Annotated in this window: 106 protein-coding genes, 1 tRNA gene and 1 pseudogene (1 of these 108 only partly in view); 47 read left to right on the top strand and 61 right to left on the bottom strand. The window is 65.4% G+C overall.

Annotation, left to right across the window (positions count from 1 at the left end; translation table 11 throughout):
• Nucleotides 1-38 precede the first annotated feature (38 nt).
• Both BGP17_RS23910 and BGP17_RS03265 read left to right on the top strand, forming a co-directional pair.
• Nucleotides 39-182 (top strand): annotated as a pseudogene (locus BGP17_RS23910) (pentapeptide repeat-containing protein); the annotation flags it as partial.
• A gap of 6 nt (nt 183-188) precedes the next feature.
• On the top strand, nt 189-536 hold the full coding sequence (locus tag BGP17_RS03265) for a hypothetical protein (protein WP_422051203.1): 348 nt from the start codon (nt 189-191) through the stop codon (nt 534-536).
• A gap of 77 nt (nt 537-613) precedes the next feature.
• On the opposite strand, the gene BGP17_RS03270 is transcribed toward BGP17_RS03265, so the two are convergent.
• The 6 genes from BGP17_RS03270 to msrB form a co-directional block, all read right to left on the bottom strand.
• Nucleotides 614-1,300, bottom strand: a complete 687-nt coding sequence (locus BGP17_RS03270) for a helix-turn-helix transcriptional regulator (protein ID WP_286711091.1) — start codon at nt 1,298-1,300, stop codon at nt 614-616.
• A gap of 807 nt (nt 1,301-2,107) precedes the next feature.
• Nucleotides 2,108-3,589 (bottom strand): tryptophan halogenase family protein, encoded by a 1,482-nt coding sequence (locus BGP17_RS03275; protein ID WP_286710984.1) that lies wholly within the window; start codon nt 3,587-3,589, stop codon nt 2,108-2,110.
• 10 nt (nt 3,590-3,599) lie between these two features.
• Nucleotides 3,600-4,637: a cupin-like domain-containing protein gene (locus BGP17_RS03280; RefSeq protein WP_286710985.1), complete on the bottom strand. Its 1,038-nt coding sequence runs from the start codon at nt 4,635-4,637 to the stop codon at nt 3,600-3,602.
• Nucleotides 4,634-5,341, bottom strand: a complete 708-nt coding sequence (locus tag BGP17_RS03285) for a SapC family protein (RefSeq protein WP_167297755.1) — start codon at nt 5,339-5,341, stop codon at nt 4,634-4,636. The genes BGP17_RS03280 and BGP17_RS03285 overlap by 4 nt, the downstream gene beginning before the upstream one ends.
• A gap of 148 nt (nt 5,342-5,489) precedes the next feature.
• Complete coding sequence (locus BGP17_RS03290; protein WP_286710986.1) at nt 5,490-8,618, bottom strand: TonB-dependent receptor; 3,129 nt, start codon at nt 8,616-8,618, stop codon at nt 5,490-5,492.
• Between the two features lie 356 nt (nt 8,619-8,974).
• Nucleotides 8,975-9,418, bottom strand: a complete 444-nt coding sequence (gene msrB, locus BGP17_RS03295; RefSeq protein WP_286710987.1) for a peptide-methionine (R)-S-oxide reductase MsrB — start codon at nt 9,416-9,418, stop codon at nt 8,975-8,977.
• A 36-nt stretch (nt 9,419-9,454) separates the two neighbouring features.
• On the opposite strand from msrB, the gene BGP17_RS03300 reads away from it, so the two are divergent.
• Entirely contained in the window at nt 9,455-9,709 is a 255-nt protein-coding gene (locus tag BGP17_RS03300; protein WP_167297758.1) for a hypothetical protein, read from the top strand.
• Here BGP17_RS03300 and BGP17_RS03305 read toward each other — a convergent pair.
• From BGP17_RS03305 to BGP17_RS03315, 3 genes are read right to left on the bottom strand one after another with little or no spacing between them, the layout of a single operon-like run.
• Entirely contained in the window at nt 9,673-10,716 is a 1,044-nt protein-coding gene (locus BGP17_RS03305; RefSeq protein WP_286710988.1) for a CaiB/BaiF CoA transferase family protein, read from the bottom strand. The two genes, BGP17_RS03300 and BGP17_RS03305, sit on opposite strands and share 37 nt — an antisense overlap.
• Nucleotides 10,717-10,766: 50 nt before the next feature.
• On the bottom strand, nt 10,767-11,549 hold the full coding sequence (locus BGP17_RS03310) for an SDR family NAD(P)-dependent oxidoreductase (protein ID WP_286710989.1): 783 nt from the start codon (nt 11,547-11,549) through the stop codon (nt 10,767-10,769).
• Between the two features lie 17 nt (nt 11,550-11,566).
• Nucleotides 11,567-12,742, bottom strand: coding sequence for an acetyl-CoA C-acetyltransferase (locus BGP17_RS03315; protein ID WP_167297761.1), 1,176 nt, complete (start codon nt 12,740-12,742; stop codon nt 11,567-11,569).
• A 304-nt stretch (nt 12,743-13,046) separates the two neighbouring features.
• Here BGP17_RS03315 and BGP17_RS03320 point away from each other — a divergent pair, with 304 nt between their 5' ends.
• Nucleotides 13,047-13,418, top strand: coding sequence for a response regulator (locus BGP17_RS03320; RefSeq protein ID WP_167297762.1), 372 nt, complete (start codon nt 13,047-13,049; stop codon nt 13,416-13,418).
• Between the two features lie 128 nt (nt 13,419-13,546).
• On the opposite strand, the gene BGP17_RS03325 is transcribed toward BGP17_RS03320, so the two are convergent.
• Together BGP17_RS03325 and BGP17_RS03330 are read right to left on the bottom strand one after the other, a co-directional pair.
• Nucleotides 13,547-14,044 carry a type II toxin-antitoxin system VapC family toxin gene (locus tag BGP17_RS03325; RefSeq protein WP_286710990.1) on the bottom strand — a complete coding sequence of 166 codons (498 nt, stop codon included), beginning with the start codon at nt 14,042-14,044 and terminating at the stop codon, nt 13,547-13,549.
• A complete protein-coding gene (locus BGP17_RS03330; protein ID WP_167297764.1) occupies nt 14,044-14,268 on the bottom strand; it encodes a type II toxin-antitoxin system Phd/YefM family antitoxin in 225 nt (74 codons plus the stop codon). The genes BGP17_RS03325 and BGP17_RS03330 overlap by 1 nt, the downstream gene beginning before the upstream one ends.
• A 204-nt stretch (nt 14,269-14,472) precedes the next feature.
• Here BGP17_RS03330 and BGP17_RS03335 point away from each other — a divergent pair, with 204 nt between their 5' ends.
• On the top strand, nt 14,473-15,840 hold the full coding sequence (locus BGP17_RS03335; RefSeq protein WP_167297765.1) for a cation:proton antiporter: 1,368 nt from the start codon (nt 14,473-14,475) through the stop codon (nt 15,838-15,840).
• A gap of 58 nt (nt 15,841-15,898) precedes the next feature.
• On the top strand, nt 15,899-17,107 hold the full coding sequence (locus BGP17_RS03340; protein ID WP_167297766.1) for an alginate export family protein: 1,209 nt from the start codon (nt 15,899-15,901) through the stop codon (nt 17,105-17,107).
• Nucleotides 17,108-17,152: 45 nt separating this feature from the next.
• Here BGP17_RS03340 and BGP17_RS03345 read toward each other — a convergent pair whose 3' ends face one another.
• Together BGP17_RS03345 and BGP17_RS03350 are read right to left on the bottom strand one after the other, a co-directional pair.
• Nucleotides 17,153-18,676 (bottom strand): tryptophan halogenase family protein, encoded by a 1,524-nt coding sequence (locus BGP17_RS03345; RefSeq protein WP_286710991.1) that lies wholly within the window; start codon nt 18,674-18,676, stop codon nt 17,153-17,155.
• An 86-nt stretch (nt 18,677-18,762) separates the two neighbouring features.
• Nucleotides 18,763-20,373 (bottom strand): family 43 glycosylhydrolase, encoded by a 1,611-nt coding sequence (locus BGP17_RS03350; protein ID WP_286710992.1) that lies wholly within the window; start codon nt 20,371-20,373, stop codon nt 18,763-18,765.
• A 185-nt stretch (nt 20,374-20,558) separates the two neighbouring features.
• Between BGP17_RS03350 and BGP17_RS03355 the strand changes: the two genes are divergently transcribed.
• From BGP17_RS03355 to BGP17_RS03365, 3 genes are read left to right on the top strand one after another with little or no spacing between them, the layout of a single operon-like run.
• Nucleotides 20,559-22,193: a hypothetical protein gene (locus BGP17_RS03355; protein ID WP_286710993.1), complete on the top strand. Its 1,635-nt coding sequence runs from the start codon at nt 20,559-20,561 to the stop codon at nt 22,191-22,193.
• Nucleotides 22,175-23,761: a Dyp-type peroxidase gene (locus BGP17_RS03360; RefSeq protein ID WP_167297770.1), complete on the top strand. Its 1,587-nt coding sequence runs from the start codon at nt 22,175-22,177 to the stop codon at nt 23,759-23,761. Before BGP17_RS03355 ends, BGP17_RS03360 begins: the two co-directional genes overlap by 19 nt.
• Nucleotides 23,758-24,993 carry a cytochrome P450 gene (locus tag BGP17_RS03365; RefSeq protein WP_167297771.1) on the top strand — a complete coding sequence of 412 codons (1,236 nt, stop codon included), beginning with the start codon at nt 23,758-23,760 and terminating at the stop codon, nt 24,991-24,993. Before BGP17_RS03360 ends, BGP17_RS03365 begins: the two co-directional genes overlap by 4 nt.
• Before the next feature lie 3 nt (nt 24,994-24,996).
• Here the strand turns inward: BGP17_RS03365 and BGP17_RS03370 are convergent, their stop codons facing one another.
• The gene (locus BGP17_RS03370) at nt 24,997-26,028 is read right to left on the bottom strand and encodes an aldo/keto reductase (protein WP_286710994.1); all 1,032 of its coding nucleotides are present in this window, start codon (nt 26,026-26,028) and stop codon (nt 24,997-24,999) included.
• Between the two features lie 314 nt (nt 26,029-26,342).
• Here BGP17_RS03370 and BGP17_RS03375 point away from each other — a divergent pair, with 314 nt between their 5' ends.
• A complete protein-coding gene (locus BGP17_RS03375) occupies nt 26,343-29,486 on the top strand; it encodes a TonB-dependent receptor (RefSeq protein ID WP_286710995.1) in 3,144 nt (1,047 codons plus the stop codon).
• A 129-nt stretch (nt 29,487-29,615) separates the two neighbouring features.
• A complete protein-coding gene (locus BGP17_RS03380; RefSeq protein WP_286710996.1) occupies nt 29,616-30,503 on the top strand; it encodes an ROK family protein in 888 nt (295 codons plus the stop codon).
• 17 nt (nt 30,504-30,520) lie between these two features.
• Here BGP17_RS03380 and BGP17_RS03385 read toward each other — a convergent pair whose 3' ends face one another.
• Nucleotides 30,521-30,889 (bottom strand): pentapeptide repeat-containing protein, encoded by a 369-nt coding sequence (locus BGP17_RS03385; protein WP_286710997.1) that lies wholly within the window; start codon nt 30,887-30,889, stop codon nt 30,521-30,523.
• Between the two features lie 27 nt (nt 30,890-30,916).
• Nucleotides 30,917-31,540, bottom strand: a complete 624-nt coding sequence (locus tag BGP17_RS03390; protein WP_167297774.1) for a DNA-3-methyladenine glycosylase family protein — start codon at nt 31,538-31,540, stop codon at nt 30,917-30,919.
• A gap of 63 nt (nt 31,541-31,603) precedes the next feature.
• Between BGP17_RS03390 and BGP17_RS03395 the strand changes: the two genes are divergently transcribed.
• Nucleotides 31,604-31,921, top strand: a complete 318-nt coding sequence (locus BGP17_RS03395; protein ID WP_086130962.1) for a 2Fe-2S iron-sulfur cluster-binding protein — start codon at nt 31,604-31,606, stop codon at nt 31,919-31,921.
• A 36-nt stretch (nt 31,922-31,957) separates the two neighbouring features.
• Here the strand turns inward: BGP17_RS03395 and rlmB are convergent, their stop codons facing one another.
• Nucleotides 31,958-32,704, bottom strand: coding sequence for a 23S rRNA (guanosine(2251)-2'-O)-methyltransferase RlmB (gene rlmB / locus BGP17_RS03400; RefSeq protein ID WP_167297775.1), 747 nt, complete (start codon nt 32,702-32,704; stop codon nt 31,958-31,960).
• Nucleotides 32,704-34,329 (bottom strand): M20/M25/M40 family metallo-hydrolase, encoded by a 1,626-nt coding sequence (locus tag BGP17_RS03405; protein ID WP_286710998.1) that lies wholly within the window; start codon nt 34,327-34,329, stop codon nt 32,704-32,706. The genes rlmB and BGP17_RS03405 overlap by 1 nt, the downstream gene beginning before the upstream one ends.
• A 125-nt stretch (nt 34,330-34,454) precedes the next feature.
• Here BGP17_RS03405 and BGP17_RS03410 point away from each other — a divergent pair.
• From BGP17_RS03410 to BGP17_RS03425, 4 genes are all read left to right on the top strand, one after another.
• Nucleotides 34,455-34,541 (top strand) — tRNA-Tyr (locus tag BGP17_RS03410).
• Nucleotides 34,542-34,684: 143 nt separating this feature from the next.
• Nucleotides 34,685-35,824 (top strand): tyrosine-type recombinase/integrase, encoded by a 1,140-nt coding sequence (locus BGP17_RS03415; protein ID WP_286710999.1) that lies wholly within the window; start codon nt 34,685-34,687, stop codon nt 35,822-35,824.
• Nucleotides 35,825-36,177: 353 nt separating this feature from the next.
• Complete coding sequence (locus BGP17_RS03420) at nt 36,178-37,653, top strand: class I adenylate-forming enzyme family protein (protein WP_286711000.1); 1,476 nt, start codon at nt 36,178-36,180, stop codon at nt 37,651-37,653.
• Nucleotides 37,650-39,188, top strand: coding sequence for an AMP-binding protein (locus BGP17_RS03425; protein ID WP_286711001.1), 1,539 nt, complete (start codon nt 37,650-37,652; stop codon nt 39,186-39,188). The genes BGP17_RS03420 and BGP17_RS03425 overlap by 4 nt, the downstream gene beginning before the upstream one ends.
• On the opposite strand, the gene BGP17_RS03430 is transcribed toward BGP17_RS03425, so the two are convergent.
• From BGP17_RS03430 to BGP17_RS03460, 7 genes are read right to left on the bottom strand one after another with little or no spacing between them, the layout of a single operon-like run.
• On the bottom strand, nt 39,189-39,866 hold the full coding sequence (locus BGP17_RS03430; RefSeq protein WP_353681860.1) for an SDR family NAD(P)-dependent oxidoreductase: 678 nt from the start codon (nt 39,864-39,866) through the stop codon (nt 39,189-39,191).
• 4 nt (nt 39,867-39,870) lie between these two features.
• Nucleotides 39,871-40,005: an SDR family NAD(P)-dependent oxidoreductase gene (locus tag BGP17_RS03435; protein WP_286711002.1), complete on the bottom strand. Its 135-nt coding sequence runs from the start codon at nt 40,003-40,005 to the stop codon at nt 39,871-39,873.
• Nucleotides 40,002-40,922 (bottom strand): NAD-dependent epimerase/dehydratase family protein, encoded by a 921-nt coding sequence (locus tag BGP17_RS03440; protein ID WP_286711003.1) that lies wholly within the window; start codon nt 40,920-40,922, stop codon nt 40,002-40,004. The genes BGP17_RS03435 and BGP17_RS03440 overlap by 4 nt, the downstream gene beginning before the upstream one ends.
• On the bottom strand, nt 40,919-42,055 hold the full coding sequence (locus tag BGP17_RS03445; protein ID WP_286711004.1) for a sulfotransferase family protein: 1,137 nt from the start codon (nt 42,053-42,055) through the stop codon (nt 40,919-40,921). Before BGP17_RS03445 ends, BGP17_RS03440 begins: the two co-directional genes overlap by 4 nt.
• Nucleotides 42,052-42,600 carry a glutathione peroxidase gene (locus BGP17_RS03450; RefSeq protein WP_286711005.1) on the bottom strand — a complete coding sequence of 183 codons (549 nt, stop codon included), beginning with the start codon at nt 42,598-42,600 and terminating at the stop codon, nt 42,052-42,054. The genes BGP17_RS03445 and BGP17_RS03450 overlap by 4 nt, the downstream gene beginning before the upstream one ends.
• Nucleotides 42,597-43,850 carry a spinster family MFS transporter gene (locus tag BGP17_RS03455; protein WP_286711006.1) on the bottom strand — a complete coding sequence of 418 codons (1,254 nt, stop codon included), beginning with the start codon at nt 43,848-43,850 and terminating at the stop codon, nt 42,597-42,599. The genes BGP17_RS03450 and BGP17_RS03455 overlap by 4 nt, the downstream gene beginning before the upstream one ends.
• Nucleotides 43,832-44,632: an amidohydrolase family protein gene (locus tag BGP17_RS03460; RefSeq protein ID WP_286711007.1), complete on the bottom strand. Its 801-nt coding sequence runs from the start codon at nt 44,630-44,632 to the stop codon at nt 43,832-43,834. The genes BGP17_RS03455 and BGP17_RS03460 overlap by 19 nt, the downstream gene beginning before the upstream one ends.
• Nucleotides 44,633-44,746: 114 nt before the next feature.
• Between BGP17_RS03460 and BGP17_RS03465 the strand changes: the two genes are divergently transcribed.
• Nucleotides 44,747-45,355 (top strand): UGSC family (seleno)protein, encoded by a 609-nt coding sequence (locus BGP17_RS03465; RefSeq protein WP_286711008.1) that lies wholly within the window; start codon nt 44,747-44,749, stop codon nt 45,353-45,355.
• Nucleotides 45,356-45,357: 2 nt separating this feature from the next.
• A complete protein-coding gene (locus BGP17_RS03470) occupies nt 45,358-46,410 on the top strand; it encodes a hypothetical protein (protein WP_286711009.1) in 1,053 nt (350 codons plus the stop codon).
• 3 nt (nt 46,411-46,413) lie between these two features.
• Here the strand turns inward: BGP17_RS03470 and BGP17_RS03475 are convergent, their stop codons facing one another.
• The 8 genes from BGP17_RS03475 to BGP17_RS03510 form a co-directional block, all read right to left on the bottom strand.
• On the bottom strand, nt 46,414-46,926 hold the full coding sequence (locus BGP17_RS03475; RefSeq protein ID WP_286711010.1) for a nuclear transport factor 2 family protein: 513 nt from the start codon (nt 46,924-46,926) through the stop codon (nt 46,414-46,416).
• Between the two features lies 1 nt (nt 46,927).
• Nucleotides 46,928-47,917 (bottom strand): acyl-CoA dehydrogenase family protein, encoded by a 990-nt coding sequence (locus BGP17_RS03480; RefSeq protein ID WP_286711011.1) that lies wholly within the window; start codon nt 47,915-47,917, stop codon nt 46,928-46,930.
• Nucleotides 47,914-49,074 (bottom strand): acyl-CoA dehydrogenase family protein, encoded by a 1,161-nt coding sequence (locus BGP17_RS03485; protein WP_286711012.1) that lies wholly within the window; start codon nt 49,072-49,074, stop codon nt 47,914-47,916. Before BGP17_RS03485 ends, BGP17_RS03480 begins: the two co-directional genes overlap by 4 nt.
• A gap of 2 nt (nt 49,075-49,076) precedes the next feature.
• Nucleotides 49,077-49,850 (bottom strand): SDR family NAD(P)-dependent oxidoreductase, encoded by a 774-nt coding sequence (locus BGP17_RS03490; protein ID WP_286711013.1) that lies wholly within the window; start codon nt 49,848-49,850, stop codon nt 49,077-49,079.
• A 108-nt stretch (nt 49,851-49,958) separates the two neighbouring features.
• Nucleotides 49,959-50,720, bottom strand: coding sequence for an SDR family NAD(P)-dependent oxidoreductase (locus tag BGP17_RS03495; protein WP_286711014.1), 762 nt, complete (start codon nt 50,718-50,720; stop codon nt 49,959-49,961).
• Complete coding sequence (locus BGP17_RS03500; RefSeq protein ID WP_286711015.1) at nt 50,717-51,511, bottom strand: enoyl-CoA hydratase-related protein; 795 nt, start codon at nt 51,509-51,511, stop codon at nt 50,717-50,719. The genes BGP17_RS03495 and BGP17_RS03500 overlap by 4 nt, the downstream gene beginning before the upstream one ends.
• On the bottom strand, nt 51,508-52,212 hold the full coding sequence (locus tag BGP17_RS03505) for an SDR family oxidoreductase (RefSeq protein WP_286711016.1): 705 nt from the start codon (nt 52,210-52,212) through the stop codon (nt 51,508-51,510). The genes BGP17_RS03500 and BGP17_RS03505 overlap by 4 nt, the downstream gene beginning before the upstream one ends.
• Nucleotides 52,213-52,296: 84 nt before the next feature.
• On the bottom strand, nt 52,297-53,124 hold the full coding sequence (locus tag BGP17_RS03510; protein WP_286711017.1) for a metal-dependent hydrolase: 828 nt from the start codon (nt 53,122-53,124) through the stop codon (nt 52,297-52,299).
• 183 nt (nt 53,125-53,307) lie between these two features.
• On the opposite strand from BGP17_RS03510, the gene BGP17_RS03515 reads away from it, so the two are divergent.
• From BGP17_RS03515 to BGP17_RS03545, 7 genes are all read left to right on the top strand, one after another.
• Nucleotides 53,308-54,186 carry an IclR family transcriptional regulator gene (locus BGP17_RS03515; RefSeq protein WP_286711018.1) on the top strand — a complete coding sequence of 293 codons (879 nt, stop codon included), beginning with the start codon at nt 53,308-53,310 and terminating at the stop codon, nt 54,184-54,186.
• A gap of 39 nt (nt 54,187-54,225) precedes the next feature.
• The gene (locus BGP17_RS03520; protein WP_286711019.1) at nt 54,226-55,437 is read left to right on the top strand and encodes a CaiB/BaiF CoA transferase family protein; all 1,212 of its coding nucleotides are present in this window, start codon (nt 54,226-54,228) and stop codon (nt 55,435-55,437) included.
• A gap of 95 nt (nt 55,438-55,532) precedes the next feature.
• Complete coding sequence (locus tag BGP17_RS03525) at nt 55,533-56,708, top strand: thiolase family protein (RefSeq protein ID WP_286711020.1); 1,176 nt, start codon at nt 55,533-55,535, stop codon at nt 56,706-56,708.
• 21 nt (nt 56,709-56,729) lie between these two features.
• A complete protein-coding gene (locus tag BGP17_RS03530) occupies nt 56,730-58,346 on the top strand; it encodes an AMP-binding protein (RefSeq protein WP_286711021.1) in 1,617 nt (538 codons plus the stop codon).
• 79 nt (nt 58,347-58,425) lie between these two features.
• On the top strand, nt 58,426-59,754 hold the full coding sequence (locus tag BGP17_RS03535) for an amidohydrolase family protein (protein ID WP_286711022.1): 1,329 nt from the start codon (nt 58,426-58,428) through the stop codon (nt 59,752-59,754).
• Nucleotides 59,754-60,176, top strand: a complete 423-nt coding sequence (locus BGP17_RS03540) for a Zn-ribbon domain-containing OB-fold protein (protein ID WP_286711023.1) — start codon at nt 59,754-59,756, stop codon at nt 60,174-60,176. The genes BGP17_RS03535 and BGP17_RS03540 overlap by 1 nt, the downstream gene beginning before the upstream one ends.
• A gap of 34 nt (nt 60,177-60,210) precedes the next feature.
• Nucleotides 60,211-61,434, top strand: coding sequence for an amidohydrolase family protein (locus BGP17_RS03545; RefSeq protein ID WP_286711024.1), 1,224 nt, complete (start codon nt 60,211-60,213; stop codon nt 61,432-61,434).
• A 50-nt stretch (nt 61,435-61,484) separates the two neighbouring features.
• On the opposite strand, the gene BGP17_RS03550 is transcribed toward BGP17_RS03545, so the two are convergent.
• Genes BGP17_RS03550 through BGP17_RS03565 form a run of 4 tightly spaced genes read right to left on the bottom strand, consistent with a single transcriptional unit; the run spans nt 61,485 to nt 66,025 of the window.
• The gene (locus BGP17_RS03550) at nt 61,485-62,165 is read right to left on the bottom strand and encodes a TetR/AcrR family transcriptional regulator (protein WP_286711025.1); all 681 of its coding nucleotides are present in this window, start codon (nt 62,163-62,165) and stop codon (nt 61,485-61,487) included.
• Between the two features lie 40 nt (nt 62,166-62,205).
• Nucleotides 62,206-64,404 (bottom strand): acyl-CoA dehydrogenase family protein, encoded by a 2,199-nt coding sequence (locus BGP17_RS03555; protein ID WP_286711026.1) that lies wholly within the window; start codon nt 64,402-64,404, stop codon nt 62,206-62,208.
• Nucleotides 64,405-64,413: 9 nt separating this feature from the next.
• The gene (locus tag BGP17_RS03560) at nt 64,414-65,235 is read right to left on the bottom strand and encodes an enoyl-CoA hydratase (protein WP_286711027.1); all 822 of its coding nucleotides are present in this window, start codon (nt 65,233-65,235) and stop codon (nt 64,414-64,416) included.
• 10 nt (nt 65,236-65,245) lie between these two features.
• On the bottom strand, nt 65,246-66,025 hold the full coding sequence (locus tag BGP17_RS03565; RefSeq protein ID WP_286711028.1) for an SDR family NAD(P)-dependent oxidoreductase: 780 nt from the start codon (nt 66,023-66,025) through the stop codon (nt 65,246-65,248).
• A gap of 178 nt (nt 66,026-66,203) precedes the next feature.
• On the opposite strand from BGP17_RS03565, the gene BGP17_RS03570 reads away from it, so the two are divergent.
• A complete protein-coding gene (locus BGP17_RS03570) occupies nt 66,204-67,130 on the top strand; it encodes an NAD(P)H-dependent flavin oxidoreductase (protein WP_286711029.1) in 927 nt (308 codons plus the stop codon).
• On the opposite strand, the gene BGP17_RS03575 is transcribed toward BGP17_RS03570, so the two are convergent.
• Nucleotides 67,107-67,832 (bottom strand): enoyl-CoA hydratase/isomerase family protein, encoded by a 726-nt coding sequence (locus BGP17_RS03575; protein WP_286711030.1) that lies wholly within the window; start codon nt 67,830-67,832, stop codon nt 67,107-67,109. The two genes, BGP17_RS03570 and BGP17_RS03575, sit on opposite strands and share 24 nt — an antisense overlap.
• 132 nt (nt 67,833-67,964) lie before the next feature.
• Between BGP17_RS03575 and BGP17_RS03580 the strand changes: the two genes are divergently transcribed.
• Together BGP17_RS03580 and BGP17_RS03585 are read left to right on the top strand one after the other, a co-directional pair.
• Nucleotides 67,965-68,636 (top strand): SDR family NAD(P)-dependent oxidoreductase, encoded by a 672-nt coding sequence (locus BGP17_RS03580; RefSeq protein WP_286711031.1) that lies wholly within the window; start codon nt 67,965-67,967, stop codon nt 68,634-68,636.
• A 9-nt stretch (nt 68,637-68,645) separates the two neighbouring features.
• Nucleotides 68,646-69,293 carry a TetR/AcrR family transcriptional regulator gene (locus BGP17_RS03585; RefSeq protein WP_286711032.1) on the top strand — a complete coding sequence of 216 codons (648 nt, stop codon included), beginning with the start codon at nt 68,646-68,648 and terminating at the stop codon, nt 69,291-69,293.
• A 36-nt stretch (nt 69,294-69,329) separates the two neighbouring features.
• On the opposite strand, the gene BGP17_RS03590 is transcribed toward BGP17_RS03585, so the two are convergent.
• The 6 genes from BGP17_RS03590 to BGP17_RS03615 form a co-directional block, all read right to left on the bottom strand.
• Entirely contained in the window at nt 69,330-69,617 is a 288-nt protein-coding gene (locus BGP17_RS03590) for a hypothetical protein (RefSeq protein WP_286711033.1), read from the bottom strand.
• A gap of 115 nt (nt 69,618-69,732) precedes the next feature.
• Nucleotides 69,733-70,653: an alpha/beta fold hydrolase gene (locus tag BGP17_RS03595; RefSeq protein ID WP_286711034.1), complete on the bottom strand. Its 921-nt coding sequence runs from the start codon at nt 70,651-70,653 to the stop codon at nt 69,733-69,735.
• A gap of 13 nt (nt 70,654-70,666) precedes the next feature.
• Nucleotides 70,667-73,081 (bottom strand): TonB-dependent receptor, encoded by a 2,415-nt coding sequence (locus BGP17_RS03600; protein ID WP_286711035.1) that lies wholly within the window; start codon nt 73,079-73,081, stop codon nt 70,667-70,669.
• Between the two features lie 170 nt (nt 73,082-73,251).
• The gene (locus BGP17_RS03605; protein WP_286711036.1) at nt 73,252-74,106 is read right to left on the bottom strand and encodes a TauD/TfdA dioxygenase family protein; all 855 of its coding nucleotides are present in this window, start codon (nt 74,104-74,106) and stop codon (nt 73,252-73,254) included.
• On the bottom strand, nt 74,103-75,095 hold the full coding sequence (locus BGP17_RS03610; protein ID WP_286711037.1) for an NADPH:quinone oxidoreductase family protein: 993 nt from the start codon (nt 75,093-75,095) through the stop codon (nt 74,103-74,105). The genes BGP17_RS03605 and BGP17_RS03610 overlap by 4 nt, the downstream gene beginning before the upstream one ends.
• On the bottom strand, nt 75,095-75,835 hold the full coding sequence (locus BGP17_RS03615; protein ID WP_286711038.1) for an SDR family NAD(P)-dependent oxidoreductase: 741 nt from the start codon (nt 75,833-75,835) through the stop codon (nt 75,095-75,097). The genes BGP17_RS03610 and BGP17_RS03615 overlap by 1 nt, the downstream gene beginning before the upstream one ends.
• Here BGP17_RS03615 and BGP17_RS03620 point away from each other — a divergent pair.
• On the top strand, nt 75,826-76,527 hold the full coding sequence (locus BGP17_RS03620) for a TetR/AcrR family transcriptional regulator (RefSeq protein ID WP_286711039.1): 702 nt from the start codon (nt 75,826-75,828) through the stop codon (nt 76,525-76,527). The genes BGP17_RS03615 and BGP17_RS03620 overlap by 10 nt on opposite strands.
• Here BGP17_RS03620 and BGP17_RS03625 read toward each other — a convergent pair.
• Genes BGP17_RS03625 through BGP17_RS03635 form a run of 3 tightly spaced genes read right to left on the bottom strand, consistent with a single transcriptional unit; the run spans nt 76,515 to nt 80,870 of the window.
• A complete protein-coding gene (locus BGP17_RS03625) occupies nt 76,515-78,566 on the bottom strand; it encodes a 3-hydroxyacyl-CoA dehydrogenase NAD-binding domain-containing protein (protein WP_286711040.1) in 2,052 nt (683 codons plus the stop codon). The two genes, BGP17_RS03620 and BGP17_RS03625, sit on opposite strands and share 13 nt — an antisense overlap.
• A gap of 10 nt (nt 78,567-78,576) precedes the next feature.
• The gene (locus BGP17_RS03630) at nt 78,577-79,785 is read right to left on the bottom strand and encodes an acyl-CoA dehydrogenase family protein (RefSeq protein ID WP_286711041.1); all 1,209 of its coding nucleotides are present in this window, start codon (nt 79,783-79,785) and stop codon (nt 78,577-78,579) included.
• Nucleotides 79,785-80,870 (bottom strand): acyl-CoA dehydrogenase family protein, encoded by a 1,086-nt coding sequence (locus tag BGP17_RS03635; RefSeq protein WP_286711042.1) that lies wholly within the window; start codon nt 80,868-80,870, stop codon nt 79,785-79,787. Before BGP17_RS03635 ends, BGP17_RS03630 begins: the two co-directional genes overlap by 1 nt.
• Before the next feature lie 150 nt (nt 80,871-81,020).
• Here BGP17_RS03635 and BGP17_RS03640 point away from each other — a divergent pair, with 150 nt between their 5' ends.
• Nucleotides 81,021-81,872: an SDR family oxidoreductase gene (locus tag BGP17_RS03640; RefSeq protein ID WP_286711043.1), complete on the top strand. Its 852-nt coding sequence runs from the start codon at nt 81,021-81,023 to the stop codon at nt 81,870-81,872.
• Here the strand turns inward: BGP17_RS03640 and BGP17_RS03645 are convergent.
• The 3 genes from BGP17_RS03645 to BGP17_RS03655 are packed head-to-tail and all read right to left on the bottom strand — an operon-like array spanning nt 81,869 to nt 85,453.
• Nucleotides 81,869-83,104 (bottom strand): MFS transporter, encoded by a 1,236-nt coding sequence (locus BGP17_RS03645; RefSeq protein WP_286711044.1) that lies wholly within the window; start codon nt 83,102-83,104, stop codon nt 81,869-81,871. The genes BGP17_RS03640 and BGP17_RS03645 overlap by 4 nt on opposite strands.
• The gene (locus BGP17_RS03650; protein WP_286711045.1) at nt 83,085-84,437 is read right to left on the bottom strand and encodes an MFS transporter; all 1,353 of its coding nucleotides are present in this window, start codon (nt 84,435-84,437) and stop codon (nt 83,085-83,087) included. Before BGP17_RS03650 ends, BGP17_RS03645 begins: the two co-directional genes overlap by 20 nt.
• Nucleotides 84,434-85,453, bottom strand: a complete 1,020-nt coding sequence (locus BGP17_RS03655; RefSeq protein WP_286711046.1) for an aldo/keto reductase — start codon at nt 85,451-85,453, stop codon at nt 84,434-84,436. Before BGP17_RS03655 ends, BGP17_RS03650 begins: the two co-directional genes overlap by 4 nt.
• A 160-nt stretch (nt 85,454-85,613) precedes the next feature.
• Between BGP17_RS03655 and BGP17_RS03660 the strand changes: the two genes are divergently transcribed.
• The 8 genes from BGP17_RS03660 (at nt 85,614) to BGP17_RS03695 (ending at nt 93,236) form a co-directional block, all read left to right on the top strand.
• Complete coding sequence (locus BGP17_RS03660; protein ID WP_286711047.1) at nt 85,614-86,024, top strand: Zn-ribbon domain-containing OB-fold protein; 411 nt, start codon at nt 85,614-85,616, stop codon at nt 86,022-86,024.
• Nucleotides 86,025-86,101: 77 nt separating this feature from the next.
• Entirely contained in the window at nt 86,102-87,208 is a 1,107-nt protein-coding gene (locus tag BGP17_RS03665) for a thiolase family protein (RefSeq protein WP_286711048.1), read from the top strand.
• A 2-nt stretch (nt 87,209-87,210) separates the two neighbouring features.
• Nucleotides 87,211-88,020 (top strand): SDR family NAD(P)-dependent oxidoreductase, encoded by an 810-nt coding sequence (locus BGP17_RS03670; RefSeq protein ID WP_286711049.1) that lies wholly within the window; start codon nt 87,211-87,213, stop codon nt 88,018-88,020.
• Complete coding sequence (locus BGP17_RS03675) at nt 88,020-88,892, top strand: NAD(P)-dependent oxidoreductase (RefSeq protein WP_286711050.1); 873 nt, start codon at nt 88,020-88,022, stop codon at nt 88,890-88,892. The genes BGP17_RS03670 and BGP17_RS03675 overlap by 1 nt, the downstream gene beginning before the upstream one ends.
• The gene (locus BGP17_RS03680) at nt 88,861-89,760 is read left to right on the top strand and encodes a cupin domain-containing protein (protein WP_286711051.1); all 900 of its coding nucleotides are present in this window, start codon (nt 88,861-88,863) and stop codon (nt 89,758-89,760) included. Before BGP17_RS03675 ends, BGP17_RS03680 begins: the two co-directional genes overlap by 32 nt.
• A gap of 1 nt (nt 89,761) precedes the next feature.
• Nucleotides 89,762-91,141 (top strand): aromatic ring-hydroxylating oxygenase subunit alpha, encoded by a 1,380-nt coding sequence (locus tag BGP17_RS03685; RefSeq protein WP_286711052.1) that lies wholly within the window; start codon nt 89,762-89,764, stop codon nt 91,139-91,141.
• The gene (locus tag BGP17_RS03690) at nt 91,134-91,523 is read left to right on the top strand and encodes a carboxymuconolactone decarboxylase family protein (RefSeq protein ID WP_286711053.1); all 390 of its coding nucleotides are present in this window, start codon (nt 91,134-91,136) and stop codon (nt 91,521-91,523) included. The genes BGP17_RS03685 and BGP17_RS03690 overlap by 8 nt, the downstream gene beginning before the upstream one ends.
• A gap of 54 nt (nt 91,524-91,577) precedes the next feature.
• Nucleotides 91,578-93,236 (top strand): MFS transporter, encoded by a 1,659-nt coding sequence (locus tag BGP17_RS03695; protein ID WP_286711054.1) that lies wholly within the window; start codon nt 91,578-91,580, stop codon nt 93,234-93,236.
• A gap of 3 nt (nt 93,237-93,239) precedes the next feature.
• Here BGP17_RS03695 and BGP17_RS03700 read toward each other — a convergent pair whose 3' ends face one another.
• The 3 genes from BGP17_RS03700 to BGP17_RS03710 are packed head-to-tail and all read right to left on the bottom strand — an operon-like array spanning nt 93,240 to nt 95,237.
• The gene (locus tag BGP17_RS03700) at nt 93,240-94,046 is read right to left on the bottom strand and encodes an SDR family NAD(P)-dependent oxidoreductase (protein WP_286711055.1); all 807 of its coding nucleotides are present in this window, start codon (nt 94,044-94,046) and stop codon (nt 93,240-93,242) included.
• A gap of 1 nt (nt 94,047) precedes the next feature.
• Entirely contained in the window at nt 94,048-94,449 is a 402-nt protein-coding gene (locus tag BGP17_RS03705; protein WP_286711056.1) for a nuclear transport factor 2 family protein, read from the bottom strand.
• Nucleotides 94,446-95,237 carry an SDR family NAD(P)-dependent oxidoreductase gene (locus BGP17_RS03710; protein WP_286711057.1) on the bottom strand — a complete coding sequence of 264 codons (792 nt, stop codon included), beginning with the start codon at nt 95,235-95,237 and terminating at the stop codon, nt 94,446-94,448. Before BGP17_RS03710 ends, BGP17_RS03705 begins: the two co-directional genes overlap by 4 nt.
• A 153-nt stretch (nt 95,238-95,390) precedes the next feature.
• Here BGP17_RS03710 and BGP17_RS03715 point away from each other — a divergent pair, with 153 nt between their 5' ends.
• The 3 genes from BGP17_RS03715 to BGP17_RS03725 are packed head-to-tail and all read left to right on the top strand — an operon-like array spanning nt 95,391 to nt 98,616.
• The gene (locus BGP17_RS03715) at nt 95,391-96,455 is read left to right on the top strand and encodes a phosphotransferase family protein (protein WP_286711058.1); all 1,065 of its coding nucleotides are present in this window, start codon (nt 95,391-95,393) and stop codon (nt 96,453-96,455) included.
• 26 nt (nt 96,456-96,481) lie between these two features.
• Nucleotides 96,482-97,861 (top strand): acyl-CoA dehydrogenase family protein, encoded by a 1,380-nt coding sequence (locus BGP17_RS03720; RefSeq protein WP_286711059.1) that lies wholly within the window; start codon nt 96,482-96,484, stop codon nt 97,859-97,861.
• Entirely contained in the window at nt 97,861-98,616 is a 756-nt protein-coding gene (locus tag BGP17_RS03725; RefSeq protein WP_286711060.1) for an SDR family NAD(P)-dependent oxidoreductase, read from the top strand. Before BGP17_RS03720 ends, BGP17_RS03725 begins: the two co-directional genes overlap by 1 nt.
• On the opposite strand, the gene BGP17_RS03730 is transcribed toward BGP17_RS03725, so the two are convergent.
• From BGP17_RS03730 to BGP17_RS03745, 4 genes are all read right to left on the bottom strand, one after another.
• Entirely contained in the window at nt 98,613-98,822 is a 210-nt protein-coding gene (locus BGP17_RS03730) for a hypothetical protein (RefSeq protein WP_286711061.1), read from the bottom strand. The two genes, BGP17_RS03725 and BGP17_RS03730, sit on opposite strands and share 4 nt — an antisense overlap.
• Nucleotides 98,823-98,939: 117 nt before the next feature.
• A complete protein-coding gene (locus tag BGP17_RS03735) occupies nt 98,940-99,710 on the bottom strand; it encodes an enoyl-CoA hydratase (protein ID WP_286711062.1) in 771 nt (256 codons plus the stop codon).
• Nucleotides 99,707-100,453 carry a tyrosine-protein phosphatase gene (locus BGP17_RS03740; protein WP_286711063.1) on the bottom strand — a complete coding sequence of 249 codons (747 nt, stop codon included), beginning with the start codon at nt 100,451-100,453 and terminating at the stop codon, nt 99,707-99,709. The genes BGP17_RS03735 and BGP17_RS03740 overlap by 4 nt, the downstream gene beginning before the upstream one ends.
• Nucleotides 100,453-101,214, bottom strand: a complete 762-nt coding sequence (locus BGP17_RS03745; RefSeq protein ID WP_286711064.1) for an SDR family NAD(P)-dependent oxidoreductase — start codon at nt 101,212-101,214, stop codon at nt 100,453-100,455. The genes BGP17_RS03740 and BGP17_RS03745 overlap by 1 nt, the downstream gene beginning before the upstream one ends.
• Nucleotides 101,215-101,351: 137 nt before the next feature.
• Between BGP17_RS03745 and BGP17_RS03750 the strand changes: the two genes are divergently transcribed.
• Nucleotides 101,352-102,479 (top strand): epoxide hydrolase family protein, encoded by a 1,128-nt coding sequence (locus tag BGP17_RS03750; protein WP_286711065.1) that lies wholly within the window; start codon nt 101,352-101,354, stop codon nt 102,477-102,479.
• Nucleotides 102,479-102,898 (top strand): PaaI family thioesterase, encoded by a 420-nt coding sequence (locus BGP17_RS03755; RefSeq protein WP_286711066.1) that lies wholly within the window; start codon nt 102,479-102,481, stop codon nt 102,896-102,898. The genes BGP17_RS03750 and BGP17_RS03755 overlap by 1 nt, the downstream gene beginning before the upstream one ends.
• Here BGP17_RS03755 and BGP17_RS03760 read toward each other — a convergent pair.
• Nucleotides 102,895-103,506 carry a cysteine hydrolase family protein gene (locus BGP17_RS03760; RefSeq protein WP_286711067.1) on the bottom strand — a complete coding sequence of 204 codons (612 nt, stop codon included), beginning with the start codon at nt 103,504-103,506 and terminating at the stop codon, nt 102,895-102,897. The two genes, BGP17_RS03755 and BGP17_RS03760, sit on opposite strands and share 4 nt — an antisense overlap.
• Nucleotides 103,507-103,567: 61 nt before the next feature.
• Here BGP17_RS03760 and BGP17_RS03765 point away from each other — a divergent pair, with 61 nt between their 5' ends.
• From BGP17_RS03765 to BGP17_RS03775, 3 genes are read left to right on the top strand one after another with little or no spacing between them, the layout of a single operon-like run.
• Nucleotides 103,568-104,566, top strand: a complete 999-nt coding sequence (locus BGP17_RS03765; RefSeq protein ID WP_286711068.1) for an alpha/beta fold hydrolase — start codon at nt 103,568-103,570, stop codon at nt 104,564-104,566.
• On the top strand, nt 104,545-105,333 hold the full coding sequence (locus BGP17_RS03770; protein WP_286711069.1) for an SDR family NAD(P)-dependent oxidoreductase: 789 nt from the start codon (nt 104,545-104,547) through the stop codon (nt 105,331-105,333). Before BGP17_RS03765 ends, BGP17_RS03770 begins: the two co-directional genes overlap by 22 nt.
• Before the next feature lie 43 nt (nt 105,334-105,376).
• Complete coding sequence (locus tag BGP17_RS03775) at nt 105,377-105,694, top strand: 2Fe-2S iron-sulfur cluster-binding protein (RefSeq protein ID WP_286711070.1); 318 nt, start codon at nt 105,377-105,379, stop codon at nt 105,692-105,694.
• 13 nt (nt 105,695-105,707) lie between these two features.
• Here BGP17_RS03775 and BGP17_RS03780 read toward each other — a convergent pair whose 3' ends face one another.
• From BGP17_RS03780 to BGP17_RS03790, 3 genes are read right to left on the bottom strand one after another with little or no spacing between them, the layout of a single operon-like run.
• Complete coding sequence (locus BGP17_RS03780) at nt 105,708-107,708, bottom strand: oxidoreductase (RefSeq protein WP_286711071.1); 2,001 nt, start codon at nt 107,706-107,708, stop codon at nt 105,708-105,710.
• Entirely contained in the window at nt 107,708-108,868 is a 1,161-nt protein-coding gene (locus BGP17_RS03785; protein WP_286711072.1) for an acyl-CoA dehydrogenase family protein, read from the bottom strand. Before BGP17_RS03785 ends, BGP17_RS03780 begins: the two co-directional genes overlap by 1 nt.
• Nucleotide 108,869: 1 nt before the next feature.
• A complete protein-coding gene (locus BGP17_RS03790) occupies nt 108,870-110,996 on the bottom strand; it encodes an acetate--CoA ligase family protein (protein ID WP_286711073.1) in 2,127 nt (708 codons plus the stop codon).
• Between the two features lie 192 nt (nt 110,997-111,188).
• Between BGP17_RS03790 and BGP17_RS03795 the strand changes: the two genes are divergently transcribed.
• Nucleotides 111,189-111,678, top strand: the 5' portion of a protein-coding gene (locus BGP17_RS03795) for an enoyl-CoA hydratase/isomerase family protein (RefSeq protein ID WP_286711074.1). It continues 296 nt past the right edge of the window; 490 of the gene's 786 nt are visible here — the first part of the coding sequence; its start codon is at nt 111,189-111,191; its stop codon lies beyond the right edge, outside the window.

The raw sequence follows: 111,678 nt of genomic DNA on the forward strand, positions 1-111,678 counted from the left end.
CTCGCTAAACCTGCTGCGCTTCATCTCCGTCCTCCTCAATGAAGGACTCTAGCTCAAACTGGAGGAGTTTCAGGGGAGCACGTCAGCGCCATACGCGGATTGGTCACTGCGATTTGAGCGGAAGCGACTGGCATGACGCTGTGCTCCGCCACGCGCAGTTGCATCACGACAACCTCGGTGGAGCCTTTATGGAGGACGTGCTGCTGCAGGAATCGGTCGTCTACCGATGCAATCTGGAAGGGGCCGATCTCCGAAAAGCGCAGGTTGCGTACTCGGCATTCGGCGCGGTCGACTGGAGTCTTCCGCTTGTCGACGGTTTCGCCTTCGATGCGGACACGGTTCTTGGCGGTGAGCTCTCGTATGACGAGCCGAGTTATCCGCCAATGGATGAGCAGCTACGTGTGATCTGGGCGGCGAAGCCAGAGGAAGAACGGGATAAAATGCGAAACCATCTCTATGAGAATTCCGCATCTAGGGAGGCGCCGGACATGTCTCGCCTCGACGAGCCAATACAGCGCAGTTCGATACCTTTTTGAGGAGGCCACGCTGCGCGAGGCGGAGAATGGCATGGGTGGTCGGTCCACGGCCCGGCGCCTGCGGCGGCTCTGCTCCATTACCGGACACGCCCGTCTCGCTTGAGAAGGCGGGCAAGAGCCGCGTCGATCTCTTGTCGGCTCCAGCTCTGTCGCCCGCCAAGCAGCGCCGGGTTCGGCAGAATACCGCGATATACTTCGCGGATGAAAGCTGACTCGGACAGGTCGAGATAGGCGGCTGCCGTCCGCTGCCGCATCATTTCCGGCCAATCGGGAAAACGAAGGGCGATCTCACGATCGGACGGCGCCTCGCCCTCGGGGATGGCAAGGCCAACGACCCCGGCAACCTTAGCTGCCGCCTCGGCGCCCTTCTCGTTCGGCACCAGAGGCGGAGGCTTCCTCTCACCTATGCGCCGGGCAGGCGGCAATGGCGGCTTCCAGGGCTCGACTTCCGGCTCGGCGGCGAGCTGCGCATCGATCCAGGACTGAACCTCGCTTCCCAGCCACCGCCGGGCCTTCGCGCCGAGGCTGTGGCCGGGTGGGAAGGTGCCTTCCTGGATTTTGCGATAAATCGTCGATGTCGAGAGGCCGGTGCGCTGTCGCACCTCTTTCATGCGGAGGAAGTGATCTGGAGAAACGTCCGGCATAGTTCTGAGAACCTTCAAAGCGGTCATTGGCGAGCGGTGTGCGCCGATCAGGCGCAATCCGGATGACGCACGGAATGGTCGAACCCCGGGGTTCGCGAGATCGCCCACACTCTCGAGCATCACTTCCGGAACATCGCATTACACCCGCGCGACATGCCGACGGGCGGCTTTGAAGTTGTGCGACCTCAGTATATGGACAGTGCGCGCTAGCGCATCCGTTCACACTCATATGGACAATAGCCCAAGATTACAGTATGGATTGTTTGTCGACAAAGATAAGTGAAAGGCTAGCTCCGAAGGACTCAAACCACTTTTTCGCTCGAAGCTTTGGGCGTATTTGTGGTGATATAATCGATATCAATTTCAGTTAGAGAAATCTTCTCAAATTGATATCTATATTTATTAAGTTCTCTTCTGGGCACCATTTTCCGTCTCCCGTTTCGTCCGGAGGCCTCCAGCAAGCGGCTGGTTTCAAGGCAAGATTTCACAGACGACCGCCGGCAGGCACCCGGGTTGATCCAGCCGATTCCAGCAAGAGAGCAACAAAGAAAGGCTCATTTTGTGGCTGCTGCGAGTGGTAACACTTGACGCTGTGTGATCGAATGGAAGCCCTGGGCCTCAGCCTGGCCGTCGATCGCGACGATGCGTCCAGCCCGGCCTCGGGTGCGGTGGAGATCGTCGATATCGGCGCGATCGCAAGGCCAAGGGGCGGCCGGCATGGGCAAGGAACGCTTCGCGCCGCTCTCCAATCGCGCGGTGGGGCGCGTGATCCGGGAGGATCGCGGTGGAATGTCCTTCGCCTACGACGAAGCGCGGCGCGAGGTCCGGGGTGCATATCCGCTGTCGCTTGATCCCATGCTCGCGAGCTGCCGGATCAGCGAGGCCCTCGTGCCCGAAGGGCAATGGCCGATGCGTTTCGGCATCGCGTCAGGCGGCGGTGTAGCGCTCCAGGAATTGCTGGTGCGCCGGCATCTGCGCCACCGTGCGGGCAATGCCGGACCTGAGCGCGCCGAGCGCGGTCCGCAACTCGCCGTCGACGATCATCCGGCCCATATGGTGATGGCTCCGCGGCTCCAGCCGCTGGCCCAGCATCACCTGCACCCAGCTGTCCACCCGGAACAGATCGTCCGAGGCCTGCCAGGCGACGGCGCCGTCGCGGAACGCCGCGATCCGCTCGGCCAGGCTGTCGGGGATCGCCATCGTCCGGCACCGGTCCCAGAAGCCGCCGTCCGCGCGCTGGTTCAGGTGATAATGGAGGATGATGAAATCGCGGATCCGCTCGATCTCGGTGCGGCCCAGCGCATTGAAGCGCGCCGCCACGCCCTCGCCGATCCCGCCAAAGGGGAAGAGCTGCACGAGACGGGTGACCGCGATCATGATGAGGTGGATGCTCGTCGATTCGAGCGGCTCGACGAAGCCGCTCGCCAGGCCGAGCGCGATCACGTTCCGATCCCATAGCGTGCGCCGGCGCCCCGCCTTGAAGCGGATGATGCGCGGCTCGATCAGCTTCTCGCCTTCGATCCGGGCGTCGAGCAGTGCGCGGGCGCTGTCGTCGTCGAGGAAATCGCGGGCATAGACCAGCCCGTTGCCCACCCGGTGCTGGAGCGGGATGCGCCATTGCCAGCCGGCCCGGTGGGCGGCGGCGCGGGTATAGGGCATTGCCGGGCCGACGGATTCCGTCTGTACCGCGATCGCGCTGTCGGTAGGGAGCCAATGGCCCCATTCCTCATAGCCCGCCCGCAGCGCCTGCTCGATCAGCAGGCCGCGAAAGCCGGTGCAGTCGAGGAACAGATCGCCCTCGATCCGCTGCCCGGAGGCGAGGCGAAGCGCCGTGACGAAACCGGTCTCGGGGTGCTGTTCGACGCGCTCGATCCTGCCCTCGATACGGTTCACGCCCAGCGGCTCGGCGAAATCGCGCAGGAAACGCGCGTAGAGCCCGGCGTCTAGGTGATAGGCATAGTTGATGTGCCCCTGTTCGGGGATGGCGAAGCGGCCCGCCCGTGCCGCCTGCAGCTCGAAGCAATAGTCGCCCAGTTCGCCGCCCCAGCCTTCCGCGCGCGCCTCCAGCCAGAAATGGTGGAAATCGCCCATCCAGGTCGATTTGCCGATCTGGCCGAAGCTGTGGAAATAGCGGTCGCCCTCCCGCGCCCAATCCTCGAATGCGATGCCGAGCTTGAAGGTGGAGCGCGTGTCGCGCAGGAAGGCGCGCTCGTCGATCCCCAGCAGCTGATGGAAGGTTCGGGCGGTGGGGATGGTGCTCTCGCCCACGCCGATCGTGCCGATCTCGTCGCTCTCGATCAGGGTGATCTCGAGCAGCGGCCCGATCAGCTTGGCGAGCGCGGCCGCCGCGATCCAGCCCGCGGTGCCGCCGCCCGCGATCACGACCCGCCGGATCGGTGCCTGGTCCATCCTCGTCCCCCTAGCGATTGAGCTTGTTGATCAGCTGCGCCCGCAGCCGCCGCGCCAGCGTCGCGTCGATCGGCGCGAGCGGGCCCTGGATATGTGCGGGCAGGTGCGCCGCGGCCTGGCCGGCGGGGCCGAAGACATAATAGTCGAACATCGCCTTCCAGCCGGCCTTCTCGGCATCCGAACGGTCGCGCAGGCTCAGCATGGCGTGGAGCAGGGTGGTCTGGGGCGTGTCGAGAAAGGCGGGGGCGTCGTTCCACCAATAGTTCACCAGGACGTTGAAGCGCTCCAGCGCCTCGACATGGTGCCACCAGAGCGCGGGATAGAAGAGCAGGTCGCCGGGCTCCAGCTCCGCCACCTGCGCGGCGGCCATGGCTTCGCGGAAGCGGGGATGGTGCGCGAAATCCGGATCGGCGAAGTCGACCATCGAGATTACCTGGCCGCCGGGGGTCGGCTCCAGCGGGCCGGGATAGAGATTGGCGACCTGATCGGGCGGAAACAGGGTGAAGCGTCGGCGCCCGGCCGCGCAGACCGCCAGGTTGTGCGACATGTCGTGATGCGCATGCGCCGTGGTGCGGTTGCCGATCCAGATGCTGGCGAGCACGCCGTGCGCGAACATCGGGTCGTCGAGCGGCAAGTCGTTCGCGGCGCGGAAGCCGGGGAGATGGCGGTCGAGGTCGGCCGAGCCGATATAGAGGCTCTCGGTGGCGGGAGCGTCGAGGCTCGTCCGGATCCGCGCGAGGAAATCGCTCAGGCCGACGCGGGCGCCCTCGAAATTGAAGCCGGTCAGCCCGGGGTCATAATGGAAGCGGCCCTGGATATCGGGCGGGCCGGTGAAGCCCACCACCGGCTGGCCGGAATCGAAGCTTGCCAGATAGGCGATCGCTGCCCGGTCGGACTCGCGGGCGGCGGCGATCAGCGGCCAATCGCGCGCGACTCCGCGCAGGATCACCGGGGCCTGGCCCGCCAGCAGCTCGGCATGGGGAATGGCGCCCGGCACCACGCCGTCCAGCGCGCGGACCCGCGGGGCGCCGGCCGCCGCGACGTTCATGCGGCGTCCCGCGCATTCTTGCGCGCGATCAGCCGCGGCATGTTGCCGAGCGAGGCGGCGAGCAGGAACGCGGCGGCGAGATGGCCCGCCTGGTGGAGTTCGCCGAGCTCGGCCGGGCCGAGCGCTTCCAGGCGTTCGGCGGCCAGGACCTCGTGATCGCCGATCGCATAGCGGCGCTCGTCGTCGAGCATCAGTTCGAGCGTGGCCGGCTGGATCAGCCCGAGCGCGTCGAACGCGGCATATGTCGGCCCGGCATCGGCCATGCCGACATGGATCGCCGCGAGCAGGCGGCCGACATGATCGAGCATGGGCGTCTGGCCGCCATGGGGCAGGAAGAGCGGCTCGCCGTCCGCGGCGCCGACGCGCGGATCGTCGAGATCGATCTGGATCACCGGCGCGGCGCCGTCCGCGGTCAGCCCGATCAGGAAGGGGCCGCGCTGGAGGCTCAGCGGAATATGGCCGCTGATCCAGCGATCGCCCTCGAGGAACAGGTTCTCGTCGCGGTCGAGCCCGAGCAGGGCGACGGCCTGGAGGCCCGCATCGGAGTCCCGGCGGAAGAGGATGGGGAAGTCGCGCTGGGCCTCGGCGAATTCGGTGGGAAGGACGAGCGCCTGGTTGACGGCATGGCCATAGGCGGCACCGTGGCGGAACGCGACGCGGAGATCCGCATGGGCGACATTGTCGAGCGCGACCGGTCGGGTCATTCGAGCGGGGTCCAGTCTGTGGAAGGCCGAGCATGGCGCAAAGCCCGCCGGGCCTCAATCGGGGCGGGAGAGGGGCATGTGCGGCACGCTTCCGCCATGCCCCCCTCCCAGACCCTCTCCTCCGAAGAGGAGAGGGAGAGAAGCCGGGTCAGAACTTGAAGCGCGCGCCGAGCAGGAAGCGCCGGTCGAGCTCCTGCGCGTACCAGAGCTCCTTCTTGTCGCGGGCATAGGTCCGCACCGCCGTCTCGGTGAGGTTGATGCCCTCCAGCGTGATCGCGATCTGCGGCGTGATCTCGTAGCTGATCGATGCGTCGAGCTGGCCGAAGGGCGCGGTGAACTCGGGATTGCGCGAGCCCTGGCGGTTGATCCCCGAAAGGAACCGGTCGCGCCAGTTATAGGCCAGGCGGGCCGAGATGCCGTGCTTCTCGTAGATCAGCGTGCCGCTGATCGTGTCCGAAAGGCCGAGCAGCGCGAACTGGTCCTCCGCGGGACTGGCCCCCAGGTTGAACCCGACATCGCCGCGCACCAGCGTATAGGCCGCCGCGATGCCGATGCCGGTCCGGCCGAAGAAATACTGGCCGGCAAGCTCGACGCCGTAGATCTCGGCATCCTTGTTGTTGATCGGCTGCGTCACCTGGAACTGGTAGAGCGGATCGCTGGCGATGCCGTTCAGGTCATAGGTGTTGTTGATCAGCTTGAGATAGTCGTCGTCGAGCTGGCGCGTCGTGGCGTTGTAGTGCGCCGCGAACTGCGCGGTGGCGGCGGCGACCGAGCCGGTGGCCTGGATCAGCGCCGACATCACGAACAGGTTGCCGTCGCTGGTATCGGCGCCCAGGCCGCCCAGCGCGGTCCGCGCCGCGCCCGAACGGCTGCCCGCCGCGCCCGAGCTGGGGTCGCGCAGGCCGAACAGCGTCGAGTTGAACTGGCCGTTGCCGATGAAGTTGCGCACGCGCTTGTCGAAGAACGCGACCGACACATAGCTGTCCGGCTTGAAATACCATTCCAGCGACGCGTCGAAATTGTCCGATTCGAGCGCGCGCAGCCGGGCGTTGCCGGTGGTCGCGCCGGGGATGCCGCCGTTGAAGGTCGGCCGCGGCGGGCCGCCGACGGTGGTCGAGGTGTAGAGGTTGTTGTAGTTCGGCCGGGCGATCGTCTTGCTGTACGACAGGCGGCCGATCAGGTTCTTGGCGAACTCCACCTGGAAATCGACCTGGGGCAGCAGGTTGCTGTAGCTGCCGCCGTCGCTGACGAACTGCGTCTGGTTCGAGATCGACACGGTGAAGTCGTTGTCCGACACCCAGGCGATCCCGGCCGGAATCGCTTCGAGCGACGTGGTGTGCGACTTGGTGTGTTCGTAGCGGATGCCGGCGACCAGCCGTGCCGGCGCGCCGCCCAGCTCGCCCTTCCAGGTCAGCTGGCCATAGACCGCCCAGATGTCTTCCTTGATCTGGTTGTCCTGCCTGCCGGTGACGCCCACTGCATTGCCGCGATTGGCATAATAGGGCGAGAGGATCGCATAGAGATCCGAGGCGACGCCGCGAAAGGCGAGCTGCGATTCCGGATCGCCGCCGGGATCGAACTTGTGGAACTTGCACTCGAGGCAGAAGGCCCGGAGCGCGCCCGGCGCCAGCGCCTGCACGTCGCCCGGATTGGTGATGCCCCAGTCGCCCAGCGTCTGCTGGGTGGAGACGAAGGTCTGGCGCATGTCGGTGGTGCGATAATTGCCGCCGAAGTCGAAGCGGCTCTCGCCGCCCAGGTCCCAGCCAAAGTCCGCGCGCAATTCCTTCACCCGCTGGCGCTGGGTCGAGCGGAAGGTGCGGCCGACCTGCGAGCCCACGTCGTTGACGTCGAGCGGGCCGCTGGCGCCCAGCGTGATGTCCTGGCGCGGAATGCCGCCCGAATAGTCGACCGAATGGGCGGCGACGACATTGGCGCCCATGCCGACCAGCGTCGACGAGTTGCCATTGGCATTGTCCGGCGTGCTCGACGAAGTCGAGATATGGCCGTCTAGCTTCAGCGAGAAGTTGCTCGCCAGCTCCCATTCGAGGTTGAGGCCGTAATCCTCCAGCTTGCCCTTCTGCGCGCGCGACTGGGCCTCGAAACCCTCGTCCTTCTGGCCGTTGATTGTCTCGTGCAGATAGGTGGCGGTGGCGACCGTGGGATTGCCGTCGAAGGTCACCACGTCGAACGGGCGGCTGAACCAGTTGGACAGGTCCGAACGCGTCTCGCGCTGCTTGTTCTGCGCATAGAGCGCGTCGGCGGTGATCGTCAGCGCGTCGGTGGGTCTGAACTGCACCACTGCCTGGCCGTTGATGCGCTCGCGCGTGCCCTCGGCATAATGGTAGCGGCTGTCGTTCGGGATCGCGACCAGCTGGTTCGGGTTCGACGGCGCGTTGTTGACCACGGTGCAGTTCGGCCCCGGCGTCGAAGTGGGGCAGGCGCCGCCCGAACGGGCGAACCCGCCGGTCAGGAAGGTGTCGTAGGTGACGATGTTCCAGTCGTTCGACGTCGCGGCGATCGAAGTGTAGTTGCGCTTCTGGTAGCTGCCGAACAGCATGACGCCGAAGCGCTGGTCGGGGTCGCTCCAGCTGAGCACGCCGGAGAATTCGGGCGTCACCTTCGATCCGCAATCGAGGCAGTCGTTGACGCTGGTGTCGTAGACCGCCTTGGCGCCGATGCTGCCGTCCAGCCCGCTCTTGCGCTCGTCGAGCGGGCGGCGCGAGACGATGTTGATCGTGGCGCCGATGCCGCCCGAGGGGACGGCCGCGCGACCTGTCTTGTAGACTTCCAGCGTGCGCACGCCTTCGGTGGCGAGGTTGGAGAAGTCGAACGAGCGGCTGGTGCCCTGCGCGCCATCGGCATTCTGGTCGCCGCCGACCACCGATACGGTCGAAGTGGCGAGCTGGCGGCCGTTCAGCGTGACCATGTTGTAGGTCGGGCCGAAGCCGCGCACGGTGACCTGCGAGCCTTCGCCGTTGGTGCGGTTGATCGACACGCCCGGGATGCGCTGCAGCGATTCCGCCAGGTTGGTGTCGGGAAATTTGCCGATGTCCTCTGCCGAGATCGCGTCGACGATGCCCGGCGCCTCGCGCTTGATCGCGATCGCGCGCTCCAGGCTGGCACGGATACCGGTAACAACGATTTCCTGGCCGTCTCCCTGGCCGCTCTCCGTTGCTTGTGAATTGACAGCGTTGTCGGCTTGCGCGCGGGCAAGGCCGGGCATGGCAAGTCCGGCGGCGACGGCGAATATGGAAACGGAATGCGCAAGTATAGGCATGCGCCTTTGACTAGTCATAACCCCTCCTTCAGCGCGCCCTGTGCCGGACGCGACTTTCTATTTATTTAGGGCGAGCGAAATGCCTCCCTGATGTTATCGCTATCATCGAGAGACTGTCTGTCAATCATGCCGAAATGATTGGAACCGCTTCCAATTACGGATTGATGCAAACTGTTGCATTACTGCGACAGAATGTGGCGCGGCACTGGGTCGCGGCAGCCGGCAAGTTGCGGGTTATTGGGGTTTTCAATCCGGATCGGTGCAAATGCGAATCGAGCCGGCGGCAATCCGACCGTCACCCCGGCTCGGGGCCGGGGCGACGGCAGGGCGCGGGCCCCTACAGCTTGCCGCCGGGATCAGGCGGGGTCCTGGACCTCGTCGAGCCAGGCGCCATAGCCCTGGGCTTCCATCTCCGCGCGCGGCACGAAGCGCAGCGAGGCCGAGTTGATGCAATAGCGCAGGCCGCCGCGATCGCGCGGGCCGTCGTCGAACACATGGCCGAGATGGCTGTCGCCCTGGGCGGAGCGCACTTCGGTGCGGATCATGCCATGGCTGGTGTCGCGCAACTCGGCCACGTTCGCGATCGGCCGGGTGAAGCTCGGCCAGCCGCAACCGGATTCATATTTGTCGCTCGAGGCGAACAGCGGCTCGCCCGAGACGATGTCGACATAGATGCCGGGCGCCTTGTTGTGCAGCAGGGCGCCGGTGCCGGGGCGTTCGGTGCCGTTCTGCTGGGTCACGCGATATTGCTCGGGCGAGAGTGCGGCGACGGCTTCGTCGGTCTTGCGATAGTCGGTCATGCAAATCTCCATTCGCCGCGATATGTGGGGATCGGCATGGCAAAGAAGAAGCGTATCCTCACCGCGACCATGGCCGATGGCTATGTGAAGACGATCGGGCCGACCGCGGTGCCCTTCACCCATTATTGGCGGATTGTCGCGCATCTCGGCGGCGGCCGGACCGAAGTGTTCTGGGGGCACGCCAAGTCGCTTAAGGAAGCGACGGGCAAGCGGGCCGCGCTCGCCGAGGCGGCGAAGCAGCGCGGCTGGGAACGCTATGACTTCGAAGTGGTCGCGCTGGTCGAATCCTGAGGCGCCGAGAAGCGCGGGGCAGGGGCCGGCTGGACCACGCCCGCGCGCTCGATAAAGGCGCCGCGCGCGACATTGTGCGGATGGCCGGGCGCTTCCGCCATCGAGAGCACCGGGGCGAAGCAGGCATCGGTGCCTTCGAGCAGCGCACACCATGCGTCGCGCGTCCGGGTGCGGAAGATCGCGGCGAGCTTGTCCTTCAGCATCGGCCACGCGGCGGGGTTCATCTGCGCGTCGAAGTCGGGATCGTCGGCCAGGCCCGTCGCGGCGCGCAGCCGGGCATAGAATTGCGGCTCGATCGCGCCGATCGCGACATATTTGCCGTCGGCCGTCTCGTAGCTGTCGTAGAAATGCGCGCCGCCGTCGAGGATGTTGACGCCGCGCGCGTCGCGCCAGCCGAGCGTCTCGCGAAAGCCCCAGGCCATGGACATCAGCAGCGCCGCGCCTTCGCTCATCGCGCAGTCGATCACCGTGCCGTGTCCGCCGGTCCTGGCCTGGAGCAGCCCCGCCGCCACGGCGAAGGCGAGCAGCATGCCGCCGCCGCCGAAATCGCCGACCGCGTTCACCGGCGGCGTCGGCTTGTCGCCCGCGCGGCCAAAGGCGTGGAGCGCGCCGGCGAGCGCAATATAGTTGATGTCATGTCCGGCGGCCCCGGCGAGCGGGCCGGTCTGCCCCCAGCCGGTCATCCGGCCATAGACGAGGCGCGGATTGAGGGCGTGGAGCTCGGCGGGCCCGAGCCCGAGCCGCTCCATCACGCCGGGGCGGAAGCCCTCGATCAGCCCGTCCGCGGCCGCCGCCAGCGCGCGGACATGGGCGACGCCGCCCGATGATTTGAGATCGGCCTCCACCGGCACCCGCCCGCGCAGCAGCGGGTCGCGCGGATCGGGCGCGGCGCCCGGCCGATGGACGTACAGCACTTCGGCGCCGTGATCGGCCAGCATCATCCCGCAAAAGGGCGTGGGGCCGATCGCGGCGAGCTCGACGATCCGGATGCCGGTGAGCGGCTGCATTCCGTTTCCTTTGCTCCCCTCCCTTCCGGGGAGGGGGATGGCGGCCCCGCTCAGCGCGGCGCCATGCGGATGCCGCCGTCGAGGCGGACGTCCTCGCCGTTGAAATAGCCGGTCTCGATCATGCAGAGCGCGAGCCGGGCATATTCCTCTGGCCGGCCGAGCCGCTTGGGGAAGGGGACCGAGGCGGCCAGCGCTTCCTTCACGTTCGGCGGCGCGGCGGCGAGCAGCGGCGTGTCGAAGATGCCGGGCAGGATCGTGTTCACCCGGATGCCCTCGCCCATCAGGTCGCGCGCGATCGGCAGCGTCATGCCGACCACGCCGCCCTTCGACGCGGAATAGGCCGCCTGGCCGATCTGCCCGTCCTCGGCCGCGACGCTGGCGGTGTTGACGATCACGCCGCGCTCGCCATCCTCCAGCGGATCGAGCGTCAGCATCCCCGCCGCCGATTTGGCGATGCAGCGGAAGGTGCCGACCAGGTTGATCTGGATCACCCAGTTGAACGCCTCGAGCGGGAAGTGGCGGATCGTGCCGTCCTCCTTCGATCGGCTTGCGGTCTTCACGGCGTTGCCGGTGCCGGCGCAATTGACCAGGATCCGCTCCTGGCCGTGCGCGGCGCGCGCCCGGGCGAAGCCGGCGTCGACGCTTTCGTCCGACGTCACGTTCACTTCGCAGAACAGGCCGCCGATCTCGGCCGCGACCGCTTCGCCCTTCTCCTTCTGCAGGTCGAAGATCGCCACCTTCACGCCCCGCGCCGCGAGCGCCCGCGCGGTGGCCGCGCCGAGGCCCGAGGCGCCGCCGGTGACCACCGCCGGGATGCTGTCGTCGAGCTTCATCCTTCCCTCCTCCTTGCTCAGAGCCGCTCGACGATGGTGACGTTGGCGATGCCGCCGCCCTCGCACATCGTCTGCAGGCCGTAGCGCTTGCCCCGTTTGCGGAGCGCATGGACCAGCGTCGCCATCAGCTTGGTGCCCGAGGCGCCGAGCGGATGGCCCAGCGCGATCGCGCCGCCATTGACGTTGAGCCGCGCGGGATCGGCGCCGGTGTGCCGCAGCCAGGCGAGCGGCACCGAGGCGAAGGCCTCGTTCACTTCGAACAGGTCGATCTCGTCGATGGTCATGCCCGCGCGGCGCAGCGCCCGGTCGGTGGCGAACAGCGGCTCCTCGAGCATGATCACCGGGTCGCCCGCAGTGACGGTGAGGTGGTGGATGCGCGCGAGCGGAGTCAGGCCGTGCGCCTTCAGCGCGGCTTCCGAGACGATCAGCGCCGCGCTGGCCCCGTCGCAGATCTGGCTGGCATTGGCCGCGCTGATCACGCCGTCCTCGGCGAGGAGCTTGACCGATCCGATGCTCTCGGCGGTAGCATCGAAGCGGATGCCCTCGTCGCGGACATGGATCGCCGGCCCTTCCGGCGTGTCGATCGTCAGCGGCACGATCTCGGCGTCGAAATCGCCGCGCTCGGTTGCGGCGGCGGCGCGGCGATGGCTTTCCAGCGCATAGGCGTCGAGCGCGGCGCGGCCGAGGCCGTGCTTGCGCGCCACCAGCTCGGCGCCCAGGAACTGGCTGAACTGCACGCCCGGATAGCGGGCCTCCTGGCGCGGCGACTTGGGCCCGCCCAGCCCGGCCTGGGCGAAGAGTGCGACGGTCGATCCCATCGGCACGCGCGTCATGCTCTCCACGCCCGCGGCGATCACCACGTCCTGGGTGCCGGAGAGCACGGCCTGGGCCGCGAACTGGATCGCCTGTTGCGAGCTGCCGCACTGGCGGTCGATCGTCACCGCCGGCACGCTTTCGGGCAGGCTCGAGGCGAGCACGGCGCCCCGGCCCACCTGGAAGCCCTGTTCGCCGCCCTGGCCGACACAGCCCATGATCACGTCGTCGATCGCGGCGGGATCGATGCCGCTGCGCGCGACGATCGCGTCGAGGGTCGCCGCCGCCATGTCCACGGGGTGCCACCCGGCGAGCCTGCCGCCGCGCCGCCCCCCGGCGGTTCGCACGGCATCGACGATATAGGCGGTGGCTGCTCCCATGTTCCTGCTCCTGCTTCCGTTCGTTCTTTTTCGAATCGGCGGTATCGCCGGAGCGTAGCGCGATATGCGGGCGTAGCGCAGCGCGATCGGCGGGCCCCTGGGCCGGATTCGCAAATATGCCGGCCATCGCCGTGATTCCGCGGAGATTTCGCGGAAAGAGCCTTAACGCCCGATTGGGCGGATTTCTGCAAAATGATGGAAAGACGCAATCGCCACAAGGGCGACACGGATGCGCAACCAATTGTCATCCGCGCGTGATAATCCAACTCGGGCGGCGTCGATCCGCCCGGCAATGCGAGGTGCGATGGCCCGGATAATCCATGTCGAGGCCGACGAGCGGGTCGGAGCCATGGTGCGGCGGGTGCTGGGCGAGGCGGGGCACATGGTGGAGGTGATCGATCACGGCATACTCGCCTTCGACACGATCGCCTTCAGAAAGCCGGACCTGGTGATCCTCGATCACTCGCTGCCGGGCGCGCAGGGGCTCGACATATTGCGGGCGCTGCGGCGGCTGCCGGCGCTGGGCCGCACGCCGATCCTGATGCTGGCGGCACGGAGCGGCGCGGGAGCCGAGGCAATGGACGCAGGCGCTAGCGACCATCTGGTGAAGCCGTTCACGCCCGAGCTGCTGGCGCGGCGCGTGCAGGCCATGCTGCACGGCGACGTGCGCGCCTAGGGTTAGATCTCGATCAAGACCTTGATTTCTTTCGTCATCCCCGCCTGCGCGGGGATGACGGGGTTCGTTGCATGAGTCGTGACCCTAGGTTGGGACTCCAATTCTCGGGATGGCCGAGAAGATGGGTTTCAGGCGCGCACGAACAGGTTCTTGAGCCAGAGCGGCCCGGTGCGGGCGGCATCGCGCCAGTCGCCTTCGTCCTCGGCCGCATCGGCGGTATAGCCCCGCGGGTCGAACAGCTTCACGCGCGCGCCGCGATAGGCGGCGGTGTTGCGCGTCACCAGCGTCAGGCCATGCTCCAGCGCGGTGGCGGCGAACAGCGCGTCGCGGGTCTCGGCAAGCGCGAGCTGGCCACGGCGACGGGCGACGGCGACGTCGAGCGGCAGGACATGCCCTTCAAAGGCGGGGACGAGCTGCGCGTCGATCCAGCTCCGCAACGCCGCACCCGCCGCCTTGTCGCGCCGCGTCGCTTCGGCAACGCCGGCCTCCAGCTCCACCAGCGAGATCGCCGAGAGGAACAGCCGCTCGCGCGCCACGCCCGATGCCCATGCGGTGAGTCCCGCCTCGGCGCCGCCCGCGCGCGCCTTGCGCAACTCGAAGACGATCGGCGTATCGAGCAGGAACATCACCAGCGCTCCGGCGGCGTCAGCGCCGTGTCGGGCGCGCCGGCGGGCAGGGCGAGCAAGTCGACGATGCTCTCGCGCTCGCCGTTCAGCCGGCGGAACATGTCGATGCTCATCAGCACATGGGTGGGGCGCCCGCGATCGGTGACGAACACCGGCTCCGCCCGGGCGAATCGCTTCGCCGCGCTGACGTCCTGGTTGAATTCGCGGCTGGTGATCACCTTCATTTCGTACCTACATACCTAGATTGTCTGCGTTGTCATGTAGGTACGTTACTACTATGTGCGCTCCGTGCAACACAAAGCGCGGCCGGGCCGGGAAAATAAGGGGGGTAGGGCGATTTGCAGTTGCGCGCGGCCGGCGCCGCGCGCTCCCTGAAGCCTCGCGACGGGCGGGAAACGCACCGCGCGGGGAATTGGGGGGAGGTAACCATGCTCGATCTGCTGAACAGTGCCTGGCACGCATTGACCGATGTACTCGGCCCGCACGGGCCCGCGGTGAACGCCGCGAAGAGCTATGCGCCCGGCGACTACAGCATCCATTTCTTCCTGCAGCTGGCGATCATCATCCTCGCCTGCCGCGTGGTCGGCTGGCTCGGCCAGAAGCTGCTGAAGCAGCCCCAGGTGGTGGGCGAGATGATCGCCGGCGTGGTCCTCGGCCCGTCGCTGTTCGGCCTGTTCTTCCCCGATCTCCAGCTCGCGATCTTCCCCAAGGAGACGCGCAACGTGCTCTACACCGGCGCGCAGCTGGGCGTCGGCCTCTACATGTTCATGGTCGGCCTGACGCTGCGGCTCGACCATTTCCAGTCCAAGGCGAAGAGCGCCGCCGGCGTCTCGGCCGCGGGCATCGTCGCGCCGTTCCTGCTCGCCGCGCTGATCACGCCCTTCCTGCTCACCGTGCCCGGCCTGTTCACCCCCGGCATCAGCCAGGCGAACGCCACGCTGTTCATGGGCGCCTGCATCGCGCTCACCGCCTTCCCGATGCTTGCGCGCATCATCAACGAGCGCGGCCTGGCCAACAGTTCGCTCGGCACGCTCTCGCTCACCGCCGGCGCGTTCGACGACGCCGCGTCATGGTGCGTCCTCGCCCTGGTGCTCGCCACTTTCGGCGCCGGGCCGGGCGTGGCGGTGCTCGCGATCGGCGGCGCCGTGCTCTACACCGGCTTCATGCTCCTGTTCGGGCGCAAGCTGCTCGCCCCGCTCGGCCGCATCGTCGAGGCGAAGGGCGAGATGAGCACCGCGATGCTCGCCGTCACGATGATGCTCTTCTGCGCCTCCGCCTTCGTGATGGACGCGATCGGCATCCACGCGATCTTCGGCGGCTTCCTGATGGGCGTGTGCATGCCGCGCGGCCTGTTCGTCGAGGAGCTGAAGAAGAAGGTCGAGCCGCTCGCCGTCGTCCTGCTGCTGCCGATGTTCTTCACCTATTCGGGCCTCAATACCCGGATGGACATGGTCAACTCGGTCGAGCTGCTGCTGATCGCGCTGGGTGTGCTGGCGGTGTCGGTCCTCGCCAAGTTCGGCGCCTGCTGGGCCGCGGCCCGGCTCGCCGGCGAGGACAACCGCACCGCGCTCGGCATCGGCGCGCTGATGAACTCGCGCGGGCTGATGGAGCTGATCATCATCAACATCGGCCTGCAAAAGGGCATTATCGGCCCCACGCTCTTCTCGATGCTGGTGCTGATGGCGATCGTCACCACCGTGATGGCCACCCCGCTGTTCGAGCTGGTCTATGGCCGCAAGGCCCGCGAGAGCGGCGAGCTGGAAGCGCTCGACCCGAAGCTGGCGGCCGCCGCCTGAGGTCCTCCTCCCCGTCCCGCAACACCCCTGCGGGACGGGGCTTTCCGAAGGAAGCATGATGAGACGAGCGCTTCTGTGCGCCACGGGGCTGCTCGCCGCCGGCGCCGCGCATGCCCAGGAAGTGAAGCTGACGCCCAGCGCCGACGTGCGGCTGCGCTACGAGCATGTCGACCAGGACGGGCTGCCCAGGGACGCCGACGCCGTGACCCTGCGCGTCCGCCCCGGCCTGGCCGCCAGCTGGAAGGGCTGGTCGGCGCTGGTGGAAGGCGAAGGCGTGGTCGCGCTCGCGAACGGCTATAATGACGGCACCAACGGCAAGATCCGCTATCCGCTGGTCGTCGACCCCGAGAATATCGAGCTCAACCGCGCGCAGCTCCGCTACGCCGGCAAGGACGGGCTGGCCGTCACCGCCGGGCGGCAGCGGCTGAACTTCGCGGACGATCGCTTCGTCGGCAACGCGCCCTGGCGCCAGAGCGAGCAGACCTTCGACGCGGTGCGCGTCCAGTACGGCAAGCCGCTCGGGCTCAATCTCGACCTTGCCTATAGCTGGGACGTGCGCACGATAAACGGCCGCAACGGCGCCGGTGCGCGGCCGGTATCGATCGGCGGCGACAATGTCTTCGCCGTGCTCGGCTATGGCACCAGGGCCGGCACGCTGAGCGGCTTCGCCTATCTGGTCGACCAGGACCTGGCGGCATTGCAGGGCTTCCGCCTGTCGAGCCAGACCTACGGCCTGCGCTTCGCCGGCAGGCAGGCGCTCGCGAAGGACGTGTCGCTCGGTTATGTCGCCAGCTGGGCGCGGCAGAGCGACTGGCATCGCAACCCCAATCGCTATGCCGCCGACTATTGGCTGGGCGAGCTGAACCTTGCCGCGAAGGCGCTGAGCCTGACCACAGGCTATGAGGTGCTGGGCGCCGGCACGGGCGCGGCGCTGACCAGCGTGCAGACGCCGCTGGCATCCTATTTCAAGTTCAACGGCTGGGCCGGCAAGTTCGGCACCACGCCGCCGGGTGGCCTGCGCGATCTCTATGCGACGCTGGGCTATGGCTGGAAGAAAGTGGGGCCGCTCGACGCGATCACCCTGGGTGCCACCTGGCACCGTTTCGGGAGCGATCGGCTGGACCAGCATTATGGCGACGAGCTCGACCTGATCGCCGGGGTGAAGCGCGGCCATTATGCGCTCTCGGCCCGCTATGCGCGCTACCGGGCGGACAGGTTCGCGACGGATACCGACAAGTTCTGGCTGCAGCTGGACTGGAGCCTGTAGACGTTCGTCACGTGCAATTCCCCCCTGGAAGGGAGGGAGCCCGGCTCACCCGTTGATCGCCCGGATCAGCGCTCGGTGGGTCGGCAGATCCTCGGTCGCGCGTTCGGAGAAGGTGCGGATGCGCGCGAAGAGCTTCTCCGCCGCTTCGACATTGGGGAAGTCGCCGCGGCCGCCCGACAGGTCGGTGCGATAGTCCATCCCGTAGAGGATGTACTGATAGTTGAAGAAGGCGAAGCTCTCGAGGTCGAGCAGGAAGTCGAAACGTCCTGGCGGGCGATGGCGCCACTGGCGCAGCAGCTCCTGCAGTTCCTCCGGGATCGAAGCCGGATCGGCATTGTCGCGCCAGAAGGGCTCGTCGCGCCGGCTCAGGCAATAATGCAGCTTGAGGAAGGCGATGATCCGCTCGTAGCGTCCGACGATCAGCGCGTTGAAGCGCCGGGCCGGCGCATCCACGGGGCCGTTGTGCGGGAACAGTTCGGCGATCATCCCCACCGCCGCCTCGATCAGCACCACGCCGGTCGATTCCAGCGGCTCGAGAAAGCCGCCCGACAGCCCGACCGCGACGCAGTTCTTCACCCATTGCGCTTCGCGATAGCCGGGCTCGAACGGGATGATGCGCGCCTTGTAGTCGTCATGCCCGATATAGGCGCGCAGCACCTGCGCCGCTTCGTCGTCGGACATGTGGGTGGAGGAATAGACGGTGCCGATGCCGCGCGCGCCTTCCAGCCCGATGTCCCAGGTCCAGCCCGCCGGGTGCGCGGCGGCGATGGTGAAGCTCTCGATCGGGGCGTCGGGCTCGGCATAGGGGATCTTGCAGGCGAGCGCCCGGTCGGTGAACAATATGTCGCGCACCGATTTGAAGCGCGCGCCCAGTGCCTTGCCGATCAGCTCGGCGCGGAAGCCGGAACAGTCGATATAGAGATCCGCCTCCAGCGCGCCCTGTTCGCGGGTGACGATGCGGGCGATCGCGCCGTCCTCGCCCAGCTCGACATCGGTGAGCAGTCCGGCGACGTGGCGCACGCCCAGTTCCTCGGCGCGTTCGCGCAGGATGCGGGCGAGCCGCGCGGCGTCGAAATGATAGGCATAGTTGAGCGGGCCGGAGAATTCGCCCTCACCCTGTTTCTTGGGCGCGCGGCGGCTCTCGGCGACGCGGTTCTGGATCGTCACCGCCTCGGCGAAGGGCGGGCGCGTCGCCGCGTCCTGGAGCAGCCAATAGGGCACCAGGCTGGTGCCCTCGGTGTAGAAGGGCGCTTCGAACGGATGGAGATAATGGTGGCGCGTGCCGTCGGGCAGCGGCGCGTGCAGCCAGTCGTTGAAGCGGATGCCCTGCTTGAACGTGGCCGAGGTGGCGCGGATGAACTGGGTCTCGTCGATGCCGAGGAACTTCAGCGTCGAGCGGATGGTGGGGAAGGTGCCTTCGCCCACGCCGATGATGCCGAGCTCAGGGGATTCGAGCAGGGTGATCTCGATCTGGGCCTGGTCCGCCAGGTCGAGGAAGCGCGCGAGATAGGCGGCCGCGAGCCACCCCGCGGTGCCCCCGCCGACGATCAGGATACGCCTCTTGCCCATGCGGGAAGGAGCTTAGCGCGGGGCTTTGCCACGGGCGAACGAAAACCGTCCCCCGCCCTGGAAGGGAGGGGAGCAAGGGCGGGCCGCTACAGTGCCCGGAACCGGAAATCCCGGAACTTCGCCGCGCCCGCGCCGGCCGAATAGAGCCCCGGCCGCAGCATCAGGAAGCCGCCGCGTACATTGTGGTGATAGCCGGACACTTCCATCCCCCGGTCGAAGCGCTTCCAGGTCTTCCCGCCATCGCCGGAGAGGTGGAAGGCGACGATGTGCTGCCGGTTGGTCACTCGCATCCGCAGCCGCCGGCCATAGGGGTTGGCCGGGCGCCCGCGCTCCATGCCATATTGGTGGGTCACGAAGCGTTTCTCGTCGAAGCCGAGCCCGCAATAGAGCTTCTCGTCATAGAAGAGCACCAGCCCCGCCGTGCCGCCCGGCGCGATCTCGATGTCGCATTCGAATGCATAGCCGGTATCCCCGGCGATCAGCAGCAGCGGGGAGGAGTCCGCCGGCGCCTTGCCCGATGCCTTCAGCACCAGCGTGCCGGCTTCGACGGACACTCTGTCCGATTCGCCCGGCGCAGGCTTGAAGAAATTCCATTTCCGCCCGAGCGCGAGCGGCCCCGAAAAGTCGTCCGACAGCGCCTGGCCGTGCGGCACCGGCGCGCCGCCCCCGGGCTTGCGGATCGGCCGGGACAGGTCGCCGCCGGTCATCCGGAACCAGCCGTCCGCCGTCCATTCGATCGGATCGAGCAGCGCCTGGCGCCCCAGCGTCCAATAGCCGTTCTCGAAGCCGTGATAGACCGACCACCAGCTCCCGTCCGGCGCCTCGACCAGTGAAGCGTGGCCGCGCGACCACCAGGCCTCGTCGTTGCGGACGGTCCGGACGAGCGGGTTTGCGGGGCATTGCTCCCAGGGCCCGTGGATCGAGCGCGCGCGCGCCGCGATCACCATGTGCCCGGTCGGCGGACCCGCCGTGCCGCCCACCGCGGTGATCATGTAGAACCAGCCCTTGTGGCGGTGGATCTTCGGTCCCTCGGGCGAGAAGCTTTCGACGTCCCATGTCTCGGGATAGTGCCAGGGGTCGTAGACATGCTCGACCTTGCCGATCGTGGACAGTCCGTCCTCGGAAAGGCGCACCCGGTCGCCGCCGGAGAGGAACAGCCAGCGCGAGCCGTCCTCGCCCACGGCGTGGCAGGGGTCGATATGGTCGTGCAGGCCCAGGTCGATCGGGTCGCTCCACGGCCCGTCGATATGATCGGCCCAGATCACGAAGATCGAATTGGGGCTGGCCTTCACCGGGATGTAGAGGAAATAGCGCCCTGCATGCTTCTCCAGGCTCACCGCCCAGACCGCGCCGATGTTCTTCGTGAGCGCCGCCTTGCGCGGCTGCCAGTTCACCAGGTCGCGGCTGTGCCAGATGGTGAGGCCGGGATAGGAATCGAAGCTGGAGAAGGTCATGTAATAGTCCGCGCCGTCCTTCAGGATGGCGGGATCGGGATGGTCGCCGGCGAGCAGCGGGTTCAGGAAGCGCCCGTCGCCCAGGTCGCAGATGCGCTGATCGTCGAAGCCGCGCTTCCAATCGGGGGGCGGAGCGTCCGGAAGCGTCCGGTCGGGAGCGGCCCCCGCCTCGCCGGGCCGCAGCAGCGCCGCCGCGCCGCCCGCCAGAGCCGCCCCAAATGCCGCGCGCCGACTGATGTCCATGCAGTTCCTCTCCCTTTGCCGAAACTTATGACACCGATGTCATCCGGGGGGAAGGGGCCTCGACGATGCTGAAACAGCTGCCTTTGGTGTCCGTTTCGTCCACTTCGGCGTGAAGTCGAATATTTCCTATTATTGTTGGAAATGCCGTGCCTACAAACGTCGCACGTTTGAGGGGGCGGACGCGGATGCGGCAGACCACGCTATCGGTGGCACTTGAAGTGAAGCCCGAGAGCTTCGACCATCTGTCGGGCCTGCTCGACGCGCTGCGCGACCGGCGCAGCCAGGATCCGTCGGGGGGCAAGGGGCCCTTCGCCGATTTCCTGACGACGGTGCCGGCGGTGCACTTCCTGTCGCTCAGCGTGTTCCCGGGCTTCGACTATGATCCGCTCTTCGTGATCGAGGCCAATTTCGACGGCGCGCCCGGCCCGTTCTGGGCGCAGCTGGAAGCCGCGATCGGGCCCGATCTCCGGAGCTTCCTGCGCTGCTGCAAGTGCCCGCTCGATCATACCGGCCCGTTGTTCGACGCCGTGACGGCGGCGGACAGCCGGGCGCCGATCGCCCCCTATCTGGAGGCGCGGACGCTCACGCCCACCGTGTTCCACCACGGCAATCGCGGGATGACGCGCGACCGCATCCTGGACGAGGGCAAGCTGTTCCTCGCCACCCGTGCCGAGCTGGCGTACAGCAACGATGGCGGGCCCAGCCCCTATCGCAAGCTCACGCCGGTGGAGATCCATGCCCGGCTGCGCGCCGCGCTGCTCCCGCAATTCGGCTGGCTGGACCGGAAGGCGCCGCCGCGCATCCCGCTGGCGCAGAGCCTCGGCGACTATGCCCGGCTCGCCCTGTTCGTGCTGGCGCTGGTATTCGCGCTGTCGATTCCCGGGCTGATCCTGAAGAGCCAGCTCGCCTGGCCGCATTATGTGCTGCTCTGCCTGGCGCTGTTCGCGCTGTTCACCGGCATGCTCTACCGCATGGGCAAGGCACTGCCCGGCACGGCGACGCCGACGCGGTTCAGCTTTCTCGGCTTCTTCCTGAAGCGGCTGCTGGTGCCGGTGGCGCTCGCGGCGGCGGCCTATGTCGTGGTCGCCGCCTTCCTCGCCGCGCCTTTCTGGTCGGCGATCGCGCACCGGCCCTTCTGGGCGGCGTGGCGGGACATGGCGATCTGGGCCGGCTGGAGCGCGGGCAGCGTCGCGGTGGTGGTGGCGGGCCTGCTCGTCTGGCTGCGATGGCTCGAACGGCGCGACGCGTCGCAGGACGCGCCGCCGGTCGATCCCCGGATGCTGCGCGAGATGGCGCGGCGCGAGGACTGGATCCCGCAGAACCACATGGGCTCGGTGGTGCTGATCAAGCCGGGCGTGCTGCGTACCGTGATCATCCGCGCGGGGCATCTCGGCCTGCACCTGCTGCTGCGCGTGCTGCCCAGGACGCGCCAGGGCTATCTCGGCTCGATGCGGACGATCCATTTCGCGCATTGGGCGCGGGTGAACAACAACAGCCGGCTGATGTTCTTCTCGAACTTCGACCAGACCTGGGAAAGCTATCTCGACGATTTCATCGAGAAGGCGCATGCCGGCCTCACCCTGGCCTGGAGCTGCGGGGTGGGTTTCCCGCCGACGCGCTTCCTGGTGAAGGACGGCGCCAGCCATGGCCGCCAGTTCAAGGAATGGGCGCGCCATTCGATGGCGGTCAGCCGCTTCTGGTATTCGGCCTACAAGGATCTCACCGCGGAGCAGGTGGAGCGGAACTACCGCATCGCCTGCGGCCTGAGGAAGAAGCAGCTCAGCGAGAAGGAGGCCGCGGCGTGGATCAACGACCTGTGAGCGAGGGCGGCCGCACGCCGAGCTGGCATCTCGCCGCGCCGGACAATGCGCAGACCCAGGGCCTGGTGGTGAGCGGTTTCGCCGCGCTGCCCACCGGCCGCGCGCTGTTCCTCGAGCTCGGCTGGAAGGGCGTGAAGAAGAAGGGCGGCGGCGCCTGGCTGGAAGCGCTGCGCAAGGTGGCGCGGGTAAGCGATGCCGAGAAGCCCGATCCGCGCGCGGCGGCGATGGGCTTCACCTGGTCGGGGCTCCAGAAGATGGGGCTCAACCCGAATGCGCTCGCGTCGTTCGATCGCCCGTTCAAGGAGGGCATGTTCCAGGAGGATCGCCTGCGCAGGCTGGGCGATCGGCGCGGCGATGATTGGCAGGGCACGGTGATCCCCGGCGGGCCGAAATGGAGCGGCAACACCCCGCTCGACGCCGCCGCAACGGACGACGAGGCGCGCGCCTTCGACGATCGGCAGGAGGATCCCGAGCAGCGGGTGAGGACGCCGCTGACCGTCCATGCGCTGCTGCTGCTCTATTGCGAGCATGACGAAGCGGCCGAGGCCTGGTGCGAGCAGGTGAGCGCCGCGCTGGCGCCGTTCGAGGTGCGGGTGGTCCATCATCTGCCGCTCGACCTGCGGCTCGATCCGCAGGGCATCGCGCGCGAGCATTTCGGTTTCGCCGACGGCATCTCGCAGCCGATCCCGTTCGAGCCGGGCACTGTCGTCTATCGCGACGGCGGCGACGTGCCCAAGGACTATTGGAACGGCGTGCCGCTGGGCGAGGTGCTGATGGGCCATCGCAACGGGCATAACGAGATCGCGCAGGGGCCGGTGGTCGCGGACGGGATCGGCGACACCGCCGGGCTGCCGCCGCATCCCAAGGGCGTGGGCTTCCGCGACCTGGGGCGCAACGGCAGCTACATGGTGGTGCGCGAGCTCAAGCAGGACGTCTATGCGTTCTGGGAATCGATGCGCGCCGCCGCCCGGCACATTCGCGAGCGCGATCCCGAGGGCTCGGCGCATGTCACCACCACCTGGCTCGCCGAGCGCGTGGTGGGGCGCGACACCCATGGCAATCTGCTGTGCCCGATGGGCGGGACGATCCCGGTGGCGGACAATGATTTCGGCTTCTGGGACCGGGATCGCCACGGCATGGGCTGTCCGCTGGGCAGCCATGTCCGCCGTGCCAATCCGCGCGACGGGCTGGCCCCGGTCGAGGCGGACAGGCAGACGCTGCTCGATGCGGCGAACAACCACCGCATCCTTCGCCGCGGCCGCAAATATGGCAGGACGATCAGCGTGCCGCCGACGCCCGACGATGTCGATCGCGGGCTGTTGTTCATCTGTCTCAACACCGACATCACCCGCCAGTTCGAGTTCGTCCAGCAGACCTGGGTGCTCAACCCGAACTTCGCGACGCTCTATGACGAGACCGATCCGCTGATCGGCCCCAAGGGCACGATGACGATTCCCGAGGATCCGCTGCGGCGGATCATCGACGTCGAGACCTTCGTGCAGATGGCGGGCGGCGAATATTTCTTTCTGCCGAGCATGCCGGCGCTCGACTATCTGGGGGCGCTGTGAACGCGCTGGCTTCGCGCGAGGTGCTGCGCCCCGGCAAGAAGGGGCTGGCGCGCTGGATCGAGGGGCGGGTGTTCGCGCTCATGCCCTATGCCTTCGCCTTTCTGCGGCGCTGGAAGCCGGTGGCGAAGTTCGGCGGCATGGTGCTGACGTCGCGCCATGACGATGTGCGCGAGGTGTTCGGCACCGATCCGGTGTTCGGCGCGCCGTACAAGCCCAAGCTCGACGTGATCATGGGCGGCGAGCCCTTCTTCCTAGGCATGGCCGACACGCCGCTCTATCACCGCGACACCGATGCGATGCGCACCGTGGTCCGCCCCGGCGACCTGCCCGAACTGGCGCAGAAGGCGGAGGCGATGGCCGAGGCGATCGTGGCGGCGGCGCCGGGGCGGATCGAAATGGTCGACACGCTGGTCCGGCGCGTGACCTTCAGCCTGCTCGGCGATTATTTCGGCGTGCCCGATCCGGCGGGGGGCGATCTGCGGGTATGGGGTACCCGGCTGTTCGAGTTCCAGTTCGCCGATCCCAAGGGCGATCCGGCGCTGCGTGCGGACGTCGACCAGATCGCCCCGGCACTGCGCGCGCACATCGACAGGGAGATCGCCAGGCGGAAGGCGGCGCCCGGCAAGGACGATGTGCTGTCGCGCTGCCTGGCCCAGCAGAAGCGGGGCGTGCCGGGCTTTTCCGATGTGGAGATCCGCACCAACCTGATGGGCTTCATCGTCGGCGGGCCGCCCCAGCCGCCGATGGTCGTGCCCCAGGCGATGGAGCAGCTGCTGCGCCGGCCCGCCGCGCTGGCCGGGGCGCAGGCGGCGGCGCGGGCCGGGGACGACGACCTGCTCTGGGGCTATGTCCAGGAAGCGATGCGCTTCGATCCGCTCGCGCCGGGGCTGCCGCGCATCGTGCTGGCCGATGGCGTGATCGCGCGCGGCACTGCGCATGCGACTGCGGTGAAGGCGGGCGACACGGTGCTCGCCGCTTTCGCCTCGGCGATGATGGACCCGCGCCGGCTGACCGATCCCGCGCGCTTCGACCCCCATCGCCCGGCGAGCGACTATATCCATTTCGGCTATGGCCTGCATCAGTGCTTCGGCCGCCACATCAACCGCGCGACGCTGCACCTTATGCTCAAGCCGTTGTTGAAGCGTCCGAATCTCCGGAGAGCGCCGGGCAAGGCCGGGCGCCTCGCCAAGAATGGGCCGTTCGCCGAAGCGCTGACCCTGGTGTTCGACTGAGGGTCAGCGCCGCGGCGACGGGCCGCCGCGATAGCCGCGCTGGCGCTCGAGCATCCAGCCGGGATATTCCGCCGGCAGCTTGCTCACCGCATCGAGCCGGGCGAGCTCCTCGGCAGTGAATGCGACGTCCACCGCGGCGAGATTGTCGGCAAGTTGCTCGGGCCGCTTGGCGCCGACGATCACGCTGGAGACCGCATGTTGATGCAGTAGCCAGGCCAGCGCCAGCTGGGCGACCGAACGGCCCTTGCCCTCGGCGAGTTCGCGCAGCACGTCGACCACGTCATGGCCACGCGCCTTGTCCACCGGTGGGAAGTCGAAGCCGGCGCGGCGGCCTTCGCCGTCGCCCTCGCGCGTATATTTGCCCGAAAGGAAGCCGCCGGCGAGCGGGCTCCACACCATCAGGCCCACGCCTTCGGATTCGAGCATCGGAATCACCTCGCGCTCGAGGTCGCGCCCGGCGATCGTGTAATAGGCCTGGAGCGAGGCGATCGGGGCATAGTTGCGGGCCGCCGCGATGCCGACCGCCTTCATCACTTGCCACGCCGCCCAGTTGGAAAGGCCGATGTACCGCACCGTTCCGCGCCGCACGAGGCCGTCGAGCGCGTAGAGCGTCTCCTCGATCGGCGTCGCCGTGTCGAAGCCATGGATCTGGTAGAGGTCGATATGGCCGGTGCCGAGCCGCTCCAGGCTCTTCTCGACCTGGGCCAGGATGTGGCCGCGCGACGCGCCGGCGCCATTGGGCCCGTCGTGCATGCGGCCGAGCACTTTGGTGGCGACCACCACCTCGTCGCGCGCGACGCCCAGGTTCCTGAGCGCCTGGCCCAGAATCCGTTCCGAGCGGCCCTCGGCATAGATGTTCGCAGTGTCGAAGAAATTGATGCCGGCATCCAGCGCCGCCTTGACCAGCCCGTCGGCCGCTTCCTGCTGAAGCTGGCCGATCCGGCCCCAGATGCCTTCCTCGCCGCCGAAGGTCATGGTGCCGAGGCAGAGCTCCGAGACGATCAGGCCCGAACGGCCGAGCTGGTTGTAGCGCATGCGATACCTCTGGAAGCGAGAGGGAGACGCCTCCGCAAATGTGGTCCGGGCGGCGCCTCTGCAATGGCCCGGTGCGACGAAAATCGGCCTGAGTCGGGCGCTGGCAACGGTGTCACTAAACTCATACAATATGGTGCAATGCGGCAATTCTCCCGTCGCGAGCCGATAAGTGATTGTTCCCGCGTCAAACTAACCCGATGCAAATGTATGAGTTGACAGCATCGCAGGCGCGGCATAGCCAAATGTGACCGCTAACATCGCGATCCGCGCGATTGGCTCAATGGCCCGGGAAGAGGCCTTCACAGGAGGGGAATATGCACGCTCGAGTTGCGCCTCGTTTCACTGCGCGCCGTCTGGGAATGATCGGCGCCGCGCTGCTCGCCGGCACGGCCTGGCCTACGCTTGCCCAGACCCAGCCCGGCGACGCGCCCGCCGCCGCCCAGGACCAGAGCGTCCCGGAAGCGGAGCAGTCGATCGTCGTCACCGGATATCGTGCGTCGCTGCAGAGCTCGACCAATGCGAAGAAGAATTCGGTGGGCTTCACCGATTCGATCTTCGCCGAAGATATCGGCAAGTTCCCGGACACCAACATCGCCGAGAGCTTCAACCGCATCCCCGGCGTGACCATCGCGCGCGAAGTGACGGGCGAGGGCCTCAACGTCACGATCCGCGGCCTGGGCACCAACTTCACGCGCGTGCTGCTGAACGGTGCGCCGGTGGCGGTCGCCTCGACGGGCCGCACCGATTCGCAGAACACCAATCGCGAAGTCGATCTCGACATGTTCCCGACCGAGCTGTTCACGTCGCTGACGGTGAACAAGAGCGGCATCGCCGACCAGGTCGAGGGTGGCGCGGCCGGCACGGTCAACATGCGCAGCGCCCGGCCGTTCGACCGCTCGGGCACGCGCGTCACTTATGGCGCGCAGCTGACCAAGAACACCAATGCCAAGGACTGGGGCTATCGCGGCTCGCTGCTCGCCAGCACGACGATGGGCGATTTCGGTGTCCTGCTCGGCGTTGCCGGCGTGCACAACAAGGTGCGCACCACCGGCTTCGAGACGATCGGCTGGACCAATCCGAATCTCTCCGCCGCCCAGTGCGGCGCGACCAGCGGCTGCAATCCCACCGGCGGCGGCAACTGGACGATCCCGGGGACGGTGCCTGCCAATTCGGGTGCGGGCCTGGTCACCGGCACCACGATCGACCAGGCGTTCCTGCTCGCGCGCAATCCGGGGGCGACGATCTCGCAGATCGACAACGGGATCATCCCGCGCCTCGGCCGCCCGATGTTCGAGGAAGGCACCAAGGACCGGATCAACGCGATCGCCAGCCTGGAATATAAGGGCGACCGGCTCCACGCCTATGTCGACGGCATGTTCGGCTGGAAGGACAATCAGCTCGAGCGCGTCGACATGAACTGGGTGGGCCGCAACGGCGCGGCGATCCCGATCAACACCCAATATGATCGTTCGGACTGTACCCAGGGCTGCGTGGTCACCAAGGGCACCTATGCCAATGCCCAGTGGTTCCTCGAATATCGCCCCTTCATCGAGAAGACCAAGTTCTGGGGCGTCAATCCCGGGCTCGAATGGGAGATCGCCGACAAGCTGAAGGTCGACCTGCAGGGCAATTACACCTGGTCGAGCTTCCACCGCGAATCCCCGAGCGTCGTGGTGCTCACCGCGCCCAATTCGGGCGTGGTGGTGAATTACGACAACAGCGGCGGCGACGTGCCGTCGATCACGACGAACATCGACCTGAACAATCCCGCCAATTTCGCCTGGCCGGGCGGGCGCGTGAATATCCAGGACGAAAGGCGCCAGACCGAGACCAAGGGCGTTCGCGGCAACCTGACCTGGGGCGACAACGCGTTCAACCTCAAGGTCGGCGCAGCCTATGACGACACGTCGCGGCGCATCAGCGCCTTCGACAACAGCCAGGCCTGGCAGAATGCGGTGTGCGGCAATCGCCCGAGCGTGTTCCTGCCCTCGCCCAACACCCAGCCACCGTGCAACGGCCTGGTCCAGCCTGGCGCGGCGCCGGCGGGCTATCCCACCTATCCGGCCTATGGCACCGGCTATTCCTCCGGCGCGAGCGGCGGGGTGACCTATGGCGGCTCGCTGATCTCGAACGCGCAGCTTGCCGGGCTGCTGCGCCCGACATCGGCGGGCTTCGTCACCGTGGACTGGAACAGGTTCAAGGCCGCGTCCAACTATGACGCCTTCCACAATGCGGCGCCCGAGGCCGGCTCGTCGAACACGGGCGCCAGCGGCGGCTATGTCCGCGAGAAGGTGGTCGGCGCCTATGCCGAAGTGAATGGCGATCTGCAGCTGGGCGACAACCACCTCAACTACAATGCCGGCGTCCGCTATGTGCACACCGATCAGACGATCGGCGGCCGCGTCTCGATTTCGGATCCGCGCAACTCGCAGGACCCGGACGGCCCCGGCCCGCTGCCCGCGGCGTGCCCGGGCACCGGCAATCCGCGCGACGGCAGCTGCTATCCGAACATCACCAATTTCGTCTACACCGATACGAGCTACACGAACTGGCTCCCTTCGGTGAGCGGTGCCTTCCATATCGGCGACGCTGCCGTAGTGCGCGCCGCAGTGTCGCGGACGATGACCCGGCCCAATCCGAACACGATGCTGCCGGGCCTCAACTTCTCGACGCCCTCCGCCGATGTCGGCTCGGTCGGCAATCCGTCGCTCCAGCCCTATCTCTCGACCAATATCGACCTGGGCTTCGAATATTATACCGGCAAGGAAGGCTATGTCGGCTTCACGGCCTTCCGCAAGGCAGTGACCGGCTTCACCACCACCGGCACGGTGACGGTGCCCTTCACGGCGCTGGCCACCTATGGCGTGACCTATGACACGCTGACGCCCACCCAGCAGATCGCGATCAATTCGCGCGGCGGCCCGAACAGCGCCACCGTGGTGCTGAACCAGCAGGTCAACGCGACCGGCACGCTCAAGGTCAACGGCCTTGAAGTGAACTGGGTGCAGCCGCTTGACTTCCTGCTCGGCAGGATCGGGCTGAACGGCTTCGGGTTCAACGCGAACCTGACGCTGATCGACCAGACCGGCTCGGGCGCCGCCCCGGCAGTTGCGGTGGGCGTGTCGCCGGTGACCTACAACATCACCGGCTATTACGAGCAGGGCGGCATCAACATCCGCCTTTCGACCACCTTCCAGCGCGGCTCGGTCTCGTCCGATGCGAACCAGAACGGCATTGCGCTCGCCCGGCTCTATTCGAACGACTATCAGCAGTTCGACATGTCGGCGAGCGTCGACTTCGCCAAGGTGCTCGACCTGAAATGGGGGCCGGAGCTCACGCTCGACGTGATCAACCTCACCAGGTCGAAGCAGCGCAGCTACTTCCAGTTCAACAATGCCGCCTTCACGCTCTACGATCCGGGCCGCCAGGTCATGGTCGGGCTGCGGGGCCGGTTCTAGGGGCCTCTCGGCAAAAGGGGGAGTGGCGGCCGGGCTTTCCCGGCCGCCGCTGCCAACCCTGTCTCCGGGGGCTGTGGCTGCCTGCGGGCGGCCTCTTTTTTGTCACGCCGAACCGGGTTAACGGGCCCCATGACTGAGGCGAAACTGATCGCGGGCATCGAGCTTGGCGGCACAAAATGCGTGGCGCTGCTGGCAACCGGGCCGGACGATGTGCGCGACCGGGCGACCGTGCCCACCACCGATCCGCGGGCGACTCTGGCGGCGATCGAAGCGGTGCTCGATCGCTGGACTTTCGACGCGATGGGCGTGGCGAGCTTCGGGCCCCTGGGGCTCGATCCGGCGCGTGCCGATTACGGCACGATCACCGCGACGACCAAGCCCGGATGGAGCGGCACCGACCTGATCGGTCGCCTGAACGCGCGCTACGGCAAGCCGATCGGCTTCCAGACCGATGTGGAAGGCGCCGCGCTCGCCGAGGGCCGCTGGGGCGCCGCCCAGGGCATGGCCGCGCACGCCTATATCACCATCGGCACCGGCGTTGGCGTGGGTCTGGTGAGCGGCGGCAGGCCGGTGATGGGCTGGGCGCATGGCGAGGCGGGCCATATGCGCCTGCCGCGCGCGCCGGGCGATACCTATCCGGGCTGGTGCCGCTTCCATGGCGATTGCCTGGAAGGGCTGATCGCCGGCCCGGCGCTTGCCGAGCGCTTCGGCATGCCGGGCGATCAGCTGCCCGACGATGCGCCCGGATGGGACCTGTTCGTGCACGATCTGGCCGGCATGCTCCACAATCTCGTCGTCACCGCCGCGCCCGAGCGGATCGCGATCGGCGGCGGGGTGACGGCCGCGCGGCCCTATCTGTTCCCGAAACTGCGCGCGCGGCTGGTCGAGAGCCTGGGCGGCTATGGCGCGCTTGCCGAGTGGGCGGAGGATATCGAGGCCCGGCTGGGGACGCCGGGGCTGGGAACGATGGCGGGGCCGCTAGGCGCGATCGCGGTGGGCCTGGGGGCGGGGGCCTGAGTCCCACCCGCCGGCGATCACCATTCGGGCAGATATCCGGCGGCGAAATCGATACCGTGATAATAGGCGTCTTCGAAGTTTGCGCCCTCCATCTGCGCGCCGATGAAGGTCGTGCTGCACAGCGCCGAGCCGCCGAAATCGGCATCGCGCAAATCCGCATTGGCGAAGATGCAGGTCTTGACGTTGGCATGGATCCGAGCGCCGCGCAGATCGGCACCCGTGAAGTCGCAGGCGACGAAGCAATCCTCGATCACGATGCCGCGTAGATCCGCGCCGACCAACGGGGTGCAGTTCGCATCGGAAACCTCCAGATTCCTGAACTCGCGAACGCCGCGCGCATAGCGTGCGAGCAGTTCGGCCGAAGGGATGCTGTCCACTACATGCATGTGCGGGGAACTAGCCCATGCTCGCGCTCAGATCACTTCCATCGCGGAATTATAATGGTGCCAGGCCAGCACCGCCGCGGCCCCGCGATGGGGGCGCCAGGCTTCGGCGATTTCCCGCGTCAGCTTCTCGCTCGGCCGCTCGGCATGGCCCATGATCCGGCCGACCTCGATCTGCACGGCCAGGTCGCCGGCGGGCCAGATATCGGGGCGTCCCTCGGCGAAGAGCAGGTAGATCTCGGCGGACCAGCGGCCGATGCCCTTGATCCGGATCAGCTGGGCGATCGCTTCCTCGTCCTCCTCCGGCAGGCGGGCGAAATCGAGCCGGCCGCTGGTCACTTCCTCGGCCAGGCTGCGCGCATAGGCCGTTTTCTGCCGCGACAGGCCGGCGGCGCGCAGATCCTCGTCGCTGGCACGGGCGATATTGCCGGGATCGGCCAGCACCCCCAGCTGCGCGGCCATCTTGTTCCAGATCGATTGCGCCGCGGCGACGCTCACCTGCTGGCCGATGATCGTGCGCAGCAGCGTTTCGTAGCCGCGGTCGCGGATGCGGGGCGGGGGATAGCCCACGCGCCCGATCGCGGCAGCGATCAGCGGCTCGCGCTCCGCCAGCGCATCGAGCGACGCCTTGAGCTGATCGGCGGTCAGGCCCATGCGCGCCCGCCTTGCGAAGCGCCGTTTTCGGCGGCATGGACGGGGCCGGAACAGGAGAATCTCATGCCCAAGCTTATCGTCGTGACCAGGAGTGGTGAAGAGCGCGAGGTCATGGGTGAAGCGGGCCTGAGCGTGATGGAAGTGATCCGCGAGAACGGCTTCGACGAGCTGCTCGCTTTGTGCGGCGGTTGCTGCTCCTGCGCGACCTGCCACGTCCATGTCGATCCGGAATTTGCGGCCAAACTGCCGAAGATGAGCATGGACGAGGACGATCTGCTCGACAGCGCCGGCGACCGCGACGCGACTTCGCGGCTGTCGTGCCAGATCCCGTTCGGACCCGAGCTCGACGGGCTGCGCGTGCGGATCGCCGAGGAGGATTGAGGCTTTTCCTTCTCCCCGATGGGGAGAAGGAGATATCTACCGCACCGTCACCGCATAGAGCGCGATCGCCGCCGCGTTCGACACGTTCAGGCTCTCGACCTTGTCCGAGATCGGCAGCTTCGCGAGCTCGTCGCAATGCGCCTCCGTGTTCTGGCGCATGCCTTCGCCCTCGGCGCCGAGCACCAGCGCGATCTTCTGCTGGCCGCCCATCACCTGCGCGAGCGTGCCGTTGGCGTGTCCGGTCAGCCCGATCCGCCAATAGCCCGCCTCGGCGATCTCCTCGAGCGCGCGGGCGAGGTTCACCACGCGGCACCAGGGCACCACTTCCAGCGTGCCCGCCGCCGAGCGGGCGAGCGTACCCGTCTCGGACGGCGCATGCCGGTCCTGGGTGACGATGCCGAGCGCATCGAATGCCGCTGCAGAGCGCAGAATCGCGCCGACATTGTGCGGGTCGGTCACCTGGTCGAGGACGAGCAGCGGGCGGTTGTCGTCCGCGCCCTGGGCGAGCAGGTCGCCCAGCCACATCTCCTCTAGCGGATCGACTTCGGCGACCAGCCCCTGATGCGGCGCGTCGCCGGGCACCAGCCGGCCGAGATCGGCGGCATTGGCGAAGGTGATCGGAATCGTCGAGGGAATGTCGAGCCCGGCCAGCGCCTCGTGCGTGCCCCAGATCTTGCGCACGTTGCGCTCGGGATTGTCGAGCGCCGCCAGCACCGCGTGCCGCCCGTAGAAACGGGGGCGGTTCGACGATGCCTGGCTCGGCCTGTGTCCGCGCTTGGCCATCACTTCGCTCCCGGTGCCGGGTAGAATTCGCTCAAGGTCTTGGGCTGGGTCGCCAGCGGCACGCGCGGCAGCGGGTCGGATGTGTTGGCCGCGTTGATCAGGAAGGCGGCGAGGATGATCGCGCCCTGGCGCATGTCCTCGGGTTTCAGGTGATCGAACGTGTCGACATCGGTGTGGTGCACCGTCGAGGCATAGTCGAGCGGATCCTGGATGAACTGGAAGGCCGGGATGCCCACCACGTCGAAGAACACGTGATCCGTGCTGTCGGTGAGGGCGGTCGCCACCTTGGTGGCCCCGAACGAGCTGAACGGCGCGAGCCAGTCGCGGAAGATCGGCACCACGGCGGTGTTGCCCTGGGTATAGATGCCGCGGATCCTGCCCGAGCCGTTGTCGAGGTTGAAATAGGCGGCGAGCCTGGCATGGTCGGGGCCCGGCTTGATCGGGAAGGACTTGCCCCAGGCCGCATAGCGCGCGGGGCCGGTCAGCGTCGGGTCGATCGTGCGGGTGGCGATGTGGTTCTCGATATAGGCCATCGAGCCGAGCAGGCCCTGCTCCTCGCCCGACCACAGCACGAAGCGGATCGCGCGCTTCGTCTTGATATTCAAGGCTTTGATGATGCGTGCGGCTTCCATCACCATCGATACGCCTGCGGCATTGTCCGCCGCGCCGTCGCCCATCGCCCAGCTGTCCATATGCGCGCCGGCCATCACATAGCCTGCCTTGGCATCGGTGCCGGGAATGTCGGCGATGACGTTGTAGGCCTTGGTGTCGCTGTCGTCATAGGTGACGTCGCTGCTCAGCTCGAGGCTGGGGGTCGCGCCCATCTTGGCCAGGCGGGCGAGGCGGCGATAATCCTCGGCGGCGATTTCGAAGCCCGGAAGCGGCGGCGTGGCGCCGACCCTGAACTGGCTGTTCTGGCCATGGATCAGCTTGCCGTTGCGCGACGACATCGTCGCGTACGCAATCGCGCCTTCGGCCTTCAGGAAGGCGTCGCGCTTGGCGAGGAAGATCTGGCGCGCGGGGCCGCGCTGCGGGCGTGTGGCGGCGGAAGGACCGCCCGGCAGCTCGAACGTGTCGGCCTTGTCGAGATCGGCGTCGCCATAGCGGCGGAACGCGGGGCTGGTCGCATCGGCAATGTCCGCCGGCTCCGTGATCAGCACGATCTTGCCCTTGAGCTTGCCCTTGTACTGGTCGAGCGCGGCTTCGTCGGCCATCGGGGCGAGCACCACCTGGCCGGTGATCGGGCCGTTGGTGCCCGGCGTCCAGGCGAGCGGCGCGGCGATCAGGGTAAGCGGGCGCGGCGCGACCATCTTCACGCTGGCGTTCCTGGCGGACCAGCCGCGGCCGAACTCGAAGCCTTCCTTGTGGACGTTGGTCAGGCCCCATTCGCGGAACTTGGCCTGGGTCCAGTCCTCGGCCTGGCGCATGCCGGGCGAATTGGTGAGGCGCGCGCCGATCACGTCGGTGAGATACTGGGCGATGCGCATCACTTCGCCATGGCGGGTGCCCTGGTCCACGATCTGGTCGACCGGCGCGCTGGGGCCGTCCGGGCCCTTGGCGATGGCGAGCGGCACCGTGGCGGTGGCCGCGAGCAGCGTGGCGATGGCGAAGGAAAGTCGGCGCATGGGTGCCCCCCAATCAAGTCTCTGCATGGAAACGGCGGACGCTATGCCGCGCAAAGGTTGTGCGCAAGGCGTTGACAGGGACGCGGGGCTTCGGCAATGGGCCCCCTCTCGCCGAACGGCGCCATGGACAGGTGGCCGAGTGGTTAAAGGCAGCAGACTGTAAATCTGCCCGGGTTTCCCGTACGCTGGTTCGAATCCAGCCCTGTCCACCATCCCCCCATATTACCGCATCCGTAGGTGTCTTTGAAAACTGAGGTTTTCGAAGCGCTTACGGCGATTCGCATCCGCATCCGTCCGCTGGCTTTCGGCCCTGTCCGAATTTGCCTGTGGGAAAGAATGTGGGAATATTTTGGCGATGGGAAAGCTATCTGCGACGGGAGTTAGAGCGGCGACACGCCCCGGTCGTCTCGGGGACGGCGACGGCCTGTTCCTGGTCATCGGGACTACGGGCAGCAAGAGCTGGGTATGCAGGGTCCAGAAGAATGGGCGCCGTCGCGACATCGGCCTCGGGAGCGCCAGCAAAGTGACGCTGGCCACTGCGCGGAAGCGCGCGGAAGAAGTTCGCGGATGGATGGAGTCTGGGCTCGACCCAGTCTTTGAGAAGCGGAAGGCCGGCGGCATCCCAACGTTCAAAGAGGCCGCAGCCAAGGTGTTCGCGGCCAACCGAAAGACCTGGCGCAACGAAAAACATGAGTGGCAGTGGAAGCGGACGCTCGAGCAGTTCGTATACCCGACGCTGGGAGGCGTCCGCGTGTCTGAGATCACCGGACCGATGATCCGCAACGTTCTCGCTGAGATCTGGCTTACCAAGCCTGAAACCGCGAGACGGGTTCGGCAGCGCGTCGGCGCTGTTCTCGATTGGGCATTCGCCAACGGATATCGCGAGACCGAGGCGCCGATGCGCTCAATCACGAAGGGACTACCACGCCAGCCAAGGAACAACGAGCACCATGCGGCACTTCCATATCCGGACGTCCCAACCTTCCTGGCGAAGCTCCGGGCTAAGGAAACTTTGGGTCGTCTCGCTTTGGAGTTGACGATCCTGACCGCCACTCGATCAGGCGAGGTCCGGAATGCGACATGGGCGGAGTTTGATATTCCCAACGGGCTTTGGACTATCCCGGGCTCAAGAATGAAGTCTGGCCGTGAGCATGCGATACCGCTGACGCGGCCCGCGCTCGACATTCTCGAACGATGTTCCTCGGTCCGTGCAACAGGGACGGAGTTGGTGTTTCCTGGAAGCAAGTCAGACCGAGCCCTATCTGACATGACTTTGATAAAGGTCCTTCGGGACATGAAGGTCAATGCGACCGTTCACGGGTTCCGATCTTCTTTTCGAGACTGGGTCAGCGAGACGACTGATTTCCCTGGCGAACTCGCCGAAGCCGCACTGGCACATGCCGTCAAAGACAAGACCGAGGCAGCGTACCGTCGAGGCAATCTGCTCCAGAAGCGCCGGGCCCTGATGAACGAGTGGGCCGAGTTTTGCGCTTGAAGCATTGGAGTGCGGTAGGGACTCGTCCCTCAGCTCCACCAGACGCCATTGTTTTTATTGGTTCTTTTTAGCCAATACTGAACTCGGTCATACTTTCGGTCATACTCGTGCGGCTGGTGGTCTTAGGACAGCTTCGGCTGATCCGGACCTGACAAAATTTTCGCTCAAACCTTCGATACGGAATGGCTGACCGGTTCGAAATTGGCCATTTCGAGCCTTGGTTTGAAGCAGCGCAGGAGTCGGCAGTGCCGCTGTCCGATCAGCCATGTGTTCAAATCTTTCGCACGCGCTGATCGCTTCGATGCAGCGCGGACATTCGCTACGGTATCGTCAAACCGAGTGAAAGGATTTGGGTGGATTTCAACGATCAGTTGAGAGCGTCACTTCGAGCGACGCCCGAAGCCCATCTCTTCGAATATAAGGGCCGCGAATATTCGCGCGGCGAGATCAGCGCGTTCGCGGATCGGGCCGTAGCGCTGCTCGACGCCGCGGGGGTGCCTGCCGATGCGCGGATCGGGGTGATCGTGCGTAATCGCGCGCTGCATGCGGCGGCGATGCTGGGTCTGATCGCGCACGGGCGGCTGCTGACGACGGTCTATGCGATCCAATCGCCCGAAGCGATGGCGGCGGAAATCCTCGATACGCGCTTTGGCGCGGTGATCGCCGATATGCAGGACTGGACAGCTGAAGTGCAGGCGGCGGCCATTGCGACGGGCGCGGCCGGCCTTGTGCTCAACCACGAAGCAAAGCTGATCGGCTATCGCGAGGGTCTCGCCAAAGCAGGCGAGGGGCCCTTCCCGACACTTGAGGGTGAGCGCGGGATCGAAATCCTGTCGAGCGGTACGACCGGCAAGCCCAAGCGCATCCTCTTTCCATTCCGCATGCTGGTCCGCGCGGTCGAAAGCGTAAGCGCGGCGAGGACCGGGATCGATCCCGAGCCCGACATCCTGACCTGGCCCTATGGCGGGATCGGCGGGATGTGCAACCTGGTCGCTGGGGTGATCCTAGAGCGCCACACGACTTTGCTCGACAAGTTCAACGTGCCGGAGTGGATCGAGGCAGTGCGTCGGCATCGCCCCAAGTTCCTGAGCGGGCCGCCAGCGGTCGCGCGGATGGCGCTGGATGCCGGCGTCACCATGGATGATATGGCGAGCGTCCTATATTTCTTTGGCGGCGGCGCGCCCTTTTCGCCTGAACTGCAGGAGGAATTCGAGAGCGCCTACGACCTCAAGGTGATCTGGGCCTATGGGGCCACCGAGTTTTGCGGGACGATCATCAGCTGGACGCCCGCGCTATATGAGACCCATCATGACAGCAAGCGCGGCGCGATGGGCAAGGCGTTGCCGGGGATCAGTCTGCGTGTCACCGATGCCGATACGCACGAACCGCTGCCGCCCGGCGAAATGGGCTACCTCGAAGCGATCGTGCCTGCAGTGAACGAAGATTGGATCCGGACCACCGATCTGGCGGTGATCGATGCCGATGGGTTCGTCTTCCATCTCGGCCGCGGCGACGGCGCGATCGTGCGAGGCGGTTTCAAGGTGCTGCCCGAGAAGATCGTCGAGGGGCTGCAAGCGCATCCGTCGGTGCTTGATGCCGCAGTCGTAGGCATCGCTGATCAGCGGCTCGGTGAAATTCCAGTCGCCGCGGTGGAACTGCGCGATGCAGCGCCCGTGGTAACTGGCGACGAATTGCGGGAACACGCGAGGCGCGTACTGGTCGTACATCACGTGCCCGCAAAGATCATGATCGTGGATCGATTGCCGCGCACGACTTCGTTGAAGCCGGATCTTGGGGCGGTGAAACGCCTGTTCGAGGAACAGCAATGACCGAGGACGCACTTCCGCACCTGGTCAGTCACGCGGGGCGATGGCCCGAGCGTGCGGCAGTGGTAATGACCGATGATGGTTCGACCCTGTCCTATCGTGAGCTCGACGCGCGATCGCATGCGCTGGCCGGACAACTGGCGGCGGCGGGGATCGAGGCGGGGCAGCATGTCGCGATCCTGATGGAGAATCGGCTCGAGTTCATGATCGCGGTGTGGGCTGCCAGCCGGTCGGGCCTCTACTACACCCCGGTGAATTGGCATCTGACGGCCGACGAAGTGGCATATATCGTCTCGGATTGCGGGGCGCGGGCGGTCCTTTCGAGCGATGCACGGCGCGATGTACTCAAGCCAGTGGTGGCGGCATGCCCGGACATGTCGCTCTGGGTTTGCGATCGCGAGGAGCCCTCGGGCTTTGCGCCTGAGCAAGGGCTGCCACACAAGCCCATCGCCTATGATGCCCTTGAGGGCTCGTCGATGATCTATTCGTCAGGCACATCCGGGCGGCCCAAAGGGATCAAGCGCGCGGTGACCGGGGCTCCGTTTGGGGCGTTGGGTGCCGGCGATGCAATGCTGCGCAGGCTTTACGCATGGGACGAGGATGCCGTCTTCCTTTGCCCATCACCGCTCTACCATGCCGGGCCGCTCAACTTCGCGATGGTGACGCACCGCTCGGGCGGGACGCTGGTGCTGATGCGTGACTTTGAAGCGCCGGAGGCGCTGGAGGCGATTGGACGACACCGCGTCAACAAGGCGTGGCTGGTGCCGACGATGATGATCCGGATGCTCAAGCTGCCCGATCGCGAGCGTTTCGACACCAGCAGCCTGACTCATGCGATCCACACCGCCGCGCCGTGTCCGCAGGACACCAAGCGCGCGATGATCGAATGGTGGGGGCCGGTGCTCTACGAATTCTATGCCGCGACCGAGGGCAATGGGCTGACCGCGATCACCCCGCAGGAATGGCTGGCGCATCCGGGTTCGGTCGGCCGTTCGCCCGACGTGCGGATCGTCGGGGAGGATGGCCAACTAATGCCGACGGGCGAGGTCGGCGTGATCTACTTCGCGAGCGCCTGGACCCAGTTCGAATATCACAACGACCCGGCCAAGACGGCGGAGGCGCGCGACAGCCAGGGTTGGACCACGATCGGCGACATCGGGTATCTCGACGCCGACGGTTATCTCTACCTAACCGACCGCAAGACCCACATGATCATCGCGGGCGGTGTGAACATCTATCCGCAGGAGGCCGAAAATGTGCTCGCGGTGCATCCGGCGGTGGAGGATGTGGCGGTGATCGGCGTGCCGCATCCGGAATATGGCGAGGAAGTGAAAGCGGTGGTCCAGCTTGGCGCGGGCGAGACCGCATCGGATACGCTGGCAGCGGAATTGATCGCGCACTGCCAGAGCCAGCTGGCACGCTACAAATGCCCGCGCAGCGTCGATTTCGTCGAGCAACTGCCTCGCATGCCCAACGGCAAGCTGCTCAAGCGCGATCTGCGGGCGCGATATTGGACGAACGCCAAGGTACGGATCTGATCAGCCAGGCTGAAGGACTGCAACGTTCGAGGTGTCGGGAACCCCCAGCCGCGCAGTCAGGCCGCCATCGACCGGAAGCATCGTACCCGTGACATAGCTGGACTCATCGGACGCAAAGAACAGGACCGCATTGGCGATATCGCGCGGATCGCCAAGGCGGGGCGTCGGGATGGTGCGGCGGACTTCCTTGATGAAGCCTTCGTTGGCGAGAAGCTTGCGCATCCCGGCTTCGCCGGTGTTGATAAAGCCTACCACCACAGCGTTGCAGCGTATGCTTTCGGGAGCATAGTCGATCGCGAGCTGGCGGGTCAGCGCATTCACGGCACCCTTGGAGGCCTGATACGATGGCCGCCCGGTAATCGCGCGCGTGCTGGAGGCCGCAGTGATGTTGACGATCGATCCGCCGCCGGCGGCGCGCATGTGCGGGATCGCATATTTGCTCATCCAGAAGGTGCCATAAGCGGCGACGCGGAAGGTCTGGTCCCAGACTTCGGTCTCGAGTTCTGCGACGTGGGTATCGCGCTTGCCGGCGCCGGCGATGTCGGTGGCGGCGGCATTGTTGACCAGGATATCGAGGCGGCCATAGGTCGCGACCGTTGTCTCGATCGCGGCACGGACATCGTCCTCGATGCTGACGTCGCTGACAATGAAGGTGACCGTCAGGCCGTCGGCGCGCAGACTTTCACCGAGAGACCCTTCTCGGCGGTGCGCCCGGTGAGGCGACCGAGGTGCCTTCCTCTGCGAGACGGCGGACGATCTGGGTGCCGATTCCCTGCGTGGCGCCGGTGACGAGCGCGACCTTGCCGGTGAGCCTCATGCTGGTTCCTCCTGATGTGCGATGTCGTCGGAGAGCCGACGCAGCGCGTCGGCGAAATTCACGCGCGACGGGCCTGTGATCGATTGGCGAAGGGTTGGATCGGAGGCGCTTCCGGGCGGTGCGCCGGGGATGGCCTCGATCGCGAAGCGCGGTTCCATGCCTGACCATTCGCCAGCCATCCGCGCCCAATCCTGGATCGGCAGGGTCTCGTCGCCGCACCAGTTGACGATGCGCGCGGGCGTGGCTGCTGCGTCGAGCAGCGCTTCGAGCTGCCAGATCATGTCGTCGGCATGGATCGGCGTCTGCGGGTGCGGATCGTGCGGCACGCGGATCGGCTCGCCGGCGAGCACCGAGCGGATGATCTGTGCGGGATAGCTCCGGGTGCCGCCCATCCAGGTATTGAGGCGGGCAATCACGATCGGCATGTCGAAGGCCCGGGCACAGAAGCGCGCGACAGCCTCGATCCCGGCCTTGGAGGCGGGGCTGGTCGGGGCATAGGCAGTGGCGGCGCGGCCGATCGGATCGGTTTCGGTATAGGCGTGCCAGGGGTCGGGATGCGGGGAATAGACGCCCATGCCCGACATCACGAGCGTCGCCTTCGCCCTGCGGCAGTGCTGGAACAACAGGCCCGGGCCCTCGACGTTGGTGCGGAGCGCCGCTTGCAGCTCGGACAGGCCGGCGCGCATCCAGCCAAGGTGGAGGACATAGGTGAAGTCGGCAGGGAGATCGCTGAAATCGGGTGCGCCAAGATCAAGCGCGCGCGTGGTGACGCCCGCCTCCTCAAGGGCAATGCGTGCCTCCGGATTAGCGAAGCGCGCGACACCCCAGACTTCGTTGTCCTGTGCCAGCGCGCCAGCGAGCGGCTCCGCGACCATACCGGTGATGCCGGTGATCAGGATTTTTTCGTCGCGGATCATGCAACCTGGAACCGGTCGACATAGCCCTTGAAAGTGCTGCGCAGCATCTCATCGGTGAGGCCATATTCCTCGGCGGTGTAGTGATGCGCGCCGTGCTTGTCCTTGGCATTGTCGGCGAGGAAGGTGCGGATATTGGCGCCCGAGGTCTCCGACAGCGTCATGCCGAAATGGTTATACGCGGCCGCGATCGCCGCCACCGGATCGCGCGTCACATCGCGATACTGCATGTCGTAGACCTTCCCGGGCGCGAACAGCGAGGCGCGCACGTCGAGCCCGCGGCGAAGGCCCAATTCCTCGAAGGCGGACCAGGAACGTCCAAGCAGCTTTGGATCATAGCCCGGTGTCGCGCTGCGGAAGGTGCCGATCAGGCTGACGACCGAGGGGATGATCTTGATCGGGTCGCGATGCGTCCAGATCAATCTGGCATCCGGATAGACCGCAATCAGCGCGTCGAGCGCGAAGACGTGCTTGGGATATTTGAGCACCCATCGGCCCGGATGGCGAAACTGGAGATGCTGAAGCGTGCGCTTGTGCGCTTCATAGGAAGGGCGGTGATCTGCGGTCAGCAACCAGTCGCGATAACTCGGAATCTCGAACGGCGCGAGCAGCGCCCAGTTCATGAAGGCGTGATCGTTCAGCGACTGGCATTGCTCGGGCCGGTCGGCAGTGATCGGGTGGCGCTTCTTGAGCTCTTCCGATGCGCCTGCGACTTCGGCGGCATGAACCTCGGCGATGCGGGGGTCGGTTTCGTAGGTTTCGGCAAGCGGGGGTGGGGAAGGGCGTGACATTTCCCAACGGCGGGGCGCGCGGATGCCTTCGCATTGCGCCATCAGGCCGTGGAGATTGGTCGAGCCGGTGCGCGGCAGGCCGAGGATGAAGATCGGCGCCTCCACCTTTTCGTCCGTAATGCCGGGGAAGCGCTTGCGGTCTTCAGCGAGGCGAAGTTTCTTGACGAGCGTGCCACAGATCATCGCGGCAGCGCCCGCGCGGCGGGCATCGTCGAGCTTGGCCTCGCGCTCGAGGCTGAAGATCAGCATGTCGAGCGCCTCCTCAAACGGCAGATCGCCAAAGTCGCTAAGGCCAGTCGCATCGGCGGCTTCGCGCATCAGTGTGGCGCGATCGAGCGCTGTCATCGGGGCAGCTCCGCTTCGATCGCAGCAACCAAGGCGGGATCGGTGGGGAGCGTGTCCGGCGCGAAGCGGGCAGTGACCTTGCCCGTGGGGCTAATCACGAATTTCTCGAAATTCCAGTGGACTTCGGGCGCGGGATTGGCGGGGACGCCGTGGCTCTCAAGGCGTTTGCGCATCCCGTCATCGGTGAAACTGGTCGCCTCCGGGCGGGCGGCAGTGAGTGCGGCGTAGAGCGGATGCTTGTCCGGTCCGGCGACGCTGATCTTGGCGAACATCGGGAAATCGACGGCATAGGTCGACTGGCAGAAGTCGGCGATCTCCGCGTCGCTGCCCGGCTCCTGTCCGCGGAAATCGTTGGCGGGAAAGCCGAGCACTTCAAAGCCGCGCTCGCGATAGTCGCGGTAGAGCGTTTCGAGCCCTTCGTATTGCGGCGTCAGCCCGCATTTGGAGGCCGTGTTGACGACCAGCAGCGTCTTGCCTTCATGCTCGGCGAGCGTGGTTTCGCGCCCGTCGATCATTTTGACGGGAATGTCGTAGAGGGAGGTCATGGCTTCTCCTTGAGCATGCGGGACAGACGGAGCTGAAGTGCGATCGCGATGAGCATCACCGGCACGCAGGCGGCGAGCCCGATGCCGAGCGCGTCTGCGCCCCAGACCGGTTTGAGCCAATCGCTGATGCGCCCGACATAGACAGGGCCCAGACCTCCGCCGATCAGGTAATTGAGCAACAGGAACAGCGCGCCCGATATTGCGCGGCGATCGGGCGCGGCTGCATTCTGGACGAGGGTGACCGCAGGCGCGAGGAACATGCCGAGCGAAGCGGTGGGGATCAGCCAGAGCAGCAGCGAGACATGCCAGTCGCTGGCGAGCGCCGCTCCGGCGACAAAGGGGATTGCAATGACTAACCCGGCGCAGGGGACCAACGCATATACGCGCTCGCCGTGATGCGGCCAGAGCCGGTCGGCGAGGAAGCCGCCGACCCACAGGCCGAAGCCGAACGCGGCGGCGTTGCCGACCGCGTACCAACTGCCGAGGCCGGAAAGCGGCATTTCGCGCGCGCGCATCAGGAAGGCCGGAACCCAGGCCGCGATCGCGGCGCCGGTGAACGAGCTGAGTCCCGCGGCGAGCCCGGCGAACAACAGGATCGGCGTCGCGACAAACTCGCGGATCGAGCGGAAAAAGGGCGGGGCCGGGGCCTTTTCGATCGGACCCGCGTCCCGCACGGTGAGAAGCAGCAGCAGCGCAAAGGCGATGCCGGGGCAACTGACCGCGATCACGGCAGCGCGCCAGCCATAATGCGCGGTGATCCAGGCGCCGAGCACCGAGACCAGCAGCGAGGCGACCGGTGACCCGAGATGATAGATGCCGAGCGCTGCTCCCCGGCGTGCGGGCGGATAGTAGCCCGAAATCAGCGAATAGGAGGGTGCGGAGCCCCCCGCCTCGCCGATCGCGACGCCGATCCGGGCGGCGGCGAGCTGCGCGAAGCTGGCCGCCCATCCGCCCATCGCCGAGCAGGCCGACCAGATCGTACAGGCGATCATGATCACCCGCGTCCGCCCGAACTGGTCCGCCAGCCAGCCGACCGGAATCCCGAAGATCGTGTAAAAGAGCGCGAATACCAGGCCGGATAGCAGCCCGAGCTGGGTATCGCTGAGCGCCAGATCCTTACGGATCGGTTCGGCGAGGATCGCGATGAGGTGGCGATCCATATTGTTGCAGATGTAGATCAGGAACAGCAGAGTCAGCGCCCAGCGCGCACCCTTGGCGGGATTGGTGTCGGTCATTGCCAGTCCAGCCATTCGAGGATTGCCTTTCCCATCACGGCATCACGGTCGGAGCCGGTCAACCAGGGGAGCCTGTCACGAAAGAAGCTGATGAGCTCGGCATAGGGGCAGGGCAGACGGCTGAGGTCGGAACCCCAGAACAGGCGGTCGGCGCCGAACGCGTCGTACAGCCGGCGCAGATAAGGCGTGACATCGGACCATGTGTTCAAGCTGTCGCTATAGGCGGGAAGGCACGTCGCCTTGACCGCCACATTCTGCAGGGCGGCGAGTGCGAGCAGATGATCGATATCGGCAAAGGCTCTGGCGCCGGTCTGGTGAACGCGGGCACCCATATGGTCGACGATGATGCGCAGGGCAGGGTTGCGGCGGGCAATCAGAGCCAGCAGTTTCATTCGTCCAGCCGGGGCGATCATCATCGGAATTCCGGCATCTGCGGCCTCTCCCCACAGCGCATCGATCGCAGTCTCGTTCCTCAGAATGATCCGGGCGCCGAGCATGCCCGGCTGATCGCGCCAGCCGGTCAGGGCAGCGCCTTTTGGCAATCGGCCCATCACTGCGAAGCGATCCGGATGCGCTGCGGCGGCGGCCAGCGCGAGATCGTTGCGGTCACCCTCCCAGCTGGGGGGCACAAGGATGGCGCGATCGACGCCGGCTGCATCCATTTCGGCCAGCGCTTCCGCGGCCGACATGGGTGAGGCGCGCTGCGGCTGGACCGTGCGGCCGCCGGCACCCGCTTTCGGCCACGGCCGATCGGGCCGATCTTCTCCCCAGATATGAATTTGTGCATCGACGATCACGGCATCTCGATAGCATCGGCGTGGCTCGAAACCCCATCACGCCCATGATCAATCGCGCGTGCGCTTGCCTCGCGAACGCGCCCGGCGGATCGAAAGCGGCGAAGGAGAATGCCCATGACCGGCCGTCTCATGAGTCCGATCGGATCCAACCCCGTCGAGCGCCAGCCGATTGCGCCGCGCCTCGACAGCCTTGCGGGCAAGAAGATCGGGTTACTCGACAATACCAAGAAGAATGCCGACCTGCTGCTGAGAGCTGCGGGAGACATATTGATGCGCGAACACGGCGTTCGCGAGGTCGTCTATTGGCGCAAGATCAGCTCGTCGCCCGGCGCGCCGGCGATGATGCTCGACGCGCTGGCCGAGTGCGATGCGGTCATCAACGCCTATGGCGATTGCGGATCGTGCACCTCGTGGTGCGTGCATGATGGCGTGACGCTGGAGAAGCGCGGCGTGCCGACCGCAACGGTCAATAGCGACGCATTCGTGGTGCTGGGGCAGCAGGAGGCGGTGGCGCTGGGTGTGCCCGGGCTGCCGATCGTGATGGTGCCGCATCCGATGGGCGATGTCAGCGCCGAAGTGGTGCTCGAGCGGGCGCGGGCGATGATCCCGCAGTTGATCCGCGTTCTGACCGGCGACGCCGCCGCGCTCGAGAGCGACTATACCGACCTCTATATCGGCGAGAGCGACAAGTTCGCCCGCTCGAACATGTTCTGCGAGATATGATCATGAGCGATACGCGATTCCTGGACCTCTCCGATGCGCTCGATTTCGACGAAGCCAATGAGGAGCTTTACCAGCGCGGAATGACCGATGGCCTGCCGGTAATCCCGCCGACCGAGGCGCGCGTGGCAAGGATGCTGGCGGGCACCCGGCGCGATCCGGATCAGTCTCTGGGTGCGATGGGTCCCGCCTATGGCCGTGCGACGATCGAGAAGATCGCGGTCAACGCCGTGATGGCGGGATGCCGCCGCGAATATATGCCGGTGCTGATTGCGGCGTGCGAGGCGATGCTTGACGAGGATTTCAACCTCTACGGGATCAACGCGACCACCCATCCGGTGACGCCAATGCTCGTGATTAACGGACCTGCGGTCGAGCGGTTGCGGATCAATTCCGGCTATAACTGCATGGGGCAGGGCTGGCGCGCGAATGCCACGATCGGGCGAGCGATCCGGTTGATCCTCGTCAATATCGCCGGCGGCACACCGGGCAATGGCGACCGCGCGACCCACGGGACGCCCGCAAAGCTCGGCTTTTGCGTGGGCGAGAACGAACTGGCCTCGCCCTGGGAGCCGCTCCACGTCCGGCGTGGATTCAAGCCGGGACAGAGCAGTGTGACCGTTCACGGCTCCGAAGCGCCGCACGAGATCAACAACCATACCAGCGAGGACGGAGCGGGAATCCTGCGCACCTTCGCGAGTACGCTTTCGACGCTGGGCCACAACAACTCGTATCTGGGGCGAGGCGAGGTCGCGATCTGTATCGGGCCGGAGCATGCCGACACGATGGCACGCGACGGGATCGGCATCCGCGAGATCCAGGAGTGGTTGTTCGCCAATGCCGGCAACCGGCTCTCGGCGCTGGTCGGAATCACGCGCGACAATTACGATGCGATGGGGCCGTTCGACCGGAACGCAGTGGACGATCCGTTCGTGCCGTTGGTTTCGAAGCCCGAGGACTATCTGCTCTTCGTCGCGGGCGGAGTCGGCAAGCACAGCATGGCGATGCCGAGCTTCGGTCTGACGCGGTCGGTGACGAAAGTGATCGAGCTCGGCTGAGGCTCAGCGGCGAAGCTGCGAGATCACGTCGTCCGGGCCGCGCCGGCCCTCGTAACGGCCGCCCATGTCGGGTGCGAGCGCTGGATCGACGGGTACGCTCATCACATGATCGACCACGAAGGTGCGGTGTGCGATGCGCCACTCACCTTCGCGCCGCGCGAAGCGGTCGCCGTATCGGACGCGGTAGACCCGATCGATGGTCGGGCCATCCGCCGCCGGGTGCTGCTCGATGGCGAGGCACCAGCTTTCGACGAACGCCGCTTCGGGCGCGGTGAAGTCGATCAAATGATGAGTCACCATGTGTGAGGCGCGGGGAACGCCGGGGTGACGGGCTGCGACATTTGCGATGAAGCATGCGACAGGGACGGCACCATCACCCTTGTCGATCACGGCATCGGAGAGGAAGACCGTGGCGAGCAATCCGATATCGATCCGGTCGATCGCACGGCAATAAAGACAGAGTCGCTCCGCAATCTGCATCCGGTCGACGATGCGCTGCGGGGACCATTCGTCCATCTCAGGCCGACTTCAGCCCCGCATCCGATACCGCCGGCCAGAACTGCTCACGCGTACACCCGGTGAATGCGCCTGCCAGCGCCCGGCGCCATTCGAGCACGCTGCCATAATCGTCGCGCCATGCCATCAGCCTGCGCGTGCGGTGGTTGAGCGCATATTCGCGGCTGAAACCCATCGCGCCATGCACCTGATGCCCGATCGCAATCGCAGCGTCGGCGGCATCTCCTAGCCTCGATCGGGCGGCTGCGATCATCGTCTGACTGACGCTTTCGGCCGCGGCTTCGGTCAGGACGGCGCTGGCGAGCATATGGCCCGCCAGCTCCGCCAGCATCTGCTGGATGACCTGGAATTTCGAGATTTCGCGCCCGAATTGCTTGCGCTCGCCGGCATAATCGATGCTGCGCGCGAGCGTCCATTCGACCGCGCCGAGGATCTGACCGGCGCGGAGGATCGCCGCGGAGCGAAGCGCCGCGCTGGTGTCGAACGGAGCCGCGATCCCCGATGGGCCATTGCTCATATCGTCGCGCGGTTCATCGGCGGCATCGAGACCGGGGGTGGCGGTCCAGTCTGCTGTGGAGGTAAGGCGCAGGCCTGTCGGGCTGACGATCAGGAGATGATCGGCGAGCCCGCCCCAAGGGATGTCATGCAGCACTGTCGCGTCGTCATTTGCGAAGGCGAGCGCGATCAGGCCCTCGGCCGGCCCGAGCCCCGCTTCGGCAAGCAGTTTGTTGCCCAGCATCGTCTCAAGCAACGGTCCGGGCGCGGCGGCAGCACCGATAGCGCGCAGGATCGCGACAGCGTCGCCAAGATCGGCCCCGATCCCGCCTGCGGCTTCGGGCACTAGCATCTGCGTCACGCCATTCTCGGCCAGCGCTGCATAGAGCGCAGCCGGCAGGGTACGGTGCTCGGTCGCCTCGATGGCGTTCTGATCGAGCGTGTCGGCGAGGATGCGCTCGACGGTCTCGCGGAAAAAGGCGCGGTTCTCGCTCACCTCAGACCGATTCCGCGGGCGATGATCCCGCGCAAAATCTCATTGGTGCCGCCCCGGATCGTGAAGGCAGGGGAATAGACCTGGGCATGGGCAAGCAACCCCTTGAGCCGGACGTTGCGCCCCTGCACGGTCAGATCCTCGGCACTGACGATGTTGCGGACGACCCGGACAGCCTCCTGCTCGAACTTGGTGCCGAGATCCTTGACGATCGCCGCCTCCAGGTTAGGCGACAGCCCGCGCTGGATCATGCTGGCGACCGACATGGAGAGCTGGCGCAGCGCGAGCAGGTGCGAGAGCAGGCGGCCGAGCTCCCCCAAGCTGGAGGAGCGTGCGTCGGGTCCGAGCACGTCGATCAGCTCGCTGACCAGCCGGAAGCTGGAGAGCCAGCGTTCGGGGCCCGAGCGTTCGTAGGCGAGCTCGGCCGAAACCTGGTTCCAGCCATTGCCCTCCTGTCCGATCAAAGCGTCGTCGGGGACGAACACATCCTCCATCAGCACTTCGTTGAAGTCGTGCTCGCCGGCCATCGAAATGATTGGGCTGATGCTGACGCCGGGCGTCGTGAGATCGACGATCAGCTGGCTGAGTCCGCCGTGGCGCGATCCCTCGACCGTTGAGGTGCGGACCAATGCGATCATGTAATGCACGCGGTGCGCGTTGGTGGTCCAGATCTTGCGCCCATTGATCCGCCAGCCGCCTTCGATCTTTTCCGCCCTCGCCTTGAGCGATGCGAGGTCGGAACCGGACTCAGGCTCGCTCATGCCGATGCAGAAGTAGCAGTCGCCCGCGGCGATTTTGGGCAGGTAGAATTGCTTCTGCGCGTCGCTGCCGAACTTGAGTAGCACGGGCCCTGATTGCCGGTCGGCGACCCAATGTGCGCCCACGGGCAGGGCGGCCGCGAGCAATTCCTCGGTGACGACATAGCGTTCGAGCGCGGTGCGTTCGCCGCCGCCATATTGCTTCGGCCAGGTCAGGCCGACCCAGCCTTTCGCGGCGATGCGCTTGGTCGTGGCGACGTCGAATCCAAGGCCGATGCGTTCCGGCGGAGGCAAATGGCCGGCCGCGCGTTCACCGGCGATGAAGGCGCGGACTTGCCGGCGCAGGACTTCTGCGGACTCGGGAAGTTCCGGCAGGTCGAGATGAAGGGCGGTGGCGCTCACGATCAGGCGGTGATGTGCGATCCGCCGTTCACCGACAGATGCTGGCCGGTGATGAACGCTGCCGCGGGCGAGAGGAGGAATGCGATCGAGTTCGCGGCCTCCTCCTTGCTGAGGAAGCGACCGAGCGGGATGTTGGCGAGGTAGCGGTCGCGGAATTTCTCGCTGCGGACGGTCTCGGTCATGTCGGTTTCGACGATGCCGTAGGCGACGGAATTCACGCGGATGCCGTGGCGTCCCCATTCGCGGGCGGCGCTCATCGTGAGGCCGAGCACGCCCGATTTGGCGGCGCCGTAATTGATCTGGCCGATCGTGCCCTTGCGGCCCGCATCGGAGGAGATGTTGACGATCGCACCGGGATCGCTCTCGCCGCCCTTCGCGCGTGGGATCATGTCGTTGCCGACAGCCTGAAGCATGTTGAACGCGCCGGTGAGGTTGACGTCGATTACGGCCTGCCAATCGTCGGCCGTCATCTTGTCGATCATCGCGGTGCGCGTGATGCCTGCATTGTTGACCAGACCATGCACCCCGCCAAAACGTGCGGCGCTGTCGGCGACGGCCTGCGCCACGAAATCCCGGTCGGTCACGCTGCCGGCGATCGCCATCGCCCTGGGCGCATCGAATTCGGCGAGTGCGACGGAGAGCTGCTCCTCGCTGCGGTCGAGCAAGGTGACGTTCGCGCCGAGATCGGCAAGCAGCCTTGCGGTGGCGAGGCCAATGCCCTGCGCAGCCCCGGTGACGAGGATGTTTCGGCCGGCAAGATTCATCGGGTTGGTCACGCAGGCGCTCCGGTTGCTGTCGATGAACCGGTAAGCCGGGATTTCGCCGGGCGGCAATGTGAGGGGGCCATCCATCACGGGGGTGCTGGAAACACACCCGAACCACGCTCAGCCAGGCATCGCCGCGCCGCCATTGACGCGGATGATCTGGCCCGTGACGAACTTGCTGGCGTCGCTGGCGAGGTAGAGCATGGCGTGGGCGATGTCGGCGGGCTCACCGACCGCGCCGATCGGCGACCGGGCTGCGTTGCGGGCGAGGGTGGCTTCGGCCTGCTCGGGCGGCATGCGCTCGACCCCCGTCATCGGCGTGACGATGAAACCGGGCGCGACTGCATTCACGCGGATGTTCTTGGGGCCGAGTTCGCGCGCCAGCGAGCGGGTGAGCATATTCACCGCCGCCTTGGTCATGGCATAGACCGACAAGCCCGCAATCGGCTCGTCGGCGGCATTCGACGAGACGGTGATGATCGTGCCGCCGCGCGAATCCATCGCCCGGGCGGCGGCTGCGCAACCCCAAAACACGGCGTCCATGTTGATGCGAGTGATGCGCTGATACGCTTCGGTCGTCGCTTCCGTGATCGGGAAGAGCGCGCCGGTGCCGGCGACATTGGCCCAGATGTCGATCGGAGCGATGGCTTGCGCGAAGTCCGCCAGGCGCTGGATGGCGTCCGGGTCGCAGAGATCGGCGGCGAAGGGGAATGCGGCACGACCGATGCCCGCCGCCGCGGCGTCGAGCGCGGCATGGTTGATATCGGCCATCACGACCTGAGCACCCGCCGCTGCGTAGAAGCGTGCAGTCTCCAATCCGATGCCCGACGCCGCGCCAGTGATGACCGCGAGGCGGCCATCGAGCCGGTAGGCATCCATCATTTGCCTTTATATCCCGGCTTCCGCTTCTCGACCGCGGCGGCGACTGCTTCATACTGGTCGTCGGTCTGTTGGACCACCGCCTGCATCGCTGCGGCGATTTCCAGCGACGCGCCCAGATCGAGCCTGGCCGATTCACGGAGCAACCTGGTGTTGAGCCGGATCGAATGTGGCGGATGGCGGGTAATTCGCGCCGCAAGCGCTTTGGCTTCATCGAGCAGGGCGTCCGCCGGGACGACGCGAGACACCAGACCAATCTCGAGTGCGCGGGCGGCATCGATTGTGTCGCCCGTCAGCGCCATCTCGGCGGCGGCAGAAGTGCCTATCGCGCGATTGAGGAACCACGCTCCGCCCGCTGCGGAGGTGAGGCCAAGCTTGATGAAGCTTTCGGCGAATTTGGCGGTCTCGCTGGCGATGCGGATTGTACACATCGTCGCGAAGTCCATGCCTGCACCCATCGCCGCGCCATTGACGGCAGCGATGATGGGCACTTCGAGATCGTAGAGCGCGCGGGCGATGGTCTGGACGCCATTCTGGTACGTCCGGCGAATCTCCGCAGCGTTGCCGGCAAAATGATTGGCTCGGGCGTACATATCCTTGATGTTCCCGCCTGCGCAGAACACATCGCCCGCGGCGGTGAGGATCGCGCAGCCCACGGTCATATCGGCGTTGATCTCTGCGCAGGCGGCGACCAGCTCCTTTGTCAGCGCGGGGCTGAGTGCGTTTTTGGTCTTTGGATCGTCGATCGTCAGGACGACGACCGGACCGTCGCGCGTGACCTTCAACACGGTCATGCTGCGGCCTTCCGGGGTTCCGGCTTCCCAACCTGTTCACGTGACTCGAGGCGAAGGACCGGGCCTGCGAACGTCTCGGGATCGGCAAGGATCGCGCAGATATGAGCGCCGACTTCGGTATCCATGACCCAGTCGGGTTGGGCGATCTCGCGCTTCCGCTCGCCGTTGATCATCGAGATCAGCATCAGCTCGCGGATCTGCGCGCCCGATTTTCGTTCCTTGGCAAAGCCGCGATACATCATGCGTTGGGCGGCCTGGAGCATCGAGAGCTGGGCCATGTCGCGAAGGATGAAATCGGCAGTTCCACCGCCAATCCCGATCAACATGCCGTTTTCAGGCAGGCGTCGCAGCATCGCCTTGATCGCATTGAAATGGGTGAGGAGGTTGGTGGCATAGACCTGCGTCATCTCGTCCCCGGTCCAGTCCATCAATGGCTTGGTGGCGTTGGGCGCATTGACTGCAATCGCCACGGCATCGACGCCGCCGAAGGGTGCTTGCGCCGTTTCCCACATCGCGATCGCGGCTTCCTCCGAGGCGAGATCGCCGGTGATCGTGGCGATGCCCGATCCGTCGGCGTAGCGCTGAAGGCGCTCTGCATTGCGGTCCGCCGCGATCACACTGAGCCCCTGAGCACGTGCGCCGCGCGCAATGCCCTGGCCGATATCGCCGCATGCGCCGATCACGAGCAATCTCTTAGGCATGTCCCGCTCCCAAATCCGTTGCGCGGGAGCCTAGCCGGGCTGCACGCGATCTTCGAGGCGCGGCCCCCTGTCAGCGCATATGTGTTACGCGGCGACCGGCTCCGGCTTCGCGTAGCGGGCGAGGACTTCGGCAAGCCCCGCAGGCGCGACGCGGTCGGCGGGTCTGTAGAAGGGCGAAAGGATCATCTTGAGGTGCGCCTTCGCCTTGCTGGCCGTAACCTCCTGCACGCGCTTCTGACGCGCGATCGAGGCTTCGAGCTCCTCGGGCGTCATGGTTTCGCGATCCTTGGCGAGCAGATAGGCCTGCACCTTGCGAACGTGCGAGCGGATGTGCTTGACCGCGTAGAAGAAGGCCCAGACGCGGTAGACATAAGCGATCGGGCCGTTGCCGAACAGCGTGTGGTACACCTCGTGCGCAACCTCACGGTGCTCGAATTCCTCGGCAAGATGCCATTTCCACATCTCGACAGCCTCATAGTCGGCGCCTACGAGAAACTCGTCGAATTCCTCGAAATAATTGGTCACCGCGACCGAACTGACTGCCTCGAAACCTTCGGAATAGGCGCAATTGAAGCGGAGTGATTTGGTCGCGAGGAAACGGGCGTAATCCGCCTCATATTCCTTCTCGATCTCCAGCATCCCCTCATAGCCATCGGCGCGCAGCGCCTTGTTGAAGAGGAGATGCTGGCGGCAATGCTGCATTTCCTGCTTGATGAAGATCGTCAGATCGCGGTGGAGCTTCTCGTGCTTGGCGGGGAGGGCGGCCTGAGCCTTTTGCATCACCTTGACGAGATAAGGCTCGATATAGGCGGGCACGGTCGATGCGGCGTTCTGCATCTGCGCAAACTCGTGATTCGGCGCCCAATGCGCGCGGACCTTCGAGAAATCCCATTTGGGAAAGCGTACCTGCATGCTGCCTCTCCACGACCGGTTGTCGGCCTGTGCAAAAAGATAACAACTTGTCGGCTTTTATGCAATTTGGACGTGCCATATCACATATGTGCTGGGGTAGGACTCGACAGCACGAATGTGATTGGCGCAGTTATCGAGCATTCGAAGCGCCCAAAGAGGTGCCCCTGAAGCAGGAGAGACCTGATGGCCCGACGTCGCATGAGCGCCTCGCGTGACCGTATCTCGGCGCGCGCACCGGTTGAACAAAAGACGGTGAAGTCTGCCGGCAGAGTATTGGAAATCCTCGAATATTTCGACGATCTTCAGCGCGCTTCGACGGTAATGGAAATCGCCGACGCGCTTGGATATCCCCAGTCGAGCACCTCGGCGCTGCTGCGCAGCCTGGTGAGCCTGGGCTACCTCAATTATGACGCGATGGCTCGCACCTATGTCACGTCGAGCCGCGTTGCGCTGCTTGGAAGCTGGGTCAATTCGCAGTTCTTTGCCGAGGGCACCATCATCAGCATGATGAAGGAGCTGAACGAAAAGACCGGCGACACCGTCGTGCTGGGCGTCCGCAACGGGCTCCACATCCAATATATCCATGTCATCCAGGCAACCAGTCCGGCGCGCCTTCACATGACGCTCGGCACCGTCCGCCCGCTGGCTGCCTCCGGCGCTGGCTATGCATTGCTCAGCACGATGACCGACAACGAAGTCACGCGGCTGATCATGCGGATCAATGCCGAGGCCGAGGAAGGCCAGCCGCTGATCAAGGTCCGCGACGTGCTCGACTCGCTCGCCGATATTCGCCGCAAGGGATATGCATTCAGCTGCGACATGGTCACGCGCGGCGGCGGGATAATCGCCACCGCGTTGCCGCGCCAGAACGGCCAGCCGCGCATGGTCCTCGGCATCGGCGGAATTAGCGAAGTGATGCGCAGTCGCGAGGAAGAGCTGGCCGCCGCGCTCAAGGAGCAGGTCGATCTTCGCTATGGCCGCGCAAGCCGCAACGTCGTCCAGATGCCCGGTACGCTGCGGGACGCGCCGCGCCCGGATCCGGCGCGGCTTCAGGCATATTGAGCCCAAGGCGAGACAGCTCGAACGCGATTGAGGAATGAGATGACAGAGCTGCAAAAGGGCGCGGCGCCGTTGGCTGGACGCCGCGTCCTGGACTTGTCGAGGGTTCTTGCCGGCCCCTGGTGTACGATGGTGCTTGCCGATCTGGGCGCCGAAGTCACCAAGGTCGAGCATCCCAAGGGGGGCGATGACACGCGTCATTGGGGCCCGCCCTATACCGGCGGCGAGTCCGCCTATTATCTCTGCGCGAACCGCAACAAGCGCAGCATCGCACTCGATATCTCGAAGCCCGAGGGGCAGGAGATCGTCAGGGCGCTTGCTGCGCATGCGGACGTGCTGGTCGAGAACTACAAGCTCGGCGGGCTCGACAAATATGGCCTGGATTACGCGTCGATCTCGGCGATCAACCCGCGCATCGTCTATTGCTCGATTTCGGGATACGGGCGGACGTCGCCGATCGCTGAACGGCCAGGATATGATTATGTCATCCAGGCCGAAGGCGGCCTGATGTCGGTTACGGGTGAAGTGGACGGCGAGCCGATGAAGGTCGGCGTGGCAGTCGCGGATCTCTACACCGGGATGGCCGCCGCGCAGGCGGTTCTTGCAGCGCTGATCGCCACAGACCGCGACGGAGTCGGGCAGCATATCGACATGGCCCTTTTCGATTGCCAGCTGGCGATGCTCGCTAATGTCGGCAGCGCGGCGCTGGTGGCGGGGACGGAGCCCAAGCGCTACGGCAACGGGCACCCGACTGTGGTTCCGTATCAGCTGTTCAACACCAGCGATGGGCAAGTGGTGATCGCGGTCGGCAATGACGGGCAGTTTGCCGCTTTGTGCGAGAGGTTGCTCGACCGCCCGGATCTCGCTGCCGATTCGCGGTTTGCAAAGAATTCGGCGCGCGTTGCCCATCGCGAAGCGCTGCTGGGCGAACTGTTCCCGCTGATTGCGGCGAAGCCGACCGACTGGTGGCTTGCGGGATTACGCGCGGTGGGCGTGCCAACCGGCGCTGTCCGCAACGTCGGTGCCGCACTCGCCGCACCTGAGACGTCGGCGCGTGATATGGTCCGAACGGTGCCGCATCCGAGCGCAGGCGAAGTCATGCTGGTGGCGTCTCCGCTCAAGCTCGGGCGCACGCCGGTGGTCGACCCCGTAGCGCCGCCGACGCTGGGGCAGGATAGCCGCATGGTGCTGGCGGGGCTTGGCTATGCACCGGACCTTGTCGATCGGCTTGCCGCCGACGGCGTCATCGCCTGACTGTCGGCATGTATGTGATGAAAGACCGATGACCGCAGCTTCCTTTGGAAAACTGACATTGTGTCAGCTAGGGACGGGCCAGGAGAGCGAAACGCATGGCTGGCATTGACGTCGTCATTTCGGGAATCGGCCAGTCGGCGGTCGGGCGAAAGCTTGCCCAGTCGGGGCTCGAGCTTACCGTCGATGCGTCGCTCGAAGCGATTGCGGACGCCGGGCTCACCGTCGCGGATATCGACGGACTTTCGACCTTTCCCGGGCGCCGGCCCGACGCGATCCCCTTCTCGCCCGTCGGGACGATGGACCTCAAGGATGCGCTCGGCCTCAAGCTCGACTGGTTCGCCGGAGCGATGGAGGGCTCGGCGCAGATCGGCGCGATCATCAATGCCTATGCCGCGATCAAGGCAGGGCTGGTTCGCCATGTCCTGTGCTTCCGCACGGTCAAGGAAGGATCGGGCGGTGCATCGTGGAAGGAAAATGCCGAGGTCCGAACCCACCGCGCGCGGCTCGACGGCGAGTTTCAATATCTGTTTCCGTACAACGCGATCTCGGCGACCAACTGGCTGTCGCTCTACGCGCAGCGGCACTTCCACCTCTATGGCACCACGCGAGAGCAGCTGGGTCAGATCGCGATCATCGAACGGCGCGGGGCGGTCGATAACCCCAAGGCATTGTTCCGCGAGCCGCTGACGATGGATGAGTATCTGTCGGCGCGGATGATCTCGTCGCCGCTCGGCCTGCTCGATTGCGATGCGCCGACCGATGCCTCGACTGCGATCCTGCTGTCGGCGGCGGATGCGGTCGCCGATCGCAGCAAGCCAGCCATCCGTATCGATTCGGTCGGGGGTGGCATCCATGGCCGCTCGGGATGGGACCAGGCGGATATGCCGGACATGGCGGCGTTCGACGCGGGGCGGATGCTGTGGAAGCGCACCGACTTCAAGCCGAAGGATGTTGATATCGCGTTGCTCTATGACGGGTTCAGCTTCCTCGCGCTCAACTGGCTCGAGGCTTTGGGCTTTTGCGGAATAGGCGAGGGCGGGCCGTTCGTTGAGGGCGGCCACCGGATCGCGCGCGATGGCGAATTGCCGCTCAATCCGCACGGCGGGCAGCTTTCGGGGGGGCGCACGCACGGCTTCGGCTTTGTCCATGAGGCTGTGACCCAGCTGCGCGGGAATGCCGGCGCGCGGCAGGTGCCCAACGCTCCGAAGGTAGCAGCGGTATCGAATGGCGGCGGGCCGATGGCGGGCGCGATGCTGCTGGTTCGCGACTGAAATTTGACGAGAGGATAGACGATGACGACCTGGTCCCCCGGCGAGCAGACGACGGTTCTGAAGGAGCTGGAGAAGGCGCTTGCGCGCAGCGGCCCCAATTACGAATTCATCGATTTCTCGGGCAAGAAATACACGCTCGGCTATCTCGATGCGCAGAGCACCAGCCTGGCGCACGGGCTGCGCGCGGCGGGCGCCAAGCATGGCGAAAGCGTCGTCTCGGTGCTCGACAATTGCATCGAGCAAATCCTGCTGTTGTTCGCCTGCGCGAAGATCGGCGCGATCCATGTCCCGCTGAACACCGCGTATAAGGGAGAGTATCTGCGGCATCAGGCATCCGACGCGGATGGCGCAGTGCTGGTCGCAGAGAAGGAATATGTCGAGCGGCTGATCGCAGTCGAGGCCGGTCTGCCGAACGCGCGCGTGCTTTTCGTCAAGGGCGAAATGCGGGCAGACGGCGCGGACAAGCTGGACCTTCGGCCACTCGAATCGGCCTATGTGCCGACAGAGGAGCCGACCGGCTTCACGCCTGCGCCTTCGGACCTGGCGATGCTGATCTACACCGCGGGCACCACCGGCCTGTCGAAGGGGTGCATGATCAGCCACAACTATGTGTGCAACATGGCGCGCCAGCTGATGGGAGTGCAGAAATACACCGCCGATGACGTGATCTGGACCCCGCTGCCGGGCTTCCATTTCAATCAGTACACCGCGACAGTGATGCCTGCGCTGATGTCGGGAGCCAAGGCTGCGGTCTATCCGCGTTTCTCGGTCTCGAACTTCTGGCCCGAGATCGAGCGGACCGGCGCGACTGTCACGCAGATCCTGTCTTCGATGATCCGCCTGATCGCTGAAGCCGCGCCCAACGAAGCCCAGCAACGCTGCGTCGGCCAGCTCCGCGTGGCCGCGGGCGCACCGTTTCCGCCCGAGCTGCAGGAGGTTTGGCGCGAGCGGTTCAAGCCCCAATATGTGCGCGGACCGGCCGGATATGGCCTGACCGAGTGTGCGATCGTGACCAGCATCTCGATCGACGAAACTCAGCCCGGCAAGGCGTCGGGCCATCACAATGACGATTTCGACGTGCGGATCGTTGACGACAATGATGTCGAGCTGCCTGCGGGCACGGCCGGTGAGATCATCGTCCGTCCCAAGCGGCCGCATGTGATGTTCGAGGGCTATTGGAAGCGCCCCGCCGAGACGATGAAGGTGCTGCGCAATTTCTGGTTCCACACCGGCGATATCGGCATGTTCGACGAAGACGGCTTCTTCTTCTTCCTCGATCGCAAGAAGGATTACCTCCGCCGCAGGGGTGAGAATATCTCGTCGATGGAAGTCGAGGGCGTGTTCAGCCTGCACCCGGATATCCAGGAAGTCGCCGTCCATGCGGTGCTTGCGGACATGGAAGACGATGTGAAGGCGACCTGCACTTTGGTGCCCGGCGCCACGATCACCGAGGAAGAGCTCTGCCGCTGGTCGGTCGATAACCTTCCCTATTTCGCAGTGCCGCGCTTCATCGAATTTCGCGAGGCGCTTCCCAAGAACCCGGTCGGCCGCGTGCTCAAGTATGAGCTTCGCGACCAGGGCATCACCGAGGGCACCTGGGACCGCGAAGCTTCACAAGTCGAGCTGGTCAAACGCTGAGGCGAACCGGGACTTTACGCCGGGCGGCGAATCGCGTAGATAAAACCAACAACATGTCAGTTATGAGAGGATGGATGTGATGCGCAAGGTCGAGGATCTCGTCATCGTCAGCGTCGACGATCATATCGTCGAGCCCCCCACCATGTACGACGCGCACCTCTCGGTGCAGCACAGGGCAATCAAGCCCGAGTTGCGCAAGGACAGGAACGGCGCCGATTACTGGCTCTATGAAGGCAAGCGCACCGGCTCGATCGGGCTCAATGCAGTCGTGGGGCGGATGAAGGAGGAATATGGCTGTGAGCCGGTTTCCTTCGAGCAAATGCGCAAGGGCGCATGGGACATCCATTCGCGCATCGAGGATATGAACGCGAACGGTATTCTCGCCTCGCTCAACTTCCCCAGCGTCGTGACGTTCGACGGCGGCCTGTTCCACCGCTTCGAGAACAAGGCGAATGCGCTCACGCTGCTGCGCGCCTATAATGACTGGCATATCGACGAGTGGTGCGGCAGCTATCCGGGCCGCAACATCCCGCTGGCGATCGTGCCCTATTGGGATATCGAAGCGACCGTCGCGGAGATCAAGCGCGTCGCGGCCAAGGGCTGTCACGCGATCACCTTCAGCGACAACCCGTCGCTCAAGGGACAGCCGAGCATCCATAACGAACATTGGGAGCCGTTGTGGAACGCGTGCGCCGACCACGATATCGTGATCAATATCCATATCGGATCGGGTGCGCAGGCGCCGCATGCTTCCATGGAGTCCCCGATCGATGCGTGGATCACGACCATGCCGATCTCGATCGTCAATTCTGCGGCCGACTGGCTTCACCTCAAGGCTTTGCAGCGTCTGCCTCTCAAGGTGTCGCTTTCCGAAGGCGGGATCGGCTGGATCCCCTATTTCCTTGAGCGTGCGGATTTCGTGCACGAGCATCACAAGGCCTGGACCCATGCCGATTTCGGCGGAAAGAAGCCGAGCGAAGTCTTCCGCGAGCACTTCCTGACCTGCTTTATCGACGATGCCTTCGGTCTCGAGAATCTCGACAAGATCGGTGAGAATAACGTCGCCTATGAGTGCGACTATCCCCACTCGGACACGGTGTGGCCGGAATCTGCCGATCGGCTGCTCGCGACGCTTTCGGGCATCTCGGACCAGGCGGTTGCGAAGATCACGCATGGCAACGCGATGCGCCTGTTCAACTTCGATGCGTTCGGGATGATGGGCGGACGCGAGAACTGCACGGTCGGCGCGCTGCGCAAGGCGGGAGAGCATGTGAACACCGCACCGCAATCGTTCGGCGGCCCCGCACCGCTCGAGCCCGGCCAGGTGCAACGTCCGGTGACGTCGGGCGACATCACCAAGATGTTCACCGACGTCGCCAAGAATGACGGCGAGCTGGAAGCGGCCTGATGCCCGGCTATCAGCGGATGCTCCCACAGTTGAGCGACGAAAATCGCTTCTATTGGACCAGCGGTGCGGACGGCGTGCTGCGCATGTTGCGCTGCGACGCCTGCAGCAACTGGGTGAATCCGCCGCGGCCGATTTGCAGCAAGTGTTTGAGCAAGAGACTCAGTCCGCAGCCGCTGTCGGGCAAGGGCGAAGTGTTCAGCCTGACGCTGAACTACAAATCCTGGGGCCCCGGCCTCGATGTCCCTTACGCGATCGCCGTGGTGAAGCTCGACGAGCAGGATGACCTGCAATTGACGACGAATATCGTTGGCACTGCGCCCGAGGCAGCGCGCATCGGAATGCGGGTCGCGGTGACGTTCGAGCAGGACGAGGATGTTTGGCTGCCGATGTTTGCGCCCGACGGCGCAGTGCAGGCCGCCTGAACCGATTTTTGAAGATCAAGATTAGGAGGAACCGATGGCGGTCCAGGCACTACTCGAACGGCAGCCGGAAACCCGCGAACTGGGTTACAAGGTCTATGACGGTGACGGGCACATCTATGAGACGATGGACACGTTCCGCCGTCACCTGCCCAGGCAATATCACAGCAGCTTCCAATACGTGCAGGTCGAAGGGCGCACCAAGCTGGCGATCAACGGGCATATCAGTTCCTATATCCCGAACCCGACGTTCGAAGTGGTCGCGGCGCCGGGCAGCCATGAGATCTGGTATCGTGGCGAAAACGAGAAGGGCCTGTCGCTACGCGAGCTGACCGGCGATCCGCTCGCTTATCAGCCGGAGTTCGGCGAGCCAGAATCGCGCCTCAAGCTGCTCGACGAGCAGGGCGTACATGCCCAGCTGATCTTCCCGACCCTCGCCTCGATCATCGAGGGTCATATGGGCAACGACGTCAAGCTGATGGCCGCACTGGTCCATTCGCTCAACGCCTGGGTGCACGACGAATGGACCTTCAACTACAAGGACCGGCTCTATCCTTGCGCCTACATTTCCCTCGCCGACGTCGATCTGGCGTGCGCGGAGCTGGACTGGGCGCTGGCGCGAGGCGCGCGGCACATCCTGATCCGGCCGGCGCCGGTGCCCGGCGTGTTCGGGCCGCGCTCGCCGGGGCTGCCGGAGTTCGACAAGTTCTGGGCCAAGGTCAACGAATCCAACATCTTCGTCGTGCTCCACGTGTCCGACAGCGGCTATGACCAGATCTATCGCTGGTGGGGCAGTGGCGGCAGCGAGATGGTAGCGTTTGACCGCTCCGATCCGCTCAAGGCGTGCATGGACACCCAGGGTCGCTCGATCGCCGACACGATCGCGGCGCTTATCGCGCACGGCGTGATGGACCGTTTCCCCAATATCCGCTGGATGTCGGCCGAGAACGGGTCGATCTGGGTTCCGCATCTGATGAAGATGTTCAAGCGCGCGCACGGCCAGATGCCGCAAGCGTTCAAGCGCCACCCGATCGACACGTTCAAGGAGAGCGTGTTCGTCGAGCCTTATTACGAAGAGGATCTCAACGAGCTGCGTGAGTTCGTGCCGGTCGAGCGCCTGGTGTTCGGCAGCGACTGGCCGCACGCCGAGGGCCTGGCCAAGCCGCTCGACTTCCTCGACGAGGTCAAGGACTTCTCGGCCAGGGAGCAGGAGATGTTCATGAGCAGCAACCTGAAGGGCCTGCTCGAGGGCAAGCGCTAAGCGCGTCAAATTTCGAAGGCCGGCCCTGGCATAGTCCGGGGCCGGCTTTTCTATGCCTGCTTGCGTGGTGCGGCCAAAAGACTTTGCTCGTCGATACTGGCGCGCGTCGGCGTGAAAAGCAGTGTCAGGATGTCCGCTTCGGCCTGCTGAATATCAGCCAGGCTCAGCATCGATGGATTGTGGCGCATCGTCGCCGGGCGCGCCGCCATGCGCTCGATTGCCGAATAGATGATCACGCTACGTGCGAAGGCCGATTTGCGTTCGAGATCATGGTCTGGATGCGCGGCCATCATACGGTCGGCGATGGCGTTGATCAGCGGCATCGCCGTATCCTGGCGAATGGTCAGGAAGGCGGGATGGGCACTGTCGGCCAGATAGTTGCGTACCGTCAGGATCGCGCGGTGGCGGTCCCAGTAGGCAGTGAAGGCCTCGATGAACCGCCCGGCCTGTTCGGCCGGCGGCGCCGATTCCCATGCCGAGCCGAGCGCGTCATGCACGTCCTGCATATCGGCACCGGCCTCCTGGCTGAGCGCCAGCAGGATTTCGTCGATATCCTTGAAATAAAGATAGAAGGTCTGCGAGGCGAGCTTGGCGGCGCGCGCGATGGCGCTGGCGGTAATCTTGTGTGCGGGCTCGACCGCAATCAGCTCGCGCGTCGCATCCATCAGCCGGCGGCGGCTCTCCGCACCCTTTCGGCCGATCGATTGCCCCTGCTTGTTGACCTCGTCCATCCCAGCGCAGGAACCGCGCACGGCGCCCGGTGTCAAGCTGTCAGCCGCGCGACTTGGGCATCCCGAGGGACTTTTCGGCGATCAGGCTGCGGTGAACTTCGCTCGTCCCGCCATACACAGTCATCGCAATTGCGCGCCGCATCGTGACCTCGACATAATCCATGTCCTTGTCGAGCCCGCGGACGAGCGATGCGGCGCCACCCGCCGCGACGATCGCGCTGGCGTCACGGTACATCGTCTCGGTGGTGAACATCTTGGCCATCGGGCCGAAGCTGAGATCGTGAATACCCTCGACATCGGCCCAGATCTGGCGGCGGCAAAGCACTTCGGCGACTTCACTGTTGACCGCCGCCTTGGCGAGGACGCGCCGGACATGGGGATCCCCGATCGGAGCGCCGACATTGCCCGAGGGCTTGCGCGCCCATGCGACCGCACGCTTCATCATCGCGCTTTGCGCCGCGTGATAGCCTGCGCCGCCATGTTCGAAACCGAGCGCCGATGCCATCACACGTGCACCGTCGCCGACCTCGCCGACGCGATATTTATCGGGGACACGGACGTCGGTGAAATAGGTGATGTTCGTCTTCTCGTCCTGCAGCGTATAGACCGGGTGCAGCTCGATCCCGGGCAGCTTCATCGGCATGATGAACATCGTCAGGCCCTGATGCTTCTTGCCGCTATTGTCGGTGCGGGTGAGCATCAGGATGTAGTCGGCCTGATGGCCGTTGGTGGTGAACATCTTCTGGCCGTTGAGCAGCCAGTCATCGCCGTCGCGAACCGCGCTGAACTTCGCCCCGAAAACATCGGATCCCGATGCGGGTTCGGAAAAGCCGAGCGCGCCAAGCGCTTCGCCGCGCACGATCTCGCCGATGATCTCGTCACGGACCGAGTCCTGCGACCAGAGCTGGGTCATTTTGGCGACGAATTCGGTCACCGCCACCGGAGTGCGCGTCCAGGCTATGTCTTCCCAGAGCGGCGCCGCCGCCATGACTTCGTAGCGTGAGCGCACCTTCTGGCCCTCTGCTCCGAGGTCGGGGAAGGCATGTCCCGCCGCCGAGAGTTTCTTGTGGAATTCGGGATGATGGCCCGCCGTCGAATGATGCTTTCTGGCCTCGACGTCGGGCGTCATGTTGGCCTCGACAAAGGCACGGAGCTCTGCGGCATAGGCGTCCGCGTCAGCGCCCCAGGTGAAATCGATGCCGACATCGCCTGCCGCGGGCAGTGTCACCGGCGCATCGTCCCACAGCCGCGCCGCGACCTGGTCGAGTTCGTGGACCGGATCGCCGGCGATCAGCGCGAGCAGCTTGGCGCGGCGGAAATAGAGCTGGACGTCATATTCGAGGCTGAGGCCGTAGCCGCCAAAGGTGCGGACGGCATGCTGCACCGCCTGGTCGACCGCGTGCGCGGCCCACCAATAGGCCATCGAAACGCGCGCTCCGGCTTCCGGGCTGCCAGCCGAGATCGCGCTGATGGCGTTCCAGGTGAGAAGCTTCGCGCCGTCCATGTGCGTCGCTGCGTCCGCCATCGGATGGGCGATGCCCTGAAAGCTGCCGATCGGCGCGCCATAGGCCACGCGCTCGACCGAATAGGCCGCTGCCATCTCAAGCGCACGGCGGCCAAGGCCTGCGAGCGTAGCGGCGGTGAGGATTTTCCATTCCTCGACCGCAGCTTCGAACAGCGCGCGGGCATCGGCGCCGGATGCGAGCACGATCCGGGTGCCGCCAGCGTTGGAAAGGTCGAGCGCCGCGACGGCTGCCGCCGCGATATTGGGGGCGCGCTCTGCGCTCAATTCCGTGAAGGCGACCAACTCCCCACCATCCAGTGCAACGATCACCTTGGCAATCGAAGCGCCGAGGATCGGCTGAACCTTGCCCGGTTCGACGGGCGCCAGCGCAAGGGTCGCCAGCGCGCCACCATCGACTTCGGCCAGCAATTCCGCCGGAGCGTTCGCCCGGTGAAGCAATCCGATTGCTACGATCGCCTCGATCAGCGGCACCGGCGCGACACTGCGCCCGGCCGCCTCGGCGACGATCGCGGCATCCATCAGCGACATGCCGCCATCCTCGGGTGCGACCGCGCGCATGCCGGTGATGCCGAGTTCGACCAGCTGATCCCATAGCGCGTTGTCGATGCCGGTCGCTTCCGCGGCGCGGATGCGCTCCGGCGTCGCTTGATCCTCGAACAGGCTGGTGACCGTGTCCTTGAGGAGAGTCTGGTCTTCGGAAAGCGCGAGCTGCATGTCGATCCTTCAGGCCTTCTTGTTGGCCTTCGTCATTTCGTCGAGATTGGCGAGCGTGGCGCGGCCATCGGCGGCCCAGGCATTGGCATGGCCCAGCGAGTGCGTGTCGAAGCAGGCCTGGATCGCGGCATACTGCCCCTGGATATCCATGGTCTGGTTCACCGCGCGCTTGGCCATCATCAGCCCGTGCGGGTGCATCTGCGCGATGCTGTTGGCCAGATCGAGCGTCGCCTCATGGAGCTGCTCGAGCGGCACCACCTTGTTGAGCATGCCGATCTTCTCGGCCTCCTCGGCGTTCATCCAGCGCGCGGTGAACAGCATTTCCTTGGCCTTGCGCGCGCCGAACTCCCAGGTGTGGCCGTGATATTCGACGCCGCCGATCGCCATGCGGACAACCGGGTCCGAGAAGCGCGCATTGTCTGCCGCGACGATCAGATCCATCGGCCAGATCAGCATCAGGCCAGCCGCCACGCAGGCGCCCTGCACCGAGGCGATGGTGGGCTTGGGGAGGTTCCGCCACTTCTGCGAATAGCCCAGGAAGTGCTTCGACTCCCATTTATACATCCGCATCAGACCGTTCTGATCGACGTCATCGAACATCGACAGCCAGGGCTCATGCTTCACGACTTCCGCCGAGATGTCGTGTCCGGCCGAGAAATGCTTGCCGCTGGCGTTGAGAATGATGACGCGAACATCGTCGTCCGCCGCCGCCTTGTCGAACGCGGCGTCCAGCTCCGCCAGCAAGGGCGGATGCTGCGCGTTGTTCGCTTCCGGCCGGTTGAGCGTGATGATCGCGACACGATCGCGGACTTCGTAGAGGATGAAGCTCATCTGGATTTCCTCAGCGCGGGGGCATGCGAATGGCGCCGTCGAGACGGACGGTCTCGCCGTTGAAATAGCCGTTGCGGACCATCTCCAGCACCAGGCTGGCATATTCGGACGGATTGCCGAAACGCTTGGGGAAGGGGACCGAAGCGGCGAGCGCTTCCTTCACATTGTCCGGCGCTCCCATCATCAGCGGAGTATCGAAGATGCCCGGCATGATGGTGTTGACGCGGATGCCCTCGCTGGAAAGGTCGCGCGCGATCGGCAGGGTCATGCCGACGACCGCGGCTTTGGATGCCGAATAGGCCGCCTGACCCATCTGGCCGTCCTGCGCTGCGGCGGAGGCGGTGCTGACGATCGCGCCGCGCTCGCCATCGATGGGGTCGAGCGTAAGCATGCCTGCGGCCGCGCGGGTGATGCAGCGGAAAGTGCCGACGGTGTTGAGCATCAGCACCCAGGCGAACTTGTCGGTCGGGAACATCTTGATCTCGCCGGTCTTGCGATCGCGGCCCGCGGTCTTGGCGCTGTTGCCGCCGCCCGCACAGTTGACGAGGATACGCTCCTGGCCGTTGGCCGCGCGCGCCTTCGCGAAGGCTGCGTCGACCGATTCATCGGACAATACATCGACCTGGCAGTAAATCGCGCCGGTCTCGGCGGCTGCGCGTTCGCCGGCTTCCGCGTTGAGATCGAGAATTGCGACCTTCACGTCCTGCGCGCGAAGCGCTTTCACCGTGGCGAGGCCAAGCCCGGAGGCGCCCCCGGTGACCACTGCGGAAATCGACGAGTCCAGCTTCATGAATCCTGCTCCAGATGCGGGCGGCATGATCCTGGCTGCCCCATACCGTACGGCGACTATGCTTCGGCTGAGTGCTGTGCAATCCGGGCCTGCCCAAGCGCATGGTTGTGATGCGTTCTCCCGTGGCGCGAGACATGGCCGTATCGCGCGTTCTAGATGCCGCGCTAAGGAGCGGACGATGAGCATCGCTGACCGTTTGAAGCCCAACCTAAGGCTGCCGGTGGTGGCCGCGCCAATGTTTCTCGTGTCCGATCCCGGGTTGGTGATTGCCGCCTGCAAAGCCGGCGTGATTGGCACCTTTCCGTCGCTCAATTGCCGGAACACGGCGGATTATGGGGCATGGCTCGATACGATCGACGCGGCGCTTGGGCCGGATGATGCGCGCTATGGCGTGAACCTCATTGTCGGCAAGCAGAACACGCGACTGAGTGAAGACCTGGCGCTCACGGTGATACGGCGAGTGCCTTTGGTGATCACCTCGTTCGGCGCAGACAAGGACGTGGTCGCAGCCGTGCGTAGCTATGGCGGCACCGTCTTCCACGATGTCGCCAGTGCGCGGCACGCCGAAATCGCAGCAGCTGCAGGCGTGGACGGGCTGATCGTGCTGACTGCCGGGGCAGGTGGGCATACCGGCTGGCTCAATCCGTTCGCGGTCATGAACGAGGTTCGCTCGATCTTCGATGGCACCATATTGCTCGCCGGAGCGATCTCGACCGGACGCGACGTCGCCGCGGCGCGGATGATGGGCGCGGACCTCGCCTATATGGGGACACGGTTCATTGCCACCGAAGAGGCGGCCGTTGCGCAGGATTACAGACGCTTGTTGATCGAAGCGACGGCCAAGGATGTGCTCGCCACGCGAGGCATTAGCGGGACGCCCGCCAACTTCCTCAAGACATCGATTGCCGGGCGCGGCCTCGATCCAGACCTGTTCGCCGCCGCGACCGCGCCTCTCGCCGAATTGGGCGGACTGAAGCCGTGGAAAGACATCTGGTCGGCGGGGCAGGGGGTTGGCGCGATCGCGGACGCACCGCCTGTGCGTGAACTTGTGGACCGGCTGGTCGCTGAATATGACGACGCGTTAGCGGGCGCGAAACGCAGCTAGGCCGGCTTTGGCTTCCTCACCGCCCGCTACGGCAAGCGACAGGCGCAGCTCCTCGGCGAGACCCTGTTCGAGCGGAAGGTCGCTTGCGCGGATCGCTTCGTGGATCGCAGCTTCGGCAAAGGGGCGGTTGCCCGCGCGCTTGAGCGCGAAGTCGATTGCCGCGCGGACGACATTCTCGGCGATCCGGTCCACCAATCCCCAGGCCAGCGCGGTCGCGGCGTCAATCGGATCGCCGCTCAGCATCAGATCGAGCGCTCGGCTTTCCCCGATCAGACGTGGCAACGTCTGGGTGGCGCCATAGGCAGGCATGAGGCCCAGTTTGATTTCCGGCTGGCCAAATTGAGCGCCCGGATCGGCGATGCGGAAATGGCAGCCCATCGCAACCTCGAGCCCGCCGCCCAGCGCATAGCCGGTGATTGCCGCAACCCCGAGCTTGGGGAAGCCGTGCATTCGCAGCATCAGGCCATGCATGTGACGGATGCGTCCCTCGGGATCGCCGCCGCCTTCCTTAAGATCGGAGCCGACGCAAAAGGCTCTACCCGCGCCGGTGATGACGAAGGCACGGCTGTCGTCCGCTTCAATTCGGTCGAGATGGACGTCGAGTTCAGCAAGCAACGCTGTGTTGAGCGCGTTGAGAGCCTGTGGGCGGTTGAGCGTCAGCACGGCGACACCGTCAATGTCTTCGCGAAAGATGGTGGACATGGCTCAGTGTCGGTCGAAGCCGGGCGAGCCGCAAGACGGAGCGCATCGCATATTGGATGCTTTGACCGCCGGGTTTGTTGCCCGGGTTCACCCCGATAGGACCGGAGCGACACCGATCGATGAGGTTAGACAATGAGCAATGTTATCGTCGCGGGCGGCTTTGGTGCACTCGGCCGCGTCGTCGTTGAGGAACTGCGGACGCGAGGGCATCGTGTCGCTGTTGTCGATATGGCGCCCGTTCCGGAGTCCAGCGACGATCTGGCGATCGGCGGCGTCGATCTTGCGGATAACGAGGCGGTGGCAACTGCATATGCGGAAGCGGTGCGGAAGCTCGGTTCGATCGACGGGCTGGTCAATGTCGCGGGCGGGTTCACCTGGGAGCCTGTACAGGGAGGAAGCCTCGACAGCTTCGACGCGATGTATCGGATGAATCTGCGCACCGCCGCCGCCTCATGCCGAGCCGTGCTTGAGCACATGACCAGTGGGGCAATCGTCAATGTTGGCGCGGCCGCGGCGACTGGACCGGGGTTCGGCATGGCTTCCTATGCTGCTTCGAAAGCCGGCGTGATGGCCTTGACTGAAAGCCTGGCCGAGGAGCTTCGGGGCAGCGGCATCCGGGTCAACGCGGTGCTGCCGACGATTCTCGACACGCCCGCCAACCGCAACGACATGCCGGATGCCGATACCAGCGGCTGGGTGACGCCCGCCAGCGCCGCCAAAGCGATTGCCTTCCTGCTTTCCGACGAGGCCGAAGCGGTGACGGGCGCTGGTATCCGGCTTTCGCTCGGCGGTGGTGGCGCATAGAAGCTGCGCATGAGCGGAGGCATTTCACCAGCCGATAGTAACGCAACGGGCCTCGTCCTCGGGCGCAAGGGCAGGGAGACGCGCCAGCGGCTGATGGACGCTGCATTTCGCCTGCTCGCGCATACCTCCCCGCGCGACCTGACCGCGATTGCGATCGCGACCGAAGCAGGAACTGCGCCCGCCACGCTCTACATCTATTTCCGCGACGTGCAGGACATGCTGTACGCGTTAAGCGAGTCCGCAACTGCGGACATGCTTTCGGCTTTCGCCGCTCTCGATGTGTTCCATGACAATGGCAGGGTCGCGGCAGACAGCGAGGCATTCCTCGCGATGCTGGCGGAGCAATGGGATCGCCACGGCGCGATTCTCTATTATCGGATGATGGAGGCAGACCGCGGCGAGCCGCGCTTTGCGGCATTGCGCGGTCGCTGGGCCGAGGCGGTGCTCGACCGGTTCGCCAGGTTGCTCCAGCAGGCGCCCCACCTCAAGCCGCCGCTCGACGAGGTTGACGCTTATGCCGAGAGTATCGTGCTGTTCGCATCGATCGAGCGGCTGGCGGGGGCGATCCAGCGCGAGCCGAAGCTGCGTATCCCGCCCGAGCGGATGCGCGCGGCGCAGGCGCGGGTGCTGACCCGCATGATCGCGCCGGACGGTTAGGGGAGGCCGGAACGCTTGCCCCGGCCTCTTCCTTGATCACAGACCGATTTGGGCGCGCGTCAGCGTGGTCTTGAGCTTCGCGCCATCAGCGCTGAGCGACGAGAGCGGTACGCGGTAGAGCTTCATGTTCGACGTGAAGGTGACATAGCCAGCAGCGCTGTTCACTTCCTTGACCTTGCCCAGGTTGCGGCCATCGGCGTCGATCAGAACCTGATTCTTCCGTGCCTGCACCGTCTCGGCGGGCGCGCCCTGAAACGCGAATGCGGGGATGGGAGCAAGCAGCATGGCAGCCGCCGCGAACACGGAAAGCGATGTATTCTTCATGGGAAACAACCTCCAGCAAACCTCCTGCGGATGCGCAGATGATCAAGCTCTGACGCGCTGCAGCAAGCCATGCAACTGGTTTTATGATGGATCGTCAATTAAAACTGTTGTGTTGTCAGTTTTTTGTTTGCGCGCCGTGCCGGTGAAGGAAATCGATGACCGCATCGTTGAAAACATCGTTGCGATCGCCCGCGACCATATGGTCGGCGGAGGCGATGTTGACGATCTCGGCGTGCGGTGTGAGCGCCTGAAACTCCTTCACGCTCTCAAGGCTAACAACCTGACTCAGGCCGCCGCGGATCAGCAGAGTCGGTACCGCCAAATTGCGCGCCGCCGCACGCAGGCGTTCGCCGTTCCGGATGAATTCGGACGAAGAAACTTCCCTTCCCGTAAAGGCGGGATCCCAATGCCAGCGATAGCGGCCGTCCTCACCGACGCGCAGATTCTTCAGCAGCCCGCTAGGATCTTTCGGACGAGGGCGGTGTGGCTGATAGGCGGCGACGGCGTCCGCGGCTTCTTCCAGCGAGGCAAAGCCGTCCGGACTTGCGCGCATGAAGGCACCGATGCGCGCGGCGCCCTCGACCTCGATTCTGGGTGCGACATCGACCAGGACGAGGCTGGCGGCAGCTGCGCGGCCTTCGCCGATCGTCACGAGGGCGGTCAGGCCGCCGAGCGAGGCGCCGACCAGGATCGCCGGCGCGGGCAGCGCGCCCAGGATCGCTGCGAGATCGTCGATGAACCGGTCGAGACCATAGTCGCCGTCGGGCGACCAGCCGCTTTCGCCATGCCCGCGCAGGTCCAGCGACAGGACGCGGTAGCCGGCGCCGGCAAGCGTCGCTGCCGCCGAGCCCCATGAAAAGCGCGTCTGGCCGCCACCGTGCAGAAGCACTACCGGCGCCCCGTCGGCAGGCCCGCCGATATCGGCGGCGATCCGGACGCCGGCACCCTGGAGCATGGTTGGTTGCATCGAATCTCTCCCGCTGCGCGCAGAAACGAAAACGGCGGACCGAAACCGGCCCGCCGTCTTCTTACTCAAGGATTGGAACGCGTCAGAACTTGATGCGGCCCTGTATCCCGTACATCCGCGGCTCGCCGTAGAAGAGCGAAGCATAGCCGGCCGACGTGGCGGTGTTGGCTCCGCCCACCGAATATTCCTCGTCAAAGAGGTTGCGGGCATAGAGGCCGAGCGTGACCGGCGACCCGCCAATATCCTCCCAATCGATCCGTGCGTTGAATACCGCATAGGCCGGACGGCTCAGGTTGAGATCGGTCTTGAACGGACTGTAGTAAGTCCGGCTGGCGCGATACCCGTCCAGATTGAACGAAATGCCACCCATGCCGTCGCTGAGCGTCGTCTCGTAGCTCACGCTTCCCCCCAGGGTAAGCGCGGGAGCGTACGGGAAGGCGGTATCGGCTGCGTTCGCCGGGAAGGCATTGCGCGAGGCCAGGATCGCCGGCGTCCCGACTTCCAGATACTTCGCGTCATTGTAGCTCGCAAAGCCCGAGAGGGTGAGACCACGCGTCGGCGTGATCGTGAAATCGACGTCGAAGCCCTGCACGCGCGCGCGGCCGGCGTTGATGATGATCGTGCCCGCCGACGGATCGTTGTTCGGATTTCCGTCACCGTCGAAATTATTGTTGGTGCCGTTCACGCCGCGCTGCGACCCCGTATAGGTGCCGCGGAAGAAATCGACATTGAACGTGCCGCGCACGCCGCCCGCCGACCAGTGAGTCTTCAGGCCGACTTCGGCGTCGACCACCGTTTCCGGCGCGTAGGTCTGGAAGGGGGTCAGGATGCCGCCCAGAACCGGCGTGTTGACGCCGCCCGCGCGATACCCCCGGCGAACCGTGCCATAGACGAAGACATTCTCGCTCGCCTGGTAGTTGAGTCCGACGTTCCAGGTCCACGCCTGCGACTTCACGGTGGCCTGCGTACCCTGAATTGCGCGCGGCGTGGCATTGACGGTGATCGTACCGCCGTTGCGGCACTGGTCCAGCGTCGCCACCGGGGTTCCGAAAACGAACGGGTTGTTGGCGGGATAGCCCAGCGCGCAGGCAGTGGTGCTGTCCCAGGTGTGACGCGCACCGGCATCGAGCTTCACGCCGCTGCCAAAGTCGAAGGTCGCCTGCCCGAACAGTGCCTTGCTGGTCTGGGTGCGATAACTCTGGATCAGCGACGCAGGGAGGCGCGGCGTGAAGGCGGCTACGATGAGGCCGTTACGGCCGCTCGGGCGCGATTTCACGTAGAAGGCGCCGAGGATGGTATCGAGGCGATCACCGAGGAATGATCCCTGAACCTGGAATTCCTCGCTGAACTGGCTGAAGTCCTGAAGATTCTCTGCGGTCGTCAGGCCCATTTCGGTGCCATCGGTATCGGTAAGGCTATAGTGAAATGCTGTGCGATATCCGAGAATGTTCTTGAACGTGATGCTGCCGGCATCGACCGTCGTCGTGTTCGAGAGGCCCTGAAGCTGGACATTTTGGAACACGCGGGGCGAAGTGAAATTCTTACGGATGCCGGCTGCCTGCTGGCGGGCCAGCGCGAGATCCACGTCGCACGAGGCCGAAGTGTTGCAGTCGTACAGGACGTTGAAGGTCGGCAGCCGCGGCGTGATCGTGCCTGGATAGAGATGGGTCAGCAATGCGCCGTCGCCCTGGCGCTCCCAGCGGATGCTGTCGTAAACCGTGGTGTTGTGGACCGGTCCCGCTTCAATCAGCAATGAGACCCGAAAGGAGAAGTCGTTGCGATTGTCCAGATCCTGTCCGGTGATCTGCGAAACCGTGTAGCCGTCGCGCTTGTTGCGCTGGCCGGCGACGCGGATCGCGACATGATCGGTGATGACCGGGATATTGATCGCGCCTTCCGCGACGATCGCGTTGTAGTTGCCGTACGAGGCCGACACATAGCCGCCGAGTTCGTAGTTCGGCGCGACCGGATAGACGAGCACTGCGCCCGAGGTTGAGTTGCGGCCGAACAACGTGCCTTGCGGCCCCTTGAGGACCTGGACCGAGGCGAGGTCATAGGTCGGGATGACGCTTGCAACATAAGGAAGCGGCACGTCGGCGAAATAGGTCAGCACCGGCTGCGCGGCGTCACCGATATTGGAGCGGCTCTGCGAGCGGATGACGATCTGCGGATTGGCGCTGCCGCCCGAGCGGCCATAGGTCAGGCCCGGCGTCGCCTGGGTCAGCTGCTCGATCGAGGTGATTGAGCGGTTCTCGAGCTGATCGCTGCCAAACGCAGTGACGGCGACCGGAACACGCGAAAGCGCTTCTTCGCGGCGGCGGGCGGTCACGACGATCTCACCGTTGTCGGTGCTGTCCTGCGCCTTCGTGTCGTCCTGCGCCGCGGCGGTCGGATCATCGCTGGTGACGGGGTCGCTGCTATTGGCCAAAGCCGGCGTGGCGCTGAAGATGATGGCAGCGCAACTTGCGAGCAGCGCGCGCTTGGAAATCGACGTCATATCCCCTCCTCGGGTGTTGTGATTGCTGGCCGATTTCTTCGCGTCGGCTGAATGGGAACATACAGCATGTCGGTTTGCGATCCACTTTGGGAGAACCATTCAGCACATCCGTGCTGACGGTCCATCAGGGATTGCTCGGAGTGTTGCGAATATGTCGCGTCCGAAACGGCTCAGCCGTCGGCGACTGTCGTTCGGCGCATATCGCGGCGATAAAGATCGTCACGAAAGGGCGTGGCGCGGTGCATCGTGCAGCGGTTATCCCACATCACAAAGTCACCACCGCGCCACTGATGACTGTGGACGAACTCCGGACGTATCGCGTGCTCGGTGAGTCGATCGAGAAGCTCGCGGCTTTCCGTCGCGTCCCATCCAACGATGCTTTCGGCATGCGAGGCAAGATAGAGTGCGTCCCGCCCCGAAGGGTGACGGCGTACCAGAGGCTGTTCGGCGCCGGGAAGGTTGCGTTCCTCGTCGGGGCTGAGCGCGGGTGCGTCGGCGAGAAGGCGAGAACGGCCCAGCGAATGGAAGACGCGCAGGCCCGTGAGCGCGAGCTTCGTTACTTCGTCCAGCGCATCATAGGCGGCACGCATGTCGGCGAATTCAGTGTCGCCGCCTTCAGGCGGAAGGATCCGCGCGGCGAGGAAGGTGTAACGACCCGGCGGATCCCGGAACGAGCTGTCGGTGTGCCAGAGGCGGGCCGGGCGCTGGAGGAGCCGGCGGCGGTCATCGGCGGCGAGGCGGCGGCCTTCCTCATCGACATTGGAAATGTCGCTGAGCTCGTCGCGCTTGAGGCGGCGTTCGGTATCCTCCCGGTGAACGGTGATCGACCGTTGAAGCGGGCCGAATAGCGCGCTGAAACCGATCTGCGCCTCATCGTCCATTGCTGCCTGGTGGCGGAAGACAAGGACCGCATGGGTATCGATTGCCTGTTGCACGGCGCGGGCCTGATCCGGGGTAAGCGGCGTCAAAAGATCGAGCCCGGTCACTTCGGCCATGAAGTGGGGATGAAGCTGGTTGACGATCATGGCTGGAACTCGATGATGATCTTTCCGGTCGCCTGGCGATTGGCGAGTGCTGCCAAGCCCTCGGGCGCGCGCGCGAGCGGCAGATGTTGGGAGATATGCGGACGGATCTTGCCCGCGGCGTGAAGCGCCGCGATCTCGCCGAGATAGGCGAGGCGCTTTTCCGGCTCCCGGCGGGAGAAATCGCCATAAAAGACGCCAATGACCCGCGCACCCTTTAGCAGGGTGAGGTTCAGTGGAAGGCTGGGGATACCGGCGGTGAACCCGATCACCAGATACCTTCCCTGCCAGCCGAGCGCGCGAAAGGCGGGTTCAGTGTACGGGCCGCCGACCGGATCGAGCACGACGTCGATATTGCCCTCGGCCTTGATCGCATCGGTGAAGGCACGCGCGGCGGCGCGATCGGTGAGGTCGGCGGGATAGATCACGGCTGCATCGGCGCCGAGGCTGCGGACCAGTTCGGCCTTCGCGTCGGAGGAGACGGCGGCAATCACCTTGGCGCCGCAAGCCTTGCCAAGCTGTATCGCAGCGATGCCGACACCCCCCGATGCGCCAAGGACAAGCAATGTCTCGCCGGGCTGGATCGCTGCCTGATCGCGCAGGGCGTAGTGGCTGGTCGCATAGGTCACCATCAGTGCGGCCGCCTCGTCGAACGGCACGCAGCCCGGGATCGCAATGCAGCCCGATTGGGGGACTAAGATCTTGTCGGCGAGTCCGCCCCATGCCGTAAGGCCGATCACGCGGTCGCCGGGCTTGAACGCGGTCACGCCAGCGCCCACAGCCTCGACGACGCCCGCGACTTCGGAGCCGGGGGAGAAAGGACGCGCCGGGCGCATCTGGTAGAGATCCTGGATGAGCAGGACATCGGGATAGTTGAGGGCCGCTGCATGGACTGCGATCAGAACTTCGCCTTCCACGGTCGCAGGATCCGCAATCTCGTCGAGCGTGAGCGTCTCGGGACCGCCGACAACATGGCTGCGCAGCGCACGCATCAGATGCCACCCCCTACCGCAATATCCGCCCCGGTGGTGTAGGAGGACACGTCCGACGCGAGATAGAGCGCGACACCGATGATCTCGTGCGGCTCGCCGAAACGGCGCATCGGGATGTTGGCCTGCATCCGTTCGGTATCGACCCAATGTTTCGAGATGTCGGTGGCGAACATGCCTGGCGAGATGGTGTTGACCCGGACGTGGGGCGCGAACTCGCGTGCCAGGCCCACCGTCATTGCGTTGAGTGCGGCCTTTGCGCCGGCATAGGGAATGATGCCGGGCACGGGATTCTTCGCGCCGAGCGACGAGACATTGATGATCGATCCGCTCCCGGCGTCGCGCATGCGCGTGCCGAGCAGTGCGGCAAGCCGGAAGGGGCCCTTGAAATTGACCGCGATGACCTTGTCGAACAGCGCTTCGCTGGTGGCGACGCTGCTCGGCTCAACCGGAGACATGCCGGCATTGTTGACCAGTATGTCGATACGGCCCCATTCGGCCCAGGCTGCTTCGGCGAGCGCCTCCATCTGATCCCAGTCGCCGGTATGCGCGGCGATCGGCAGGGCGCGGCAGCCGAGCGCGCGAACCTCTGTAGCGACCGCTTCGCACGCGTCGAACTTGCGGCTGGCGATGATCACGTCGGCCCCTTCGCGCGCGAAGGCGAGGACCATCTCCCGGCCCATGCCGCGGCTCCCGCCGGTGACGAGCGCGACCTTTCCGGCCAAGACTCCGCTTGCTGTCATTCGACTCTCCTTGGCTGGACAATTGTCCAGCGAACTGGCAGCTGTCCAATGACAATGACCGGCTTGGACGACCTATCACATATGCGTTTCGCATGAGCCTTGAGCGGCCGACATCGCGGCAGGATCAGCGGCGGATCACGCGGCGGCGGATCGCCGATGCGGCGCGGCAATGCTTTTACGAGCAGGGCGTGGCCGAAACCTCGGTCGAGGAAATCGCACGCAAGGCGGGGGTCGGCCGGGCGACGCTTTATCTGCATTTCGCCAACAAGGATGCGATCCTGCTCGAGCTGCTCGCGTCGAACATGCGGGGTGTCCGGCTGATCTTTCGCGAGCTGTGCGATGCGCCCTTGGTCGATGTCGCCGCAGCGCGGGCCTGGCTGGTCGAATATGTCGCGGCGCTGCGCCGGCATCGGGATGCGATGCCGCTCTTTCATCTCGGGCTCGCCAACGATGAGGCTGCGAGACGGCTGCTGGACGAGAATCGCGAGGTGCTGGCGGGGATGTTGCGCGAGCGCTTCCCGGCGTTGGCGAACGGTGGCGTGCGTACCGATACACGGCTCGGCCTCGCGCTTGCGCGCGTTGACCAGTTTGCGAGCGCGGCGGCGGAGGATGCGCCACGCTTCGATGTCGAGGTGGGGCTCGACCTGGTGGCCGAGGAGCTTGCCGAATTGCTGGGGGATCAGCCGGCGTAGTTCGCCAGCGATCCGCCTTCCTGTGCGAGCCGGCTGAGGAGGGGCGAAGGCTCGATGCCGATCTTGCCCAGACCTTCGACAACTGCCGGCAGGCCGATGGCGTCCGCATGGAACATCGGACCGCCGCGATACGCCGGCCAGCCATAGCCGGTGATCCACACCAGATCGACGTCCGATCCGCGCAGCGCAATCCCTTCGTCGAGGATCTTCGCACCTTCGTTGATCATCGGCAGCAGCAAGCGATCGAGGATCTCGGCGTCGCCGAGCGTGACCGATCCGGGTGCGGCCCCGGCCAGCCCGGCGACCACATCCAGTGTTACCGTCGAAGGCGATGCCTGTTTGCCCGCATAGTCGTAATAGCCGGCGCCGGTCTTCTGGCCCTTGCGGCCCGCGGCGACGAGGCGCGACTTGACGGTATCGGCCTCGCCCTCCCAGCCGATATCGAGGCCCGCGAGATCGAGCATCGCGAACGGACCCATCGGAAAGCCGAAATCGGCAAGGACGCGGTCGATCTCCCACGGCAGTACGCCTTCCAGCACCATCGCGTCCGCCTCAATCTGACGGACGGCGAGCATACGGTTGCCGATGAAGCCGTGGCAGACACCCGATACGACTGCTGCCTTGCCCAGCTTTTTGGCCAGCCCCATCACGGTCGCGAGCACGGCATCCCCGGTCTTTTCCGCGCGCACCACTTCGAGAAGGCGCATGATGTTCGCCGGCGAGAAGAAGTGCATGCCGAGAACGCGCTCGGGGTTCGTCGCGGCGGACGCGATCGCGTTGACGTCGAGGAACGAGGTGTTGGTCGCGAGGATCGCATCCGGGCGTACTACGGCCGACAGCTTGCCGAACAGATCCTGTTTCACGGCGAGATTCTCGAAGATCGCTTCGACCACCAGATCCGCGTCGGCCAGCGGACCGAGGTCGAGGCTCGGCGTCAGTGCTGCGATCTGGGCATCGGCCTTGTCCTGCGCCAGTTTGCCGCGATCGACCCGCGACTGGAGTGTGGTTCGGATGTTCGCAATGCCGCGGTCGAGCGCCGCCTGCTGTGTCTCGACGATTGTGACCGGGAAACCTGCGGCGAGGAAGGCCATGGCGATCCCGCCGCCCATCGTGCCCGCACCGACGATTCCAACCGTGTTGACCGGGAGCAGTGCGAGATCGGGGGCGAGCCCCGGAATCTTCTGCGCGGCGCGTTCTGCCATGAAGACGTGGCGGAGCGCAGCGGATTGCGGGCCTTTGAGCACCCTCTGAAACTCGGATCGCTCGACAGCGATTCCGGATTCCCACGGCCCGGCGACGGCGGCTTCCACGCAGCGGAGGATGGCCTGAGGTGCGTCGAGCCCGGTCAGCTGTTTGGCATGGCTGGCGCGGAAACGCGCGAAGAGTTCGGGATCGGCGCGGTCGGCGGCTACCTTGTCTTCGAGATCGCGGATGCGCTTGGGAGAGTTGCCCGCTGCCGCGAGCTCCTGCGCGAAGGCGATGGCATCTTCCCGAAGCTGGCCCTCGGTCGCCAGCCGGTCGATCAATCCAATCCCGAGCGCTTCCTTCGCGCCGACCTGACGGCCCGAGATCAGCAGATCGAGTGCAGCCTCGGCGCCGGTGATGCGCGGCAGGCGCTGGGTGCCGCCGCCGCCGGGAAGCAGGCCGAGCGTGACCTCGGGCAGCCCCATCCGTGCCGAGGGTACGGCAATGCGGTAATGGAAGGTGAGCGCGGTCTCCATGCCGCCGCCCAGCGCTGTGCCGTGGAGCGCCGCGACCGTGGGCTTGGGCGAATTTTCGATACTGTCCTGCAGCGCGAAGAAATCGACCTTGGGCTGAACCTTGCCGAGCGATTTGAGATCGGCGCCCGCGATGAAAGTACGGCCCGCGCAAATGAGCACGATCGCCTTCGCAGCGTCGTCGGCAAGGGCCGCCATCAGCGCATCGTACAGTCCGTCCATCAGCGCCGGGGACATGGCGTTGACCGGCGGGAAATCGAGCGTGACGACGGCGATGCCGTCTTCGATGGTGAGGGTCGTGCCCTCGTTGATCGCGGTCATTGGGGCTCCGTCAGCGGCTGGGCTGGATCTGGTCGAACGGCACCGCCTTGTCGGGGCGGTAGTCTTGCGGCAGGCCGAGCAGGCGCTCGGCGATGGTATTCAGCAGCATTTCGTCGGCACCCCCGGCGATGCGGAGCGTCGGCACGGTCAGCCAGCTATGCGCCCAATCCTCCTTGGGGAAGCGATCGGGATCGAGCCCGGAGCCCGCGCCACCCATCAGATCCATCGCCGCAGCGGACATTTTCTGCCGCAGGCGCATCGAGACGAGCTTGTGGATCGCCCCCTCTGGGCCTGGCTCGGCGCCCAGCTGTAGCGCCATGAAGGTCTTGGTGCGGATCGCAACGAGCGCACGCTGCTGGCGGAAGGCATTGGCGATGTCGCGGCGGGTGCGGCCATCGTCGATCGCGGGGCGGCCGTTGATCGTGGCCGACTTGGCGATCTCGACGAATGCATCGAGCGCGGGGCCGAAACCGCCCTCGTCCGCCGCCGAATAACGCTCGATCATCAGCGTATCGAGCGCAACGCCGAAGCCACCGCCGACAGCACCGAGACGCTGGCTGTCGGGGATACGAACCTCGTCGAAGAAGACCTCATTGACGTCTTCCTCGCCATTGGCGAGCTTGACCGGGCGAACGGTGATGCCCGGCGTCTTCATGTCGAGCCAGAAATAGGTCAGGCCCTTGTGCTTGGCGACGCTCGGGTCGGTACGTGTGACGATCACGCCATAGTCCGAATATTGCGCCCAACTGGTCCAGAGCTTCTGCCCGGTAAGCACCCAGTCGTCACCATCCCGGAAGGCCTTGAGGCGGATGCCGGCAAGGTCCGATCCCGCAGCGGGCTCGGAGAAAAGCTGGCACCAGATCTCCTCGCCTTTGAGCGCGGGGTGCGCGAAGCGCTGGCGGAGTTCCTCATCGGCATATTTGAGCATCACCGGAATCGGCTGGCCAAGGCTGATGCCGAAATAGGAGGTGCCGAAGCCGAATTTAGCTTCCTCTTCGGCGAAGATCGCCTGCTCGAGTTCGGATCCGCCCCCGCCGCCATAGGCTTTGGGCCAGGAAATGCCGGCATAGCCGCTGTCGTATTTGAGGCGCTGCCAGCGGCGGCCGAGTGCGAGGTCATCGGCTTCGCTCAGCCCGCGGCGGGCCTCGACCCCGTATTCGGCGGCGTGGCTGGCGAGCCACGCGCGGGCGGTCGCGCGATAGGCGTCGAGATCGGGCATCATGCTGCCTCCAGATGCGTGGCGATGCGGTCTTCCCAGAACCAGGGCGCGCCGGCTTCGGCGGCGATGCTGCGGGAGCGGCGGTAATGAAGGTGCATATCGGCCTCCCACGTCACGCCGATACCGCCATGTACCTGAGTCGCGGCGGCTGCCGAAGACTCATAGGCGTGGACCGCGTTGAGGCGGGCGGCGGCGACATAGGCCTCGGCATCGGGGTCGCCATTGTCGAGCCGGACAGCGGCGTCGAGGATGGAGGCGCGGGCGAGCTCGTTCGCGACGTACATCTCGGCGATGGCGTGCTTGACCGCCTGGAACTTGCCGATTGCCTGGCCGAAGGCCTGACGTTGGTTGGCGTAGCTGGAGGCGAGGGCAATGCAGCTGTCGGTGCCGCCCACCGCTTCCCCGGCGAGGTGCAGGGCGAGGCGGCCGAGGCAGGCGCGGGCGACCTGCGAAGGATCGTTGAGCGGGAGGAGGGTCGCGGAGGCGCCGTCGAAGCGGAGGGTGGCGATGCAGCGGCTATTATCGATGGTGGAGAAGGTCGTGCGGGTCACGCCCTCCGAATCGAGATCGACCACGGCCAGTTGCGGAATTCCGGTGGACGAGGAGCACAAAACCACGGCGAAGTCGGCGCGTGCCGCTCCGAGGATCGCTGTCTTTTCGCCAGTCAGGCGATTGTCGGCGGAGAGAATGACTGCCTGCGCCAAGGGCTCGGACCTTTCGGCGAAGGCGAGAGCGGCAGCCTTTTCGCCCGATGCGAGCGCCTGGAGCAGCTCGGCCTGGCCGCCGAGCTTCAGCGCATGTGCAGCGGCGAAGCCCGTAGCCAGGAATGGCGCGCCGGCGACGACGCGGCCGCTTTCCTCGGCGACGATCAGCGTTTCGATGATGGACAGGCCGAGCCCGCCATCCTCCTCGGCGATGCCCATCGCGGTCCAGCCCATGTCGCGCGCCGCCTGCCAGAAGCTGGTGTCATACTGGCCTTCCGCTTCGAGCAACCCGCGCAGCGTGGCGGCATCGACCGTGCCGGCAAGCGCGCGGCGGACTTCCTCGCGAATCTGGTTCTGCTCGTCCGAATAGAGATAGGGCATGGTTTCATCCGCTCCTTATGGCCCTGTCCCTGATCCAGTTGCAGCCGCGGTGCAAAGGCTTCGCGGTCAAGTATCGGATATGTGCTCCGCTTGCGTTGACCCGCGCGGTCCATGCGCGCCAAGCCGGAAGCGGACGATGGGAGAGCGCCGATGTTCGCGGAAGGATTGCTGCGGGACGCCCGCATATTGGTGACCGGCGGCGGCAGCGGCCTTGGCAAGGAGATCGCCGCGGCCTGTGCAAAGCTCGGCGCGACCGTCTATCTGTGCGGTCGGCGGCAGGCGGTACTGGAGGAAGCGGCAGCGGGGATGGGCGGCCGCGCCATCCCGATCGTGTGCGACATCAAATCCGGCGAAGCGATCGAGGCGATGCTCGATACGATCTGGGCGGAGGGCCCCCTCACCGGCTTGGTCAACAACGCTGCGGGAAATTTCATCGCGCGGACCGAGGATCTGTCTATCCGCGGGTTCGATGCGATCGCCGATATCGTGTTCAAGGGCACGTTCCAGATGACTCAGGCATGCGGCAAGCGCTGGCTGGCGGCGGGCGACAAGGCGTCGGTGGTGTCGATCCTCGCGACCTGGGTGTGGAACGGTTCGCCCTTTGCGGTGCCGTCGGCGATGTCCAAGGCGGGGGTCAATGTGATGACTCAGTCGCTGGCGGTGGAATGGGGCGGGCGCGGAATCAGGCTCAATTCGATCTGTCCGGGGCCGTTCCAGACCGAGGGTGCGAGCGTGCGGCTCAATCCGACCGGCGATAGCCGCCTGGGATGGAACCCGATGGGACGGACCGGGCGGCCCGAGGAGCTGGGCAACCTGGCGGTCTTCCTGCTCGCGCCGGGAGCGGAGTTCGTGAACGGCCAGACCATCGCAATCGATGGCGCGGCGTGGCAGGCGACGGGGCAGAACTTCTCGGCTCTCACGGAATGGAGCGGCGAGCAATGGGCGGCGGCAAAGGCGGCCGCGCGGGGCATCGACGCGCGGGACAAGGCCGCGCGGTCCTAGTCCGCCACATGCTCCGGATAACGACCCAGCGTTCCCAGCAGGAGCGATGACAGGATCGCCAGAGGGATCACCAGCCACAGGAACAAGTCGTACGACCCGGTGACATCGTGGATCTTGCCTGCGACCCACGGCCCCAGCCCCACGCCCGCAAGCAATGCCGCCGCGACGAAGCCGAACAGCGTGCCGAAGCTTCGCATCCCGAAATAGCGAGTCGAGAGATAGATGACCGAGTCATATTCCCCGCCGATGCAAAGGCCCAGGAACACGATCGCGACGATCGCCATCGTCAGCGAGCCGGGAAAGGCGAGGAGCAAGCCGGCGGCGATCACTGGGAGCACAACGCTTACCGCACCGACGGGCGGTCCCGGCCAGCGATCGAGCATGACCCCAACCGCCAGCCTGCCTACGACCGAGAAGATGCCGGCGATGCCGGCGACATAGGTGGCGCTGGCGCGGGTCAGTCCCATCTCCGACAAGAGCGGGACGAGATGGAATACAAAGGCGACGATGACCCCGGTGATCATGAAGGCAGCGAGACACAGCTGCCAGAATTGCCGCGTGCGAAATCCCTGACGCGCCGTCCAGCCCGAGACCGCATGCTGGGGCACCACGCCGCGTTTCGAGAAGCGCGCATCGTGAAAGAAAAACCATAGCATCGGCAGCACCACCGCCGCGAACCCGCCGCCGAGCGCGATATAGGCGCCGCGCCAGCCGATCTCATCGATCAGCAGCCGCGTGATGGTGGGCAGGCACGCCTGGGACAGGCCGGTTCCGGAGAGCATGGCTGCGAGCGCCAGGCCCCGGCTGGTGCTGAAATGCGAAGAAACGGCGGTCGACCAGATGGTTGGTTTCTGGAACAGCGCCGCTGCGCCGAAGACCACCCAGAGTGCCCACCAGCTGTAGATCGAGGGGCCGGCAAGCGAGAGGGCTGCCGTTGCCGCGCACATCGCGATCGTGCCGGGAAGGGCTAGCCTGCGCGCGCCCCAACGATCAATGCAAAGCCCGAGCAGCGGCGAGAACAATACGCCGAAGATCGAGGGGGCGAGCATGCCGGCGGAAATATCGGCGCGAGACCAGTGGAATTCAGCCTCGAGCGGCGCGACGAAAACCCCAGTGGCGTAGATCTGGACGCTGCCCAGCGCGACGCCGCAACAGGCGGCAAGGACGAGGCCCCAGCCGGTGCGCCATTCGGAAAGCGCGCTCGGGCCGGATTCAGAGAGCGGGCGCTGCATCGATACGCTCCAGTTCGGCGCGGATTTCCGCGTGGCGTTGGGCAGTGAGCGGATAGCGAAAAGCGATCAGCGCGGCGCCGAGGCAGAGCAGGATGGGCAGGCCGATATAGAGAATCTGCAGGCCCTGCACCGCCGAAGCAGTATTCGCGGCGTCAGGCGCCGGATTGAAACCGAACATCGCCAGCGCCCAGAACATGATGCCGACCGAGACGGCCTGGCCGATCTTCCACACCCCGATCAGCAGCGCGTAGAGCAGGCCGGTGCGCTCCTGACCGGTGCGCAGCCGCTCTTCGTCGCTGATATCGGCGATCATTGCGCGGGGCAGCAGCGAGGCCGCGCCATAGGCGACGCCGATAATGCCCTGGCAAGCAAGCAGGATCAGGAGATTGCCCGCCGGAGCAAGCATGATCGCGAGCTGGCCGACAGCATAGAGGATGCTCGCACTGCCGAGCGCGCGATGCTTGCCGACGCGGATCGCCAGCCATGACCAGAGCGGCGTGAAGGTCAGGCCGAGCACGGCATGGACAATGAAGAGCAGGCCGAGATCGGCGGCATCGAGCCCCTTGGTCCGCGTGAAGAAGAATAGCGCCAACGTCGAGGTCGCGCCCCCGGCGAGGCCGAGCAGGCCTTCGCATGCCAGCAGCTTCTGGACGGTCGAGTTGCGCATCAGCTCGAAATATTCGCGCATGCCGCCGCCGGTGCGGCTGACCGCCACTGGCCGCTCGCGCACCGAAAGCACCGTGATCGCAACCATCACGGGCGCCAGCACGATCACCAGCCAGGCCATCGCCGCCATGCTCTGGGCCTGGCCCGATACGCCGAACAGCGACACGATCTTCGGCATCAGCATCGCGCCGATCATCCCGATTGAAAACGCGATCTGCCACCAGCCGTAGATGCGCGACCGCTCGTGATAATCGGGTGAAACATTCGCCGCGAGCGCGAGCTGGGCGAGGCTCATGATCGACCAGCCGGCATAGGCGAACAGCAGCCAGAAGGTGAGATAGAGCGTGCCGACGCCCTTGTGTGCCATGAACAGCATGCCGATCGCCAGCATGATCATCGGCGCAGCGACCACCAGCCAGGGCCGATAGCGGCCGAAGCGGGTCTTCACGCGGTCCATGACGCCGCCGATGAACGGATCGAAGGCGATATCGAGCAGCCGGACGATCATGAATACCGATCCGACCGCGGCGAGATCGAGGCCCAGCGTCCCCGTGTAGAAAGCCGGCAGATAGACGACGAGCGGCAGGCTGAGCGCTGCGAGCGGGATGCTGGGCCCCGCGAGCGCCAGCATCGTGCGGCGAGACAGGCGAGTCTGGTCTGAGGTCATTGGATCGCCTTTGCGCGCGCGTCGTTTTCGAAACGGGCGATGAAGTTCTGGGGATAGGGAGTGACCGGCGCTGACGCAGCGTCGAGCGCAGCGATTTCCTCGGCCGTCAGCGCGAGATCGGCGGCGGCGAGATTGGCGTCGAACTGGGCCGCTGACGTAAAGCCGATGATCGCGGTCGAGATCGTTGGACGATCGAGTACCCAGGCCAGCGCGACCGCCGCCACGGGGACACTGCGCGCATCAGCGATCGTCCTGAGGGCATCGACCACGCCATAGCCTTGCTCCCGGTCGAACGGGAGCAGGTCCATCGTGTTGAGCCGGCCATTGGCGCCCTCGGGATCCTCGCGGGTGTACTTGCCCGACAGGAAGCCGCTGGAGAGTGGGCTCCACACCATCGTGCCGATGCCGGCGTCCTGCGCCATCGGGGCGTAGTCATGCTCGATGTCGCGGGCGATCAGCGAATAATACATCTGGCCGGTGACGAAGCGCGCCAGTCCGTTGGCCCTTTGCATCGCCACCGCCTTGGCGGCCAGCCAGGCGGGCCAGTTCGAAAAGCCGATATAGCGTGCCTTGCCGGCGCGAACGACGGCGTCCAGCGCCTCGAGGGTTTCCTCGAGCGGCGTGAGCGCATCGGGCCGGTGGCAGATATAGACCTCGACATGGTCGGTACCCAGCCGGGTGAGGCTGGCGTCGATCGAGGCGTGGATATGCCGGGACGCAAGTCCCGCATCGGCGAGAGTGGGGCCGGTGCGCATGCCGACCTTGGTGGCGATCACGGCCTCGTTGCGCCGTCCGCCCAGCGCCTTGCCGAGCAGAATCTCGGATTCGCCCTTGTGATAAATGTCTGCCGTGTCGAAAAAGTTGATTCCGGCGTCGAGCGCCTGGCCGACAAGCGCGTCGCTATCCTTGCTGTCGAACGCAGCGAGCGGCCCCGCCCAGGCGGCGCCCAGCGTCATGGTTCCAAACGCCAGTTTGGAGACAACGAGCCCGCTATGGCCGAGCTTCGAGTATCGCATATGAGCTCTCCTGAGGATCGACCGTGGCGGAGCGTGGGCGCAAAGCCAAGCCAGCCGTCCATGCGAGCAGATAGGCGATGGATTCGTCTCGCACTGGCTGTTGCCGGGGCTTTCGGCCTAGCTCGGTCCATAGAGTCCGAAGGACCGGGAGAGAGCGATCATGACTGGCGCGCCGGTGCGGCCCTTGCCCGCGGTGAACGAGGACAACCGGGCCTTCTGGACCGGTGGGGCCGATGGCGCGCTGATGATCGCGCGGTGCGGCGCGTGCGCCTATTATGTGCATCCGCCGGTAGCGTTCTGTCCCGCGTGCGAGAGCCGGGACGTGAGACCCGAGCGGGTTTCGGGGCGCGGCGAAGTGTTCAGCTTCACGGTGAACCACAAGGCGTGGCTGCCAGGATTGCCGGTGCCCTATGTACTCGCACTGGTCGAACTGGAGGAGCAGGCGGGGCTGCGGCTGCCATCCAATATCGTCGGGTGCGATCCGGAGAGCATTGCCATCGGCATGAAGGTGGCGGTGCGGTTCGAAGCGGTCGAGGACTTGCATGTCCCGCTGTTTGGACCCGCATCATGACCCGGAACGGTGAGAAGGACTGTGCGATCACCGGGATCGGCATGTCTGAAGTCTCGCGCAATGCCAGCAAGACCGCGATGGGGCTGACGATCGACGCATGCCTCGAGGCGATCGAGGATGCGGGGCTCAAGCGTTCGGATATCGACGGCGTGTCGAGTTATCCGGGCGGCGACAATAACGGGTCGGGCTTCTCACCAGTAAGCGTGCCGGCTTTGATGGATGCACTTCGGCTTCAGCCCGACTGGTATTCGGGAGGCGGCGAAAATCCGGGGCAATTGGGCGCAGTGTTCAATGCAATTGCAGCGATCTGTGCCGGCTATTGCAACCATGTGCTGGTGTTCCGAACCGTCTATGAGGCCTCGGCGCGCAAGGGCGGGACATTTGCCAATGCGCTGTTCAAGGGCAGCGAGCGCGCACACGGGCAGTTGATGGAGTTCGCGCCTTATTGGGCATTGTCGGCCGCAGTACAGCAGTCGCTCTATTTCCAGCGTTTCGTGCATGATTATGGCGCACGGCCGGAGCAGGTGGGGTGGATTGCGGTCAATAACCGGCGCAACGCATCGCTCAATCCCAAGGCGGTGTATCGCGATCCGATCACGATCGACGATTATCTGGCGTCGCCGGTCATCTGCACGCCGCTTCATCTTTATGATTGCGATGTGCCCTGCGACGGGGCGGTGGCGCTAGTGGTATCGCGGCGCGAGGCGGCGCGGGATCTGCGCAATCCGGTGATCGGGATCGAGGCGATCGGATCTGCGCTGCACCGGCGCTATAGCTGGTCGCAGATCGAGACGCCGGCGACCCAGGCGACTCTGTCGGTCGCGGAGATGATGTGGTCGCGGACCGACCTGACCGCCGCCGATCTCGACGTCGCCCAGCTGTACGACGGCTTCACCTATCATACCCTGGCTTGGCTGGGATCGATGGGTATCTGTTCGCACAGCGATGCGGCGGCGTTTGTCGAGGGGGGCAAACGCATCGCACTGGAAGGCGAAATGCCGATCAATACCGGGGGCGGCCAGCTCTCGGCGGGGCGGCTTCATGCCTACGGCCAGCTGCACGAGGCTTGCACCCAAATCTGGGGCCGCGGGGGCGATCGGCAGGTGCCCAAGGATGTGCGGGTGAGCGCCAACTGTACAGCGGGCGGTCCAATGGCGGGCTGCATGCTGCTGGTGAGGGAATAGACGTGGATCTGGAACTGACAGGCACGTGTGCGCTGGTGACGGGAAGCAGCTCGGGGATCGGCGTGGGGATCGCCCGCATGCTGATGGGCGAGGGTGTCCGGGTGGTGGTGACCGGTCGCAACGCCGGGCGCGCCGAGGCGGTGGCGGCGATGCTCCGCAACGAGGGCGGGGAGGTCGTTGCGGTTGTTGGCGATCTTTCCTCCGACGAAGAGGCCGCGGCGGTGGCCGCGGGCGCGACGGCGGCTTTCGGCGGGATCGATATCCTCGTCAACAATGCCGGCGGCGGGACGGCGAGCGAGAATCGCGGCTGGTTCGGGACGACGGCCGACGACTGGCTCGCAAGTTATGAGCGCAACACGATCTCGGCGGTGCGGATGGCCGATGCGCTGGTGCCGGAAATGAAGGCACGCGGTTGGGGGCGGGTGATCAACATCGCGACCGGCGCGGCGATCACTCCGACCTCCGCGCAAGCCGATTATGGCCCTGCAAAATTGGCGATGCTGAGCTGGTCGCTGGCATTGTCCAAATCGCTGTCGATGACTGGCGTGACGAGCAACGCAGTCTCCCCCGGCATGATCCGGACCGAAGGCCTTGAGAAATTCCTGACCTATTTTGCGGCCAAGCGTGGCTGGGGCGACGACCTTCAGCGCGCCGCCGACTATGTCGCGCAGGGCGGCGGGCAAACGGTCAAGCGGATCGGCGAAGTCCATGACATCGCCTATGCGGTGACCATGCTCGCGAGCCCGCGGTCGGACTTCATCAACGGTACCAACCTCCATGTCGATGGCGGCCTCTCGCCGAGTGTCAGTTGATGCGGGTCGGGTTCATCGGGCTGGGCGACCAGGGCGGGCCGATGGCCCGGATGATCGTCCAGGGCGGCTTTCCCCTCGGTATCTGGGCACGGCGCGATGCGGTGAAGCAGCAGTTTGAAGGATGGGGCGCCCAGGTCGCGGATAACCCCGCGGCGCTGGCTGCCGCGAGCGACATGATGTGCCTGTGCGTGACCGGCGATGCCGATGTCCGCGAGCTGCTGGTCGACAAGGGTGTGATCGCCGCGCTGGGCAAGCGCACATTGCTGGCGATCCATTCGACGATCATGCCCGATACCTGCGTCGAAATGGCGCAGCTGGCGGCGGCGCGGGGTGTGACGTTGCTGGATATGCCGGTTTCGGGTTCGGGCCATGCCGCGCTCGCCCGCAAGCTGCTGGTGATGGCGGGAGGCGAGGCGCCGGCAATCGCGCGGGCGATGCCGGTGCTGGAAACCTATGCCGGCACCGTGATCCGCATGGGCGATGTCGGCGCGGCGATGAATGCCAAGCTGATCAACAATCTGATGGCGGTGGTGAATATCGGCCAGGCCTATCGCGCGCTGGCGCTGGGCAAGGCGATGGGGGTCCATCCGGCGGCGCTGCGCGAGGCGTTGATGGTCGGCACCGGGCGCAGCTTCGCGATCGACCTGATCAAGCGGCTTCATGTGCCCGCGCGTGCCGATCATGTCCGCGGCGTGCTGCGCAAGGATGTTGATCTCGCGATCGGCGCGATGCCTGCGGACGAGCGCGGTTATTGGGCGCCGCTCGCCGAAGTCGGGCTGGACGCATTGAATGTACTCGTGTCGGGGGAGGTGGTGCTGCTGCCCGAGAAGGAAGAGGAGCATGGCGAATATGTCGTTCACGCCACGGCCTGAGCCCGCCGCCGGACGGGCGGTTTTCTATGCGCCCGAAGTGGCGTTTGACCGGCCCATCCCCAAGGTGCCGGCCGCAGTGTTTTTCGCCGAGCGTGAGGCGGCGTTCGCCGTGGACGCACCAACCGGCATGATCGCCTGCGATGTGGCCAAACAGCTGAAGAGCCCCTGGCCGGCTACGACACCCACCATGCTGGCGCGCTACGTCGTGGTCCGCTCAGGCGATATGCTCGATCATCAGCTCAATTCGAGCGGTGAAGTCTATTATGTGATCCGCGGTGCGGGCGAGACCGATTGCGTGGGCGAACGCTTCGCCTGGACGTGCGGAGATGCGTTTTGCCTGCCGGGTGGCGAGGCGGTCCGGCATCGCGCATCCTCGGACGCCATCCTGATGCTGGTGACGAACGAGCCCGAACTCGACTATCTGCGCGCGGGGCCAGACGAGACGGCGATCGAGCCCACCTTGTTCCCCGGTGAGATCATCGAACAACATTTGCGCAACGTGCACGGCCGCAATGGCGAGCAGCAGGCGGCGGGCAAATCGGTGGTGTTCCTCACTGCGATGATGGCCGAACGGCGGGTAACGACGCCGACGTTGCTGTCCGCGATCAATACGCTCGAGCCTGGCGCAGACCAGCGCCCGCATCGGCACAGCTCGGCGGCGCTGACGCTGAGCATTCAGGGCGAGGGCGTCTATTCGACGCTGGACGGCGAGCGGATCGACTGGCTGCCCGACACTTTGTTCGTCACGCCGCCCATGGCCGAGCATTCGCACCACAATCGTGGACGCGAAATGATGCGCAGCTTCGTCGTGCAGGACACTGGCCTGCACAGCCAGTTGCGCACCACCAACTTTGGATGGACCGATTGAGATGCGCGACCTCGAAAACAAGGCCATGATCCATGATACCGCGCGCGAACTTCTGCGGCTGATCGATGCCAGGACGACGCATCAGGAGCGCGACCTCATTGCGGTCGATCCGGATTGCTACCTCGACGAGACGCTGTTCGAAACCGAGAAAAGAACCTTGTTCCGCGAAACGCCGCTGCTGATGGCGTTCACCGCGGACATGCCGAACCCGGGCGATTGGCGCGTGCATGACGACACCGGGGTACCGGTGCTGGTCGTGCGCGGCCGCGATGGGATCGCCAAGGCGTTTCTCAATGCCTGCCGTCACCGCGGGGCACGGCTGACCGAGGGTCTGTGCGGCAGCCAGAAGCGGTTCACCTGCCCCTATCATGCCTGGACATACGACACGGCGGGCAAGCTGATCGGGCTACCGTCCGAAACGCTGTTTGGCGAGGTCGATCGAGCCACGCTGGGGCTGATCGAACTCCCGCTGGCCGAGCAATATGGCATGATCTGGGTGCGGCCGACTCCTGGCGATCCGATCGATCCGGCGGCGATAATGGGGCCGGGGACGGGCGGGTTCGAGGGCTGGCACCTGGAAGGCAACACGCTGATCGGCGAACGCGACATCGTCACCGACGCCAATTGGAAGCTCGCGCTCGATACCTATTTCGAAAATTACCACTTCCATGTGCTGCACGCCGAGGCCTTTGGTCCGTTCAAGGTACCCAATGTCGCGCATCACTGGCGCTGGGGCGAGAAGAACCGGAATTTCTCGATCGCCTGGCCGAGCAAGTCGATCACGGCGCTAAGCGACACGCCCGAGGCCGAATGGGGCGACGTTCATGAGCATTTCAGCATCCAGAACTTCTTTTTTCCCAACACCGCGATCGCGATCTATCCGGACACCTGCTCGGTCTTCCAGATCTATCCGGGCGAGAAGCTGGGCGAGCAACGGACACGAATGCGCTTCTACAGCCGCAATCCCGAACCGACCGCTGAGCAGACCGCAGTCATCCAGGGGCGGTTCGAGACCTTTTATCATGTTCTCCAGAACGAGGATTACACGATGGTTGGGCAGGCGTTCAAAGCAATCAGCAGCGGGCTGATGCCGGCGATGTTGTTTGGCCGGAACGAGCCCGCGCTCAACTGGCTGCACGAATCCCTGGAGGAAGCGACGTTCGGGAACCGGCCGACGATGATGTCGACCTTTGGCCTTGGCGGCCGCTGCCGCCGAATAGGAGAGAGAAACGATGCCGGTGATCGCACCTTTGCCGATGGAGGCACTCGACGCCGAATCGCTCGAACGCATCGAAGCGGGGCTGGCGACCGGTATGTACAGCCAGACGCTTCCGCTCCAGGTGGTGGCGCGCGCTCCGGCGGCGATGCGGGCGATGGATGAGGGCTATAAGGCGATGTTCCGTCGCTCGCTGCTCGACGACCGGCTGCGAGAGTTGCTGCGGGTGCGCAGCGCGCTGCTCAACGGCTGCGGCCCTTGCTCGCAATCGCGCAAGGAAGACAGCGTTTCGGAGGATGATGTCGAATGTCTCGCCGATCCGGAGGCGGCCAATTATTCGCGGCGCGAGCGGCTGGCGCTCAAATTCCTGACGCTGATGTGCACCGATCACCATGCGATCACGCCAGCGACCTATCTGCAGCTGGCCGAGGAATTCACCACCGCAGAGATCGTCGAGCTGGGCTGGACCTGCGCGCAAACCATGGGCGGACATCGCTTCATGCACACGCTCGATCTGCTCGGCGACGGGAAACCCGTTCTTGAGTGACCCCGCATCCGGCGCAGGTTGCCGTTGGGTGGGGCGCGGCCTATCCGGACGACGATGAGCGGCGGACCCACCGAGAAGCAGGCGCGGCCCGGCGCGTTCCAGCCGCTGATTCATCGCAATTTCCGCGAGATTTGGCTCGCCAGCCTGATGTCGAACCTTGCACTGCTGATCACGGGTGTCGGCGCGGCCTGGGCGATGACTCTGCTGACCGACAGCGCGGAGAAGGTGGCGCTGGTCCAGTCGGCGCTGATGCTGCCGTTCCTGTTCTTTGCCATGCCCGCGGGCGCGATCGCGGACAGCTATGACCGGCGCAAGGTCGCGATCGTCGCGATGGCGGGGGCGGCGCTCGCCAATTTGCTGCTGCTTGCCGTCGCGTGGTTCGGATTGCTGACACCCTGGCTGTTGCTGGGGCTTTGCTTCCTGGTCGGGATCTTCAACACGACTTTCACGCCGTCCTGGCAATCCTCGGTCTCCGAACAGGTGCCGGGGGAGGATCTGCCGCGTGCTGTCGCGCTCAACGCGATCAGCTTCAACATCGCGCGCAGCTTTGGCCCGGCGGTCGGCGGCGCGATCATCGCAGTGACCGGTGCGGCAGCGGCTTTTGCGGCGTCGGTGCTTCTCTACGTGCCGATGCTGGCGGCGTTCTGGCGATGGAAGCGGCTGCCCGAAAAGCCGCGGCTGCCGCCGGAGCGCGTGTGGTGCGCGATCCTGTCGGGCGTCCAATATATCGGGCATTCCGGGCCGATGCGTGCGGTGATCCTGCGCAGCTTTCTTTACTGCGTCGGCGCTTCGTCGATTGCCGGGCTGATGCCCCTGGTTTCGAAGATCCAGTTGGGCGGCGGGCCGCTGACTTTCGGCATCCTGCTGGCCTTTTACGGCGGCGGCGCGGTGCTGGGCGGCGTGTTCATGCGCCAGCTGCGCTCGGTGCTGGGCAGCGCGCCGACCGAAACCGGGGTGGCGATCACCGCGGTGGGGATCATTGCCCTGTCCTACGCGCATAGCCTTTGGATGGCCGCGCCGCTTCTGATCGCGATCGGCGCGATCTGGACCCAGGCGCTGACCACGCTCAACGTTGCGGTCCAGACCGGCGCCCCGCGCTGGGTTTCGGGTCGCGCGCTGGCAGGGTTTCAGGCGACCGCGGCAGGCGGCTTCGCGCTTGGCAGCTGGATGTGGGGCTACGTCGTCGAGCAGACCTCGTTGCAGACGGCGCTGATCGCGTCAGGCGTGGTGCTGATCGGTTTCTCCTTTGTCGGGCGCTTTCTACGGTCGGCGGAGGACATTCCCGACCCTACCGCGGCGTCGCACGATCTCGCCGAGCCGGACACTGAACTCGCGCTTACCGGGCGCAGCGGGCCAATCGTGATCGAGATCGAGCATCTGGTGCCCGAGGCGGATGCCCGCGGCTTTTATGATGCGATGCTGGAAATCCGCCGCATCCGCCGTCGCAACGGCGCGAGCGGCTGGTCGCTGGCGCGCGACATCGCCAATGCCGGGCGCTGGGTTGAGCGGTTTCACTGCCCGACCTGGCACGATTATCTGCGCCATCGAACACGGCTGACCGCTGAGGAGTTTTCCGCGTTGAAAATAGTCGCGGATCGCTACGGCGACGGCGAGTTGCGCATCACGCGGTTGCTTGAGCGGCCAGTCGGTTCGGTGCGGTGGCGCGAGGAGACGCCCGATCGCGGCGAAGTGCCGACAGGGATTCTGCCCTGAGCTTCATTGGAAGTGCGATCCGCCATCCACATTGGTGTTGGCACCCGTCATGAAGCTCGAGACGCGTGAAGCGGCGAGCAGGATGGCGGGCGCGATCTCGTCGGGATGGGCGACGCGGCCGAGATCGGTGCTGCTGCCGAACTTCGACTTGAGCCATTGGCCCGAAGCGACAAGGTCGTCGGGATCGACCGCCCCTTCTGAACCTGCGCTGATATAGCTACGCAGGTTGGCGGACATGACCGGACCGGGCGAGACCATATTGACGAGGATGCCCTCCGGCGCGAGCTCGAGCGCCATGTTCTTAGAGATCGAGATCAGTGCCGCCTTGGCCGCCGTGTAATCGGCAAGACCGCGTGAATGGTGCTGAGTCGACATCGCCGAGAGATTGACGATCCGCGCCCATTCGGCAGCGCGCAGCAGCGGTAGCGCGGCGCGGGCGCAGCGCATCGCGCCGAGCGCACCGATGCTGAACGAGTCGAGCCATTTGGCGTCGTCGATCTCGTGCCAGGCCTGTCCCGAGGTCTGCGGGCCGGCGGCGTTCACCACCGCATTGAGGTGCGGCCAGGCCGCGGCGATAGTCGCGAAGGCCGCGCTCACCGATGCGGTGTCGCCGATATCCGCGGCGGCGGTTATCACCTCCGGGCTGCCGAGCGCGCGAAGACGTTCGGCGGTTTCGGCCAGTCTTTCCGGCAAGCGACCGATGATCGCGACGCGCGCGCCCTCCCGTGCGAACGCCTCGGCGGCGGCGCGGCCCATGCCCGCACTGCCTCCCTGAACGCACACGTGAGCGCCGGTGAAGCCAAGGTCCATGTCAGTCTCCCAACGTCCAGAGGATCTTCACGCGGCGATGCGCGATACGCCATCCCTCCGGGATACGGGCGAAGCGATCGATATAGGTGCCTTCCTGGATCACCTGTCCCGCGCGCATCACGAAGAAATAGCTCCAGCCCAGCGCGGCATCCTCGCCAACAAGGTCGATCCGGCTGGTACTGAGGTGGTGACGCGATCCACGCAGGTCGACGCTGTCCGAGCCGGTCCGGGCGACATTCGAAAGGAATGCGGCGATCGCGGACTTGCCGGCGAGCGTCCTTCCGGGGATGTCGAGGACACCGTCCTCTGCGAAGACGGTCAACACGTCGTCGATGCGGCCGCGATCACCTGCAGTGTTGTATATGCTCTGGAGATGCCGGATTTCGGCGCGGGGATCGGTCACGCGGTGAGCTGCCAGTTGCCGGCTGCGGAGGTGTGCCAGCCCGCTGCCGCGGTGATGCCACCGTCAACCGGGATGGTGACTCCGGTGACCCAGGACGAGGCGGGCGAAGCGAGGAAAGCGATGACTGCGCCCGCCTCGTGGATCGTCGCCATCCGGCCGAGCGGCACGTGGCGGTTACGCACCGCGATGCGGGTGGGATCGGTCGGCATGTGCGGGCGCAGTCCGGGCGTGTCGATCAGGTCGGGCGCAATGCAGTTCACGCGGATGTTCCGGTGGGCGAGTTCGAGCGCCATCGTCTTGGTGAATTCGACCATCGCTGCCTTGCATGCGGCATAGACCGCGAAGCCGGGTGCGGCCCGGAGCGCCTCGGTGCTGGCGACATTGACGATCGCGCCACCGGGTTCGAGCAGGCGCGCGGCCTCCTGGGTGGCGGCGAGCATCGAAGTGAAGTTGAGGTCGGTGACGCGTTGCCAGTTGGCGTCGGTCTGGTCGGCGAAGGGGCGGGGTCGGACGCCGCCGGCATTGTTTACAAGGATATCGAGGCGGCCCATTTCAGTTTGGGCGAAGGCGATGAGGGCGCGGGCCTGATCGGCCTGCATCATGTCCACCGGGTGAAAAGCCGCGCGGCGGCCGAGTGCATTTACGGCCGCGACCACGCGCTCGCCATTTTCCGCATCGATGTCACCGATCACCACGTCTGCGCCCATCGCGGCGAGGGCGAGGGCCGCGCCTTCTCCGATGCCATTGGCCCCTGCGGTGACGACCGCGACCTTGCCTTGCAGATCCATTCGCCTCTCCTGTTCCGACGGACGAAAGGCCCGGAGCGGCTCCGGCGCAAGGTCGGTGTCCATCGTATCACAGACGCGATGGAGTGGGGCATTGGCTGGACACTTGTCCAGCGAAAGGCCTAGCGAGGCGGGGTAACGCAGGGAATCGCCAGCATGTCCGATCTCTTCTCCGCCGACCAATTCGAAGCGCTCGACACCTGGCTTGCAGCGAATGTGCCCGCGCTTGGCGAAGGTGCGCTGATCGCCGATTTTGTGGCGGGGGGCACGACCAATGTCGTGATCAAGCTGACCCGTGGCGGTCACGCAGTGGTGCTCCGCAAGGCGCCGGTAATGGGACCGCCCGCCAGTGGCAAGGCGATCCAGCGCGAAGCGACGGTGCTCAAGGGTCTTGGTGGGTCGCGCGTTCCGCACCCGCGCTTTCACGGTTATTGCCATGATCCCGCGGTCGCGGGTGGCCCCTTCTATATCATGGACCTGGTCGATGGCTGGGCTGCGGACCTCAGCCCGATCGACAATCAGATGGCGTTTCCACCACATTTCGCGGGGGGAGACCTTCACTATCTCGCCTATGCGATGGTCGATGGAATCGTCGAGATGGCGAACCTCGATTATGTCGCGGCCGGGCTGGAAGGTTACGGCAAGCCCGACAAGTTTCTGGAGCGGCAGGTCGACCGCTGGGGTAGCCAGCTCGCCAGCTATCCCGAGCGCTATCCCGGGTTTGAGAGCCGCGACCTGCCGGGGCTGGCCTATGTCGCCGATTGGCTGCGCGCGAATGTGCCGGATACCGGCCGGCCGGGGCTGATGCACGGCGACTATGCGATGAACAATGTGCTGTTCGCGAACCGGCCCCCGGCGCGGCTGGCGGCGATCATAGACTGGGAGACTTCGACCATCGGCGATCCGCTGATGGATCTCGCCGCCTATTGTGGGCAGCTCCGCCGCCGCGACGGGCCGCAGCCGGCGAGCCCCTATCTCGACACTGCCCTATTCCCATATTTCGAGGACGCGGTGGACTATTTTGCCGAACGAACCGGCCGCGATGTTTCCCGGATCGATTACTATCAGATCCTCGCCAAGTACCGGATGGCGTGCATCATCGAATATAAGGTCGCCGAAGCCGCCATCGGTCTCGCGCCGCCCGAAAAGGGCGTGCGCTTTGACGGGCTGGTCCGCGGCCTGCTCACCGAAGCCGAAACCCTCGCGCGCGCCGCCGGCTGACGCGCGACCCCATCAGGAGAGAAGCCATGGATTTCACTGTCGACGCCGAGTTCCAGAAGAAGCTCGATTGGATGAAGGACTTTGTCGAGAACAAGGTCCGCCCGCTCGAATTCATCTATGACTATGACAAGGACGCTGCCTACGACATCGAGAATCTGCCGCTGCGCAAGGTGATCAAGCGCCTCCAGCAGGAGGTGAAGGATAACGGCATGTGGGCGGCGCATCTGCCCGAGCATCTGGGCGGTAGCGGCTGCGGCGCGGTCAAGCTCACTTATATGAACGAGATGTTCGGCACCTCGGCATTCGGGCCGGTGGTGTTCGGCTGCCAGGGGCCGGACACGGGCAATAGCGAGATCCTCGCCATGTTCGGTACCGAGGAACAGAAGGCGCAATATCTCCAGCCGCTGCTGGACGGCGACATCTTCTCGACCTTCGCGATGACCGAGCCGCAGGGCGGATCGGACCCCACCAATTTGCGCTGCGTGGCGGTGCGGGATGGCGACGACTGGGTAATCACCGGCGACAAATGGTTCGCGTCGAACGCCAACCATGCCGAATTCATGATCGTGATGACCGCGACCGATCCGAGCGCGCCCCCACACAGCCGCGCGACGATGTTCATTGTGCCGACCAAGTCCGAAGGCTTCGAGATCGTCCGCAATATCGGTTTCTGGACCGACAGCCCCAATTCGGGCGGCCATCCCTGGATCCGCTTCAACGGCGTGCGTGTGCCCGATTCAGCACGGCTCGGACCCGAGGGCGCGGGCTTCAAGGTGGCGCAGTCGCGGCTCGGGGGCGGACGGCTCCACCATGCCCAGCGCACGATCGGACTGGTCAAGCATCTGATCGACATGATGGCCGAGCGCGCGGTCAGCCGCACTTCGGGCGGCGAGCCGATCGGCAACAAGCAGGCCGTGCAGGCGATGATCGCCGAGAGCTATATCGAATATATGCAGTTCCGCTTGCTGGTTCTCTACACCGCCTGGATGTTCGACCAGCAGGAAGAACATGGCCGCGAAGGCCGCAAGATGATCAGCGCGATCAAGGCTGCAATGGCCAAGATTGCGCAGGACGTAACGATCCGCGCGGTCCATCTCCACGGCTCGCATGGCCTGTCCAACATCATGCATTTCGGTGAGTATTTGGCGGTGGCGCTTCACGAAGGCGCAGCCGATGGCGTCACCGAATTGCATCTGGGTTCGGTCGCCAAGGCCGTGCTGCGCGATTACAAGCCGCGCGAAGGCAGCAACCTGCCGAGCGAGACAAGCTTTCTCAAAAAGGCATGGGCCGAGAAGCAGCTCAAGCCGATCCTCGATGAGCTCGGCCTCACGTTCGAGGATGGCCGCGCGGATACCGAGAAAAATCTGCCGGTCGAGAAATATAATCTGAAGCCGACTTCGGTCTGATGGACCTCTCGATCGCGTCGCTGTTCACGGTCGCGGGCAAGACCGCGATCGTGACCGGCGGGTCGAGCGGGATCGGCGCGATGATCGCTGCGACGCTGGCGGCGAACGGCGTGCGGGTGACCATCGTCGGGCGCAAGGCTGACCGGCTTGAGGCCATTGCGAACGAGATCCAGTGCGGCTGGTTCGTGGCGGACCTTACCGAGCCCGAGGAAGTGTCGCGGCTTGCAGCGTCAGTGGATGGGCCGGTCGATATTCTGGTCAACAATGCCGGGGCAAGTTGGGGTGCCGGCTTCGAGGATTTCCCGCTCAGCGGATACGACAAGGTTTTCGCGCTCAATGCGCGGACGCCATTCCTGTTGACCCAAGCGCTGCTGCCGCAGCTCAAGATGCGGGCGAGCGCAGAAGATTTCTCGCGCGTTATCAACATCAGCTCGGTGGGCGCGCGGATGATCGGGGATGCGCCCTCAATCGCCTATGGACCGTCCAAGGCTGCAATCGAACAGATGACGCGCGTGATGGCGCGGCTGCTGGGCCCACGGCTGATCACGGTCAATTGCATCGCGCCGGGCTGGTTTCCATCGCGAATGAATGCGCCATTGGGTGAGCCCGCCGCTGCCCAATGGGTCGCGGACACGCCAGCGGGTCGGCTGGGCACCGCGCGAGACATGGGCGGCCTCGTGCTGTTCCTATGTTCACCCGCCGGATCCTATGTTGACGGGCAGGTAATTGATCTGGACGGCGGCCGCGCGCTTTAGGCCATCGCCAGTTCGGCAAGATTGCTCGGTGTAAACGCGTCGTCGGCAATGCTCCACGGACCGAGGTGGCAGGCCTCGAGCGCTTCGGTCAGCTTCGGATTGGCGTGCATGCGCCGGAACATGCGTTTGGGCCGCTGGGCGCGATCCTCCGCGCCATGCGCGATGACCATATCCATCAGTGCGCTGGCGTAGCGCAGCCGCCGCATTCTCTCCATCCGCTCCTGCGCATAGTCGCGCGCGATCTTCGAATTTCGCGGTGACAGGATCTGCGCGTGGCGGGATTATTTCGATGCCTCGCCTTTCAAGGCGCCGCCAAAGACCGCTTAGGCATTCCTCGCGCGTTCGGCGATGGCCTCGGGGTCGAACCCGTCCTTGCGGAAGGATTGGTTCGCCGATCTGGACTTGAGATGCTCGTTGTCCACGGCGTCGATATAGGTAAGGCCGAAATTCTCCTCAATCAGCGCATTGTAACGGCGCGTGATCCCGGAGTCGTTGGCGGCGATGTCCTCGGCCATCTTCAGAGCGGCGGGCATCAATTCCTCGGCCTCGACCACGCGGTTGACCAAGCCCCAGCGTTCTGCGGTCTCCGCGTCGATCGGATTTCCGCCGAGCGACATCTCCTTCGCGCGACCGAGACCAATGAGGCGGGAGAGGAGGGCGCTCATCCGGCCGCCGGGAATGACCCCAACCCGCGCATGCGTGTCGGCGAACTTCGCGGCCTTCGAGGCGAAGCGGATGTCGCAGCAGAGTGCAAGCTCCAGGCCGCCGGTGATCGCGAAGCCGTTGACCGCTGCGATGACCGGGCCGTCGAATGCGGCCATGCCGAAGCGGCGATGTCCCGCGCCCTGTTCCTCGTCGGCTTGTTGCAGGCGACCGTCCCCGCTGGAGAGTTCCTTCAGGTCCATGCCGGCGCAAAAGGCGCGGCCGTTGCCGGTGAGGATGACGACGCGGGTTTCACCCGACAGGGTCGCGAAGGCATTGGCGAGCTGCGCCGAGAGCGCGCGCGACATCGCGTTGAGTGCGTCGGGGCGATTGAGCGTGATGATTGCAATCGGGCCGCGATGTTCGACCACGACGAGGGGTTCTTCGATCATTCGGGCTCCAGCAAATTGGTGCGGATTGCCTCGACGTCGGCAGGCGTGACGCCCAGCCAGTCGAGATAGGCATCGGTGCTGCCCTGGCGGGCCTCGATTTCCGCGAACATGGCGTCGAGGTAGGCGGGCTCGACCATCAGCATCGGATCCCAGGTCGAAGGGTCGATATCGTCGCGGCCGATATGGTTGAGGAAGCGCGCGCGAGCGGCTTCGATGCTGTCGTTGCTCAGCAGATAATCGGCGAGGATGTCTTCACGCGAGACGCCGAGCAGCTCGTGGAGCAGCGCCGCGAAGGCGCCGGTGCGGTCCTTGCCCCCGGCGCAGTGAAAGAGCAGCGGAAGCTCGCCCCACGCGGCTTCCTTGAACAGGGTGCGGAAGGCGTCGGCTTGTTCGAACGGAAGGCCGCGGTACAGCGCGAACATGCTCTCGCGAAGCCGATCCGCGCTGACATCGGTGCGCGCGACGATCGAGGGCAAATCGGCGCCGCTATGGTGATAGTCGCGGTGAAGTCGGCGGGCGACACCCCAGGGGCGGGAGGGCCGGTTGGCGCGCTCGCCGGATGTGCGCAGGTCGTAGATCAGGCGCAGACCGAGCGCGTCGATATCGGCGATGTCGCTCTTGGTCACCTTTGTGAGTTCTCCCGATCGGAACACGCGACCCCAGCGGATCGGGCGGCCGAAGCGCGTGTCATACCCACCGAGATCGCGAAAATTGGTCGCGCGTTCGAGCGGGAGGTGGCGCATCAATTGACCGCCGGGCTGAACCCGCCATCGATGCGGATATTCGCGCCGGTAACATGATCTGCCAACGGGCTGGCGAGCCAGGCGGCCATCGCTGCTACGCCCTGAAGCGAACCAAGACCCGCGACGGGCTGGCGGGCGTGCCGTTCAATCAAGGCCGCTTCGTCCTCGTGCGCATAGGCTGGTGTTCGGATCAGACCCGGCGAGAGCGTGTTGACGGTGATGCCTGTCCCCGAAAGCGCCTTGGCGAGACCCAAGCTCATATTCACGATCGCGGCCTTGGCCGAGGAATAGGAGTGCGGGACCGCGGCGGGTGTCATGGCATCGGCGCTGGCGATCTGGATGATGCGACCCCAGCGGGACTCGCGCATCGCAGGCGTGGCGCGGTGGATCATACGGACGCCGGGAAGGACCAGCGCGCTGTAATCCGCTGCCCAGGCATTGCTGGCGACCGGCGCGGTGTCGCGGCCGATGGCCGGGCTATGGCCGAGCGCGTTGACGAGGATGTCGATACCGCCGAGTCTGTCGATTGCGGCCGAGAGCGCCGCGTCGGCGGCAGCATCGTCGGTGAGATCGCCCAGCGCGAGTACCGCGGTGCTGCCCGTCTCGCGGATCGATTGCGCCACAGCGTCGGCGCGTCTGCGGTCACGCCCGCCGATCGCCACGGCGACGCCCTCGGCGGCGAGGGTGCGGGCGATCTCCGCGCCAAGTCCCGAAGTCGCGCCCGTCACCAGTGCGCGTTTGCCGGTTAGTGCCAGATCCATATTCGGCTCCTCTCAATGCTTCACTGACCGCTGGCGGACCGGATCGCCAGCATGTTCACGCAAAGCATCGCATAGGTGCTGGCTGCGGGATTGCCTCGGCGCGAGGCAACGGGAATGGTCGGGCGGAGGAGAGCGCGATGGTACAGGCATTCAAGGTGGCGTGGAGCGAGGCGGAGGTGGACGCGCTCAAGCGCCGTCTGGCCGACTGCCCCTTGCCGCCGGCACCCCAGGGGGCGGGCTGGGGGCTGGGATGCGATCGCGATTTCCTCGAGCGATTCCGCGATCATTGGCTAGGCAGCTATGATTGGAAGGCCGCGATGGCCGATCTCAATCGCTATCCGCAGTTCATTGCCGAAGTCGATGGGCAAGCGATCCATTTCGTCCATGTTGAGAGCCCGGTCGCGGACGCCCGGCCGCTGTTGCTGACGCATGGCTGGCCGGGTTCGCACTATGAATTCTGGGGTGTGATCGATCGGCTTTCCGAGGCTGGATTCGATCTCGTGATTCCCAGCCTTCCCGGTTACGCCTTTAGCGGGAAGCCCAGCCAGCCGATCGGCCCGAAGACCACGGCGCGGTTGTGGGATGGGCTGATGAAGCTGCTGGGGTATGATCAGTATCTGGCGCAGGGCGGCGATTGGGGCGCGTTGGTCACCGGGCAGCTTGGGCTCAACCATGCCGATAGCGTACGGGGGGTTCATCTCAACCTTCTTGGTCTGAGGAGCACTGCGCCTCCGCAGAACGACGCCGAAGCCGAATGGGCGGCGAAGTCGGCGGCCGCGTACCAGCGGCTGAGCGGCTATTCGGCGGTGCAGATGATGAAGCCGTTGTCTCTCGGCTGGTTGGGTGCGGGCAACCCATTGGGGCAGGCGGCGTGGGTTCTCGAGCGCTTCCACGATTGGGCCGATCTGAGCGTCGGCGATCTGGAGGCGGTGTTCGGGATGGATCATCTCGTCACCAACGTCATGCTCTACGTCATGCCCGACAGTTTCGCCTCGTCGCTCTGGTTCTATCACGGGATGATCCGCGAAGGCGGGCCGAATGTCCCGGCGGGGCAGCGGTGCGAGGTGCCGACGGGCTTCGCGGCCTTCCCTGGCGATGCGCTCAGTCCTGTCCCGCCGCGGAGCCGTGTCGAGCTGTGCTTCAATCTCATGCATTGGAGCGAGCCGGACGAAGGCGGACATTTCGCAGCGATGGAGAAGCCGGGGCTGTTCGCTGCGGACGTTATCGAATGGGCCGGGAAGGTCTGGCCAGTGGAGAATAAGTGATGAGCGACGCCGTGCCCGAGGGCTATTCCTATGCCCCGTCTCCCAGCGCCTTCCCGAACCATGTCGGGCGGATCTTCCACAAGACGGTGGAACTGCCCGGCGGCGAGGCCGAGAAATGGATCGCGCTCTATGTCGAGGATCATCACGTCAACAGCTGGGGCATGGCGCATGGCGGGCTGATCGCCTTCCTCGCGGAGGTCGCGACGTCTTCGGCGGCGTGGGATCCGTCGGGCCCGCCGGTGGTGACGATCTCGCTGACCACGCAATTCCTGCGTGCGCCAAAGCTTGGGCAGCTGCTCGAGATGCGCTCGCAGGCGACGCGGCGAACGCGCAGCCTGGTGTTCGTCGATGCACAGGCTTTCGCGGATGGCGAGCTGCAGTTCACCGCGACCGCGGTGAACAAGGTGATCGGCGGTTAGCCGAGCGCGGCGATCACAGCCTGGGCGGTGGTAATCCGCGCGAGCATGCGAAGCTGCTGTGCGACGATCACCTCATGTGTCGCTGCGTCCGCACCGGCAATGCAGTCTTCTGGGATCACGACATGATAGCCGAGATCGACTGCGGTCATCGTGTTTCCGGGCATCGCGATATTGGTCGAGACGCCGGTGAGCACGACGGTCGAGATATCCATCCGCCGCAATGTCACGTCGAGATTGGTGCCGTTGAACGCGATTAGTCCGGCGGGGCGATCAAGGACGATGTCCTCGGGGTGGGGGACGAGCTGGGGGACATAGGCAGCCTCGGGGCTGCCCTTTTTGAGCTTGCCGCCCTTGAGGGTGAGCGCATTGATCAGCGAGTTCGGCTTGATATCGGCCAGATCGTGCCGATGGATAACCGGGGCGTGGATCACCGGCAGCCCGCGCGCCCGGAACGCGGCAGCGAGCGTGGCGATGCGATCGAGGATACCGCGCTCGGCGACCTGTGCCGCGAGACCGGGGAAGCCGCTATACGCCGCATCGACCACCCCGAGCTGGCACTCGTTGACGATCAGCGCGGCGCGCCCCTCGATCTTCAGTTCGTTCGCCATCGTGCTCTCCTTTCGGGTGACTTAGCGCACGGCGCAGATCGCCCCAAGGCGAGCGGATTTCGTGCACATCCTTGATCATATCCGGCGCACTTTGCGGGTCGCGCATATCGTGCGCACAGACGGGGCGATGGAACGGCAATATTCCGAAGGCGTATTGGCGCCCTATGGCGGGGAGCGCCCGCCCGCGCCTGCCTGGTTTGATTGGGCCATTGCGCAGGCGCCCGAGCGCTCGAGCTTCGATGTAGGCGCTATCGAGATCGAGCTGCTCACCTGGGGAGCTCGGGGCAAGCCGGGGTTGCTGTTTCTCCACGGCGACAGTGCGCATGCCGACTGGTGGTCGTTCATCGCGCCCTTCTTTGCCGACGAGTTCCGCTGCGCTGCGATCTCGTGGAGCGGGATGGGGAGTTCGGGAAGGCGGCCTACCTATACGTTCGGTGAGTGGGCGGACGAAGCGATCGGGGCGATTGACGCCGCCGGCCTCGACGACGATGGGCACGGCGCGATGATCGTCGCGCATTCGCTCGGCGGTTATCCGGCGCTGATCGCCGGCGCGCGGAGCGATCGGGTTCGCGGCATCGTGTCGCTCGACAGTGCGATCATCCCTCAGGATCTGATGGCCGATGTGCCTCGCCCGAAGCCGCGCCCGCACAAATTCTACGCCTGTCCGACAGAGGCCTTGGCGCGGTTCCGCTTCATGCCGCCGACGATCGGAGACCAGCATTACGCGGTCGATCATATTGCGCGTCTGGGAGTGACCGAAACCGCAAATGGATGGTGCTGGCGGTTCGATCCCGAAATCTGGCGTGATATCGAAAGCCGTAGCGGTGACCTGATTTCCGATCTGCCGCGCAATGCCCGCTGCCCATTGGCGCTGATCGTCGGCGAGGCGTCGGAGCTGATCCGCGATGAGATCGCGACCTATATGCGCGGCCTATACCCTGAGGGAACGCCATTCATTGGCATCCCCGAAGCGGGTCATCACATCATGGCTGACCAGCCGCTAGCGCTGATCGCGGCGCTGCGGACCTGCTTTGCCTATTGGCCGGAGAGGACGAGATGAAACTGGAGGGAAAGCGCTTCGTCGTGACGGGATCGGCGACGGGCATGGGTGCGGCGACTGTCGCAGCCTTTGTACGCGAGGGTGCCGAGGTCGTAGGCTTCTACCGCAGCCGGGGCTATGAGGCGTTGGCTGAGCGGTTGGCGGGCGAGCCCGGATCGGCGCATTTCGTCAAGGTCGATGTATCCGAGAAGGAGGAGGTCTTCCCCGCAATGGCTGCGGCCGCCGAGCGGCTGGGCGGGGTCGACGGCCTCGTCCATGCGGCTGCGGTGTGCCCGACCACGGCCGCCGAAGATATCGGCATCGACCAACTGATGGAGGTTCTGCGCGTCAATGTTGGCGGCACGATGCTGACGAACCAGGCGGTGTTGCCTTTCCTTCAGGCCAATGGTGGCGGGCGGATCCTCAACTTCGCCTCGTCCGCCGGCGCGACCGGGTCGGCGATCAAGGCCGACTATGCCGCGTCCAAAGGCGCGGTGCTGGCGTGGAGCCGCTCGATCGCGGTCGCCTGGGCAAGGCATAACATCACGGTCAATATGATCTGCCCCGTGATCAGCACCGATATGTACCAGGCGACACGCGATGCGATGACGCCAGAGCAACTGGCTGGGCATGACGCCTCGCTGGCGACGGCAATTCCGCTGGGCGGCAAGTTCGGCGATCCCGATCGCGACTTTGCGCCGGTGGCGGTCTTCCTTGCGGGCGAGGGCGCCCGGTTCATGACCGGGCAGATGTTCTCAGTCGATGGTGGTGTGCTGATGGTGCGATAGCGCGCGGCGCGTCGCCCCAACGTTCAACGATACGGAGAATATCATGCCGAAGCTCATCATAGTCACGCGCGAAGGTGAAGAGCGCGAGGTGACCGGCGAGGCGGGCCTGTCGGTGATGGAAGTGATCCGGGAGAACGGCTTCGATGAACTGCTGGCGCTGTGCGGCGGGTGTTGCTCGTGCGCGACGTGTCATGTGCATGTCGATCCCGAATTCGTTTCGATGCTTCCGCCGATGAACGGGGATGAGGATGACCTGCTCGACAGCTCGTCCGATCGGAATGAATGCTCCCGCCTTTCATGCCAGTTGCCGTTCAGCGATGCGCTGGATGGTCTGCGCGTGACGATTGCCGCCGAGGATTGAGCGGCAGGCGCGATCAGCAGGCGAGCCTGGTCACGTCCGCATATTGCGCGCTGAGCGCCTGAACCGCGCGATAGGCCATGTGGACGGCATCGCCGATCCGCCCGACCTGGCGGCTGTCTCCGACGACGCTTATTGTGATCCCGGCATTGCCAAGCGCTTCGGCAAGCTGATCGGCGGGACGGCGGCCCTGCGCGAGGAGGAGGCGATCGGCCTCAAGCTCGGTCGCGGTGTCGCCGGTTTCGATCGTCACCTTGCCTCCCGCGACGCTGCGGATGTGGCTGTTGTCGAGAATCGTGATTAGGGGATTCTCATGGAGCCGGCGGAGCAGCCCCATGCGGTAGACCCAGTCGGCCGAGCGCGCGAGCTTGTCCGCGGGCGAACGGCTGACAAGCGTCACGCGAACCCCGTGATGGGCACAGAATTCGGCGGTCTCGCAGCCGGTTTCGCCGCCACCATAGACGATCGCGTGCGCACCTTCCGGCAGACCCAGCTCGCGCTCGCGCATCAGGAGGTCATAGGCGTCCATCACGATCGGATCGTCGATACCCTCGATCGGCAGGTCGATGCGGCGCGTGCCGGCGGCGAGGATCGCCACATCGGGCTTCATTGCGAGGATATCCTCGATCAGCGCCTTCTGCCCAAAATGCTTGACGACCCCGCTCTCGGCCAGCCGGTTGCCGAGATAATCGGAATACCAGAACAGCTTTTCCTTTCCTGGCGGCGTGGCCGAGGCGATGATGCCGCCGCCGGTAAAGCTGCGCGTTTCAAAAATGTGGGTCTCGAAGCCTGACTGCTGGAGCAGCAGCGCTGCGGACGCGCCGCCGGGGCCCGCACCGATCACCACGGCGCGCTTACCCTTGCCCATATCGGTGGGGATCGGCGGGTCGAGTTCGGTGCCGGTGCGCGGGTTCTCCGCGCAGCCGACCTGGATGCGGCCGGGATGCGGGCTGATGCACCAGTTGCACGAGGTGCAGGGGCGGATCAGGTCGCGGCGTCCGGCCCTGGCCTTGTTCGCCCATTCGGGATCGGTGAGCATCGGGCGGCCCAGCGCAATCAGGTCGGCATCGCCGTCCGCGACCGCCTTCTCGCCGGTTTCGGGCCAGCGGATCTGCCCGACCGCGATCACCGGCACGCCGGTCGCCTTGCGGATGCGCGCGGCATAGGGAATGCGCCAGCCTTCGGGCGTGGACATGGGTTCGACCACCGTCTCGAAGGCCTGGCCGACGCCCCAGCCCATCGAGATGTGCAACGCGTCGGCACCGGCCTCGACCAGTCTCGGCGAGATATCCTCCATATCGTCGATGGTGAGACCGCCGGGGCGGAATTCGTCGGCGGACAGGCGATAGACCAAAGGCAGGTCGCCGATATTCTCGCGGACCGAGCGGATCACCGCGAGCGGAAAGGCGAGGCGGCGTCCGGGATCGCCGCCCCATGCGTCGTCGCGCTTGTTACCGAGCGGCGACATGAACTGGGTGAGCAGATAGCCATGGGCACCATGGAGTTCGACGCCGTCATAGCCGGCCTCGACCGCCAGTGCGGCGGTGTTGCCGTAGGCGGCAACCATCTTCGCGACTTCATCCGAGGTCATGCCGCGGCACGTCATCTTCTCGGGGTCGCGCTTCGAGAAAATGTCGCTGGGCCCGATCGGCATCCCGCCCGGCAGCACCTTGGGATTCGCATATTGCCCGCAATGCTGGATCTGCATGAAGATCTTCGCGCCCGCGTCGTGGATCGTGCGGACGAGACGGCGATGGCCGTCGAGATTCTTCCGGTCGTCGAGATGCAGCTGATATTCGTGTGCGCGGCCGGTATCCGGATCGACGCAGGTATATTCGACGATGATCAATCCCATCCCGCCGAGCGCCCGCTCGCGATAGAAGGCGATCATCGCGGGAGTGACTTCGCCTTCGAGACCGCCCAACTCGGTCGACATCGGCGCCATCACCAGCCGGTTGGGCAGAGTGACGCCGCGGATCGTCAGCGGCTGGAACAGGTGTGGATAGGCCTCTGACATCAGGCGCGCTGGTTGAAGCGGCGACCGACCAGGGCCGACGCGATGTTGGTCTTCTGGACGTCGGTTGTGCCGCCGGCGATACCCCAGGCGTAGCTGTCGCGCACGCGCTGTTCCATCCGGTACTCCTTCGAATAGCCGTATCCGCCCATGATCTGGAGGCCTGTGGATGCGACCTCGACCACCATCTCGTTCGAGAAGCATTTGGCGATCGAGCTATCGAGGATCGAGGGCAGGCCCTGGCTGGCATTGACAGCCGCGCGATAGATGAGGAGGCGCGAGGCCTCGACCTTCATCGCCATCTCGGCGAGCTTCATCTGGATCGCCTGGAAATCGACAATCGGCTTGCTGAACTGGGTGCGTTCCTGAGCATAGGCGGTCGCCTCTTCGAGCGCCGCGGCTGCGATGCCGAGGCCCATCGTGGCGTTGCCGCAGCGTTCAAGGCTGAACGCGGTCATCAGCTTAGCGAAGCCGCCCTTGGGGACGATGATATTGTCCCTGGGCACGCGAACATCGTCGAGGAAGATGTCGGCTGAGGGGATGCCGCGAAAGCCCATCAATTGCTCGGGCCGACCGAAGCTGAGCCCTTCGCGCTCCTTCTCGACCAGCACTGCGCCGATGCCCTTGGCGCCCGGCTCGCCGTCGAAGCGGCAATAGACGATGTAATAGTCCGAATGGCCGCCGCCCGAGCACCAGCGCTTCTGGCCGGTGAGGACGATCTCGTCGCCGTCATAGCGAGCGGCGGTCTTGAGGTCGGTGAGGGCGGTGCCGGCCGAGGGCTCCGACATCGAGACCGCAACGATCTTGTCGCCCTGGATGACCTCGGGAAGAATGCGATCCTTGAGCGTGTCGGACGCGAAATGCTGGACGGTGCGGACCGGGCCGGTGGCGCTTTCGAAGATCGGCCATGCGACCGCAGGCGAGATCATCGCGAACTGTTCGAGCACCAACAAAGCCTCAAGATGGCCGAGGCCGAGGCCGCCATATTGTTCGGGCAGGTTGATGCCGAGAAAACCCATTTCGGCGTAGCGCTTCCGCATTGCCTCGGGCAGCGGCATCGCCTTCTCTTCCATCTCGCGCGAGAGATCCATCAGTTCGGCGCGGGCGAATTTGCGCGCGGTTTCCTGAAGTTCGCGCTGATCGTCGGAGAGCTGGAAATCCATCTTACTTCGCCTTGATTTCGATGACCGCGTCGAGCGCGACGACACCCTGGGTGCGCACGACGAGCGGGTTCACTTCGATGGTGGAAATTTGATCAGCGTGCTGGACCGCGAGGACCGAAAGGCCCGAAACGGCCTTGGCCAGCGCTTCGATGTCGTGGCGGGGCGAACCGCGCCAGCCGGTGAGGAGCGGGGCGGTCTTGAGCTTGCCGATCATGCCGAGCACCTGCGCTTCGCTGACCGGGGCGAGCGCACAGACGGTATCCTTGAGCAATTCGACGAGCGTGCCGCCGAGGCCGAAGGTGACGACCGGCCCAAAGGCTTCGTCATGGTGGATGCCGACGATCGTTTCGACCCCGCCTTTGACCATTTCGGAGATGAGGTAGCCGTCGATCTTCGCATCGGGGAGCTTGGCCGGGATGGTGGCGGCCATCGTCTCGACCGCGTCGCGCACCGCATCGGCCGAGGTCAGACCGAGGGCGACGCCGCCATATTCGGTCTTGTGCAGGATGTCGGCGGAAGCGACCTTCACCACCACCGGGAAGCCGATCTCGGACGCGAGTTTTGCTGCTTCCTCCGGCGATTTGGCGAGCGCTTCCTTGGGCGAAGGAACGCCGGCAGCGGCGAGCAGCGCCTTGGCCTGGGCCTCGTTCAGCTTGCCGTCGATCCTCAGGGGCACAGCGGCGGGAACCGCAACGGGTTTGGGTGCCGGCTGCGCGAAAGTTTCACGGAACTTGGCCAGCGCCGACAGCGCCGCGATGGCGCGCGAGGGGTCTTCGAAGGCGAGCAGGCCCTTGGCGTCATATTCGCGGACCATCTCGGGATCGGCGGTCACCGAGACGAAGACGAGCTGATCGGGCGCGCGAGAATGGGCGTTCGCGATTGCTTGCTGAAGAGGACGCGCCATCGAGGGCGCGGCGCCCGCAATGCCGAGGAAGATCAAGGTTGCGTCAAAGGCGTTCGAAGCGAAAACCGCGTCGAGCGTCTTTTCCATGATGTCGTGATTGGTGGTGACCAGCCCCGTCATGTCGATCGGATTTGCGGGCGAGCAATGCGGGACGAGCGCCTTGAGCGCAACCTGCGTTTCGGCGGGGACGCTGCCCATCGCGAGCCCGGCATCGCTGACGAAATCGGCGCACTGGACGCCGACGCCGCCAGAGATGCTGATGACGCCGACGCGCGGGCCCTTTGGCAGCACGCCCTTCGACAGCGCATAAGCGATATCGAGCAGTTCGTCGGTGGTGCGCGCGCGGTGGACGCCGTAATGGTCGAACACCGCGTCGTAGATACTGTCCTCGCCGGTGAGCGAGGCGGTGTGGCTCGCGGCGGCGGCACTGCCTTCGGCGGTGCGGCCGACTTTCATCATCACCACCGGCTTGTTCGCGCGCCGCGCGCGGTCGAGCGCCGCGATCAGCTTCTGGCTGTCGCGCAGCCCTTCGATATAGGCGAGCAGGATTTCGGATTCGGGTTGCCCCGCCATCCACCACAGCGCGTCGCCGATATCGACATCGGCTTCGTTGCCGGTGGTCACCCACTGGCTGATGCCGAGTCCGCGCCGGAACAGATGCTTCATCAGATAGCCGCCATAGCCGCCGCTCTGGCTGGCGACGGCGATCTTGCCGGGGGCCGGGACGCCCTCCTCCAGCGCGGAAGCAAAGGTGCCGTAGAAGCCCGCATGAGGGTTCATCAGCCCCATGCAGTTAGGCCCGAGCAGGCGCAGCCCGGCGGCGCGCGCCGTGGCGACGATCTGATCCTGCTTGGCCTGGCCCTCGGCGCCAGTCTCGGAAAATCCCGCGCCATAGAGAATGGCGGATTTGACGCCACTGGCGATGCAATCCTCGACCGTCTGCTGCGTGACATCGGCGCTGATCGCCAGAATTGCGCAGTCGACGGCGCCAGGGACGTCCTTGATCGAGGGATAGGCCTTGAGCCCCTGAATTTCCTCGCGGCCCGGATTGACCGGATAGATCGGCCCATCGAAGCCGGCCTCGAGCAGATATTGGATCGGGCGGCCGCCAAAGCGGCGCTGGTCGCTCGACGCGCCGATCACCGCAACCGATCGCGGCGCGAACAGCGCGGTCAGATTGTCGGATGCCGTGTCCGTCTGAGGGTCTTGAAATACAGTAGCCATCGCGATCGAGCCTTTGACCCGAAGCCGTCCGGGTTCCAACCGGCCGCGGGAAACGAACACATCCATGCTAAGGCCTTCGAAAGCCCGCGAACCGGTGTACGCTCGGATTGGGACGGGATACATCCTGCATCGAACATGGCGCAAAAGGGCACAGTAAATCTGTGAATCGCGCCTTGAATTAGCAGGGGTTTCATGTCCGATTTCGTTCTTCGGCAGGAGGTGGGCGATGTTGTCGTCTTCACGCTCAATGCGCCCAAGGTGCGCAATGCCATTTCACTGGAAATGCGCGAGGAACTGCTCGGCTATTTGAAGGAAGCGTCGAATTCATCGACGATCCGCGCGATCGTGCTGACCGGGGCAGAGGGCAATTTCTGTTCGGGCGGGCAATTGCAGCCGACCAACGGCGCGGCGCCCAAGCCCGATGCCCAGCGCACGCGCCGCAACATCGCGATGCTGCAGGATATCGTCCGGCTGCTCAGCGCCGGCCCCAAGCCGACGATCGCAGCGGTCGAAGGCTATGCCTATGGCGCGGGTCTGTCGCTCGCTGCGGCGTGCGATGTGCTGATTGCCGGCGGAACCGCGCGCTTCTGCGCCTCGTTCGGCAAGATCGGGCTGATGGCCGATGCCGGGCTGATCTGGTCGCTGCCGCAGCGCGTGGGGCCCGCACGCGGGCGCGAGATCA

Source organism: Sphingomonas sp. 67-41, assembly GCF_001899725.1.
GTDB lineage: Bacteria > Pseudomonadota > Alphaproteobacteria > Sphingomonadales > Sphingomonadaceae > Sphingomonas > Sphingomonas leidyi.

What these genes read in the sequence shown, in the direction of transcription:
- BGP17_RS03605 (WP_286711036.1), bottom strand. Translation starts at nt 74,106, where the DNA reads ATGATCGTCAACCAGCTTCATCCCCACTTCATGGCCGAAGTGACCGGG.
- BGP17_RS03370 (WP_286710994.1), bottom strand. Translation starts at nt 26,028, where the DNA reads ATGCGCTACAACCAGCTCGGCCGTTCGGGCCTGATCGTCTCGGAGCTC.
- BGP17_RS03690 (WP_286711053.1), top strand. Translation starts at nt 91,134, where the DNA reads ATGGATGAGGGCTATAAGGCGATGTTCCGTCGCTCGCTGCTCGACGAC.
- BGP17_RS03385 (WP_286710997.1), bottom strand. Translation starts at nt 30,889, where the DNA reads ATGCATGTAGTGGACAGCATCCCTTCGGCCGAACTGCTCGCACGCTAT.
- BGP17_RS03415 (WP_286710999.1), top strand. Translation starts at nt 34,685, where the DNA reads ATGGGAAAGCTATCTGCGACGGGAGTTAGAGCGGCGACACGCCCCGGT.
- BGP17_RS03405 (WP_286710998.1), bottom strand. Translation starts at nt 34,329, where the DNA reads ATGCGCCGACTTTCCTTCGCCATCGCCACGCTGCTCGCGGCCACCGCC.
- BGP17_RS03375 (WP_286710995.1), top strand. Translation starts at nt 26,343, where the DNA reads ATGCACGCTCGAGTTGCGCCTCGTTTCACTGCGCGCCGTCTGGGAATG.
- BGP17_RS03270 (WP_286711091.1), bottom strand. Translation starts at nt 1,300, where the DNA reads ATGCTCGAGAGTGTGGGCGATCTCGCGAACCCCGGGGTTCGACCATTC.
- BGP17_RS03310 (WP_286710989.1), bottom strand. Translation starts at nt 11,549, where the DNA reads ATGAAGCTCGACGACAGCATCCCGGCGGTGGTCACCGGCGGCGCCTCG.
- BGP17_RS03510 (WP_286711017.1), bottom strand. Translation starts at nt 53,124, where the DNA reads ATGCAGGTACGCTTTCCCAAATGGGATTTCTCGAAGGTCCGCGCGCAT.
- BGP17_RS03395 (WP_086130962.1), top strand. Translation starts at nt 31,604, where the DNA reads ATGCCCAAGCTTATCGTCGTGACCAGGAGTGGTGAAGAGCGCGAGGTC.
- BGP17_RS03715 (WP_286711058.1), top strand. Translation starts at nt 95,391, where the DNA reads ATGTCCGATCTCTTCTCCGCCGACCAATTCGAAGCGCTCGACACCTGG.
- BGP17_RS03650 (WP_286711045.1), bottom strand. Translation starts at nt 84,437, where the DNA reads ATGACCTCAGACCAGACTCGCCTGTCTCGCCGCACGATGCTGGCGCTC.
- BGP17_RS03640 (WP_286711043.1), top strand. Translation starts at nt 81,021, where the DNA reads ATGTTCGCGGAAGGATTGCTGCGGGACGCCCGCATATTGGTGACCGGC.
- BGP17_RS03455 (WP_286711006.1), bottom strand. Translation starts at nt 43,850, where the DNA reads ATGGCTGGACTGGCAATGACCGACACCAATCCCGCCAAGGGTGCGCGC.
- BGP17_RS03515 (WP_286711018.1), top strand. Translation starts at nt 53,308, where the DNA reads ATGGCCCGACGTCGCATGAGCGCCTCGCGTGACCGTATCTCGGCGCGC.
- BGP17_RS03535 (WP_286711022.1), top strand. Translation starts at nt 58,426, where the DNA reads ATGCGCAAGGTCGAGGATCTCGTCATCGTCAGCGTCGACGATCATATC.
- BGP17_RS03500 (WP_286711015.1), bottom strand. Translation starts at nt 51,511, where the DNA reads ATGACCGTGTTGAAGGTCACGCGCGACGGTCCGGTCGTCGTCCTGACG.
- BGP17_RS03735 (WP_286711062.1), bottom strand. Translation starts at nt 99,710, where the DNA reads ATGATCGAAGAACCCCTCGTCGTGGTCGAACATCGCGGCCCGATTGCA.
- BGP17_RS03435 (WP_286711002.1), bottom strand. Translation starts at nt 40,005, where the DNA reads ATGAGGCTCACCGGCAAGGTCGCGCTCGTCACCGGCGCCACGCAGGGA.
- BGP17_RS03450 (WP_286711005.1), bottom strand. Translation starts at nt 42,600, where the DNA reads ATGACCTCCCTCTACGACATTCCCGTCAAAATGATCGACGGGCGCGAA.
- BGP17_RS03575 (WP_286711030.1), bottom strand. Translation starts at nt 67,832, where the DNA reads ATGTCCACCATCTTTCGCGAAGACATTGACGGTGTCGCCGTGCTGACG.
- msrB (WP_286710987.1), bottom strand. Translation starts at nt 9,418, where the DNA reads ATGACCGACTATCGCAAGACCGACGAAGCCGTCGCCGCACTCTCGCCC.
- BGP17_RS03285 (WP_167297755.1), bottom strand. Translation starts at nt 5,341, where the DNA reads ATGACCCGACCGGTCGCGCTCGACAATGTCGCCCATGCGGATCTCCGC.
- BGP17_RS03720 (WP_286711059.1), top strand. Translation starts at nt 96,482, where the DNA reads ATGGATTTCACTGTCGACGCCGAGTTCCAGAAGAAGCTCGATTGGATG.
- BGP17_RS03275 (WP_286710984.1), bottom strand. Translation starts at nt 3,589, where the DNA reads ATGGACCAGGCACCGATCCGGCGGGTCGTGATCGCGGGCGGCGGCACC.
- BGP17_RS03540 (WP_286711023.1), top strand. Translation starts at nt 59,754, where the DNA reads ATGCCCGGCTATCAGCGGATGCTCCCACAGTTGAGCGACGAAAATCGC.
- BGP17_RS03495 (WP_286711014.1), bottom strand. Translation starts at nt 50,720, where the DNA reads ATGATGGATGCCTACCGGCTCGATGGCCGCCTCGCGGTCATCACTGGC.
- BGP17_RS03280 (WP_286710985.1), bottom strand. Translation starts at nt 4,637, where the DNA reads ATGAACGTCGCGGCGGCCGGCGCCCCGCGGGTCCGCGCGCTGGACGGC.
- BGP17_RS03790 (WP_286711073.1), bottom strand. Translation starts at nt 110,996, where the DNA reads ATGGCTACTGTATTTCAAGACCCTCAGACGGACACGGCATCCGACAAT.
- BGP17_RS03665 (WP_286711048.1), top strand. Translation starts at nt 86,102, where the DNA reads ATGGGGCTGACGATCGACGCATGCCTCGAGGCGATCGAGGATGCGGGG.
- BGP17_RS03635 (WP_286711042.1), bottom strand. Translation starts at nt 80,870, where the DNA reads ATGCCCTATCTCTATTCGGACGAGCAGAACCAGATTCGCGAGGAAGTC.
- BGP17_RS03730 (WP_286711061.1), bottom strand. Translation starts at nt 98,822, where the DNA reads ATGCGGCGGCTGCGCTACGCCAGCGCACTGATGGATATGGTCATCGCG.
- BGP17_RS03565 (WP_286711028.1), bottom strand. Translation starts at nt 66,025, where the DNA reads ATGAAGCTGGACTCGTCGATTTCCGCAGTGGTCACCGGGGGCGCCTCC.
- BGP17_RS03315 (WP_167297761.1), bottom strand. Translation starts at nt 12,742, where the DNA reads ATGGGAGCAGCCACCGCCTATATCGTCGATGCCGTGCGAACCGCCGGG.
- BGP17_RS03475 (WP_286711010.1), bottom strand. Translation starts at nt 46,926, where the DNA reads ATGGACGAATGGTCCCCGCAGCGCATCGTCGACCGGATGCAGATTGCG.
- BGP17_RS03660 (WP_286711047.1), top strand. Translation starts at nt 85,614, where the DNA reads ATGACTGGCGCGCCGGTGCGGCCCTTGCCCGCGGTGAACGAGGACAAC.
- BGP17_RS03615 (WP_286711038.1), bottom strand. Translation starts at nt 75,835, where the DNA reads ATGACAGCAAGCGGAGTCTTGGCCGGAAAGGTCGCGCTCGTCACCGGC.
- BGP17_RS03655 (WP_286711046.1), bottom strand. Translation starts at nt 85,453, where the DNA reads ATGCGATACTCGAAGCTCGGCCATAGCGGGCTCGTTGTCTCCAAACTG.
- BGP17_RS03675 (WP_286711050.1), top strand. Translation starts at nt 88,020, where the DNA reads ATGCGGGTCGGGTTCATCGGGCTGGGCGACCAGGGCGGGCCGATGGCC.
- BGP17_RS03610 (WP_286711037.1), bottom strand. Translation starts at nt 75,095, where the DNA reads ATGCGTGCGCTGCGCAGCCATGTTGTCGGCGGTCCCGAGACGCTCACG.
- BGP17_RS03290 (WP_286710986.1), bottom strand. Translation starts at nt 8,618, where the DNA reads ATGCCTATACTTGCGCATTCCGTTTCCATATTCGCCGTCGCCGCCGGA.
- BGP17_RS03505 (WP_286711016.1), bottom strand. Translation starts at nt 52,212, where the DNA reads ATGCCTAAGAGATTGCTCGTGATCGGCGCATGCGGCGATATCGGCCAG.
- BGP17_RS03545 (WP_286711024.1), top strand. Translation starts at nt 60,211, where the DNA reads ATGGCGGTCCAGGCACTACTCGAACGGCAGCCGGAAACCCGCGAACTG.
- BGP17_RS03465 (WP_286711008.1), top strand. Translation starts at nt 44,747, where the DNA reads ATGACCGGCCGTCTCATGAGTCCGATCGGATCCAACCCCGTCGAGCGC.
- BGP17_RS03550 (WP_286711025.1), bottom strand. Translation starts at nt 62,165, where the DNA reads ATGGACGAGGTCAACAAGCAGGGGCAATCGATCGGCCGAAAGGGTGCG.
- BGP17_RS03725 (WP_286711060.1), top strand. Translation starts at nt 97,861, where the DNA reads ATGGACCTCTCGATCGCGTCGCTGTTCACGGTCGCGGGCAAGACCGCG.
- BGP17_RS03755 (WP_286711066.1), top strand. Translation starts at nt 102,479, where the DNA reads ATGAGCGACGCCGTGCCCGAGGGCTATTCCTATGCCCCGTCTCCCAGC.
- BGP17_RS03325 (WP_286710990.1), bottom strand. Translation starts at nt 14,044, where the DNA reads ATGTTCCTGCTCGATACGCCGATCGTCTTCGAGTTGCGCAAGGCGCGC.
- BGP17_RS03750 (WP_286711065.1), top strand. Translation starts at nt 101,352, where the DNA reads ATGGTACAGGCATTCAAGGTGGCGTGGAGCGAGGCGGAGGTGGACGCG.
- BGP17_RS03625 (WP_286711040.1), bottom strand. Translation starts at nt 78,566, where the DNA reads ATGACCGCGATCAACGAGGGCACGACCCTCACCATCGAAGACGGCATC.
- BGP17_RS03530 (WP_286711021.1), top strand. Translation starts at nt 56,730, where the DNA reads ATGACGACCTGGTCCCCCGGCGAGCAGACGACGGTTCTGAAGGAGCTG.
- BGP17_RS03320 (WP_167297762.1), top strand. Translation starts at nt 13,047, where the DNA reads ATGGCCCGGATAATCCATGTCGAGGCCGACGAGCGGGTCGGAGCCATG.
- BGP17_RS03685 (WP_286711052.1), top strand. Translation starts at nt 89,762, where the DNA reads ATGCGCGACCTCGAAAACAAGGCCATGATCCATGATACCGCGCGCGAA.
- BGP17_RS03570 (WP_286711029.1), top strand. Translation starts at nt 66,204, where the DNA reads ATGAGCATCGCTGACCGTTTGAAGCCCAACCTAAGGCTGCCGGTGGTG.
- rlmB (WP_167297775.1), bottom strand. Translation starts at nt 32,704, where the DNA reads ATGGCCAAGCGCGGACACAGGCCGAGCCAGGCATCGTCGAACCGCCCC.
- BGP17_RS03580 (WP_286711031.1), top strand. Translation starts at nt 67,965, where the DNA reads ATGAGCAATGTTATCGTCGCGGGCGGCTTTGGTGCACTCGGCCGCGTC.
- BGP17_RS03520 (WP_286711019.1), top strand. Translation starts at nt 54,226, where the DNA reads ATGACAGAGCTGCAAAAGGGCGCGGCGCCGTTGGCTGGACGCCGCGTC.
- BGP17_RS03555 (WP_286711026.1), bottom strand. Translation starts at nt 64,404, where the DNA reads ATGCAGCTCGCGCTTTCCGAAGACCAGACTCTCCTCAAGGACACGGTC.
- BGP17_RS03470 (WP_286711009.1), top strand. Translation starts at nt 45,358, where the DNA reads ATGAGCGATACGCGATTCCTGGACCTCTCCGATGCGCTCGATTTCGAC.
- BGP17_RS03630 (WP_286711041.1), bottom strand. Translation starts at nt 79,785, where the DNA reads ATGCCCGATCTCGACGCCTATCGCGCGACCGCCCGCGCGTGGCTCGCC.
- BGP17_RS03350 (WP_286710992.1), bottom strand. Translation starts at nt 20,373, where the DNA reads ATGGACATCAGTCGGCGCGCGGCATTTGGGGCGGCTCTGGCGGGCGGC.
- BGP17_RS03305 (WP_286710988.1), bottom strand. Translation starts at nt 10,716, where the DNA reads ATGCAGCCGCTCACCGGCATCCGGATCGTCGAGCTCGCCGCGATCGGC.
- BGP17_RS03745 (WP_286711064.1), bottom strand. Translation starts at nt 101,214, where the DNA reads ATGGATCTGGCACTAACCGGCAAACGCGCACTGGTGACGGGCGCGACT.
- BGP17_RS03785 (WP_286711072.1), bottom strand. Translation starts at nt 108,868, where the DNA reads ATGGATTTCCAGCTCTCCGACGATCAGCGCGAACTTCAGGAAACCGCG.
- BGP17_RS03380 (WP_286710996.1), top strand. Translation starts at nt 29,616, where the DNA reads ATGACTGAGGCGAAACTGATCGCGGGCATCGAGCTTGGCGGCACAAAA.
- BGP17_RS03330 (WP_167297764.1), bottom strand. Translation starts at nt 14,268, where the DNA reads ATGAAGGTGATCACCAGCCGCGAATTCAACCAGGACGTCAGCGCGGCG.
- BGP17_RS03645 (WP_286711044.1), bottom strand. Translation starts at nt 83,104, where the DNA reads ATGCAGCGCCCGCTCTCTGAATCCGGCCCGAGCGCGCTTTCCGAATGG.
- BGP17_RS03780 (WP_286711071.1), bottom strand. Translation starts at nt 107,708, where the DNA reads ATGTCAGAGGCCTATCCACACCTGTTCCAGCCGCTGACGATCCGCGGC.
- BGP17_RS03265 (WP_422051203.1), top strand. Translation starts at nt 189, where the DNA reads ATGGAGGACGTGCTGCTGCAGGAATCGGTCGTCTACCGATGCAATCTG.
- BGP17_RS03760 (WP_286711067.1), bottom strand. Translation starts at nt 103,506, where the DNA reads ATGGCGAACGAACTGAAGATCGAGGGGCGCGCCGCGCTGATCGTCAAC.
- BGP17_RS03390 (WP_167297774.1), bottom strand. Translation starts at nt 31,540, where the DNA reads ATGGGCCTGACCGCCGATCAGCTCAAGGCGTCGCTCGATGCGCTGGCG.
- BGP17_RS03600 (WP_286711035.1), bottom strand. Translation starts at nt 73,081, where the DNA reads ATGACGTCGATTTCCAAGCGCGCGCTGCTCGCAAGTTGCGCTGCCATC.
- BGP17_RS03585 (WP_286711032.1), top strand. Translation starts at nt 68,646, where the DNA reads ATGAGCGGAGGCATTTCACCAGCCGATAGTAACGCAACGGGCCTCGTC.
- BGP17_RS03525 (WP_286711020.1), top strand. Translation starts at nt 55,533, where the DNA reads ATGGCTGGCATTGACGTCGTCATTTCGGGAATCGGCCAGTCGGCGGTC.
- BGP17_RS03695 (WP_286711054.1), top strand. Translation starts at nt 91,578, where the DNA reads ATGAGCGGCGGACCCACCGAGAAGCAGGCGCGGCCCGGCGCGTTCCAG.
- BGP17_RS03680 (WP_286711051.1), top strand. Translation starts at nt 88,861, where the DNA reads ATGGCGAATATGTCGTTCACGCCACGGCCTGAGCCCGCCGCCGGACGG.
- BGP17_RS03700 (WP_286711055.1), bottom strand. Translation starts at nt 94,046, where the DNA reads ATGGACCTTGGCTTCACCGGCGCTCACGTGTGCGTTCAGGGAGGCAGT.
- BGP17_RS03440 (WP_286711003.1), bottom strand. Translation starts at nt 40,922, where the DNA reads ATGATCCGCGACGAAAAAATCCTGATCACCGGCATCACCGGTATGGTC.
- BGP17_RS03335 (WP_167297765.1), top strand. Translation starts at nt 14,473, where the DNA reads ATGCTCGATCTGCTGAACAGTGCCTGGCACGCATTGACCGATGTACTC.
- BGP17_RS03345 (WP_286710991.1), bottom strand. Translation starts at nt 18,676, where the DNA reads ATGGGCAAGAGGCGTATCCTGATCGTCGGCGGGGGCACCGCGGGGTGG.
- BGP17_RS03590 (WP_286711033.1), bottom strand. Translation starts at nt 69,617, where the DNA reads ATGAAGAATACATCGCTTTCCGTGTTCGCGGCGGCTGCCATGCTGCTT.
- BGP17_RS03340 (WP_167297766.1), top strand. Translation starts at nt 15,899, where the DNA reads ATGAGACGAGCGCTTCTGTGCGCCACGGGGCTGCTCGCCGCCGGCGCC.
- BGP17_RS03560 (WP_286711027.1), bottom strand. Translation starts at nt 65,235, where the DNA reads ATGAGCTTCATCCTCTACGAAGTCCGCGATCGTGTCGCGATCATCACG.
- BGP17_RS03775 (WP_286711070.1), top strand. Translation starts at nt 105,377, where the DNA reads ATGCCGAAGCTCATCATAGTCACGCGCGAAGGTGAAGAGCGCGAGGTG.
- BGP17_RS03355 (WP_286710993.1), top strand. Translation starts at nt 20,559, where the DNA reads ATGCGGCAGACCACGCTATCGGTGGCACTTGAAGTGAAGCCCGAGAGC.
- BGP17_RS03445 (WP_286711004.1), bottom strand. Translation starts at nt 42,055, where the DNA reads ATGACAGCGCTCGATCGCGCCACACTGATGCGCGAAGCCGCCGATGCG.
- BGP17_RS03300 (WP_167297758.1), top strand. Translation starts at nt 9,455, where the DNA reads ATGGCAAAGAAGAAGCGTATCCTCACCGCGACCATGGCCGATGGCTAT.
- BGP17_RS03740 (WP_286711063.1), bottom strand. Translation starts at nt 100,453, where the DNA reads ATGCGCCACCTCCCGCTCGAACGCGCGACCAATTTTCGCGATCTCGGT.
- BGP17_RS03710 (WP_286711057.1), bottom strand. Translation starts at nt 95,237, where the DNA reads ATGGATCTGCAAGGCAAGGTCGCGGTCGTCACCGCAGGGGCCAATGGC.
- BGP17_RS03425 (WP_286711001.1), top strand. Translation starts at nt 37,650, where the DNA reads ATGACCGAGGACGCACTTCCGCACCTGGTCAGTCACGCGGGGCGATGG.